Below are 104,027 nucleotides of genomic sequence, written 5' to 3' on the forward strand. Positions count from 1 at the left end.
CCGCTGTTCACGCCGGGGTGGGAGGTAGGAATCAGGGCGCAGGTGATGCCGAGCGAACCTTTCGGCCCCAGCAAACCGTCCGGGTCTTCGGCACGAAACGCCAGGCCAAGCACGGTGGCGATCGGCCCCAGGGTGATATAGCGCTTGTCCCAGGTCACGCGAAACCCCAGCACTTCCTGGCCTTCATGGGTGCCTTTGCAGACGATGCCCAGATCTGGAATCGCCCCGGCATCAGAGCCGGCATACGGGCTGGTCAGGGCAAAGCACGGGATGTCTTCACCCCGCGCCAAACGCGGCAGGTAGTAATTGCGCTGGGCGTCGGTGCCGTAGTGCAGCAGCAGTTCGGCCGGGCCCAGGGAGTTGGGCACCATCACCGAAATCGCCGCCGCCGAGCAACGCGTCGAGAGTTTCATCACCACCTGGGAATGGGCGTAGTGGGAGAAGCCTTTGCCGCCGTACTGCTTGGGAATGATCATGCCGAGAAAGCCGGCGTCCTTGGTGTACTGCCAGCCTTCGGGGGACATGTCCTGCCAGACCTGGGTGGTTTCCCAGTCGTTGGCGATGTCGCACAGGGTTTCCACTTCATTGTCGAGGAAGGCTTGCTCCTCGGCGCTCAGGCTCGCCGGGGCCGCTTGCAGCAGGCGCTGCCAGTCGGGTTGGCCGCTGAACAGCTCAGCGTCCCACCACACCGTGCCGGACTCGATAGCGGCGCGTTCGGTGTCGGACATCGCCGGCATGATCGTGCGAAACAGGTTGAGGGCCTTGCTGGTCAACAGCGTGCGGCGCAGCGGTTTAAGGGTCATCAACAGCGCCGGTAACACCACCAGCACTGCTGCGACGGTGGCGCCGAAAGCCACCACTACGTTGAACAGGTAACCAATCGCCAACCAGACCAAGCCAGCGCCCAACCACAAGGTGGCGGCGGCTTGTCGATACGCCAGGGCAATCGCAGCTGCGAAACCCACCAATAACCAGATAACCATGGGATACCTCTACTCGATTCAGGGCGTGGTTTACGTGCGGAAGGTCGGATTGACCTGCGGCGTAAAGCCACACTACAAACTTGGAAAGCTAAATTCAAATTTTGTTTTGAAATTTTTATTTAATTATTTGGCGAAAAAATTGGCGGCTGAATGGGTCAGCCTGATGGGTTGATGGGATGAGAAAATCGGAACGGGTCGCGCGGGCAACCCGTCGATGCATCATCCATATGCAGCACAACAGAAAGATGCGCTAACTGCTGGCTAATATGAATGTAGCCGGATCAAAACTCGTAAGTCGCAGATACGCTAACCACATCACCACGCGCCTCCGACTTGCCATCGAGGCTGGCCCCTCCAAGGCGATCCACGTTTTTAGTCCTCAGCTTGACGGTCTCTACGAATTGATGGGAATAAGCACCGTCGACGCTCAAGCCTGGTATTGCACTGACTTTGTAGCCGAAACCCAGGGACACGAACGTGCGGTCACCGTCCGGAATACGCGGGTCACGGGTGGCGTCCGGCGTAGGCGTCTGGTCAAAAGAAACACCGCCACGCACGGTAAAGTCGTCAGTCAATTTGTAGTCGGTGCCGTACGAGAATTGCCATGCATCTTTGTAGCGATAGGGAATCGAAACAATGGTGCTGCCTTCGGACTTGAGGGTCAGCGCTTTGAACGATGACCAATCCGTCCAAGTCGCGCTGAAGCCAACACCCCAACGATCATTGAATTGATGTACCCAATCGAAGGATGCGGTAGCCGGGATATCCAATTGGGTAGAGGCCTTGGCTCCATCGGGGTAGAGGTGCAGGCCTGGGTAGGCCATTTCTACCAGGGTTTTACCGTCCAGAACAGGCGTGGTCATGAGTAACCGAGATTGTTCGTCGGCGTAGATATTGTATTTACCCTCTAACTTATTCTTTATTTTCGCGTGGTAATTCAAGCCCAGCGTGTCCTGACTGGTCGGCTTCCAGGCGATACCCGCGAACCAGCCCAGCGATGTATTGTCGACTTTGACGCGCATCAACGAAAAGCCCTGACCCGCAGCAAAGGGAGTAAAACCGAAGTCCGCAGACTGTGCCGCTGCGGCAAACAAGTCGACGTTCTGGCTTACAAAACCAGAGGTGTGCTGAAGAATCGCACCGCCCCCAACGGAGAATTCGTCAGTGACTTTAAACGACAGCGAGCCAGTCAGTGCAACCGTCTCGATCTTCGTATCAACCGCGAAGTCCCTGCCTTTCCAATCATTGTCGTAGCTTGTCCTCGCCCCCATGGGGACCACCTGACTCAGGCCGAAGTTCAGGCGATCATTAATTGGCATGACCATGAAGCCGGTAGGCACCCATGCCTCAAAACCCGCTTGGCCCCCATCTCCCGTTCTAGTGTCGTAGATCGGATTGAAGTTGGGATCCAAAACCGTGGCCGACGTAGGCCGACCAGAGTAGTCGTACGCGCTACCCTTATATTTGATATCGATATTTGCGTAATTGAGCGTGAACTGGGAAATGTTCTTGTCGATAAATGCCATGGCAGCGGGGTTGTTATAGGCCGATGACGGGTCGTTCTTGAACAACGAACCACCACCAAATGCGCGACCCCAGCCGGCAGCGTTTGTCGTCGGCGTCATGAACGCTCCCGCCTGGGCCGAACCGGCAGCCACCATGAACCCGCTGAGCAATGCCAGGCTCAGGAATGTTTGTGCCTGTTGTTTCTTATTATTCATGCTCCACTCCTTATTGTTTTTATACCGCCCCAGCGGGTAAATACCGATGGTTTGTCGCAACAGATGCCTCTTGCGAGGCACCTGTCTTTGCCGTGGGTGATCAGCCCAGAGTGCTCTGCGGGACGATTAAGGAACGATCTGCAGCAGCGGCGATGTGGTCACCGTTACACTCAGGCTTTGAAGGGTGCAGGACGAACCAAGAGGCTGGCTTGTAGGGCTGGTGGTCAACACGCCAGTGCTGTTGTTGTAGGCCACCGTGACGGTCGATGGACCGCAGTTGGACGCTGGATACAACACGCTGGCAGGAATGGTGTAACCGACGTTGGTGACATTCCCGCTGCCTGAAGTACCACTCAGGGATGTAGCAGTCAGCGTCCATGGCACACCCGTGATTTGAGGTAGCTTGCACAGGTTGTTGCTACCCGACACGGTGACCTTGGTGATACTCGCAATTCCCACATTGTTTACAGAACCATCAAACTTCACGTCACACGTAATGGGCAACTGAAAAGAGGATGGTGACTTCACAGTAAGTGAACCGGACGCGGAAAAATTACTGCTGACCGGAGCGATACTCACTGCATTCGCCATCGAAGCAGCACCCATGCAAACAGCCAAAGCAGACAACGATACGAGGGTTTTCAAACTTTTCATTGTTTTTCCTCACATGTTATGGCGAATTCATTTCGCCAGGGGTAATGGCCATGAACGAGAGGTCACGGTGAAACTGCAGAACTTCCCTTTCCAGCCAAATTTCAATTCAATTACCGCAGCACGTTATTCAACAACTTTGAAGTTCGGTGGCATCTTGATTGACACCGTCTTGATCTTGCAGTCTTCGCCAATCGGTACATTGGCCGCTTCCAACTTGCCGGTGGCGTTATCCCAGGTGCCATCGGCGGTAGAAGGCCCGCACTTGCCGCCCAGGCCGAAGGCGTGAACATCGACGCTGATCTTCGACATGGAACCGCTCTTGGTATCTTTGGCGACCAGTATCCACGGCAAGTTGATGGCTTCGACCCGGCTGCATTTGAGGCCGCCATCGAAGTCGACTTTGTCGACATTGACCGAGGAACCATCCGCAGCGACCTTGCCGGCCACCTTGATGGTGCAATCGGCGCTGATCAGCGCGCCTTTGGAAAAGCTGATCGGGCCTTGGGCGGTAAAGGCGCTGCCGGCCGGTTCGATGCGTGCGGCCTGAGCCTGCTGATAGGCGATCAGGCCCAACGCGGCCAATACGATATGGGTGGTGAACTTGGCAGGTGTTTGCATGGTGTACGTCCTTCCCTTTAATTATTTTTGTTCGGGTCAAAGCACTTTCTCTGGGCGATAAAATCCTGCGCGGCAATCAGGCCCCGAGCACACAACAAAACTAAGTGTTACTTCAGATCAAAACGGCTTGGCATTGCCGCTGTACTTCTCCAGGTACTTCAAACGCTGTGAAGGTTGAAGATTGGTCAGGGTGATGTCCCCGGCATAGTGATTAAGAACTCGATGGTCCATGCGCCGCCGCCACAAGTACGGCACATACGCCCAGACAATCATGCTCGCGTAGCCATAAGGCAGTTGCGGTGACTCCTCGAAGTGGCGCAATGACTGATAACTACGCGTGGGATTGGCATGGTGATCGGAGTGCCGCTGCAACTGGAACAGAAAGATATTGGTGACAATCCGGTTACTGTTCCAGGAGTGCCGAGGCGAACAACGCTCATAACGACCGTTAGGCAACTTCTGACGTTTAAGGCCGTAGTGCTCCACATAGTTCACCACTTCCAGCAACGAGAAGCCGTAAATGCCCTGGATAATCAGGAACGGAATCACCGCCGCCCCCAGCCAGGCAATCATCGCGCCCCACAACACCACGCTGTACATCCAGGCACTGAGCACCCCGTTTTTCCAATGCCAGGCCGGCAGGCCGAGTTTGCGCAGGCGCTCGCGCTCCAGGTTCCATGCCGAGCGTGCACTGAACCACACCGAACGCGGCAGGAAGGCCCAGAAACTCTCACCCAGGCGTGAGCTGGCCGGGTCTTCCGGCGTGGCGACGCGCACGTGATGGCCACGGTTGTGTTCGGTGTAGAAGTGCCCGTAGAACGTCGGTGCCAGCGTGACCTTGGCCAGGAACACTTCCAGGGCATTGGGCTTGTGCCCCAGTTCATGGGCGGTGTTGATGGCAATGCCGGTGGCGGCCCCCGTCGACATGGCCATGCCCAGGTAGGTAAACCAGCTCGGTTCGCCATGCAGTTGCGTACGGTCGGTGATGTAACCGGCGGCGTGGGCCAGCCAATTGGAAGGCTCGACGTTGGCGGTGGCGTGCAGCAGGCCACCCTGAATGATCCAGTCGATGCCGCCGGCGGCCAGCCAACCGGTAATGACCACCGACGAGATGACGAACAGCACGCCGGTGTAGACGATCCAGCGGTAGTAGCTTTGGGATTCAAGGTGGTTGACGGCAGATTCGGGCGGGTTGCTGACGTCTTCGCCGAGCAGGCCGTCGATCAGGGGGATCAGGCCAAAGATCACCAGTACACCCACCCACCACAGTTGCTGGATGCCGGTGGTAATGGCGAGCGCGCCGGACAACAGCGGGGTGGCCAATGGCATGATGCCCAACCACCACAGATGGCGCTTGCCGTCGGTCCAAACGCTGGGTGCTGCCAGAGTCTGGTTCATGGCAGCCTCCGTGGCAGGCAGGCGGAAAACAGGTTCAAGGAGCGCTGGATGCTCCGGGAAATCAACCATGCGATAAAAGACGTTTTTTTCATTGTTATTCGCTCTTAGGCATTTCAAAAATCATTTCAAAATAAATATTGAAATATTTTTTTTAAATAAATAACGCGGAATCGTTAGGTCGTCAACTACTTTTTCAAGGCCTTTTGGGCGTGACCGAGCAGTCTCTTTTTCAGCCGTTTAGTCAGGTCTCTAGGGCAAGCATTTGCGACGTTCGCCCCCACAATGAGGGCCACGATTATTTGTTCGCCAAGGCAAAGGGCGGATGCAGGACCGTGGCCGTTTCCACTGGGCGCACGCGCTTGGCCACGTGCAATACGGCCTCGACCACCCGCGCCGTGGCGGTAATCGGCAGCATGTGGCCGCGCCCTTCCACCACTTGCAGCTTGAGGCCTGGCACTTTGTCGGCGAGGGCCTGGCCATGCTGGCGAAAGTCCAGCACCTTGTCCCGCGCGCCATAGATAAGGCCGATGGGCAGGGTCAGTTGCGGGTAGCGCTTGACCATCCCAGGCAGGCAGTCGTTGACCAACACAATCTCGCTGGAGGCGGCGTAAAAGTTGTCGGGACGCATACCCAGCAAGCCGCCGCCCTGGGTGGCGAAGTCCTCGGGAGCGGGGTCCGGCGCAAACACGCCCTTGACCACCGAACGTCGGGTCAGCAGGCCAATGGGCACGGTGAGCGTGTGGGCTACAAAGCGTCGCAGCCAGGCCGGTCGCACCGCCAGCGACCAGAACACCAGCGGCAATGTGGGTTGGGGATGGGTCAACGGTGCCACCAGCACCAGGCCCGATACAGCCTCGGGATGATCGAGGGCCAGGGCCAGGGAGATCGCGCCGCCGAGGGAATGCCCCAGCACCACAGGCTTGTCCAGGCCAAGCGTGTTGATAAAGGCCGCGACTTGCCGCGCCTGGGCCGGCAAGTCCGCAGCGGTACCTTTATGCCGCGTGGAATAACCCGACCCGGGACGGTCGAGGGTGATCACCCGAAAGTGCTCACGCAATTGGCCGGACAAGGCATAGGTCAGGTTGCGACTGCTGCCCATCAGCCCGTGAATCATCACCAGCGGCGGGCCCTTGCCCTCTTCGACATAATGAAAGCGCTCGCCCTCCACCTCCACGAAGCGCCCGTTGATGGGGACAGCGGCTTCGATGCGCCGCGTCATCCAGGTGCTGAAGCCCCACAACACGGCGCTCGCCCCCACCAGTACACCCGCCACAATCAACCATTGCACAGCCATAGCTCGGTCCTCAGCTTCCCTGTTGCCGGCGACCTGACCGGAATTGGTCAAGGCCTCGGCCAACGTCCACACCCTGGACCTGAACGGCGTGCGTACTACGCTCGTCCGTCGGACAAGTCGCACATAAGGAACAAGGTCCTAGCGTAGGCGATATTTTCAGGTAGATTATTTAAAATCTTTTTTAAAATAATTAATTCAATTTTCCTTTGCAATGGTGTTCTATCTAAAGACACAACAAAAACAGGAGCACATCCGATGCCCATGAAGGACCGCCTATGAATGCCCACACTGATTCCATCGACATCGCCATCATCGGCTCGGGCTTTGCCGGCCTGTGCATGGCCATCAAGCTCAAGGAAGCGGGGTTCAGCGACTTCTTTGTCGCCGAGCAGGCCGATACCCTCGGCGGCACCTGGCGGGACAATCACTACCCCGGTTGCGCCTGCGATGTGCAGTCTCATGTGTATTCGTTTTCCTTTGCGCCCAACCCGGACTGGACACGACAGTTCGCGCCGCAAGCGGAAATCCGCGCCTACCTGGAACACTGCGCGGCGCGCTTCGGGTTGGCGCCCTACCTGCGTTTCGGCATGGGCCTTGAGCGCGCGGTGTTCGATGACCGGCAACAACGCTGGCAGTTGAGCTTCAGTAATGGTCGCCAAGTGAGCGCGCGGGTGCTGGTATCGGGCATGGGCGGGCTGTCGCGCCCGGCGCTGCCGGATATACCGGGGCTGGAGCACTTCAAGGGCAAGCGTTTCCACTCCCAGCAGTGGGACCACGACTATTCCTTGAAGGGCAAACGCGTGGCGGTGATCGGCACCGGTGCCAGTGCCATTCAATTCGTGCCGCAGATCGCGCCGCAGGTGGCCCACCTGGACCTGTTCCAACGTACCCCGCCGTGGATCATGCCCAAGCCCGACCGAGCCATTTCGTCCTTCGAACGCTGGATGTTCAAGCACCTGCCTTTCACCCAGCGCCTGGTGCGCGCTGCCTTTTATTGGGCCCTGGAAGGTCGCGTGGTGGGGTTTGCCCTGCACCCGCGACTGATGAAAATGGTGCAGAAAATCGCTCGACGCCATCTGCACAAGCAGGTGGCCCGCCCTTCCCTGCGCAAAACCCTGACGCCGGACTACACCATCGGCTGCAAGCGCGTGCTGATTTCCAACGACTACTACCCGGCGCTATCGCGCAGCAATGTCGAGGTGGTCACCGAGCCGGTGCTACGCATCGAAGCCGACGGCGTGATCACCACTGACGGTATCAAGCACCCGGCTGATTGCCTGATCTTCGGCACCGGCTTCCAGGCCACCGACCCACTGCCCCGGGACTGCATTATCGGGCGCGACGGGGTGGGCCTGATGGACACCTGGCGCGAGGGTGCACACGCCTATAAAGGCACCACGGTGCCGGGCTATCCCAACCTGTTTCTGATCATCGGGCCCAACACCGGCCTGGGCCATAACTCGATGATTCTGATGATCGAGGCACAGGTGACCTACATCCTCGACGCGCTCGGGCAGATGCAGCGCCATCGCATCGCCACGGTGGACGTCAAACCGGCGGTGGAACAGGCCTACAACCGTCAGCTGCAAGACCAACTCAAGCGCACCATCTGGAGCACCGGCGGTTGCCAGAGCTGGTACCTCGACCCACGTACTGGCAAGAACACCACCCTGTGGCCCGGTTCGACATGGCGCTTCAAGCGGGTCACCCGGCAGTTTGCCCTCAAGGACTATGTGGTCGACCTGTTGCCCCTCAATGCTCCGCTCCGTCCGGCAACGGCGCCCCACTCCACCGCAGAAGGCAGCCTCTCATGAAGTCATTCAACGGTCGCGTGGCGGCCATTACCGGCGCGGCGTCCGGCATGGGCCGCGCACTGGCGCTGGCACTCGCACGCGAGGGTTGCCACCTGGCACTGGCGGACAAAAACGCCCAGGGCCTGGAGCAAACCCAGGCACTGATCAAAACCTCGACCCTGGCGCCGGTGACGATCACCACGCAAGTCCTGGATGTGTCCGACCGTCAGGCCATGGAAGCGTGGGCGGCCCGCTGCGTGGCCGAGCACGGCCAGGTCAACCTGGTGTTCAACAATGCCGGGGTGGCGTTGTCGAGCACCGTGGAAGGTGTGGACTATGCCGACCTGGAGTGGATCGTCGGCATCAACTTCTGGGGCGTGGTCCACGGCACCAAGGCGTTCCTGCCGCACCTCAAGGCCAGCGGTGACGGCCATGTGATCAACACGTCCAGTGTGTTCGGCCTGTTTGCCCAGCCCGGTATGAGCGGCTACAACGCGACCAAATTCGCCGTGCGCGGTTTTACCGAAGCCCTGCGCCAGGAGCTGGACCTGCAACGCTGCGGGGTCTCGGCCACCTGCGTGCACCCCGGCGGCATTCGGACCGACATCTGCCGCAGCAGCCGTATCGACGCGAACATGACCGGCTTCCTGATCCACAGCGAACAGCAGGCCCGCGCCGACTTCGAAAAACTCTTCATCACCGATGCCGACCAGGCCGCCAAGGTGATCCTGCAAGGCGTCCGCAAAAACAAGCGCCGTGTGCTGATTGGCCGCGACGCGTATTTCCTCGACCTGCTCGCCCGTTGCCTGCCGGCGGCCTATCAAGCGCTGGTGGTACTGGCCAGCAAGCGCATGGCCCCCAAGCAACGCCGGCCAGTGTTTGAAACCAACGACGAACCCCGTCTCTGAACAGGAGCACGAATCATGTTGCCGATCCGCCGCGACCTCCATTTTGCCCTGCCCGCCGAGCGCATCACCGACTGGCACGAACAGGGCCCGTTCATCACGCATTTCTTCAATGCCTTGTCGCTGCTGTTTCCCCAGGGCGAGCTGTTTTTCATGGACAGCGTGCGCCACTACCGTCAACGCATCGACAACCCGGAGCTAAAGAAACAGATCCAGGGGTTTATCGGCCAGGAGGCCATGCACAGCCGCGAACATGTGGCCTACAACGACCTGATGCAAGCCGCCGGACTTCCGGCGCACACCCTGGACCGTCGGCTTAAATTCATTCTCGACCTGCAGAAAAAACACTTCCCGCCCGCCTTCAACCTGGCGATCACCATCGCCCTTGAGCACTACACGGCGATGCTGGCCGAGATCCTGCTCAGTGACCCGTCACGCTTCGGCGATTCGCTCAAGGGTTACCAACAGATGTGGTATTGGCATGCCCTGGAAGAAACCGAACACAAAGCCGTGGCATTCGATGTGTGGAATGCAGTGATCGAGCCTGGGCCCAAACGCTACCTGCTGCGCACCGGCGCCATGCTCACCACCACGCTGCTCTTCTGGCTGGTGGTGCTGGATTTCCATGTACGTCTGTTGATTGCCGACCGCAAGGCGGGTGGGCACCTCAAGGGCTTCTGGCGCATGTTGAAATTTCTTTATGGCCCCAAGGGCGTCTTCCCACGCATGCTGCGGCCGTGGCTGCACTACTTCAAACCCGGCTTTCACCCCTGGGATCACGACAACCGTGCACGCCTGACGGGTATCGATAGCTTGGTCGAGGAGATCGAACAGGCCCAGCGCGGCTACTAGACCTGCGCCATGGCCGCACGCTGGCGCACAAAGCCTTCCAACTGATCGCCCGGCAGCGCCTTGCTGAAATACCAGCCCTGGATAATCAGCTCGGCGCCGGTGTTCAAGAAGGCCAACTGCTCGGCGGTCTCCACGCCCTCCACCACCACGCCCAGGTTCAGCGCTTCGCAGAAACGCAGCATGCCGGTCAGTACCTGGGCGCCCTTGGGATCGTGCTGCGCCACCACGAAACTGCGGTCGATCTTGATGAAGTCCACCGGGAACTGGTGCAGGTAACTCAAGGCCGAAAACCCGGTACCGAAATCATCGATATAGACCTTCGCGCCGATGGCCTGCAATTTCTGGATGGTCTGGCGCGTGGCCGGGATGTCGCTGACCAGCGCGTCTTCGGTGATCTCCACCGACACCTGGCCATGGGCCTGGGCGAGGATCTCCACCAGGCGTTCGCCGTAAGCGGCGTCGGTCAGAGTGGCGCTGGAAATATTGATGGTCATCGGCAGGGCAAAGCCGAGCTTCTGCCATTTCTGGTACTGGCGAATTGCCTGGGACGCCACCCACACATCCACGTCCGGCATCAACCGCGCCTGGGCCAACCACTGCAGGAACTCCCACGGCGAATGCACCGTACCCTGCGCATCGCGGGCGCGCATCAGCGCTTCGCAGCCAGTGCACAGCCCGGTGCGGGTCGAGACCTGCGGCTGGAATTCGAGATAGAACTCATAATCGCTGATCTGCTGGATACGGCTCAGTTCATTCGCCTGGCGCGCCAGGGTCTTGTGGGAGGCCAGTACCGGGTCCAGTTCGCGCAGTCGACCTTTTTCCTCCAGGCCGCGGAAGGTCATGTCCAGGGATTTGAGGTACACCGTGCCACCTTCGGCAGCCTGGCGATGAATCGCGCGCACATAGGGTGCGTACACCAGCGTGCCCAGGCCCAGGAGCGTCACTTGCAGCGCGACTGCCGCCAGGTCGCCGTGGGTACTCAGGTAGGCATTGAGCAGCACCGGCGCGGTAAACGGCACGCTGGCCACCGCCGGGGATACCCAACCCAGTTGCACCACGGTAAGCGCCACCATTGCGTTTATCGCAGGCACCAGCAGAAACGGAATGAACAGGCGTGGGTTCAGGATGATCGGCAGGCCGAACAGCAGGACCTCACTGACGTTGAACAGCGAGAGCGGCAAGCTCGCCATGGCCACCAGGCGCATGGACTGGCTCTTGGAAAACAGCAGGACTGCCATCAACAAACACAACGCGCCGCCCGAGCCTCCGATAAAGGCAAAACTGCCCAGCAGGCCGCCGTTCAACACATACCTGATCGGCTCGCCCGCGGCCAACGCGGCGCCATTGAGCACCACCGCCTGGTCCAGCACATCAAACAGCGGTTGCATGGCATAAACGCCGTGAACCCCGAAAAACCACAACAGCGAGTTCATCAGGGTGACAAACAAACCACTGCCGTAGGGCGACTCCAGCGCATCGATTACCTGGGGGCCCTGCATCTGCGCCACATAGGGTATCTGCAACAGCAAGGACAGCACCGCCACCAGCGCCAGGGCGGTGATGGCCCCAGGCACGACCATATTGATGGTGCCTCGCAGGTTGTGCCCCAGCAAGTCTTCGTTGACCAGGCGCGTCCAGCGAAAACGGTGCAACCAGGCCAACGCCGGTACATTCAGCAGCGGCGAGGCAATAGCAATAAACAGCAGAAAAGTGGCCGACGCCCGGGGGTATTCCCGCAGGACAAACGTCGCCAATACCACATGGGCCAGGCACAGGAACGCCACCGGTAATTGCGGCAGGCGGTGCTGGACCGCCAGCATGTACCCAATGGATGCGGCCACCAGCAATGGAATCACCGAACTGATCTGGTCGTGCAGCCCCGCCAGGAAGGTCACCACCTGCGGGTCAAAGCCCAACACCCGAGCGCATTCGGACAGGATCAGAAAGACCGCCGACACCAACAGGCAGGGCAAGATCCACAGCAGCCCTTCGCGGATCGCTCGCAATGAATCGGTACTGGCCAACGCAGCCAGACGCTGGGTAAAGAAAAGTTTGAACAGCGTTTGCGCCATGCCCCATCCCTCTGCCCATCGCCCGCTGCCCTTGGAAGGCAGGGTCGGAAACATCGGGGCTAACGCTACACGTCCTGGCACCGGGAGCGAAAGTCTTTTGCCATAGGTATCGGTGAATTTTCAGCAATGGGTGACAGGGTAAAGCCCGTTTTTTTCCAACAGCTGAATTTTCTGACCCAGGCCAATCCTGGAATCTGCTTCAATGTCTATTATCTGTGGGTCTTGCGCACACATGGCCCACCTCGGGCCAAAAACCGAGGTCTGACCCCCCATGATTTGGAGTACACCCTTGTCACCTCCCGGCGATAACCACCAGCTCGCGCTGGATCGATTCTTGAACGAACATCCTGATGTGGCTGCAGAACTGAACACCCTGAACCCGCTGGCCGCTCAGGCCAAGGGCGAAACCCTGCAGCAGTACCGCGCCGAGCGGCTGCATGAGGCCTTCGAGGCAGAAGCAGAGCGCCAGGGTTTGTTTGCCTGGGAGTTGACCCTCAAGCTGACCGCACAATCGGCCGCAGACTTCGAGACGCAGCGCCTGGAAGTCCATAAGGAAGTCGCCCAGATGGCCGGATTGAGTTGGACCGAATACTGCCAGTTGCATGATTTGGCCGGTTGACACGCCCACTAAACAAACCAGTGGCGCCGCCGTCCCTTCATCGCTTCGCACAACTCCTCGACGGAAATGGTTCGGCACTCAGGGTCCAGGGCCAGCGCAGAACGTAACGCCGGCCAGCACTGCCGAGGCAATTGCCAAGGCCTGGACAATCGCTTATCCAGCGGACACTCGCCGGGGCGGCGGCCCTGGGCCAGGTCATAGATCACGCAGGCGGCGCCATACAGGTCGGCCCTGGCGGATATATTCCCCCCGGCCACCAGTTCCGGCGCCGCATACGCAGGCGTCCAAGCGTTCAAACGGCTGCGACTCAAGGTCGGTAGCCCCGCAGCCTGCTGCGTCTCGGCATGACCCAAGCCGAAATCGAACAAGCGCACTCCCTGCTCGCCCACCATGATGTTGGCCGGTTTCACATCGCCATGCAGAACACCCTGCTTGTGCGCATGAGCCAGTGCATCCAACAGCTGCAAGGCAATGGGTTGCAGCTCCCGCCACGGCAATCCATCCGGGCACTCCAGGAGCAGGCGATCAAGGGTCATGCCCTGCAGCAACTCCATGGTGAAGAACGCAACCTGGTGCGGTGTATCGACCTCGAAAGCAAAGGCCCTGACCACGTGATCGTGGCGCAGGCTGCGGGTCAGGGCGAACTCGCTATACAGCAATACATGGCCGTCGGGGGATTCGGCGAGCGTATCGCCCAACAGCTTCAGCGCCACCCACGCGTTGGGCTCGCCGAACGCCTCGTGCAACAGATCACGGGCTCGGTAGACCACTCCCATGCCGCCGCTACCCAATATCCGCTCAAGGTGATAGCGCCCAGCAAGCAGTTTCGGCGGGCCGGTGACCGCGCTCATGGCTGGACCACCACGGCCGTCAGGTCGTCCCGAGCCGGCCCCCGTAACACGTCGGCAAACAACCGATCCACTACCTGGCGAGGCCGCCCCACGCTCAGGGCACTGCCCAACTCGCCATGGCTGAGCCCCTGATACAAACCATCGCTGCACAACAAAAACACATCCCCAGGCTGGGTACTGAATTCCAGCACCGCCAGGCTCAATGGCTTGCGACCACCGATGGCACGAGTCAAGGCCCGCGCATCCGGGTGGGCCAGGGCCTGCTGCAGGCTCAACTGCTGCTTGTCCATCAGTTGCTGCCATAGGGAATGGTCCCGCGACAATTGGTACAAACGCTGTCCCCGCCAAAGATAGCAACGGCTATCCCCCACCCAAATACAGGCTGCGCGATTGCCTTCGAGCAGCAACGTAACCACGGTGCTGCCCATGATACCGTCGCTGGTTTGCTCAATTGTTTGCCCCATTTCACGGTCGAGCCATCGCAAACAGCGCCGTACGGCCTCGACCCGTTCGTCAAAGCTGCCCTGGTCGGGCAACGACGCGAGGCTGCTGATGACCCGATGGCTGGCCACATCCCCAGCCAGATGCCCACCCATTCCGTCGGCTACCGCCCAACAACCGCGCCGGGGGCAGTCGAGGAACGCATCCTCATTGCGCGTGCGTGTCTTGCCTTGCGCCGTTCGCCCGGCGCTGCACCCATCGGCATGCATCTGCCTCACAGCTGCTCCGGCAAGCGGAAGGTGCGCCAGTTCGCCATCTGAAACGGATCAGGGCTGCGGGGGCTGGTGAGCAGGAAGTTGGCACGCATGCCAGCGAGCTCGGCCTTGAGCAGCCGCGAATCCCGACCACTCGCAGGCTCACTTTGCATCAGCTCGAAAAACCGGAACAACGACCAGGGGCCAGCGTTTTTTTCAATCCCCAGCGGCCGCTCCGCCCCCCGCTCCAGCACCAGGCTGCTTCGGCCATTGTCCGCCTCGCTTGGCCACTGGAACGCCATGGGCACAATTGGGCCATGACGGTATTCAAGGTGTTGGTCACCGATACTCAGGACCGCGCGGCTGACTGCCTGATCCAGGCTATAGGGCGCCAGCGTGAAGCGAACCGCCCACTCCCCCTGATCTTCAGTGAAAAACCCCTGGCGAATCACCTGGGCTTTCATCAGTTGGTCAAGCAGCGAACGCGACAGCGCCAGGCTACGGCCATCCAGGCCGCGTAGACGATAGCGACCGGACTCGGCGCTGACAAAGGGCCGCAGGTAGCTGTCATAAAAGCGCGCCATGCCACCCTGGGGCTTGAAGAACTCCTGGAAATCGCCAAGGGCGACATCACTGCCGGCATGAGCATTGAATGGATACCGACGTTGGATCGCCTTGGCGTAAAAGCCATACACCTCACTGTGGTAACGCTGATTTATATACACATACGCGTCATCGAGCAGCAGCCGCCAACTGTCATCGGCAATGCCTTCAAACCACCCCTTGAGCGGCAACGGCAGGCGCGCGGCAGCATCCCGCAGATTCCCCAGCGACGGCTGCTGCCCTTCCATGCGTTGCTTGACCATCATGAATACCGCCTGCCCTGGCGTACTCTCGCGGTTAAGGGCCGCCAGTTGCAGATGCCATTCATCGAGCAGCCGCAAAGCCTGTGTCAGTTCAGCAGCGGGGTTCTGATCCGCATCGAGCAATTGGTGCAGGTGTTCGAACCGACGCTGCAGTGCGCGCCGGGCGGAATCAGGCGAGGTCTGCTCATGCAGTTGGCTGAGCAACATGCTGGAAGCCGTGGCCCCGAACTCGCCGGCCTGCTGGCTCACGGCCTCAAGGGGATCGTTGGTCGACAGCAAGCGTGTGTTTTCCCGAACCTGTCGCAACAGTTGCACCAACGGTGACTGCGCTGACGCCAGGCTGGCAAGCCCGTTCGCATGCTGACTCAGGCTGTCACTTTCCTGCAGGCGCACCTGGCCAATGGCTTGACTCCAGGCATCGGCGTACTCACTGAAGTAGCGCTGCTCCAGCTCCAGCATCAATTGGCGCAAATCCAGGCTGCTGAGGTCTGAGCCCTCCCCAAGTACCCAGTTATCCTGAGCAATGGCATTGACCAGCCGAGGGCCCTGCTTTTCGAAGTACTGCACATACCGTCTGGTATAGAAGCCGGGGATGGGCTGCTCGACGGCTGCGAATCCGCGCCCCTCGGCCAGGCGCAAGGGCTCAAGGCTGCGTGCTTGATCACGCAGCACCCGATAAACCACGCCCGCCAATGATTCCCCGCGCAGTTCCTGGCGAGCCTCGGCAACCAGCTCACCATTCAATGGCATCACGAAGGGGCGTTCAAGCAACCGTGCGAAGTGCTCGTTCAAGCGATTCTGCACCGATGCATCACCGGCATAACGCACAGACCAATGACCGGCCACGCGTTGCGCCAGCCAAGCGTTGTCGCGACGCTCGCGCAGGCTGAGCATCAGGTAGGCCCGCAGGATGTCCAACAGTCCTTCGCGGTCGCCAAGGCCGGCCCGTACCTGTTCTTCAAGCATCGTGGACACCAGCGGCAGCAACTGCCGGTGCAGCAGATCCTCATAGGCACTGACCAGCAGCGGTCGACTCACCTCCCCTTGATACAAGCCACCCCGCTCGACCGCGCGAGCATCCGCCAACGCCGGAAACACTTGGGTAGCGGCCAAGCGAGCGTCCAGCAGACGCAGGAGCACCAGGGTATCGTCCAAACCGGGTGACGCGGGCGGCTGCGGTTTGAGCAGGTCCGCCAGTTGCGCCAGCCGCTGGTGATTGACCGAATAACTGTGTGCCCACAGCCCCCCCGCCCCGACAAAAACAAGGGAGGCGGTCAACGCCAGCAACCCTTGGTGTCGACGAATACGTTGTCGTTCTGGAGTCTGCAGCCCCGCAAGGTTGGCCTCGGCAAAAATCACCCGGTTGAACAAGCCCTGGACGAAGTGCGAACGCCTGTCTGCGGTCTGCGCACACGTCAGGTAAAAGCCGCGCAATCCATTAATACGCTGAAAGCGATGAGAGGAGAACGCAGACTCCACGAACAGGCACAAACGTTCACCGATTTGCGCAGCCTGCCGAGGAAAATCGAGCATCAGCCCGCGACGTTCGATATTGCGCTCCTGATGCAAACGCGGAATCAACTCTGCTCCAAGGCGTTGCAGCAAGGCCTCGAACGCTTCGCGGACCTGGGTGATGTCGGTACCGGCCGGGCCCGCGACCACACGCTCTCCGAGCAGGGCTTCGGCGCTGTCGCCCTGGGACTCATCGAAGAACTCGACAAAGCCCGGCAACCGGTCAGCGTGGGTCAATACCAGATAGATCGGCACATCCACATGCAGCGTCTGCTGTATATCCTGCAACCGGGTATGCACGTGGCGTGCATGCAGGTCCAGGTCGCGGTCATTGCTGCCAAGCAGCGTCTCTACCGCCAGCGTCACCACCACGCCATTGAGCGGGCGTGCCCTGCGCCGCAATTTGAGCAGCTCCAGAAACGTCGCCCAACCCGCCCCATCCACTGCACTGTCGGGTTGGGCCAGGTAGCGCCCCGCGCTCTCGACAACGACAGCTTCGTCGGCGAGATACCAATCAAAATACTGGGTTACGCCCGGCGTCATCGCCTCTTCCCGATCAAGCGCAAAGTGCGATCCGCAGCCAGCCAGCAGGCGAGACTTGCCGCTGCCCTGCTGGCCGATCAACAGGTACCACGGCAAGTCGTTGCGCCAACGCTCATTGCGCTCACCATAGCGACGGGAGGTTTTCAGTGTGTGCAACGCCTCCTTGAAACGCCCCCGCACCTGCTTGCGCTCGTCGTCAATCAACCCCTTTCGTTGATGGCGCTCCTGGTGCTCGGGCTGATTCAATCGTGCGGTACGGCGCGAGCCGACCATGACCATCGCTAACCCCCACAGCAGGAATAACCCGCTGATGGTCAACAGACGAGCCGGAGCGCCTTGCCAGAACCGGTGATCGTCCACCGCCAGCAATGGCCCGAAAAACCACACCAGCAACGCGCTGGACAACACGATAAACAGGCTCCAGACCCAACTCATGCGCAGCACCGTGCCCACGCCCTTGAAGAATGCGTTCATTCATTGCTCCCAGCGTTACAACGGCGACCGTGTCTGATCCGACGCCAAAGATTGAAAGGATTGCAGCACCGCCATGCGTTCATTGCCCAATACCCAGGCAAAGCCCAGGTACATGGCCAGCAAACAGGCGAGCGTGAAGACCACGACGCCGGTAGCGGAAAAGATGCGCAGCCGTGCACCGAGCGCCCGTGCTGCGGCAGCGGGCACAGACATCAGCGGGCGATCACCGCGCACATGTCGGATCTGTCGATACAGGCCATCTCGTACCGCTTCCAACTGCTGCCCTCCCCGCTCCATGACGCGGTATTTACCCTCAAACCCCAGTGACAGGCACAGGTACATAAGCTCCAGCATCGCCAGGTGCTTGACGGGGTCGCGGGACAAACGCTCCAGCAGTTGGAAGAACTTTTCGCCACCGAAGGTTTCGTTGTGAAAGCGGCTCAGCAGGCTGGACTTCGACCAGTCACTGCGACTGCCCCACGCGGTAGTGACCACGGCTTCGTCAATAACGCTGCACAGCACATAGCGCGCCGACATAACCTGTTTGTCCTCTGCGCCCCGGTGCAATGCATGCGTTTCAAACGCCGTGATCCCCGAGGACAACCGATCGTTGAGGGTTTGCAAGCTTTCCCGGCCGGAACTGCTCTTGAGCTGAACGACCTGAGACAAGAGTTCCCAGGCGGCGGCCACCAGGCTGTTGGGCCCGATATTGAAGTTCTGTGCCCCTTGCAGGCCGGCGGTGTAGATCATCCGGTCTTCGAGCTGTTCAAAGCGCGGCGGCGTTGGGAAGTCCGTCACCGGCGCCTGTGCGGGAGCGCGACCATCGAGGTCAAGCAGGATGGTTTTTTCGTCCTGCGGGTATTCGCTGTCCATGGTCATGGCATTCAGTTCCTGATGGCCCAGAAATTGAGTTTAAGGTCGGCAAACTCGCCGCTGGCGTGGAAGGCAAAACCGCCCGATTGCTCCAGTTGCGTGATGTCACGGGCACTGAGTTCGAGCATGAAATAGGTCTTGCCGGCATGGAACGGGATTTGTCGAGGCGCCACCGGCAGTGGCTTGACCTTGATGCCGGCCAGGTGCAGGTTGACCAGCTCGCGGATGCGTTCCACAGAGCCAATTTTCAGGTGTGCCGGAAGACGGTGGCGCAGCTCTTCCGAATCGCACTGGGCGGTTGCCGCCAGAATGAATGTTGCGCTACCCAGCAGTTTGAGGTCACTCACCGGACACACCAGCACCCCATACTGTCGCGGCTCCATTGGAAGCTCCATGGCATGCTGCTCCAGCACCAACGACAGCACCGTGCGAATGCCCTCCATCAACCCGCGAAAACTCGCACCCTGTTCACCATGCTGGTAATGAGTCTCCAGCTGCGCGCGCTTGTTGTCGGTGGCGAATGTCGACAACTCGCCCAGGATAGACAACAACTCCCGGTACAACGCCTCCGGGCGTACCTGGCTCTGACTCAAGAAGTGACGCAATACCAGCTCACTACGATTGATCAGTTGCAGCATCAGAAAATCGCCGACCTGAGCGCCCTCCGACCCGCCACCACCGCAGACCCTCGCGGCAATCGCATCGCCTCGGGTGGCAAGCAGGCTCATCACCTCCTTGATACATGACGAGACATAGCCTGAGCTCTGCAGGTAGATAAACGTCGGGACAAAATCCGCGTCCAGCCGCACACCCCCCTCGCGAGTCGAATCCAGCACCTGGGCAACCTGGAGTTTCACATACAGCGCGTCACTGGGCTGCTCCCCTAAGAGCAATCGCAGATCCGGGCGTGCGCAGTTGATCCGGCAACGGGAGTCAACGCCGGCATTCGAATCAATGATCTCTGCTTCGCAGCTTACGTAGCGCGCCAGTACATCACTGTGCTCCTGCTGGCGCACTTCAACCTGATTGCCGATGGCCAACGGCAACGCGAGGTATACGGATTGCCCACTGGTGTTGGCAGGGACCTGCAACACCAATGGTTCCATCACGCTGTTCAGCTCGAACAAGCTGCCATCGGGAAATACACCGCTGGCCTGGTTGACGACCACCTTACCCAAATTGAGGTGCTGCACATCGACGTCTAGGGTCAGGAACCCCCAACCATCAATGCCCAGCAAGCGCGTACGGTTGAGCTGCTGGCGGTAGTAACGGTCGTTGTGCTGCAAGTGTTGGGGACGCAGCAGCATGCCCTCCTGCCAGACGACTTTATGAACCTGCATCTCTATCCTCCGACCGTTGGGCTTGAGGAGCGACGACGCGAACCCCGGACTCGTCGAGCATCAGCTCGACACGCGTGAGTTGCTGCCGGGCCACGGGCAGCACAAGCCGCCATTGCACATGGGGCAAGTCCCGATAGGCAGCCAGCACGCCGACATAACGACTCTGTGGTTCGACACTGAGCTTCAACGCCAACTGCTCACCGGGGCGCAGCTCCAACTCCTCACTGTTCACCCAATCCTTGGGCAGCGCCTGCTCTGCGCGGCTATAGAGGGTGAAGAAGTCGGCGTTTTCGAACGCCACCGTGTGCCGCAGCTCAAGCAGGCGCACCACGACAGGAGATGGGCGGCCATGAAGATCGGGGTTGACGCCTTCGCTGGCGCTCAACGTCAGGTTCAGCTTGGTCAGGGTTGAATACGGTGACACGCTGGCACACCCAGCCAGCAGGCCGAGCGCAAGCAGCATTGATAGAACGGGGGCTCGATACATGACAGTCATCCCGGATAAGCCGCGTGCAGCGTGGCGACCAGGCGCACCTGCTCCGCGTAGGCGTTGGAAAATTCGTTACGCAACAGCTGCTCGCCCAGGGGATGCTCGTCGATAAGGCGTCGGTAATGGCGTTGGTAAGCCCGCCAATGGGATCCGTCGGTAGAGAACCTGGCCGGCAGGTTCTGGCGCTCGAAGCACAGCAGCAGATGGCTTGGTGCAAATGCCGCCACCGCGCCACGCATCGCGGCACGGCAGGCCACGACCAAGGCCAGTTGGTGGATCTGCATTTCCCGCAATGCCTGGGCGACCGCCACCTCGGCAGACAGCTGGCCCGGCTCAACGGGGCCCAACAGTGAGGTCAAGGCAGCCTGGGTATCGGTGCAATCTTTCAAGGGGTTGTGGTGCTTGAGCGCAGGTACGGTCCAACCGAGATTCAACTCGCCGTTCAGCTCATCGCGGGTACGCAGACTTTGCTGCAGCCCTTCGATGGTTTGCCTGAACAGGCCAGCCACCTTGATCGCCAGGGCCTCGCACGCCTGCGTATCGAGCGCATCCAGGGGCATGCCGATCGCCTGCGCGAACTGCGACCAGAATGGCGCACGGCTTGCTGCAGCAACCTGCACAGGTTGAGTAGAGGCCTCAGCCGTTACTGGCTCGGCCCATCTCGGCACGATCAAGTGATCCCGCTCCAAGAGGCCGTGAGAAAGTGCACAGGCCTCCCTTTCGGCTGAGGGGTTCAGCACTTCCAGATCCTCGGATGCCTCGCCATGCGCTTGCGCACTGTCGAATGCACGCAAGGGGTCAAGCACCAAAAACGCATCATCCGGAATCGTATCGTTGCCGAAAAACACTGGTCGGCCATTTTGTGTCGCGCGTGCTATCAGGCGTGCACGTATGTCCACTGGCCCCAGTTGGTAGACATCGCCCTCGCTGATCAGTCGTGCCTGCCCCTTGCACAAACGCTCCGCGCTGCCCGACACGCCAATGCCGTTGCTGCTGATATCGGTAAAAAAGTACTCACCATCCCGGTAACTGACCAGGCCATGATGACTGGAGAGCAAGCGACTCGCGTCGGGAATGACCCAGTCACAGCCGGTCCCGCGGCCGATCACGCCGCCGACGCCGTCAAATGTCTTACAGGATGCAGGCTCACTGCTTCCGGTATTACACACCTCAAACACTAATTGCATGACAAGGCTCCGCTGTTCAATCGCTGCGACGAGTCGCCTGGGGGTCACCCAGCGGACGGTAGTCGGCGTCATCAAAAACGTAATTGGCGTTGCAGCCGCTCAACAAACACAGGACGAGCCCCAAGGCTTTCCAAGTACGAAGTGGCATCAGGTATCTCCAATAAAAGTAAGGCCGGCGGCGAAGCGTGGAAGCCGTACGTGCACCATTCAGCGCCCCCCTCGGACATCGCCGCCGGGGATGTTCAAGCGTGTAAGGCGGTAAAGCAGCGTGCGGCGTGCGACCCCTAACTCACGTGCCGTACGGGTCCGGTTGCCACGGTTCTTGTGCAGGCAGTCGATCAGGAATACCCGTTCAACCCGCTCCAGGCGCTGGCGCAACGTCGCGCCGACGTCAGCGCAGGTCGGGCCGGGCAGCAGCGACAGGTGTTCAGGCAGCACCACTGCGTCGTCACAGAGCAGTACCGCGCGCTCCACCAGACATTTGAGTTCGCGGACATTGCCGGGGAAAGCGTGGCACGACAGTTGATCCAAGGCCGCAGCAGACCATTCCACCGGCGCCAGCCCCAGTGCAGCACAGGCCGATTGCGCGAACTGTCGCGCCAACAGCAGCACATCACCGTCGCGTTCACGCAAGGCCGGTAATTCAATCGGGAACTGCGCCAGCCGGTAGTACAGGTCCTCGCGAAAACTGCCATCCGCCACCATTGCAGCGAGGTCACGATGGGTCGCGGCAATAATCCGCACATCGACCTTATGGGCCGCAGAGGCTCCCAACGGGCGAACCTCGCCTTCCTGCAACACCCGTAGCAGCTTGGCCTGGAGCGATAGCGGCATATCGCCGATTTCGTCGAGGAGCAACGTGCCGCCATCGGCGGCGTCAAATAGCCCAACGTGGTGACGTTCTGCGCCTGTAAAAGCGCCCTTGCGATAACCGAACAACTCACTCTCCAGCAGCCCCTCGGGAAAGGCCGCACAGTTCTGCACCACAAAGGCGTTGCTACTGCGCGGTCCGGCAGCATGGATGGCCCGTGCCACCACCTCCTTGCCGGTTCCGGTCTCCCCGCGCAGAAGCACCGTGCAGGGGGCATTCAGCACCTTGCCGATCAGGCGGTAGGTTTCGTCCATGGCCGCGCTGTTGCCGATCAACCCATACGTCCTGCGCGCCGCGGGTAGGCGAGGCCTGGCCTGGGCGCCGTTGTGCGCAGGACGCACGCGTCGCAACAGCGCCAGGTGACTCAAGGCGAAGCTTGCCAGCTGGCTTAATGACGGACCGTAGTCCTGGAGCAATTTCGACTGCTGGCTGGCGCACAGCAATAGACCGGCAACAGCCTTGTGTCGACCGAACAGCGGCAGGCACACCAACGAGCGCCAGGGGGTAGCTGTCGCGGGTAAAAAACCGCTCTCATACACACTGTCGGCCAGGTTCTCCACGCTCAGGTTGCAGCGATGGCCGAGGACGTAATGCAACAGCTGCTGATGCTGAAAGTCCGCGCCGCAAGCAAGGTCGCCGAGGGGCAATGCACCCGGCAAATGCTGGGCAACCAAGTCAAGTCGACCAGTCGCCTCGTCACGCCAGTACAACTGGCCAAGTTCGCATTGACTCAGTTGCGCAGCCGCTGCAACACACAGGTCTGGCAACGTTGTCTCGTCACTCTCGATCCCTATTCGGGTGAACCAGCCCAACAACGTCTCCGCGTAGGCCAGGGGTTGGGGTAACTGGGCAAGCACGCCGTTCATCATTGGCTGAACTCGCAGATTGGCAGCCCGTCAGCATCCAGGCCGGCATGGGCTCGCGACAGTGGCTCACCCGTCGCCATCGCCGCCAGCAGTCGATCGACCATCTGCGGCAACAGGTGGATCTCGATCCATTGGTCGATGTACCGCGCTCCGCTGTCGCTATGGGCGCACCGCTCGGCCATATGCGTGACCAGTTCGGTCGTATAGCTCAATGCCAGCTTGCGCGACTGCAACCTTCGCCCAAGACGGTCCAGCTTGAGCCTTGCCAGGTCATGCAACACAGCGCCCACGACCGGGTAATAGGGCACGACCCGCATCCGGGCGAGCAGTGCGGGCTTGAAATAGTCACGCAGCAGGGGGCGAATTGCATCTTGCAGCACCTGAGTATCAGGCCGTCGGCCGCCTGCACATAAGTCGACGATGCAATCGCTGCCCAGGTTGGAAGTCATCAGGATCAGCGTATTGCGAAAATCGATTTCCCGACCTTCGCCATCATTGACCAACCCCTTGTCGAAGATCTGATAGAACAGGTTCAACACCTCCGGGTCGGCCTTTTCGACTTCGTCGAGCAGCACCACCGAATAGGGGCGTTGGCGCACGGCTTCCGTCAGCACCCCGCCCTCGCCATACCCGATATAACCGGGGGGTGCGCCAATCAGCCGAGACAGGGCGTGTTTTTCCTGAAACTCCGACATGTTGAGGGTGGTGACAAAACGCTCGCCGCCATACAGCAAATCCCCCAGGGCCAAGGCCGTCTCGGTCTTGCCCACGCCACTCGGGCCCACCAACAGAAACACCCCGACCGGCGCGTCGGCCTGGTTCAGCCCGGCAGCCACCGCGCGCAGATTGCGGTCAAGCGCCTGTATGGCAGGTTCCTGGCCGAGAATGCGTGACCGCAGCGCATCGGCAATCCCCAGCACCGACTCACTGTGCTCCAGGGACAGCTGTTCAACGGGAATCCCCGTCCAAGCGCTGATAACCTGCGCCACCAGGCGCGGGCACACACGCACCGGCTCCGCCAGTGCGCGCTGTTCAAGCCAGCGCTGCTCCCGATGTTGACGCTCGCTCTCGACAGCCGCCAATCGCAGGTTCAACGCTTGTGCAGCCGGCTCATCCACCGGCAGCCCAGCGTCCCTGTCTCGATTCAGCGCCTTGCGCTGCCGCGAGCCTTCAGCCTGCTCAGTGCACAGGCGCTCCAATGCTTCGGGCACCGTTACCTGGTTGATGCGCGCACGTGCGCAGGCGGTGTCCAGCACATCCACCGCCTTGTCTGGCAGTTGACGCCCTGCCAGGTACCGAGCGCTCATCTGCGCCGCCGCGACGACGGCATCGTCACGTATATGCACGCCATGGCTGGATTCGTAGGCCGGAACCAGCCCGCGCAGGATTGAAATCGCCTGTTCCACGCTGGGCTCGCCGACCAGTACAGGCTGGAAACGCCGCGCCAGGGCAGGGTCTTTTTCAAAGTACTTCTTGTATTCGGACCACGTGGTGGCAGCGAGGGTCCGCAACTCACCCCGGGCCAGGGCCGGTTTGAGCAGGTTCGCGGCATCCCCGGCACCGGCCTGGGCACCTGCGCCCACCAGGGTATGCGCCTCATCGATAAACAGAATCACCGGTGTCGGCGCGGCATTCACCTCGTCGATCACGCCCTTGAGACGTCGTTCGAATTCGCCCTTGATGCTGGCACCGGCTTGCAGCAAGCCCATGTCCAGGGTCAGCACGCGCACACCCTTGAGTGGTTCCGGCACCTGCGAGCTGGCGATGCGCAGGGCAAGGCCCTCGACAACCGCGGTCTTGCCCACCCCGGCCTCGCCGACAAGGATCGGATTGTTCTTGCGCCGCCGCATAAGGATGTCGATCAGCTGACGGATCTCACCCTCGCGACACAGCACCGGGTCGATGCGCCCTTCATGGGCCTGGCGTGTCAGATCATGGGTAAAACGCCCCAGCATCGACTCGCCGCTTGCTGCCGGGGTGATGCCAGGCCCCTGGCCCAGCAGAAACCCGTGTACACGCTGTGCATCCAAACGGCTCAACAACGCGTGATAGCCACTGCCTGCGTGCTGCAACGGGTGACGCAACAGCGCCAGTAACAGGGCTCCGTGGTCCACGACGCTCTGGCGCAACTCCAGATGAGCAACCATCAGCGCCTGTTGCAACCATTGCACGAGGGCCTGGGCGAACACCGGATTGCGCGTAGCACTTGCCTGCCCCTTGGGTTGCAGCGTTGCTTGCAGCGTCTGCACCTCGACCCCCGCGTCGGCCAAGGCTCGTATCAAAAGACCATCGGGACATTCCAGCTGGGCCAGTAGCAGGTCTTCCACCAAGACTTCAGTGCCACCCCGCGTCACGCAACGGTCGGCCGAGCGCTCCAAGTCTTGACGGACCGCAGGCGTCAATGTCCGGATCAGTTGTTGCAGGTCTACATTCATCATAATCATCAGTCCCTAGTGAGCATTGCTGGCCACGATGACCACACCGTCGGCGCACTCGTGTGCCAGCCAACTGGTCCAACCCAGCCTGCAGACATTGTGTTCACCCACGTGCAACGGCCTGATCGCGTCCTTGGCCAACACCAGGCGCAGGTCATACTCCAGCGGGTCTCGTGCAGTCAGCCGCACCAACGAACACAGCAGCGGATAGTCCGACCCTGTCGGCAAAAAACCATGAAAGCGCTGCCAATCCAGGTCCCGTACATGCACCCTGAACTTACCGCTGCGGTCGGCGACCTGGCTTCCCACTACGTGGTCGACGCCCAGCACGCTGTTGGCACAGCCAAGCTGGTTCAACTGCGGGGGAGCAATGACAACCGTGCGTTCCACCCATTGCTCGATAAACAAGCGCTCGTGCCTGAAGTAGTAACGCAGCACCGTCTCAATCACCGCCGCCGAATGCGCCCGCAGGCCAAGCAACCCCAGGTAGGGCAACAGTCGCTTGCAGTCCAACTGCGCCGCCGTGCGAATGCGCTGGCCCTTCAACCCAATCAACGCAAACATCTGCTCGGAAAAAGCATCACGCGCCTGCGCCTGGAAACACGCCTGGTAGCGGTATTTGCGCCAGATCGGCAGCATCAGCCGTTGCAGACGATGGTGAAACAGGTCCAGGAAGTCCCGGGTCGCCTGGCCGCCCGTCCCGTCGGTAAACGCCTGCTCGCTGTAAAAGGCCGGCAAGGGTGAACCTGCGCCACAGAGCCCCAGGACGTTGAGGCGAAGACGCGCGCGCAATTGATCGTGTTCAACAAAAAACTCCACCCGGTCAATATCGTGACCGGGAAAACCAAGACCTGGATTGGCCTGAAACTCCAACCTGTCATAGAGCGCGTTGTCATCCAGTGACGGATGGGCATCGCGCAGGCGCTTGATCACCTGCAAAATCGCCTGGAACAGCGAGTATTCGCGGATGGCCCGGCACAGTTCCTTCAAAGCAGGGGCTGCTGCCCCATCTGAAGTGGCCATAGGTACACATCTCCTTGTGTGCTGATGACACGTAGCTCGTGGTAGGCATTCAGGCTGGCGTAAAGCGCGAAAAACTCGTTGAGCACCGAGGCGAACACAAACGCTTCGCCCTGCCCCAGGAACCCTTGGGAATCAATGGTCAGGTCGACCCGCAACCCTCGAAGCGGCATTCCCCGGTGCAAGCGGTCGACGGCCGTATGGCTGATGGATCGCAAGGCCCCCAACCGCCTCTGGCTGATTTTTTTCGCTTGCAGATCGTGGTAACGCGGCACGTCATAGGTTTCGAGGACCACCTTCAAGGCGCTGATGTCGCTCAATGACAAATAGTTGAGCGACATGTTGCTGATCAGTCGCCAGAGAAAATCCTGGTCCAGGGGGGGTGCAAAACTCGCGGTCGGCGCGCAGATGTTGCGAAATGACAAGCCCTCCGGCGTCTGCTCACAGGGCTGATTGATCTCCCCTGCCTGCAATTGCCGAGGCAGGTTGTGATTGGTGCATGTCAGCTCGATTGACAGCGTTTCCTGGGTATGCCCTTGAGCGTTCCCGAACCCCAGCCAGGTATCGAGCCCGGCATGGTGCGCCGACGCGCGCTGACGAATGCTGTAGCTGGTGGGGGCTGCCGATGCATCGATAACGCCATCATGCTCGAAGGATTCAAACGGTACGTACGCCTGGTACCCCAACCCGCCAGGGCGCCAGCCCGTGACCTTGTCGACGGAAAATACACAGGCGTTTGCGCGCGTGTATTCCCCAGGAATCAGCAGGTATTCGTCCTGCTTGCCGTCCAGGCGAATCGGCACCGCATCATGTTTGAACAGGTTGACGATGGGCGTGCAGTACAACTTCACGTTGTCCAGCGTGGGGCACCCGGTTGCCTGGCACCGGGCGCGTAGCTTGAAGCACAGGTTGACGCTGCAGACCTGCTTGAGTACGTCCTGGGGGAGCCGCTGCAGCGCATCCAGGCCAACCACATCGACGAACAGGTACTTTTCAGGAAAGGCGAAGTACTCCTGCAGATGGCGGTACCCACGAAAGGTATTCTGCGGATAGGGCATCAGCGCATGCTCCTCGGCGAACCCCACCGGCCTTACCTGATCGCCACCCAGTCGCAACAGCAGGGGCTGGCCGTCAGCGCCGCTGACAGCCAGCCCATCGCAACCCAATGGCAGCAACTCGATACCCTCAACCTCACGCAACAGGCTCAGGTACAACGCTTGACTGATGTAGCGGTCGCCCGACAGATGCAGGCGCAATTGATCGAACGCGCATTCGCTGAAATTGCCGTCGCCCACCATGTCCAGGCGCAGGCTCAGCAACGCCTGTTCTCCCTGGACGCAGTACTCCAGCGCGCTCAGTTGCAGCGGCAAGATACGTGTGGCGTAACAGGTGCGAAAACGGCAGCGCTCGCCGTTGATCGCCGCACTTTCGACCGGCGTATCCCGTGCGACCATCACACCGGGTCCCGCATGCCTCAACGGATCAAACTGCAAGATGCTGAACGCCGGTACGGGCCGCATGTAGTTGGGCCACAGCAAATGCATCAAGGAATGAGTCAGCTCAGGCAACTCGTCATCCAGCTTCTGGCGCAGGCGACCAGTAAGAAAAGCAAAGCCTTCCAGCAATCGCTCCACATCCGGATCCTGGCCGGCCTCGCCTAAAAAGGGCGCGAGAGCAGGATTGCGCTCGGAAAAGCGCCGTCCGAGCTGACGCAACGCACTGAGTTCGCTCTGGTAATACTGGTTAAAGGACATCAGGCAAGACCTCAACCTTTCCAGCATCCTGCAGGCACGCGGAGAACACTACAGGCTGCGTCACACCGTCGACACAGAGCGTGGCCTCAATGACAAACGCCAGCACCAGAGGATCGTGACCACAGGGCAGCGCCCTCACACGCGCATCCTTCAAGCGTGGCTCATAGGCCCGGATAAAGCGTTCGATCAACAAGCGCGACTGGCTCAATGACTCATGCAGACTCTGGTTCATATCATTGAGATCTGGCATACCGTAATCCGCCAGCGTCTGCACGCTGCCAGCGCGGATGCTGAGCATCTTTCCCAAATGAGCTGCGACGGACGTCACGGCACATGATGACTTTGCGGCCGGACGTTCAAGTCGCTCAAAGAGGCTTTGGTTGCGGGTCATCCTTAGGTCCCTGCTCATTCTTTATCGAGCTTGCCAACCAGGGACAGGGTGAAATCCGCCCCCATGTATTTGAAGTGCGGTCGTACACTCAGGTTGACGCGGTACCAGCCAGGCTCGCCCTCGACATCGCTGACAACGATACGCGCCGCCCGCAATGGCCGCCGCCCACGCACTTCGGCACTGGGGTTTTCCTGGTCTGCCACGTACTGGCGAATCCACTTGTTGAGCTCCAGCTCCAGGTCGGTACGTTCCTTCCAGGAACCCAATTGCTCCCGCTGCAGAACCTTGAGGTAATGGGCCAGGCGGTTGACCACCATCATGTAGGGCAACTGAGTACCCAGGCGGTAATTCAGCTCAGCTTCCTTGCCCTCGGCACTGATACCGAAATGCTTGGGTTTTTGCACCGAACTGGCGGAGAAAAACGCGGCATTGTCACTGCCCTTGCGCATCGTCAAGGCAATGAAACCCTCTTGCGCCAGTTCGTACTCACGACGGTCGGATACCAATACTTCAGTGGGAATCTTGGTTTCGATTTCGCCCATGCTGTGGAAGTGATGCAAGGGCAAGTCTTCCACTGCACCGCCGCTTTGCGGACCGATGATGTTCGGGCACCAACGAAACCGCGCAAAACTGTCGGTCAATCGCGTGGCAAAGGCGTAGGCGGTATTACCCCATAGATAGTGCTCGTGGCTGTTCACCACGGTTTCACGGTAAGCGAAGGTCTTGACCGGACACTCAAGGGGATCGTAGGGCGTACGCAGCAGGAATCGCGGCACGGTCAGCCCGATATAACGGGCATCTTCGCTCTGGCGAAAGCTTTGCCATTTGGCGAACTGCGGACCTTCGAAATGATCCCTGAGATCCTTCAAGTCAGGGAGATCGGTGAAGCTTTCCAAGCCGAAAAAAGTCGGGCCGGCGGCCGCGATGAATGGGGCATGGGCCATGCAGGCAACATTGGATGCGTATTGCATCAGCTTCACATCGGGGGCGCTGGGAGATAGAAAGAAGTCAGCGATGATTGCGCCCACAGGTTGACCACCGAACTGGCCGTATTCCGCACTGTAGACATGCTTATAGAGCCCTGACTGGGTCACCTCGGGCGAGTCTTCGAAGTCATCCAGCAGATCTTGCCGCGAGACATTCAGCAGTTCGATCTTGATGTTTTCTCGAAAATTGGTGCGCGCGACCAACAACTGCAGGCCTTTCCATGAGGATTCCAGGGCCTGGAAGCTCGGGTGGTGCAGAATCTCATCCATTTGCCGACTGAGCTTCTCGTCAATCTCGGCAATCATCCGGTCAACCAGGCGCTTCTTGACCGGTTCCCCGTTGTTCTGCGGTTTGATCAGCTCTTCGATAAATGCCGAGACGCCACGCTTGGCAATGCCGTAGGCCTCATCGTCCGCACTCAGCAGAGTCTGGGCGATGATGTTGTCGAGGATGCTGTGCTCGTCAGCGGTGTGAACAGGCATCGGAGTGCGTTGAGTCGTCATGGCGTCAGTGTCCTTTTACTGAAAAATGTCAGGCGGTGTGGCCGCTCAGGCCCAGCTCCGCCAATACGCGGGCACGGGATTCATCATCGGCCAGGGCCTGTTCGATGGCTTTGCGAAAGCTCGGCGTGTTGCCCAGCGGTCCCTTGAGCGCCATCAGCGCTTCACGCAGGGCCATCAGCTTGTGCAACTCGGGGATCTGCTCCACCAGATTCGCCGGGTTGAAATCCCTCATCGAATTGATTCGTACCTGGATGGCCAGTTCTTCGACATCGGCACACGCCTGGAGGCGATTGGGTACATTCAGCGTCAGGCTCAGCGCCTGTTTGGCCAGCACCTCATCGAGGGTGTTCTGGTTGATGGCGATGGGCTTGCGATCTTCAAGCTTGCGCAGGTCCTCACGCTGGGTGAAGTCCCCGAGCACGAGGAGTTTCAACGGAAGCTCGACTTCTTCCTGTGCACCGCCGATGGCGGGTTTGAAGGTGATATTGATGCGTTCCTTGGGTGCTACCGAACCTTCTTTGGCCATGGTAAATCTCCTTTTCAAATGGCTCGTAAGCCTATTCAAGTACCGCTTCCAGATCGAAGAGGCACAGCCTGCGGTGGGTGTCTTCCTTGCGCTCGCGCACGGCATGGTTTTGTGGCATCAGGTCGCAGCAGCGGTGCAAGAGGTGTGTCACTTGAAACGCCAGTTCCGGCTCCCAGCGCTCCAGGCCCGAGCATTGCAGTTCGAGATCCAGCTGTTCGAGCTGGATCTTCGCCAGTTCATGCTTGCCTGCGTATGCACACAAGCGCGCCAGGGCCAAGCGCCAATAAAAGCGCACGCGATCGCTGCGAGCGGCGTGCAGGCCTTGATTGAGTTCATGTACTGCGGCTTTGAGCCCATCCTTGCGCAGCCTGGGCAGCACAGCCTGCAAGGCGATCTCCCAGGGCTCGGCATCGACCGCCACGCGGGGCGCCTCAGGGGTTTGCAGGTGACGGGAAACATGCAGTGCGATCCAGTCGCGAGTGCCGCTGTCGGCAAAAGGAGCGCCCCCTTGAAAGCGAAACCCCGGCAAGTCCGGCAAGCGTTGCAGCAACAGGGCGAAGTTCACTTCCAGCTCGGTCATGGCCAGCTTCGCCTGCTGGGCGTCCAGGCATTGCCAGAGCATGTGCAGCCCATCGAACCAGAACATCGCACCGCAGAGGCTGGCCTCAAGTTCAAGCAGCAGGTCGGCGTGATGGCCTTGGTCAAAACGCTCCTGATGGCGCTTGAGCTTGTCGGGCGCAGGCCCGCACAACGCGGTGACACGCTCACTGTTGGCGTCCGGATATCGGACGATGGCCAGCCAGGCCAGCGTTCGACTCAGCTGCAAGGCCCGAAGGTCGGTAGCGTCCTGGCGTAACCACCAGGTACACAACGGACGGGCCTGTTCCTGCAAGGCACGCAGCAATTTATGCGCGTCTTTTTCGTTGTTTACCGTCGGTTCGACTTTTAACGATGGAGGGGCAGCGGGTTGCACTTGCGCAACGACGGCGTTCACCGCGACGACCGGGGGATGGCCTTGCGCAGCAAGCTCCAACCGCTGGACCAATTGCCTGCGAATCGGCAGCAACAGCGGCGCATCGCCTCCCAAATGTGCAGTCCAGAGTTCATCAAGCCGCGCGAGGTGTTCAAGCATGGACTGGAATAAGGGTTGCTGGTCCTGAAGCGAAAGGTTTTGAACCAGCAGTGTCTCAAGGCGCAGAACCAACCAACCGAACGCCGCGCCACGGGTGCGCAGCTTTTCCGGGTACACCACCGACCAGTGGTGTTCACACAGATGACGCAGCAACCCGAGGCCAGCCAGCAGACCGGCAAAGGATTCGCGTTGGTACAGCGCCCAGGTCAGCCAGACGGCCACGCGCAAATCCTTGGACTGCTCACGCAACAGGCATTCGCTGATTTCCAGGAGCCTTTGCCAGTCCGGCTGGCCAGCACCATGAATGGACTGCACCTTTCCCAGCTCGAACTCCAGGCTTTCATATTCACTCGAGTAGCGCATGTCGCTGCCCGCAAAATTCGTTTGCAAACAGGGTAACCGGGCAAGTTCAAGATAATAAGCGCAGAGCTTTTCTGAATAGACCATTTAGGACCGCACGCGACTAATCAAGGTACGAGCGACAAACTAAGTGCATTTAAATTTCGCACCAGAATGCCATCTAAACTCCGCTTGAATTGCCGCGAAGTTCGCAAACCTTAGCCACGCCAATAACATTCAGCAAGCAATAGCCCTACACTTAAGACATTTCCTACGACTGCCGTAAACCAAGGCATGTGCAGACTTTTGCGCAGCTGCGGAGTTATATTCCACCGAATTTCAGCGAACAACCAACTACTGAGCGGTGTATTACGAGCGAGCAACTAGATGCGCACTTATGCGCAAACATTTCCCGCAAAACAACCATCAAAGCCACAACACCCGCTTAAATCCAACGCCTATATCCACATCACGCCAAGCCTGTATTGGTTCCCGCACTTTTCGGCACGCTTCTTGTAATAGCCATATTTCCAACCGGCACAATTACCGATTGGAACTACCTCATCAATCAGGCAAGGAAAACCGTCATGCCAACACCCGCATATCTTTCCATCACCGGCGTCAAACAGGGTTTGATTACGGCAGGCACATTTACCCAGGACTCGGTAGGCAACATTTATCAGGAAGGCCATGAAGACCAGATTCTGGTCCAGGCCTTTGCTCACCAGGTGATCATTCCCCGCGACCCGCAGTCCGGTCAGCCGACGGGCCAGAGGGTCCACAAGCCCTTGATGATCAGCAAGGTCTTCGATAAGTCGTCACCATTGCTGTTCAGTGCGTTGACCAGCGGTGAAGAGGTCACGTGCCGACTGGAGTGGTTCCGTACGTCATCGGCCGGCACCCAGGAGCACTATTTCACGATCGAACTGGAAGGGGCGACGCTCGTGGACATCCAGTCCCGCATGCCCAATTGCCAGGACCCGGACAATGCTCACTTCACCCACCTGGAGGACGTGTACTTCACCTATCGCAAGATCGTTTGGACCCACGAAGTATCCGGCACATCCGGATCGGATGACTGGCGCAGCCCGGTAGCCGGTTAAGTCGGATCTGCGCAGGGACGGTGCCAGGGATGGCACCTTCCCTGCCAGCCAACTACACCATCGCCAGGGGATGCTTGCGCTTGGGTGCGCCGAACACCCGATCGATGGCATCGAGGTCGTGCTCATCCAGCACCACCTTGGCGGCGGCCGCATTGAGCCGTACATGCTCCGGGGTGACCGCCTTGGGGATGGCGATCACACCGTCCTGGCGCAACACCCAGGCCAGGGCAACCTGGGCGGGCGTGACCTCGTGGCGGCGGGCAATCTGCTTGAGGGTCTGGCTGGACAGCAACTCGCCACCCTGGGCAATCGGGCAGTACGCCATCAGCGGCAAATGGTGCTGTTGCCACCAGGGCAACAGGTCGAATTCGATCCCGCGCTCTTCAATGTTGTACAGCACCTGATTGGTCGCGCAGGCCGCAGATGCGAGTTCCTGCAGGTCGGCCACGTCAAAATTGGACACGCCCCAGCGGCCGATCTTGCCGGCCTCACGCAGGCGCTCGAAGGCTTCGACGGTTTCTTCAAGCGGGTACTGGCCACGCCAATGCAGCAGATACAGATCGATGTAGTCCGTGCCCAGGCGCTGGAGGCTGGCTTCACAGGCACGGGGTACGCCCTTGTGGCTGGCGTTGTGCGGGTAGACCTTGCTCACCAGGAACACCTGTTCACGCCTGCCGCGAATGGCTTCGCCGACGACCGTTTCGGCGCCACCCTCGCCATACATCTCGGCGGTATCGATCAGGGTCATGCCCTCATCGATCCCCAATTGCAATGCCGCGACTTCGGCGCGGTGCTGGTCTGGGTCTTCGCCCATGCGCCAGGTGCCCTGGCCGATGACAGGGACGGGAACGCCAGCCAGATCAATGGTGCGCATGACAACCTCCTGATGAATTCGCGGATTAACAGTGTGGCATTGGCCGGACAAAAGGGTTCAATCGAAGTATGGTTGCCCTTTGCCAAGTCGCCAGGAAGGACCTGCAATGCTGTTTGTCGTGATGCTCGGGGGCAAGCACCCACGGGCAAAAATTGAAGTTCACGATGTGGTGTTCGCCGTGGCGGACACATTGGAAGCCACCTACCCGCAATTGCGCGAGGGCTGGTTTGGCAGCCCCAAGGGTGTGCATATTGATTCGTGGATGGCGGTGGATGGCGTCGACGGCTGGAAGGTCGAGCTCAGCCAACTGGCCCCCGCTGCCGACGCCCACCACCTGTACTTCATCAACCTTGGCGGCTATGAAACCAACAGCTTTGGCGAGGCCCACCACTACCTGCTGGTGGTCGCCCGCAACAAACAGGAGGCGACCAGCAAGGGCAAGCAACAGATGCTGCGCCACTGGTCCCAGGCCCACACCGACGGCGTACTGGACATCGACGACTGCCTGCCCATCGACCTGGTGGACGGCCGCTACCTGCACCTGGTGCAAGGTGACCATCGGCCGATCGTTCAGCAGAACGACTACATCGTCTTGAATTGATGGGGACTTATTCGACCTGCATAAGATGATTCCGGCAATGTCACGTAACACTGCTGTTGCTGTTGCTGTTGCTCTGGCTCTGGCTCTGGCTCTGGCTCTGGCTCTGGCTCTGGCTTTTGATCTTGATCCTAGGCGCCCCGTCAAACACGCTGGCCGAACGCAGGCTTGAATCCGTGGGTAACCCGGCAGGACGCCGGGTTAGCCGTCCTGGGCCAAGGATGGCCCATGACGGCGGCCCACGGATTCAAGCCTGCGTTCGGGCACACCGAGCCTAGGCGAGGTGCCGAGTGTTGGGGCAAGAGCCCTTTTGGTTACTTTTGGCGCTCTCCCTTTTCCAAAAGTGACCCGCCGTAAGGGCGGAACCCTAAGTGGCCGTTACCGCAGCAATGGATATGTACTCGGTCTGATCTAACATCCTGGTCGGCTATCAGGCCGCCATCGGGAGCAAGTCGAATCGTCGCACCGCCCCTCCCACATTTGATCTCTATGCATCAGGCAGATATCAGTCTGCCCTGAATCTCGCTCCATCACGCCAATATCCAAGCTCAACGCCCCCAACCTGAACCCCAGCGGAACTTTGCCAGGAAATAACCGCCTGAATCCGGTACGCTCACCGTTTTTACTCAAGGAGTTAATCCCCATGGCCAAAGCCACCGCCCGTCACATCCTCGTTGCCACTGAAGACAAGTGCAACGAACTCAAGGCCCAAATCGAAGGCGGCGCCGATTTCGCAGAAATCGCCAAAGCCAACTCCAGCTGCCCATCCAGCCGCCAGGGCGGTGACTTGGGTTCGTTCGGTCCCGGTCAGATGGTTAAAGAATTCGACACCGTCGTCTTCAGCGCCCCGGTCAACACCGTGCAAGGCCCGGTAAAAACCCAGTTCGGCTACCACCTGCTGGAAGTCACCAGCCGCCAGGACTGATCCAGTCCGCGCTGCTGCTTGAAACAACGGCCCGCCTCTTGGTGGGCCGTTGTGCATGTGACGACTGGCGACGCTGATGCCGTTAGCGTACAAATCCTTATTCCTCTTCACCCGGCGTTCAAGGCTGACAATGCGATTGGCTTTTTCCAGACTGCTCAGTACCTCCCTGGCCTTGCTGCTGGCCAGCAGCGCCGTGATCGCGGCGCCCCAACCGTCCATGACCGTCTACGGCGAGCCGGCCAAGTACCCCGCCGGCTTCAACCATTTCGACTACGCCAACCCCAACGCCCCCAAGGGTGGCAGCCTGCGGCGCTCGGCGCTGGAGATCGGGCGTTTCGACCATGTGCTGCCGTATATCGACAAAGGCATCGGCGTCTCCCAGGTCGACGGCTGGCTGTATGCGCCCCTGGCCCTGCGCTCCCTGGACGAGCCCTATACGGTGTATGGCCTGGTTGCCGAGAAGATGGAGCGCGCGGACGACGGCCTGTCCCTGCGTTTCTTCCTCAACCCCAAGGCGCGTTTTGCCGACGGCAAGCCGATCACCGCCGAGGATGTGCGCTACAGCTACAACCTGCTGATGACCCAAGGCAGCCTGCGCTTTCGTACGCTGTTCGCCGACGTCAAGCACGTCGAAGTCGAGGGCCCGCGCCAGGTACGTTTTGATTTTTCCAGCAACGAAAACCGCACCCTGCCCCTGGATGTCGCCACCCTGCCGGTGTTCCCCGAGCACTGGTGGAAAACCCGCGACTTCGCCAACGGCGGCGGCTACGAGGCCCCACTGGGCAGCGGCCCGTACAAGGTCAGCAAGATCGATTCGGGCAGCACCATCACCTTTACCCGCGACCCCGACTGGTGGGGCAAGGACTTGCCCGTCAGCCGCGGCCTGTACAACTTCGATCACCTGAGCCTGGAGTACTTCGGCGACACCGAGGTGGCCCGCCAGGTACTGCGTGGTGGCGCCTACGACTTCAACCGTGAGTTTTCCGCTACCGGCTATTCCATCGGCTACAACGGCCCGGCCCTGGACGATGGCCGCCTGCAACGCGCGCACTTGGCCAAGGACATGCCGCAACCGGCCCAGGGTTATGTGTTCAACGTGCAAAAACCAATGTTCAAGGACCGTCGCGTGCGCCAGGCCCTGGCGATGCTGTGGGACTTCGAATGGGCCAACCGGCAGATGATGCGCAACCTGTACATCCGCCAGCAAAGCTACTTTTCCAATAGCCCATTGGCCGCCACCCAACTGCCCACCCCGCAAGAACTGGCGATTCTCGAACCCTTGCGCGGGCAGATTCCCGACGAGGTGTTCACCCAGGTGTTCAAGGCGCCGGTCACCGACGGCAGCGGCATGATCCGCGACAAGCAACTGCAAGCCCTGGCCCTGCTGGAAGACGCCGGCTGGAAGCCGGACGGCGACAAACTGGTCAACGCCGAGGGCGAGCCGCTGGAGTTCACCTTCCTCAATGCCCAGAACGGGCTGGAGCGCCTGTTGTTGCCGTACAAACGCAACCTGGCGCAGATCGGCATCACCCTGAATATCCGCCGCATCGACTCTTCGCAATACGTCAACCGCTTGATGGCCCGCGACTACGACATGATCGTGACGGGCTTCCCGGTCACCACCTCGCCCGGCATGGAGCTGTACAACTACTTCGGCTCCGCCGCCGCGTTCGATCCGGGCGCCAACAACTACATGGTACTCAAGGACCCGGCCGTCGACAGCCTGATCAAGGGCCTGGTCAAGGCCGACACCCAGGCGCAGATGCTGACCTATGCCCATGCCCTGGACCGGGTGCTGCAATGGAATTACCTGTGGATCCCCAATTACTACCCGCCCGGCACATCCGCCGCCTGGTGGAACCGCTTCGGCCGTCCGGCCATCGAGGCCAGGAATGACGAAGCCCTGGAAACCTGGTGGGAAATCAGCCCTACCCCGCTGACGAATGAACAAATGAATGCCGAACTGAAAAAACGCGCAGGAGCTCGCTGATGTTTGCCTATATCGTGCGACGCCTGCTGCTGATCATCCCGACGCTGGTGATCATCCTGCTGGTGAATTTCGTGATCGTCCAGGCCGCACCCGGAGGGCCGGTGGAGCAAGCCATCGCCCACTTGCAGGGTATCGGTGGCGGCGCGGTCGGCGGCTCATCCGGCGACGGTGTCAGCAGCGGCTCCCGCGCCAGCCGTGGCCTGGACCCGAAACTGATCAAGGACATCGAAAAACAATACGGCTTCGACAAGCCCGCACCGGAACGCCTGTGGCTGATGCTCAAGAGCTACGCCCAGCTGGATTTCGGCAACAGCTTCTTTCGTGGCGCCACGGTGATCGACCTGATCCTGGAAAAGATGCCGGTCACCATTTCCCTCGGCCTCTGGGCCACGCTGATCACCTACCTGGTGTCGATCCCCCTGGGCATTCGCAAGGCGGTGCGCCATGGCAGCAGTTTTGATGTATGGAGCAGCACCGCCATCGTGATTGGCTACGCGATGCCGGCGTTCCTGTTCGCAATGTTCCTGATCGTGGTGTTCGCCGGTGGCACCTCATTGAACTGGTTCCCGGTGCGCGGGCTGGTCTCGGAAAACTTCGCCGAGCTGAGCACCGTGGGCAAGATCGCCGACTACTTCTGGCACCTGGTGCTGCCGGTCAGCGCACTGGTGATCGGCGGGTTCGCCACCCTGACCATCCTGACCAAAAACTCGTTCCTCAATGAAATCACGCGCCAGTACGTCGTGACCGCCCGCGCCAAGGGTTTGAGCGAACGACGGGTGCTGTACGGCCATGTGTTTCGCAACGCCATGCTGCTGGTGATCTCGGGGATTCCCCAGGCGTTCATCAGCGTGTTCTTTGCCGGTTCGCTGTTGATCGAGGTGATATTTTCCCTCGATGGCCTCGGCCGCATGAGCTACGAAGCCGCCGTGTCCCGGGATTACCCGGTGGTGTTTGGCTCGCTGTTTATCTTTACCTTGTTTGGCCTGTTGATAAAACTGATCGGCGACCTTTGCTACACCCTGGTGGACCCGCGTATCGACTTCGCCGCGAGGAACGCCTGATGCTTAACCTGTCTCCCGTGGCCCGTCGGCGTTTCGAACGCTTCAAGAAAAACCGTCGCGGCTGGTGGTCGCTGTGGCTGTTTATCGGCCTGTTTATCCTGACCCTGGGCGGCGAGTTGATCGCCAACGACAAACCCCTGGTGCTCAGCTACAAGAACGAGCTGTATTTCCCGGCGTTCAAGCGCTACACCGAGCAGCAGTTCGGCGGGCAACTGCCGTTCCAGGCCGATTACCGCAGTGACTACGTGCAAAAGCTGATCAAGCAGGACGGCGGCTGGATGCTGTTCCCGCCGATCCCGTTCAGCGACGACACGCCCAACTACGAATTGACCCGCCCGGCCCCCAGCCCGCCCTCGACGGTGAACTGGCTGGGCACCGATGACCAGTCGCGGGACGTGCTGGCGCGGGTGATCTTCGGCGCGCGGGTGTCGATCCTGTTTGCCCTGGCACTCACCGCGATCAGCGCCGCCATCGGCATCGCCGCCGGGGCCTTGCAAGGCTATTACGGTGGCTGGGTGGATCTGCTCGGCCAACGCATCCTCGAGGTGTGGTCCGGGCTGCCGGTGCTGTACCTGCTGATTATCCTGTCGGGGTTTGTCGAGCCGAACTTCTGGTGGCTGCTGGGCATCATGGCGCTGTTTTCCTGGCTGGCCCTGGTGGATGTGGTGCGCGCCGAGTTCCTGCGCGGGCGCAACCTGGAGTACGTCAAGGCCGCACGGGCGCTGGGCCTGGGTGACGGCAAGATCATTCGTCGGCATATCCTGCCCAATGCGATGACCGCCACCTTGAGCTACCTGCCGTTCATTCTGACCGGTGCGATTTCCACCCTGAGCGCCCTGGATTTCCTCGGTTTCGGCATGCCGGCCGGCAGTGCGTCACTGGGCGAGTTGATTGCCCAGGGCAAGCAGAACCTGCAAGCGCCGTGGCTGGGCTTGACGGCGTTTTTCACCTTGGCGCTGATCCTGTCACTGCTGGTCTTTATCGGCGAGGCATTACGTGATGCCTTCGACCCACGTTCATGAGTGACTGCATATGAACCTGATCGAAATCCGCGACCTCTGCGTCGCTTTCAGCGGCCAGACCGTGGTGCGCAACCTGAGCCTGGACGTACGCCCCGGCGAGTGCCTGGCGTTGGTGGGCGAGTCCGGCTCCGGCAAATCGGTGACGGCTCATTCGATTTTGCAACTGCTGCCCGAGGCCGGCACCGACACCCGCGGCTCCGTGAAGTATCACGGCCAGGAACTGATCGGCGCCTCGGCGTCGACCTTGCAGAAACTGCGCGGCAACCGCATTGCGATGATCTTCCAGGAGCCGATGACCTCGCTTAACCCGCTGCACAGCATCGAAAAACAGATCGGCGAAACCTTGCTGCTGCATAAGGGCCTGGGCGGCAAGGCGGCGCAGGCACGCATCCTCGAATTACTGCAGCTGGTGGGTATCCAGAAACCCCAGGAACGCCTCAAGGCCTATCCACACCAACTCTCGGGGGGCCAGCGCCAACGGGTGATGATCGCCATGGCCCTGGCCTGTGAGCCGCAATTGCTGATCGCCGACGAACCGACCACCGCCCTCGACGTGACCGTGCAGCGCAAGATCCTGCTGCTGCTCAAATCCCTGCAACAACGCCTGGGCATGTCGCTGCTGTTGATCAGCCATGACCTAAACCTGGTGCGCAGCATTGCCCAACGCGTGTGCGTGATGCATGCCGGCGAGATTGTCGAGCAGGCAGACTGCGAGACCTTGTTCACGGCGCCACAACATCCCTATAGCCGCCTGTTGCTGGACGCCGAACCGTCCGGCGATGTGCTGTGCAGCGAGCCACGGGAGACCGTGCTGGAAGTGAACGACCTGAGCGTGCAATTCCCCCTTGGCGGCGGCCTGTTCCAGCGCAAGACCTACCTGCGCGCAGTGGATGGCATCAGCCTCAGCGTGCAGCGCGGCAAGACCCTGGGGATCGTCGGCGAGTCCGGTTCGGGCAAGTCCACCCTCGGCCAGGCGATCCTGCGTCTGCTGGATTCCACCGGCAGCATCCGCTTCCAGGGCGAGGCCCTCGACCCGCTCAACCACAAACAGATGCGCCCGTGGCGCAAGCAGATGCAAGTGGTGTTCCAGGATCCCTACGGCAGCCTCAGCCCGCGCATGTCGGTGCAGCAGATCATCAGCGAAGGCCTGGAGGTGCATGCGCCGTGCAGCGTGGCCGACCGCGACGCGCAAGTAATCCAGGTGCTCAAGGACGTGGGCCTCGACCCCGCCAGCCGCCATCGCTTCCCCCATGAATTCTCCGGCGGCCAGCGCCAACGCATCGCCATCGCCCGTGCGCTGGTGCTCAAGCCGGCGCTGATGCTGCTGGACGAACCCACCTCCGCCCTTGACCGCACGGTACAGAAGCAGGTCGTGGCGTTGCTGCGCGAGTTGCAGGAAAAGTACGGCCTGACCTACCTGTTTATCAGCCATGACCTCGCCGTGGTGCGCGCCATGGCCCATGACATGATTGTGATCAAGGACGGCAAGGTAGTGGAACACGGGCCGAGCCATGACGTGTTCGAAGCGCCGCAGCACCCGTATACCAAAGAACTGCTGGCGGCGGCCGGCGGGCTGTCGTCATGAGTACCAGCCTCAAGGACTACCAACAGGTTCGTGGCCTGGCGATCCAGTCGCTGTTCGAGATCATCGAGCAGTCCAGCGAAGGCACGGTGATTGTCGACCGCGACGCCAATATCGTCTGGATGAACGAGCGCTATGCCAAGCGCTTCGGCCTCAACAGCGCCGATGAAGCCATCGGCCAGCCGTGCGAGCGGGTGATTTCCAACAGCCTGTTGCGCCAGGTGGTGCGCACCGACCGGCCGATTCTGCTGGACATCCAGGACACCCCCAAAGGCCCGCTGGTGGTGATGCGCCTGCCGATCCACAACGATGCCGGGGCGGTGATCGGGGCGATTGGTTTTGCCTTGTTCGATGAGCTGCGCAACCTGTCGCCGCTGATCGAACGCTACCTGAGCATGCAGCAGGAACTGGCCTCCACCCGCTCGTTGCTGCGCTCACGCCAGAGCAAGTACAACTTCGCGCACTTTATTGGCACCAGCGCCGCCAGCCTCGAAGTCAAACGCCGTGCGCGGCGCAGCGCGAGCGCCGAGTCGCCAGTGCTGCTGCTGGGCGAAACCGGCACCGGCAAGGAACTGTTGGCCCAAGCGATTCACGGTGCTTCGCCGCGTGCGCACAAAGCCTTTGTCAGCATCAACAGTGCCGCGATTCCCCATGACCTGCTGGAAGCCGAATTCTTCGGCACCGCGCCGGGGGCCTTTACCGGTGCCGATCGCAAGGGCCGTCCGGGTAAATTCCAGATTGCCCAGGGTGGCACGCTGTTCCTCGATGAAATCGGCGATATGCCGCTGCCGCTGCAAAGCAAGCTGCTGCGGGTGTTGCAGGAAAAGGAATTCGAACCGGTGGGTTCCAACGAGATGCTGCACAGCGACGTGCGGGTGATCGCGGCGACGTCCATGGACCTGGAAGCGGCGATCAAACGCGGCGAGTTCCGTGCGGACTTGTATTACCGCCTGAATGTGTTGCCGATCCAAGTGCCACCGCTGCGTGAGCGGCTGGAGGATATTCCGGCACTGAGCGAAGCGATCCTCGAGGAGCTGCGCAGCCAACATGAACTGGACCGCGAGGCACTGGCGTTGCTGGCGCAACATGCGTGGCCAGGGAATATCCGCGAGCTGCGCAACGTGCTGGAGCGGGCGGCGTTACTGAGCGATGACCTTGTGTTGAACGCCAGCGAAATTCGTGCGGCGATTGGCACGCTCAGCCCGGTGGAACGCGGTGCGGTGGACACGGTTGAGGGGGAGACGTTTGCAGCGGCGCGGGCGCGGTTTGATCGGCAGGTGATTGCGGCGGCCCTCGAGGCGTGTGGTGGGAATGTGGTGGAGGCGGCCAGGCGCCTGGGGCTGGGGCGGTCGACGCTGTACAAGAAGATGGTGGCGCTGGGGATCGCCTAATCTCCAAGCAGAGACAAAATTCTCCATACAAAGACACTCCCTGTGGGAGGGGGCTTGCTCCCGATAGCATCAGATCAGTCAACACATCTGCAGGCTGATGCACCGCTATCGGGGGCAAGCCCCCTCCCACATTTGATCCGTGCTTGTCTCCATATTGAGACAATACTCAAAATCCATCAAAAGAAATCATAAAATATTCATATATTTCAACAGCTTGAAAACATGGCACACATCTCGCTAGAGCCTTCCCAAAGCTTCACCCACAAAAATAACAATCCGATGGAGACACACCATGAGTGTGATCATTGCCCTGGCCGCGCTTGCGCTGCTGATGCTGGCTGCCTACCGTGGCTATAGCGTTATCCTGTTTGCCCCCATCGCCGCCCTCGGCGCCGTGCTGCTCACCGACCCATCCGCCGTCGCCCCTGCCTTTACCGGGGTGTTCATGGAGAAAATGGTCGGCTTCATCAAACTGTATTTCCCGGTGTTCCTGCTCGGTGCGGTGTTCGGCAAGCTGATCGAGCTGTCGGGCTTCTCGCGTTCTATCGTGGCCGCAGCGATCCGCCTGCTCGGCACCCGCCAGGCGATGCTGGTGATCGTGCTGGTCTGCGCCCTGCTCACCTACGGCGGCGTGTCGCTGTTTGTGGTGGTGTTCGCGGTGTACCCGTTCGCGGCGGAGATGTTCCGCCAGAGCAATATCCCCAAGCGCCTGATCCCGGCGACCATCGCCCTCGGTGCGTTTTCGTTCACCATGGACGCCCTGCCCGGCACGCCGCAGATCCAGAACATCATCCCCAGCACCTTCTTCAACACCACTGCCTGGGCGGCGCCGTGGTTGGGCCTGATCGGCACGATCTTCGTGTTCTGCGCCGGCATGCTCTACCTGGCGCGCCAGCGCAACAAGGCCCAGCGCGCGGGTGAAGGCTATGGCACCGAGTTGCGCAACGAGCCTGAGACCGCCGAGAACATTGCCCTGCCCAACCCCTGGATCGCGCTGTCGCCGCTGCTCCTGGTGGGCGTGATGAACCTGCTGTTCACCCACTGGATCCCGCAGTGGTACGGCAAGACCCACAGCCTCAGCCTGCCGGGCATGAGCGCGCCGGTCACCACTGAAATCGCCAAGCTCACCGCGATCTGGGCAGTGCAGGCGGCGTTGCTGGTGGGCATCATCATGGTGCTGGTGTTTGGCTGGGCGGCGATCAAAAGCAAGCTCGCCGAGGGCAGCAAAAGCGCAGTCAGCGGCGCGTTGCTGGCGGCGATGAACACCGCTTCCGAATATGGCTTTGGTGCAGTCATCGCCTCGCTGCCGGGTTTTCTGGTACTGGCGGACTGGCTCAAGGGCATCCCCAACCCGCTGGTCAACGAAGCGATCACCGTGACCCTGCTGGCCGGTATCACCGGCTCTGCGTCCGGTGGCATGAGCATCGCCCTGGCGGCCATGTCCGAGAGCTTTATTGCGGCGGCCCATGCGGCCAATATCCCCCTTGAAGTGCTGCACCGGGTCGCCGCCATGGCCAGCGGCGGCATGGACACCCTGCCCCACAACGGCGCGGTGATCACGCTGCTGGCGGTGACTGGCCTGACCCACCGCGAAGCCTACAAGGACATTTTCGGCATCACGATTATCAAGACCCTCGCGGTGTTCGTGGTGATCGGTACTTTCTACGCCACCGGCATTGTGTGAGGTTTTCATGACGACTTTGAACGGCAAGACCGCCCTGGTTACCGGCTCTACCAGCGGCATTGGCCTGGGCATCGCCCTGAGCCTGGCCAAGGCGGGCGCCAACCTGATCCTCAACGGCTTCGGCGACGCCAGCGCGGTGGCCGCCCAGGTGCAGGCGTTCGGCGGCAAGGTCGGCCACCACCCGGCGGACGTCAGCGACCCGGCGCAGATAGCGGACATGTTCGCCTACGCCGAGCGTGAGTTCGGCGGTGTCGACATTCTGGTCAACAACGCCGGCATCCAGCATGTGGCGGCGGTGGAGGACTTTCCGGTAGAACGTTGGGACGCGATCATCGCCATCAACCTATCGTCGGTGTTCCACAGTACGCGCTTGAGCCTGCCAGGCATGAAGGCCAAGGGTTGGGGGCGTATCGTCAACATCGCCTCGGTGCACGGCCAGGTCGGCTCGGTGGGCAAGGCCGCGTATGTGGCGGCCAAGCACGGCGTGATCGGCTTGACCAAGGTGGTGGGCCTGGAGACCGCCACCAGTAACGTCACCTGCAATGCGATCTGCCCCGGCTGGGTGTTGACGCCGCTGGTGCAGAAGCAGATTGATGATCGCGTGGCCAATGGCGTCGATCCGCAGCAGGCGCAGCAGGATCTGCTGGCAGAGAAACAGCCGTCGCTGGAGTTTGTGACGCCGTCGCAGTTGGGTGAGCTGGTGCTGTTCTTGTGCAGCGAGGCCGGTGCCCAGGTGCGGGGTGCGGCGTGGAACATTGATGGCGGCTGGCTGGCCCAATAAACCAAACACAGAAAATCAATGTGTTGATTGTTAGATTCATACAAAAGAATAAGAGACCTTGCTGATGTCCGAGATTCTCTGGCAACCCTCCCCGGAACGCATCCACAACACACGGATGGACCAGTTCCGGCGCTTTATCAATGATCGCCACGGCGTGCAGCTCAGCGACTACCCGGCCCTGCATCAGTGGAGCATCGACCAGCGTCCGGACTTCTGGCAGGCGATCGTCACGTTCTTTGATGTGCAGTTTCGCAGCCCGCCCAGCGCGGTGTTGATTGAAGACGCCGAGATGCCCAGCGCCCAGTGGTTTCCGGGCGCGACCCTGAATTTTGCCGAACACCTGCTGCGTCGACGCGACGATCACCCGGCCGTGGTCGCGATCAGCGAAGACGGCCAGCGCGAACAACTCACCTATGCCGAGCTGGCCGCCCATGTCGCCGGCCTGCAAGACAGCCTGCGGGCGGCCGGGGTCGGCAGCGGCGACCGGGTGGCCGCCTGCATGCCCAACACCTGGCAAACCCTGGTCGGCATGCTCGCCACCACCAGCCTGGGCGCGATCTGGTCGTGCTCTTCACCAGACTTCGGCACACAAGGCGTCATCGACCGTTTCGGCCAGATCGAGCCCAAGGTGCTGATCACCTGCGCCGGGTACCGCTACGCCGGCAAAACCATCGACCAAAGCGCCAAGCTCAATGAAATCCTAGAACGCCTGCCGTCCCTGGAGCAATTGATCATCGTCCCGTATGCATGGCCCCAGGCCTGCGTCGAGGACTATCAGACCCCGGCCCGCGTTGCGCTGTGGAATGACTTCTACCAACCCGGCGGCGAGCCTGCGTTCATTGCGGTGCCGTTCGATCACCCGCTGTACATCCTCTATTCCAGCGGCACCACCGGCGTGCCCAAATGCATCATCCATGGCACCGGCGGCGTGCTGCTCACCCACCTCAAGGAACACGGCCTGCACGCGGACATAGCCCGCGAGGACTGCCTGTTCTACTACACCACCTGCGGCTGGATGATGTGGAACTGGCTGGTCTCGGTGCTGGCGATCGGGGCCACGGCGGTGCTGTATGACGGCTCGCCGTTTCATCCCGGCCCGGAACGCTTGATCGACCTGATCGACGCGGAAAAGATCAGCGTGTTCGGCACCAGCCCCAAGTTCCTCGCCACCCTGGAAAAGGCCGGGCTGCAACCGCGCCTGAGCCACGACCTGAGCAGCCTCAAAGGCCTGATTTCGACCGGCTCGCCCCTGTCGCCCCAGAGTTACGACTACGTGTACCGCGAGATCAAGGCCGAGCTGTGCCTGTCATCGATGTCTGGCGGCACCGACATCGTCTCCTGCTTTGTGATCGGCAACCCGGTGCTGCCGGTGCGGCGCGGTGAAATGCAATGCAAGAGCCTGGCGATGGCTATCGAGGTGTGGGACGACCGGGGCCAACCGTTGCTCGGGGAAAAAGGTGAACTGGTGTGCACCCGCCACTTCCCGGCGATGCCCATCGGTTTGTGGCACGACCCCGGCCAGAAGAAGCTGCGCGCCTCGTATTTCAGCCAGTTTCCCGGCGTGTGGGCCCAGGGCGACTACGCCGAGCTACGCCCCAACGGCAGCCTGCTGATTCATGGCCGCTCCGACGCAGTGCTCAACCCGGGCGGCGTGCGCATCGGCACTGCAGAGATTTATCGCCAGGTGGAAAAAGTCCCGCAGGTGCTGGAGAGCCTGGCCATCGGCCAGCGCTGGCAGGACGATGTGCGCGTGGTGCTGTTTGTGCGTCTCGATGACGGGATCGAACTGGACGAAGCCCTGGAGCACCAGATCCGCCAGGTCATACGCGCCAACACCACGCCGCGCCATGTGCCGGCGAAGATCCTCGCCGTCAGCGATATTCCCCGCACCATCAGCGGCAAGATCGTCGAACTGGCGGTGCGCAACGTGGTGCACGGCGAGCCGGTGAAAAATACCGACGCGCTGGCCAATCCGGAGGCCCTGGCGCAGTTTCGCGACCGCCCTGAGCTGGCGTGAAGATGAAAGGTTTCAGCCTTAAAGCACTCATTTGAAGACAACCCCCCAATGCATGCTATTTTTCGAGGGTAGTCACCCATAGGTTTCCCACGGGATAATGGGTGTTGTCATTTTTCAAAGCGTTACGCTCAGGGCTTTTTATGAAGGGAACAACCACCGGTAGCGAAGCCGCTGCATTGATTGCGCGGCTGGACTGGGCACACAGCCCCCTCGGTGAGGCCAATGATTGGCCGCAAAGCCTGCGCACAGCCGTGGACATCGTCATCCACTCACCGATGCCGATGCTCCTGCTGTGGGGCAACCAACTCACCCAACTCTACAACGACGGCTTCGCCCTGCTGGCGGGCAACAAGCACCCCGAGGCCATGGGCCAGCCGGCGCACCAGACCTGGCCGGAACTCGAAAGCTTCACCGCGCCGATCTACGACGCCGTACTGACCGGCCAGGTGCGTACGTTCAGCGAGCAGCGTTTCGTCCTGCAACGCAACAATCGCGACACTGAAATCTGGCTGGACCTGACCTACAGCCCGATCCGCGATGAAAGTGGCAGCGTGGCCGGCATCCTGGTCACGGCCATCGAAACCAACGAGCGCCGCAAGGCCCAACACAACACCGAACAACGCCTGCAACTGGCCCTGGCCGCCACCGACGCGGTGGGCACCTGGGATTGGGATATTGGCGAAGACCGCTTTATCGCCGACGCGCACTTCGCCTACCTCCACGGCGTCGACCCGAGCGAGTCCGACCAGTTGCCAATCAGCGATTACCTGCTGGGCGTGCATCCCGAAGACCGGGGCACAGTGACGCGCAGCATCAAGCACTGCATCACCCACGGCACCGAATACGCCGAGGAATACCGCCTGCAACAAGCCGACGGCCAGGTGCGCTGGGTGTTCGCGCGCGGACGTTGCTACAAGGATCACCAGGGCCGCCCGGCGCGCTTCCTCGGCGCGGCACTCGACCTCACCGAGCGCAAGCACACCGAGCAGGCCCTGCGCCAGAGCCAGACAGAGCTGCAGTTGATCATCAACGCCATGCCGGTACTGATCGGCTACGTCGACCATGAGCAGCGCTTTCGCCTGAACAACAGCGCCTACCTTGACTGGTACGGCATGACGCCCCAGGAGCTGTACGGCAAGACCATCCGCGAGGTGCTCGGCGACGAGGTGTATGCCGGGCGCGAAGACAAGATCGCCGCCGCGCTCAAGGGCAAGTCCTGCAGCTTCATGACCATTACCCCCCATCGCGATGGCCGGCCGCGCCACGCGCTGATGAAATACCTGCCACGCTTCAGCAACGACGGTTCGGTCAACGGTTTCTACATCTTTGTGATCGATGAAACCGAACGCAAACTCACCGAAGAAGCCCTGCGCCACCTCAACGAGAACCTCGAAGAACGCGTGGCCCAGCGCACCCAGGCGCTGGCCGAAGCCAACGAACGCCTGCAAAACGAGATGTTCGAGCGTGAGCGCGCCGAAGACGCCCTACGCCATGCGCAGAAGATGGAAGCGGTGGGCCAGCTCACCGGCGGTATCGCCCACGACTTCAACAATATGCTCACCGGCATCATCGGCAGCCTGGACCTGATGCAGCGCTACATCGCCGCCGGGCGCAGCGAGGAGATCGGCCGGTTTACCGATGCCGCCGTGTCCTCGGCCCATCGCGCGGCCGCCCTCACCCACCGGCTGCTGGCGTTCTCGCGGCGCCAGTCGCTGGACCTTCGCCCGTTGGATCCCAACCAGTTGGTGGCGTCCCTGGAGGAGCTGTTCCAACGCACCAAGGGCGCGCATATCACCCTCAAGGTACAACTGGGCCACGATATCTGGCCGGTCAACACCGACGCCAGCCAACTGGAAAACGCCCTGCTCAACCTGGTGATCAACGCACGCGACGCCATGCCCGACGGCGGCGAACTGCTGATCGAAACCGCCAACAGTTACCTGGACGGTACCGACATCACCACCCTCGAACCGGTCAGGGCCGGCGACTACGTGATGCTCGGCGTGTGTGACAACGGCAGCGGCATGGCACCGAAGATTCTCGCCAAGGCGTTCGACCCCTTCTTCACCACCAAACCCATCGGCCAGGGCACGGGCCTGGGGCTGTCGATGATCTATGGGTTTGCCCAGCAGTCCGGTGGCCACGTGACCATCCAGAGCGAACCGGGCCAGGGCACCTGCGTGCGCCTGTACCTGCCGCGCCTGCACGGCACCTCCCTGGAGAGCAACCTGCCCACGCATCTGGGCGAAGCGCCGGTAGCCCTTGCCGGTGAGGCGGTGGTGGTGGTCGAGGACGACCCGGCGGTGCGCATGCTGGTGGTCAACGTACTCGACGAGTTGGGCTACACCGCGCACCAGGCCGCGGATGCGCGGGCGGCGCTGCCGTTGCTGGAGTCGGATTTGCGCGTGGACCTGCTGGTGACCGACGTCGGCCTGCCCGGCATGAACGGCCGCCAGTTGGCGGAGATCGCCCGCCAGCATCGGCCGGGCCTCAAAGTGCTGTTCATGACCGGCTACGCGGAAAAAGCCGCCGAGCGCCAGGGCTTCCTGGAGGACGGCATGGACATGGTCGCCAAGCCATTTTCCATCGACGTGCTGGCGACCAAAATCCGCAGCATGATCAGCGTCGACGGTTCAGTTCAGGCATAATCGCGCGCCGTCGCACACCTGGTAGAGATCAATGAAAGCCCAAGCCCGCCATATCCTGGTGAAAACCAGCGAAGAAGCCGAACAACTCAAGCAGCGCATTGCCAAGGGCGAAGCCTTTGATGTGCTGGCCAAGAAGTACTCCACTTGCCCGTCCGGCAAGCGCGGCGGCGATTTGGGTGAAGTGCGGCCTGGGCAGATGGTCGGGGCGATTGATGCAGTGATCTTCAAGAAGCCGGTGAAGGTGGTTCACGGGCCGATCAAGAGCAAGTTTGGCTATCACCTGGTGCAGGTGTTTTATCGCGATTGAGGCGTTGACTTAAGACTGCTATCGGGAGCAAGCCCCCTCCCACACTTGACCGCATTTCATCTGGACGAATGCGGTCAACTGTGGGAGGGGCGGTGCGACGATTCGACTTGCTCCCGATCCGCCGCAGGCGGCCATTCACCTACTCCCTGGGGATCAGCGCACCCGGCACCTGGATGACACGGCTCGCCAATCGATGCCCGGCCAACGCCGCCTCCTGCGGCGAACCACCCTTGAGCCGACTGGCCAGGTACGCCGCACTGAACGAATCCCCCGCCGCGGTAGTGTCCACCACCCTCTCCACCTTCAGTGCCGGCACGGCAAAGCGCTCACCATCACAACGGATCAAACACGCATCCGCACCGCGCTTGAGCACCACTTCCGCAATCGCCGGATAGGCCGCAAATACCTGTTCACTGTTGGCATAGCCAAAGAGCGCACGCTCGTCGTCCTCGGTCAGCAAGGCGATATCCACCTCGGCCAGTACTGTACGATAAGCCTCACGGGCAACGTCCACCGTGGCCCACAGCCGTGGCCGGTAGTTGTTGTCGAACACCACTTTGCCGCCACGCCGGCGTGTTTCGATCAGGGCCTTAAGCAAACGCGCGCGCCCACTTTCACCGAGTACCGCCAGGGTAATGCCGCTGAAATACACCACGTCGTACCCCGGCAATGCCGCCAGGATCGGTTCGGCTGCCGGCGTGGTAAAGCAGTCGCGCACGGCCGCTTCGTTGCGCCAGTAGAGAAATTTGCGCTCGCCGTTGGCATCGGTCTGTATGCAGTACAAACCGGGCAGACGCCCAGGCAGGCGCTGGACCCTCTCCAGCCCAAGACCCTCTTCTTGCCATTGCTGGCACATGGCATCGCTGAAGCTGTCATCGCCCAGGGCGGTGACGTAGTCGACGGTGCCGACATCGCCCAACTCACGGCGCAGGTACACCGCCGCGTTCAAGGTGTCGCCGCCGAAGCTTTGTTGCAGGCTGCCGTCGGCGCGGTGTTGCAGTTCGATCATGCATTCGCCGATCAGGGCGATGCGTGGAGAGGCGGTGGTCATTGTTTACACTCAGAAACGGGTTTCCAGGGACTCGATCACCTGCAACTGCTCATCCACCAGGCAGCCCACCTGCCATTTGTCGAAGGTCAGGCAAGGGTGCGAGGTGCCAAAGGAAATGATGTCGCCAATGCGCAGCTCGACACCTGCCGCGACGGTCATGAAGGCGTGTTGGTCCATCACCGCGGTGACGGTGCAGGCGCTCACATCATCGCCTTCCGCCGGCAGGATCCCGGCCCGGTAGCGTTTGAGCGGCACCGGCAAACCGGCGTCGTAGGCCACGTCGCGCTTGCCCAGGGCGATCACCGCAAAGCCAGGCTCAGGCAACGACTGCACATGGGCCCAGACTTCGAGGGCCGGGCGCAGGCCTTCATGAAGGTCGCTGCGGCGCTCGAGCACACAGCATTGCGCCGCTTTGTAGATGCCATGGTCGTGCGCCACGTAGCTGCCGGGGCGCAGCACGCTGAGGAAACGGCCGGCGGCGTTTTGCGTCTCGAAGGACTCGGCGATCAGGTCGTACCAGGCCGAACCTGACGCAGTGATAATGGGCTTGGGCAGGTCGAAGGAACCATTGTTTTGCAGGTCGACAGCCAGGCGCACCAAACTGGCGGCGAAGTCGCGGATGCCGCTGATGGCGTGCTCGCCGTGGATCACGCCTTCATAACCTTCGATACCGGTGAGGGCCAGGGCCGGTTGGGCCTTGATCGCCTTGGCCAGGTCGCGCACTTCCTGCTCGCTGCGGCAACCGCAACGGCCGCCGACCACGCCGTACTCGATCATCACGTTCAGGCGCAGGCCACGGGCGGCGAAGAACAGGCCCAGGTCGGCGACGTTGTCCGGGTGGTCAACCATGCAGTGGAAGTCAAAATCCTTGTCGGCCAGCAGGTCGGCGATCAACGCCATGTTCGGCGCGCCCACCAACTGGTTGGCCATCAGCACGCGGCGCACGCCACCGGCATAGGCGGCGCGGGTCTGCACCGCGCTGGCCAGGGTGATGCCCCAGGCGCCTTGGGCGATCTGGCGCTGGAACAGCGCGGGCATCATGCTGGTTTTGCCATGGGGCGCGAGTTCGGCGCCGCTGTTGCTGACAAAGTCCTGCATCCAGCGAATGTTGTGTTCCAGGGCGTCGCGGTGCAGCACCAGGGCGGGCAGGCTGACGTCGCGGACCAAGTGGGCACCGACGGCGGCGGCGCCCTTTTCAACGGCGTTGATGAAAGACATGGAAAACTCCTATTCGTTGATGCGACGGGCCAGGTTGTTGGCGCTGTCGATCAACACCCGGCGATAGTCGTTGTAGTTTTTGCTGGCATCCGCCCGTGGGGCGACGATGCACAGGGTCGCAATGCTGACGCCCTGCGCGTCCCGGACCGGGGCGGCGAAGCAGTGGGTAAAGGTGTCGGCCACGCTGTCGAAGGAAAAGAAGCCATCGAGGGTGGCCTGGCGGATTTGCGCGAGGAAGGTCTCCAGCGGCAGGCGCTGGCCATCCGGCAGGATAAAGTCGTCGTGGTCGATCAGGTCGATGATCTGCTGATCGCTCAAGTGCCCCAGTAACAGGCGCCCGGACGCCGTCCATGGGATCGGCGCGTCTTCACCGATGTCCGAGGAAATGCGGAAATGCCGCTCGCCTTCACGCATCAGCGCCACGGTGTATTTGCGCCCGTTGAGCAGGCACATCTGCGCGGTTTCGTGGGTCTGGCTAACGATCTCCTGCAAGGCGTGATCGGCCTCGCGGGTCAGGTCGAAATGGCGCAGGTGCGCCTGGCCGAGGAAGTACAACTGACGGCCGAGGTAGACGTGACCGTCCTTGCCCACGGTTTCGAGGATGCGCCGCTCCAACAAGGAGGCGACCAGCTCGTAGACGGTGGATTTGGGACTGCCGATGCCGCTGGCAATATCATTCGGGCGCAGGGGCTGGCCGACTTCCTTGAGAAAATCGAGGATATCGAATGCACGGTCCAGGCCTTTGGCGCGGCGTTTGATGGTGTCTTCGGTCATGGCAATTTCGGTCCGGTCGAAATGGTAGGGCTGGCGCAGGTCCACTGTGGGAGGGGGCTTGCCCCCGATGGCGGCGTGTCAATCAACACATCTGTTACTGATACACCGCTATCGGGGGCAAGCCTCCTCCCACATTTGATCTCTGGTGGGCTTAAGAGTGGGGGCAATTTAGCCCTTTTTCTTGTAGGCCACGCAATCAATCTCGACTTTGCAGTCCACCATCATGTTGGCCTGCACGCAGGCCCGCGCCGGGGCGTGTTCCGGGGTGAAGTACTCGCCGAAGACCTTGTTGAAACTCCAGAAGTCCCGCGGGTCTTCCAGCCACACGCCCACCCGCACCACGTCTTTCAACTCGTAGCCGGCTTCTTCGAGGATCGCCACCACGTTGCGCATGGTCTGACGGGTTTGCTCGATGATCCCGCCGCTGATGATTTCGCCGTCCACCGCAGGCACTTGGCCCGAGACGTACAACCAGCCGTCCGCTTCCACAGCGCGGGCGAAGGGACGAGGCTGGCCACCGCCGGCAGTACTGCCGGCTCCGTAACGAGTGATGCTCATAAAACTTTGCTCCTGATTAAAAACGAATGTTCTTGAGAAATTCCGCCAGGCGCGGCGATTGCGGCCGCTCGAAGATGGCCTTCGACGAGCCCTGCTCTTCAATCCGGCCCTGGTTCATGAAGACGATCTGATCCGAGACTTCATAGGCAAAACGCATTTCGTGGGTGACCAGCAACATGGTCATGCCCTCTTCCGCCAGGCCCTTGATCACGCTGAGCACCTCACCCACCAATTCCGGGTCGAGGGCCGAGGTGACTTCGTCGAACAGCATCAGGCTGGGGTTCATCGCAATCGCGCGGGCAATCGCCACACGCTGCTGCTGGCCGCCGGACAACTGGCCGGGGAAGTGGTTGCGGCGCTCCAAAAGTCCTACGCGATCCAACCATTTTTCCGCGAGCGCTACTGCCTCGTCCTTAGGCATTTTCTTAACTTTCAATAAGCCCAGGGTCACGTTCTGCAACGCGCTCAAATGTGGGAACAGGTTGAACTGCTGGAACGCCATGCCGGTCATCGCCCGGTGCTGGGCGATCACGCGCTCGGGGTGACGCACGCGCTTGCCGCCGATCTCGCTGTAGCCGATGGACTCGCCGTCCAGGGTGATCTGCCCACCCTGGAATTCTTCCAGCAGGTTGACACAACGCAGCAGTGTGGTCTTGCCCGAGCCGCTGGAGCCGATCAACGTCACCACGTTGCCGCGCTGCATGGACAGGTCGACGCCCTTGAGCACTTCAACCTCGCCGTATTGTTTACGCAGGCCGCGAATGTCCAGCAGCGGTTGGGTTGTTTGAGGTTGGTTCATGGCAAGGCCACCCGCTTTTCAATGTAGCGCCCGAATAACTCGATGGCGTAGTTGATGACAAAGAACAGAAACCCGGCGAACAGGTAGAACTCCAGGGTCATGAAGGTACGCGCGATCACTTGCTGGGTGCTCAACAGCAATTCGGCGACGCCGATCACCGAGAGCAAGGTCGAGGCCTTGACGATTTCCGTCGAGGAATTGACCCAGGTCGGCAGGATCTGCCGCAGTGCCTGGGGCAACAGCACGTAGGCGAGTGACTGCCGGAATGTCAGGCCAATCGCCTTGCCGGCTTCCAACTGCCCACGGGGAATGGCTTGCAGCGCACCGCGCACGATTTCCGAAACGTGGGAACCGCAGAACAACGTGAGCCCGACGGCGCCGGCCTGGAATGCGCTGATTTTCCAGCCGAGCGCCGGCAGCATGTAGAAACACGCCAGCACCAGCACAAACACCGGGGTGCCACGGATCAAATCGACATACAGCCGAAACGGCGCACGCATCCAGAACTTGCCATACGTCAGCACCAGCCCGGCGAAGATACCGATCAGGGTGCCAAAGATAATCGCCAGCACCGAGCAATAAATGCTGGTCTGAAACCCCGCCCAGAGGGTATCCCGGGCGATCCACAACTCATGCAGCCAGCTGGGAGACTCGTACATGGAAACCCTCCTTAACGACGGATCGCCAAACGCTGTTCCAAGTAACGGAGCAGCATGGCAATGAGGTAACAGGCCGCCACGTAGAGCGCGGTCGTGACCAGCCAGGTTTCAATCACCCGGTAGCTTTCGACGTTGATCTTGCGGGCGTAATAGGTCAGCTCCGGCACCGCGATGGCGGCGGCCAGGGAGGTGTCCTTGAACAGCGATATAAAGTTGTTCGACAGCGCGGGCAGCACGTTGCGCAGCATCACCGGCACGGTGATATAGGCGCGGATCCGCCATTCCCCCAGGCCGATGGCCAAGCCGGCTTCGCGCAAGCCCTTGGGAATATTCAACAGCCCGGCGCGGAACACCTCGGTCAGGTAGGCACCGGCGTACAGCGACAGGGTGATGATGAACGACGGGATCTTGTCCAGGCGGATGCCCAGGCTGGGTAAGGCGAAGTAGATCAACAGGATCAGCACCAGGATCGGCGTATTACGGATCACCGTCACATAGACCGAGGCGAAGATGCGCAACGCGCGGTGCCTGGACAGCATGGCAAACGCCATCAACAGGCCGATCACGCAGCCGATGGCGATCGACAGCAAGGCCAGTTGCAGGCCCAGGCCGAGCCCCGCCAGCAAGGTGTCGAAATCGCGCCACACGGCGGCAAAGTTCAACTGATAGTTCATGGTCAGCAGTACCTGATTGGGGCGCCGTGACGGCCGCCCCGATTATTCCGAATCACTTGAATTCAACAGGGAAACCAATCGCCGGCTCTGGCAGGTCTACACCGAACCACTGCTTGAACGAGGCCTTGTAGGTGGGGAACTCCACACCGGTCATGGCTTCATGCAGCGCGGTATTGACGAAGTTCAGCCAGTCCTGGTCGCCACGCTTGACCGCACACGCATAGGTTTGCGGGCTCCAGGCGTAGGCCGGGCTGCGGTAGCGGCCGGGGTTCTGCACCATCAGGTACTTGACCGAGGACTGGTCGGTGGCGGCGGCATCGGCGCGGCCGGAATTCACGGCCTGGTACATCAGGTCGACGCTGTCGTACTGGTCGACCTTGGCCTTGGGCAATGCCTGGTGCACCAGTTCTTCGGCGTACACGTTCTGCAGCACGGCCACGGTGACGCCATCGCCCGCCGCCTGCAGGTCTTCGATTTCCTTGTACTTGCTGTTGTTCGGCAGCAGCAGGCCCACGCCTTCGCGGTAGTACGGCAGCGTGAACGCCACTTGCTGCGCACGGCTGGCGGTGACGGTGATGAACTGGCAGCTCATGTCGACCTTGTCGGTCAGCAGGTTGGGAATGCGGGCGTCGGAGGACTGCACCACAAACTCGACCTTGCTCGGGTCGTTGAACAAGCCCTTGGCCACAATGCGACCGATATCGATATCAAAACCCTGCAACTTGCCATCCGCTCCCTGGAAGTGCCACGGCGCATTGGTACTGCCTGTACCCACGATCAGGTGCCCACGCTTGAGCACATCATCGAGCTTGCTGTCCGCCGCCTGCACGATGCCTGCGAGGGAAGCCGATGCGGCGAAGAGAAAAACACACGCTTTAAACACGGAAGGTCGGTGATGCATGACAAGCACTCCAGGAGTTGTGTATTCCGCTATACCGGAACTTAGTATGTAACAACGGAATAGACAGCAGAAAGTGTGCCACACGCACCGAGGGAAACCTATGGCTTGGATAAATTGCTTAGTAATCAGTTAGATAAATCGCAACCTGAAATGCGGCGTTGCGCCAGCACTTGCAAGCGGATTGCTACCCAAGGCCTCACACGGTGGTGACAGCACGATTCAAGTGCGTCACCGCCCCGTTACTACGCACACCGACAGTGCACCCGCCCGATGGAAAATCCACTGTGCTGGACTAGCCTTTGGCACACCCCTCATGACAAGGACCGCAGTCCGATGAAGCTCAGTCTCACCCTGGTCTTGCTGTGTTTTCTGGCGGCCGGCAGCGCCTCGGCCAACAACGACCGCCGCGAATGCAAAGAAGAACTGCGCAAACTCAAGGAAGCCTTCGACGCCAACTACAGCAGCCAGAATCACCATGGCTATCGCCGCGCCAAGGCGTCCCGTGACAATGAGGAATACCGCAAGTGCGCGAGCCAGGCGCGCAAGGCCCGGGAACGTGCGGAGCGTGATGTGGACCTGTGAAGGTTGACAGTAGACGGTGGCGGTCCCCGAGCTTAGCGTTGGCGAAAGCCTGTGCGACTCAAAGGGAGATGATCATGGGGATTGCCACTGCAACCATTGCCAATACCGAAGACTACCGGCGCGTGCTGAGCACTTCGCGCCCGGTGTTCATGCTGTTTGTCTCAGATCACTGCCCAGCCTGCGGAGTGTCCGGGCCACTGTTTGAGCTGATCGCCGCCCAGTATCGATCAGTGGTTAGCCTGGTGCTTGATTGCGCGAAAACGCCCAGGCACCCAGAGGTGACAGGCACCCCGACGCTGCTGATCTTCCAGAACGGCACCTTGATGGAAACATTCAAAGGTTTCGGACCCGAGGAGCAGCAAGCGCAGTTTATGGAGGACACCTTCAGGCGCTATGCACGCCGCAAGGGTGCAATAACACCTGCGTCACCCGCCGCTCCTCCACCGCTGCCACCGTCAGGCGCCAGCCCTCATGCTCCAGGCTATCGCCCACCACCGGCAGGCGGTCGAGCAGGCTCATTACCAGACCGGCCAGGGTCTGGTAATCCTCGGTCGCGACAGCCTTGAAGCCGGTACGTTGACGAATCTGGGTGAGGTTCAAGGCGCCATTGGCTCGGAAGCCAGCGCCCTCCTCGACAATATCCGGCCCTTCGATCTCGCTGGCATCGGGCAATTCACCGGCGATGGATTCAAGAATGTCGGTCATGCTCAACACGCCCATGAAGTCACCGAATTCGTTGATCACGAAGGCAATATGGGTCGATTCCTGGCGCATCTGTTCCAGGGCGTTGAGGATCGAAAAGCTCTCCAGCAGGTTGATCGCCCGACGCGCGAGGTGTTCCAGGTTCGGCTCGTTGCCGGCCAGGTATTCCTTGAGCAGTTCCTTCTTGTGCACGAAGCCCAGCGGCTCATCCACCGCGCCATTACGGATCAACGGCAGGCGCGAATAGGACGAATGCATCAGTTTCAGGCGAATCGTGTCGGGATCATCCGCCAGGTCGATAAAGTCGACCTTGGCGCGCGGCGTCATCAAGGTGCGAATCGGCCGCTCGGCCAGTTGCAGCACACCGCTGATCATCACCCGCTCACGCCGGTCGAACAGCGGCCCTTGCGCTGCATCCGTCTCGCCCAACAGGTCGGCCACGTCTTCATCCACTTCTTCCACCGCCAGGCTGCGGCCGCCGAGCAAGCGCATCACCGCATGGGCCGTCCGCTCACGCACCGGCAATACACCCTGTGCAGATTTCTTGCGACGCGCGCGGGCAATCTGGTTGAACACCTCGATCAGGATCGAGAAACCAATCGCCGCGTACAGATAGCCCTTGGGAATATGGAAACCCAGGCCTTCGGCGGTCAGGGCAAAACCGATCATCATCAGGAAGCCCAGGCACAGCATGATCACCGTCGGGTGGGCGTTGACGAAGCGCGTGAGCGGCTTACTCGCGACGATCATCAGGCCGATGGAAATGATCACCGCGATCATCATCACCGCCAACTCATCCACCATGCCGACGGCAGTAATCACCGCATCCAGGGAAAACACCGCATCGAGCACCACGATCTGCGCCACGATCGGCCAGAACATGGCGTACGCCACGTTGCCGGTGCGCTGGGCCACATGACCTTCCAGGCGTTCGTGCAATTCCATGGTGGCCTTGAACAACAGGAACACACCGCCGAACAGCATGATCAGGTCACGCCCGGAGAAGCTCTTGTCGAACACCTCGAACAGCGGCTGGGTGAGGGTCACCAACCAGGAAATACTCGCCAGCAGGCCCAGGCGCATCAGCAACGCCAGGGACAAACCGATCAACCGCGCACGGTCACGTTGCTCCGGCGGGAGCTTGTCCGCCAGGATCGCAATAAACACCAGGTTGTCGATGCCCAGCACCAGTTCCAGCACAATCAAGGTCAACAGGCCGAGCCAGGCCGTTGGATCCGCTAACCATTCCATTTATAAAGTCTCTGTATTCAGGTGTTCAGAATGCCGGACACGGCAATGCGCGGTCAGTGGACCGGGACAAGGTTAGCTGTCGGAATACGGGGTGCTTCAGGGGGAACAGCGGCAGCAAATGTCTTGGGGAAAGACGACTGGGAGGCTCCGAGAGGATGTTCATGCACGTCCTGAAATAACAAAAGGACTTGAATCCTACAGGCGAAATACAAATTTCCCACAATGCAAAACTATTACAAAACCTGTCTTCGAACCCCACACAAAATCATGTGGGAGGGGGCTTGCCCCCGATGAGGGTGTGTCAGTAAATGCAACTGTGACTGACCCACCACCATCGGGGGCAAGCCCCCCACATTTGAGCACGGGCGTGTCAGGTTTTACGGGTTGCATCGTCCAGCGCCAGGATGGTGTGGGCATTCGTCACCGTCGTCGCCAACGTATTGATCACCCCCGACCGCAGCGCCCCCAACGTCGCCGCTGCCTTGGTGTTCTCGCTGGCAATCGCCACCACGTCCGGGATGCGAAACAACTCCTGCACCGTCAACCCGATCACCCGCCCCTGAATCGCGTTGACCGCCGGCTGGCCGTGAATATCGATGAAGTCATAGCCCATCATGTCGCCCACGGTGCCGGACAGCCGCGCCTGGGCAATCTCCTGGGGCGAGAACCAGCCCATGCGCACCATGTTGCTGTTCTCGCTCATGTCACCGATGCCGATCAGCGCCATGTCTGCCCGCCGCGCGCGGTCGAGGGTGGAGCGCACCGTGTCGTTATTGATCAACACACCGCGCAGCTCCGGGTTGGCCACCAGGGCCGGGGCGTACAGGCTTTCACTCTCGCCGCCAAAGCGCAGGGCCAGGCGCCGGCAGATATGGTCGGGGTTCATGTATTCACCGGCCTTGAGCGAACCACCGATGGCGCAGACAAATGTGCAGTTGCGCGTCACCGGCAGGAACACGTTATCGGCCACGGCCCCGACATTGCGGCCCATGCCGACGGCGACGATCATGCCGTCGCTCAAGGTCTTGTTCAGGTAGTTGGCCACCAGGCTGGCGACGGCCGAGCGCTGGGTATCGGGATCGCTGTGATCGACCGCGATCAACGCACGATCCAGCTTGAAGCGCGCCACCAGCGCCTGTTCCAGCTCGTTGTTCATCGCCGGGTGCTGCAATACGCGCACCTCGACAATGCCTTCGTCCCGCGCACGTTTGAGCAGCCGGCTGACTTTTGCCCGCGACAGGTCGAAGCGCTTGGCGATGGCTTCCTGAGTGACGTTCTCGAGGTAATAGAGCATCGCCACTTCAGTCATCTGATCAATATCACTGGCCATGCGCTGGGTACTGTCACTCATGGGGACGGGCTTCCGTTTCGGCGTCAAAGGCGCATTCTCCCGACTCTTGCCCTGCTACGTCCACTATTGATGCCCATCGCGCTCGATCGCATTGATGCGCTCGACCTTGGCCCCGGAACGTGCCGCCTCGAACTCCGACTCCAGGAACGACTTGACGATGCTTTTCGCCAGTTCGGCGCCGATCACCCGCGCGCCGATAGACAGGATCTGCGCATCGTTGCTCTTGCGCGCCCGCTCTGCCGAGTAGGTGTCATGGGCCTGGGCCGCACGAATCCCGAGCACCTTGTTGGCCGAGATCGCCATGCCGATCCCCGTGCCGCACACCAGCACGCCCAGGCGCTGCTGCCCGGCATTGATGGCGGTGGCCACGGCCAGGGCGATGTCCGGGTACAACACCGGCGCGGTGGAATGGGTGCCGAAGTCGGTCACCGGATAGCCCAGCGCCTCGATATGGCGCTTTAACAGCTCCTTGAGCTCAAAACCCGCTTCATCGCATCCGATAGCCACCGGGAAAGGTGTGTTCATGGCGTCTGGCTCCGCTGCCGTGATCTTGCTTACGACTGATCAATTGATCACTCAATGAAATATCTCTCATCCATTTCGCGGGCTTTACCCCCTTTCTGTCAAGCATGATTTAACTGACTCGCCAGTCAAAGCGCTCTAAAAAAGGGTAATCCCCGCAAAAGAGCAGAATCACAGCATTTACATGAAAGAGATTGACTGATCAGAATTTCATTTGATACACATATGATCACAGCGAAACATGACTGTGCGACCTAATAAGAATTCACAGCACGAGGACACGCCGATGGCCACGCCATTACTGCTCCAGGCTGAACACGTCGCCAAGGCTTATGCCGGCATCCCTGCCCTGCGTGACGGGCGTCTCTCTCTGCGAGCCGGTAGCGTTCACGCCCTGTGCGGCGGCAATGGCGCAGGCAAGTCGACTTTCCTGAGCATCCTGATGGGCATTACCCAGCGTGATGCCGGCAGCATTCTGCTCAACGGCACCTCCGTACAGTTCAACCGCCCCAGCGAAGCCCTCGCGGCGGGGATCGCGATGATCACCCAGGAACTGGAACCGATCCCCTACATGACCGTTGCCGAAAACATCTGGCTGGGCCGTGAACCGCGTCGCGCCGGCTGTATCGTCGACAACAAGGCCTTGAACCGCCGCACCCGCGAACTGCTGGAAAGCCTGGAATTTGATGTAGACGCCACCAGCCCCATGCACCGCCTGAGCGTGGCGCAGATCCAGCTGGTGGAAATCGCCAAGGCGTTCAGCCATGAATGCCAGGTGATGATCATGGACGAGCCCACCTCGGCCATTGGCGAGCGCGAAGCCGAAACCCTGTTCAAGGCGATCCGCCGCCTCACCGCGCGCGGCGCCGGCATCGTGTATGTGTCGCACCGCTTGAGCGAGCTGGCGCAGATCGCCGATGACTACAGCATTTTCCGCGACGGCGCCTTTGTGGAAAGCGGGCGCATGGCCGACATCGACCGCGACCATCTGGTGCGCGGCATCGTTGGCCAGGAGCTGACTCGCATCGACCACAAGGTCGGCCGCGAGTGTGCTGCCGACACCTGCCTGCAAGTCGACAACCTCAGCCGCGCCGGCGAGTTCCACGACATCAGCCTGCAGCTGCGCCAGGGTGAAATCCTCGGTATATACGGCCTGATGGGCTCGGGACGCAGTGAATTCCTCAATTGCATCTATGGCCTGACCGTGGCGGACTCCGGCAGCGTCACCCTGCAAGGCAAGCCCATGCCCATCGGCCTGCCCAAGGCAACCATCAATGCCGGCATGTCGCTGGTCACCGAAGACCGCAAGGACAGCGGCCTGGTGCTGACCGGCAGCATTCTTTCCAACATCGCCCTGTCGGCCTACAAGCGCCTGTCGAGCTGGTCGTTGATCAATGCGCGCAAGGAAACCCAGCTGGCCCAGGACATGGTCAAGCGCCTGCAGATCAAAACCACCTCGTTGGAACTGCCGGTGGCGTCCATGAGCGGCGGCAACCAACAGAAAGTGGTGCTCGCCAAATGCCTGTCGACCGAACCGGTGTGCCTGCTCTGCGATGAGCCGACCCGGGGTATCGATGAGGGCGCCAAGCAGGAGATCTACCACCTGCTGGATCAATTCGTGCGCGCCGGTGGCGCCGCCATCGTGGTGTCGTCGGAAGCCCCGGAACTGTTGCACCTGAGTGATCGCATCGCCGTCTTCAAGGGCGGTCGCCTGGTGACCATCAGCACCGACACCGCCCTTTCCCAGGAAGCCTTGTTGAGTCTTGCCTCATGAATGCCAAAACCATTGCCGCCCCCATCACCACAGCGCCGCGCAACCGCCTGCGCCTGTCCCTCGACCGTTTCGGCCTGCCGCTGGTGTTTATCCTGCTGTGTGTGGTGATGGCGTTTTCCAGCGAGTACTTCATGACCTGGCGCAACTGGATGGACATCCTGCGCCAGACCTCCATCAACGGCATCCTCGCGGTGGGCATGACCTACGTAATCCTGACCAAGGGCATCGACCTTTCCGTAGGCTCGATCCTGGCCTTTGCCGGATTGTGCAGCGCCATGGTCGCGACCCAGGGCTACGGGCTGCTGGCGGCGGTGAGTGCAGGGATGTTTGCCGGCGCGATGCTCGGCGTGGTCAACGGCTTTATGGTCGCCAACCTGTCGATCCCACCGTTCGTGGCCACCCTCGGCATGCTCAGCATTGCGCGCGGCATGACCTTCATCCTCAACGACGGCAGCCCGATCACCGACCTGCCCGACGCCTACCTGGCGCTGGGCATCGGCAAGATCGGCCCGATTGGCGTGCCGATCATCATCTTCGCCGTGGTCGCGCTGATCTTCTGGATGGTGCTGCGCTACACCACCTACGGCCGCTACGTGTATGCGGTGGGTGGCAATGAAAAAAGCGCGCGCACCTCCGGGATCGGCGTGCGCAAGGTGATGTTTTCGGTGTACGTGGTGTCCGGCCTGCTCGCCGGGTTGGCGGGCGTGGTGTTGTCGGCACGCACCACCTCCGCCCTGCCCCAGGCCGGGGTGTCTTATGAGCTGGACGCGATTGCCGCCGTGGTCATCGGCGGCACCAGCCTGTCGGGCGGCACCGGCAGCATTGTCGGCACGCTGTTCGGTGCGTTGTTGATCGGCGTGATCAACAACGGCCTGAATCTGCTCGGCGTGTCCTCCTATTACCAGCAGGTCGCCAAGGGCCTGATCATCGTGTTTGCAGTACTGATCGACGTGTGGCGCAAGAAAAAACGCTAGAGAACGACCACTACAACAATAACCGGAGTTCCCCCCATGAAACTTGGTACCACCTTGGCCGCCGCGGCGGCTCTCTCCCTGCTCGCCAGCAGTATCGCAACAGCTGCCGATGGCAAGACCTACAAAGTCGGCGCGGCCGTTTATGGCCTCAAGGGCCAGTTCATGCAGAACTGGGTCCGCGAGCTCAAGGAACACCCGGCGGTCAAGGACGGCACCGTGCAGTTGACCGTGTTCGACGGCAACTACGACGCCCTGACCCAGAGCAACCAGATCGAAAACATGGTCACCCAGCGCTACGACGCGATCCTGTTCGTGCCGATCGACACCAAGGCCGGCGTCGGCACTGTCAAGCAAGCCATGAGCAACGACGTGGTGGTTATCGCCTCCAACACCAAAGTCGCCGACGCCTCGGTGCCCTACGTCGGTAACGATGATGTGGAAGGCGGCCGCCTGCAGGCCCAGGCCATGGTCGACAAGCTCAATGGCAAGGGCAACGTGGTGATCATCCAGGGCCCGATTGGCCAGTCGGCGCAGATCGACCGGGAAAAAGGCGAACTGGAAGTGCTGGGCAAGCACCCGGACATCAAGATCATCGAGAAGAAGACCGCCAACTGGGACCGCGCCCAGGCCCTGGCGCTGACCGAAGACTGGCTGAACGCCCACCCCAAAGGCATCAACGGCGTGATCGCACAGAACGACGACATGGCCCTCGGCGCCGTGCAGGCCCTCAAATCCCACGGCCTGACGTCCAAGGATGTGCCCGTCACCTCTATCGACGGCATGCCGGACGCAATCCAGGCGGCGAAAAAAGACGAAGTCACCACCTTCCTCCAGGACGCCCAGGCCCAGTCCCAAGGCGCGCTGGACGTGGCCCTGCGCGCGCTGGCCGGTAAGGACTATAAGCCGCAGTCGGTGATCTGGGAGCGCTATGCCAAGGACGTGAAGTGGGGTGATGGCACGGCCAAGACCTACATCCTGCCGTGGGTGCCTGTGACTAACGCCAACGCCGATGCGCTGTACAAACAAGTCAGCAGCGGTAAGTAGTTATTGACTTGAAATACAGTCAAGTGTGGGAGGGGGCTTGCTCCCGATGGCGGTGTACCAGTGATAGATCAGGTGACTGACCCACCGCCATCGGGGGCAAGCCCCCTCCCACATGAGATCTTCACTGTTTTCGAAAATGGAGTCATGTAAATGTCTGGATTCTGGAACCAAGCCTTCGACCTCAGCGGTCGTTGCGCGGTGATCACCGGCGGCGCCGCCGGTATCGGCCTGGCCTGCGCCAGCCTGCTGGTGGAGCGCGGCGCCCGCGTGGCCTTGCTCGACCGCGACCCGGCGGTGGTTGAAGTGGCCGCGAGCCTGGGCGCCGGGCATCTGGGCATTGCCGTCGACCTTAGCCAGATCAACCAGGTGCAACACACCATCGACCAGGTCTTCGAACACTTCCAACGCCTGGACTACCTGATCAACAGCGCCGGCGTGGCCCTGCTGGACAAGGCTGTCGATGTCAGCGAAAGCGCCTGGGACACCACCCTGGACATCAACCTCAAGGCCAGCTTTTTCGTGGCCCAGGCCTGCGCCCGGCACATGCTGGCCCAAGGCAGTGGGCGCATTATCAACCTCGCGTCCCAGGCCGCAGTGATCGGCCTCGACCGGCACGTCGCCTACTGCGCCAGCAAAGCGGCCATCGTCGGCATGACCAAAGTGCTGGCCATGGAATGGGCACCGCACATCAACGTCAACGCCATCTCCCCCACCATCGTCGAGACCGCGCTGGGCAAGAAGGCCTGGGCCGGAGAAATCGGCGAACGCGCCAAATTGCAGATCCCGGCGGGCCGCTTTGCACAACCGGAAGAAATCGCCGGGCTGGCGCTGTACCTGCTCAGCGATGCCGCGCAGATGATCACCGGCGCCAACATGGTGATCGACGGCGGCTACAGCATTCAGTAATTCATTTTATCTGTCGTGAGGCTCTGTCATGTCCACCGTCACCGAACGCACACCCGAACAACTCTCCCCGGTCATCCCGAAAACCATGCAGGCCGTGGTTTGCCATGGCCCGGAAGACTATCGCCTGGAAACCGTCGACGTACCCACGCCCGGCCCTGATGAAATCCTCACCAAGGTCGAGCTGTGCGGCATTTGCATGGGCGACATCAAGACTTATCGCGGCGCGCCGTCATTCTGGGGCGATGCCGAACAACCGCGCTACGTAAAGCCGCCGATGATCCCCGGCCATGAGTTCGTCTGTCGCGTGGTCGCCCTGGGGCCCGGCGCGGAAAAGCGCGGCGTGAAGGTCGGTGACCGAGTGATCTCGGAGCAGATCGTGCCCTGCTGGGGCTGCCGCTTCTGCAACCACGGCCAATACTGGATGTGCCAGAAACACGACCTCTATGGTTTCCAGAACAATGTGCAGGGCGCCATGGCCCAGTACATGATCTTCACCAAGGAAGGCATCATTCACAAAGTACCGGAATCCATCGCCCCCGACGAAGCGATCCTGATCGAACCCCTGGCCTGCTCACTGCATGCGGCGGAGCGCGCCAACGTCGACCATGACGACATTGTGGTGGTCGCCGGTGCCGGCACCCTGGGCCTGGGCATCATCGGCGCCGTGCGCTTGCGCAACCCGAAAAAACTCATCGTGCTCGACATGAAACCCGAACGCGCCGCCCTCGCCCTGCGCATGGGGGCCGACGAAGTGTGGAACCCGGCCGAAGTCGACGTCATGGCCAAGATTCGCGCGATCACCGACGGCTACGGCTGCGACATCTATATCGAGGCCACCGGGCACCACAAGGCAGTGAACCAGGGCCTGGCGATGCTGCGCAAGCTGGGCCGATTCGTTGAGTTCAGCGTGTTCAACGATGAGGCGACGGTGGACTGGTCGATCATCGGCGACCGCAAGGAGCTGGACATCCTCGGCTCGCACCTGGGCCCGTATATGTACCCGCGGGCCATCGACTTTATCGGCAACCGCAAGATTGATATGCGCGACGTGGTGACCCACAAATTCGCCCTGGCGGACTTCAAGGAAGCGTTTGCGGTGATGGAGCGTGGCGACAAGTCGCTCAAGGTTGTACTCGAGCCGTAAGACCACTAACTATCCAAATGTGGAAGGGGGCAAGCCCCCTCCCACACTGGCTAGCGGTGAACCAATAAAAAACAGGAACCCGCGTTATGAATCGAGTCATCAACGATCCGGACCAAGTGGTCGAGGACATGCTGCGCGGCATCCTGGTCGCGCACCCCGAACTGCGCCAATACGAGAGCAACCCACGGGTGATCGTCAAGGCCAGGCCTTCCGGGCCAGGCCGTGTCGGCATTGTCACGGGCGGAGGTTCCGGCCATGAGCCGGCGTTTCTCGGCTATGTCGGCCCCGGCCTGGTCGATGCCGTGGCCGTCGGCGAAGTGTTCTCCTCGCCCACCGCCAAGAGCTTTTTCGACGCCTTTCGCGCCGCCGACCATGGCGCTGGCGTGGCCTGCCTGTACGGCAACTATGCCGGCGACAATATGAACGTGAAGCTGGCGATGAAAATGGCCGCCAGCAAAGACATGCGCATCCGCACCGTAGTCGCCAACGACGACGTGGCTTCCGCGCCCAAGGCCGAGATCGCCAAGCGCCGTGGCGTGGCCGGGGAAATCTTCATGTGGAAGATCGGCGGCGCCGCAGCCGCCCAGCATTACGACCTGGACGGTGTGATTCGCGTCGCGCAGAAAACCGTCGACCACTGCCGCTCGATTGGCATCGGCCTCACGCCCTGCACCATTGCCGCCGTGGGCAAGCCGAACTTCCAGATCGCTGACGGCCAGATGGAACTGGGCATCGGTCATCACGGCGAACCGGGCATTGAGGTTGTCCCGATCGAATCCGCCGCCGCCATGGCCGAGCGCATGCTCGCGCCGATCCTCGCCGACCGCGACTTCAGCCAGGACGACAGCGTGGTGGTGCTGGTCTCCGGCCTCGGCGCCACGCCGGTGATGGAGTTGTATATTTTCTACGCCGAGGTCGAGAGACAGCTCAAGGCCAAGGGCTTGAAGATTCACCGTTGCTACGTCGGCAACTACTTCACCTCCCTGGAAATGATGGGCGTGACCCTGACCCTGCTCGGCCTCGACGCGGAGCTGAAAACCCTGATCGACCAACCCTGCCGCTCCATCGGCATGACCCAGGCGGACTGAACCATGAGCCAGCATTTTTCCAGCCACGACGGCAGCGCCATCGTCACCGACCTGGTCAGCGTGATTGTGGCCAACCGCGAATACCTCAGCGAAGTCGACGGCGCGATTGGCGACGGCGACCATGGCATCAACATGGCCAAGGGCTTTGCCCATTGCGGGCGCACCCTTGAAGGTCGCCAACTGAGCCTCGCCGAAGCCCTGGATGAACTGACCCTGAGCCTGATGGAAGGCATCGGCGGCTCCATGGGGCCGCTGTATGGCAGCCTGTTTATCGGTATGGCCGACGAAGTGCGCGGCCATGATGACATCGACGCCGCCACCTTCGCCCACCTGCTGCGCGGTGGCTTGACCTCGTTGCAGGACATCACCGAAGCGGGCGTCGGTGACAAGTGCCTGATGGATACGTTGATCCCGGCGGTGGAAGCGTTTGAGCGCGCGCATGCCTCGGGGGCGTCGTTCAACGATGCACTGGAGGCGATGAAAACCGCCGCCTCGCAAGGGCGCGACTCCACCAAGGACCTGGTGGCGAAGATCGGTCGCGCCAGTCGCCTGGGCGAGCGCTCACTGGGCGTGCTGGATGCGGGGGCGGTGTCGTGCTGTCTGATCCTTACGCGTCTGGCGGATTCAGTGCAGCCGCGCCTGAGTGTTTGACCTGCTGGATATACCGCGCCACCGCCGGCGCTTTCTCGAAGCGCCGGTGAATCAGCGACAGCCACGACGAGGCGTCGCTGCCCTGAATGCTGCGGTACACCACGCCCGGTAACTGCACATGCGCGACCATTGACGCGGGCACCACCGCCACGCCCTGGCCCATCGACACCAGCGCCACCACCGCGACCAGCCCGCCCGGTTGCGGCCCCAGGCGCGGCGCATATCCGCCTTGCGCGGCGATATGCAGGGTGCCGCTGATCTGCTCCGGCAGGATAAATGTCTCGTTTTGCAGGTGTTCGCAGCCAATGGCCGCGAGCCCCAGCAGCCAGGAATCCTGGGGCAACGCCAAGACAAAACCTTCGCTGTCCAGGCGCACCGCCTCCAGCCCTTCGGGCAACGTCATCGGCGAGCGGATGTAGCCGATGTCGTAGCGCCCGTCCGCCACCGCACCCGGCAGCGTGGCCATGGCGCATTCGCGCACATTCACGCTCACGTCGGGAAATGCCTGGCCGAACGCGCGCATCTGCCGCTGCAACAGCCCGGAGTACACCGCCGAGGCTACGTAACCCAATTCGATATGACCGATCTCGCCACGCCCGGCGCGCTGGGCATGACGTTGGGCAAATTCGAACTGGCGCACGGTGGCTTCGGCTTCGACCAGCAAGGCGGCGCCGGCTTCGGTGAGGCTGACTTCGCGTTGCCGGCGGATAAACAAGCGAGTGCCCAGGCTGGTTTCCATGTCCTGGATCTGCCGACTCAGGGTCGGTGGCGCGATCCCCAATTGCTCGGCGGCGCGGGTGAAGTTGCGCTGCCGGGCCACAGCGAGGAAGTAGCGAAAATGGCGGATGTCCATAGCAGAATTAGCTCAAAGGTAATGAAGTACTCCACACCGGCTAACAATGTCAGCAATGGCCGGGGATAAGCTTGAAGCACCTCAACACTAGAGAGCCCTTGCGATGTCCGTCAACTGCATTCCCCATATTGCCTGTAAGGTAATACAATCATGAGCCGGGTCAGCCCGCGCCTGACGTTGCTGACCGCGTCCGGCGTCTGCTCGCTGATCGTGCTCGACACCAATATCGTCGCCGTGACCCTGCCGAGCATCGCCCGCGACCTGGGGGCGAACTTCGCCGATATCGAGTGGGTGGTCAGCGCCTATATGCTGGCGTTTGCCGCTTTGCTGCTGCCGGCCGGGAGCATTGCTGATCGGTTCGGCCGCAAGAAATCCCTGGTCTGGGGCCTGAGTGTTTTTATCCTCGCCTCCCTTGGCTGCGGGGCGGCGCCGAGTGCGCTGTGGCTGGACATCGCCCGTGCGGTAAAGGGCGTGGGCGCAGCGTTATTGCTCACTTCGGCCCTGGCCTCCATTGGTCACACCTTCCACGATGAGGTCGAGCGGGCCAAGGCCTGGGCGTTCTGGGGGGCCTGCATGGGCGTGGCGATGACGGCCGCGCCGACCGTGGGCGGCTTGATCACCGAGTACCTGGGCTGGCGCTGGATTTTCTACCTCAACCTGCCCGTGGGCCTGGCGCTGATGGCCTTGGTATTGCGCGCGATTCCGGAATCCCGCGATACCCAATCCGCCCGCCTCGACCCGTGGGGTAGCCTGGCCTTCAGCGCGAGCCTGTTGTGTCTGATCTGGGGCCTGATCGAGGCCAACCGCATCGGCTGGGACAACCCGCTGACTTATGCGCGCCTGATCGGCGGCGCGGTGTTGCTCGGTGTGTTTGTGGGGGTCGAACGTGTGCAACAGCGCCCCATGGTGGACCTGCAACTGTTTCGCCACCCGCGTTTTATCGGTGCCTTGCTCGGGATGTTTGCCTACGCCGGGTGCGCCCAGGTGATGATGACGTTGCTGCCGTTTTATCTGCAGAACGGCCTGGGTTTGTCCGCAATTGCCTCGGGCCTGGGCATGCTGCCGTTCGCCTTGACCATGCTGGTCTGCCCACGGATTGGCGCGCGCCTGGCGGGTCGCTTCGCACCGGCAACGATGATGGCGGCCGGATTGACCCTGGTGGGCTGCGGCAACCTGTTAAGTGCCTGGGCGGTGAATATCGGCGGCTACGTGCCCTTCGCCCTGGCGATTGCAGTCACCGGGGCCGGTGCCGGTTTGCTCAACGGCGATACGCAGAAAAACATCATGGCCTGCGTGCCACGGGACCGTGCGGGCATGGCCTCGGGCATGAGCACCACCCTGCGGTTCAGCGCGATCATGTTGGCGATTGGCGTGTATGGCGCACTGCTGAGCAGCCACAGTGAGCAGTTGTTGCGCGCAAGTATCGACCCGCAATGGCAGGCGCAGGTGACGGGAATTGCTTCGCGGGTGGTGGCTGGGGATATGCCGGCGGCAATGGGTCTGTTGCCGGAATCCGCCCGGACGGTGGTGCAACCGCTGGCGCCGCAGGCGTTTGTGGACGGGTTCAGCGGGGTGTTGTGGGTGGCAGGGTTATTGGGATTGCTCGGAGCGCTGGTGGTGGGGAGGCTGATGCGCAAGCAGATACCCACACCGAACTAAATGTGGGAGAGGGCTGACCCTAATACCAGTCAGTTAAGGAGGAACACTGTAACTGTGGCGAGCGGGCTTGCCCCGCGTTGGGCTGCGCAGCAGCCCCAATAAGAGCGCTGCAGTGTGCCAGGCAGCTCCGGGACTCTGTTTTGGGGCTGCTTCGCAGCCCAACGCGGGGCAAGCCCGCTCGCCACAACAGCCCTATCTGCCGGGCGTTCAGCGTTGAGCTAAAGTTGTGTAGATACCTATGCCCCTATGAGGGTGTGTCAGTAAATGCAACTGTGACTGACCCATCGCCATCGGGGGCAAGCCCCCTCCCACAGGGGACTGCATGCATTCTGAACGTCGGGTTACCAGAACCGTTGCTGGGTCAGACGGCTCCACCAGGTCAGCAGCACCCGGTCTACCGAGCCGCTGGCCGCCAGGCCCACCCGCTCCTGCAGGCTTTTACGTTCGGCATAGTGCAGGTGGAACACCTCGGCGGTCTTGGCCTTGGTGGCCAGGTATTCGTCGCTGGTTTGCAGTTCGTCGACCAGTTGCTTATCCAGCGCTGCAACCCCCAGCCAAACTTCACCAGTGGCCACGTCATCAATCGCCAGCTGTGGGCGATAACGCGACACGAAGTTCTTGAACAGCTGATGGGTGATGTCCAGGTCTTCCTGGAACTTCTCGCGGCCCTTCTCGGTGTTTTCGCCAAAGACCGTGAGAGTGCGTTTGTACTCGCCGGCGGTCAGCACTTCAAAGTCGATGTCGTGCTTTTTCAGCAGGCGGTTGACGTTGGGCAGCTGCGCCACCACGCCAATGGAGCCGAGGATCGCAAACGGTGCGCTGATGATCTTCTCGCCGATGCACGCCATCATGTAGCCGCCGCTGGCTGCGACCTTGTCGATGCACACGGTCAACGGCACGCCCGCCTGGCGGATACGCGCCAGTTGCGACGACGCCAGGCCGTAGCTGTGCACCATACCGCCGCCGCTTTCCAGGCGCAGCACCACTTCGTCCTTGGGCGTGGCCAGGCTCAGCAGCGCGGTGATTTCATGGCGCAGGCTCTCGGTGGCCGAGGCCTTGATGTCGCCGTCGAAATCCAGCACGAACACCCGTGGCTTGGCCTCGGGTTTCTTCTTGCTGTTCTTCTTTTCGGCTTTGCTTTCGGACTTGCGCAGGGCCTTGAGCTGCTCCTTGTCGAGCAAGCTCGACTCGAGGCGCTCACGCAGGCCCTTATAGAAGTCATTGAGCTTGCTGACCTGCAGTTGGCCGGCGGCTTTGCGACGCCCTTTACTGCGCAGTGCCGCGAAGCTGATCAGTACCACCAGAATAGCGACCACCAGGGTGACGGTCTTCGCCAGAAAGCTCGCGTATTCAGCCAGAAAATCCATGTGTCTCCTTAAAAATGCACTGCGCCAGGCGCGGATTGCCCAAGCATACCGACGGGACCGCCGGGCGACCAGTGCTCAAACAACCAGCAGGTGCGCGCTCTAACGGGGTTTTAAAACAAGCGTATGTTTTTTCATTGACAGCTCCCTGGCATCCTCATAACCTCGCCAGACTTTCAACGTACCGGGAAAACGGACGTGGGCAGCATCTATTTGATTCGACATGGCCAGGCCTCCTTCGGTGCAGACGACTATGACGTCCTGTCGCCCGTCGGCGTGGAACAAGCGCAAGTGCTCGGTCGTCACCTGGCGGATATGGGCCTGGTGTTCGACCGTTGCGTGGCCGGCGACCTGCGCCGCCAGCAGCACACGGCCACCGCCGCCTTCGATCAATACAGCACCCTCGGCCTGCCTGTTCCTGCATTGGAAACCGACAGCGCCTTCAACGAATTCGACGCCGACGCAATCATCCGCGCCCTGCTCCCCGACCTGCTCAGCAGCGAACCCGACGCCCTGGACATCCTGCGCAACGCCGCGCAAAACCGCAGCGAGTTCCAACGCATCTTCGCCCTGATCATTGAGCGTTGGCTGGCCGGCACCTATGACACGCCGGGGCTGGAAAGCTGGCTGGGCTTCGTGGAGCGCGTCCAGGGTGGCCTGCAACGCATTCTTGAGGCAGCGGACAACACGCAGAAAATCGCCGTGTTCACCTCCGGTGGCACCATCACCGCCCTGCTCCATCTGATTACCCGGATGCCTGCCGCCCAGGCCTTCGAACTGAACTGGCAAATTGTTAACACCTCGCTCAACCAGCTGAAATTCCGCGGTCGCGAGGTGGCACTGGCTTCCTTCAACAGTCACACCCACTTGCAACTGTTGAAGGCGCCGCAACTCATCACCTTCCGATGAAATGCGGCCAACCGTGACCCCAAGGTCACTGGACTCACCATAAAAGGATCGAAACCATGACTGACGTAGCTAAAGCCGTAGAAGCAATGAAAGCCAAATTCAACCCAGCCGCTGCTGCCGGCCTGGACTTGGTGTTCGGTTTTCGTATCGACGACACCCAGAACTTCTCGCTGATCGTCAAAGACAGCACCTGCGAACTGCAAGAAGGCAAAAACCCTGACGCCCAAGTGACCCTGGTCATGGACGGCGAGACCATGAAAGGCATCGTCGACGGCTCCACCGACGGCATGCAGGCCTTCATGGGCGGCAAGCTGCGCGCTGAAGGCGACATGATGCTGGCCATGAAGCTGAGCGAACTGTTCCCGGCCTGATTCACGGGCAACCCTGAATCGCTGTGGGAGGGGGCTTGCCCCCGATGGCGGTGTGTCAGTCGCTTCATCAGTTGACTGATTCACCGCTATCGGGGGCAAGCCCCCTTCCACATTTGGGCTGTAGCAGCAACGCCACCAACGCACTCCACCCGGTCTGGTGTGATGCGCCCAGCCCTCGCCCGGTCTCGCCATGGAAATACTCATGGAACAACACCAGGTCGCGACTGGCCGGGTCCGCCTCCAACTGCGCATACCCGGCCATCGATGGCCGTGCACCGTTTTCATCCCGCAGAAACAAACGAGTCAGCCGCTGGCTGAGGCTGTCGGCCACTTCCTCCAGCGATGCCAGATACCCACTGCCCGTCGGGTATTCCACCGAGAAGTTGTCCGCGTAATAGCGGTGAAATTCGCGCAGCGATTCGATCAGCATGTAGTTCACCGGCATCCACAATGGCCCGCGCCAGTTGGAATTGCCGCCGTACAAGCGGGAGTCGGATTCACCCGGCTGGTAACGGGCGCACAGGGTGTCGCCATTCATCTTCAGCGCCAATGGCTGCTCGGCGAACGCCTTGGACAGGGAACGCACGCCAAAGGCCGAGAGAAACTCGTCATCATCGAGCATGCGCCGCAGCAGATCCTTGGTGCGCTCGCCACGCAACAGCGCGAGTAACAGACGATTGCCCTGGCCCGGTTCGTTCCAGCGCGACACCAGCTTGGCCAGGTCCGGCCGGTGATGCATGAAACCCAGCAGCCGCTCACGCAACCCCGCCAGCCCTTCGTGTTCGCGCTGTTCCAGCACCAGCACGGCAAACAACGGCATCAGGCCGACGATGGAGCGCAGGCGCACCGGCTCGTTCTGGCCGTCGGGACGGTGCAGTACGTCGTAGAAGAACAGGTCCTGTTCGTCCCACAGGCCTTCGGCGCTGTCGTCGACACGGTTGATGGCGCCGGCGATATACAGGAAGTGCTCGAAAAACTTCACGGCAATATCAACGTACACGACATTGCGCTTGGCCAACTCCAGGCCGATGCGCATCAAGTCCAGCGCATACGCTGCCACCCAGGCGGTGCCGTCGGCCTGATCGAGCTGATAACCCGGCGGCAACGCCGCCGAGCGGTCGAACAAGGCGATATTGTCCAGCCCCAGGAAGCCGCCCTGGAACAGGTTGCGGCCTTCGGCGTCCTTGCGGTTGACCCACCAGGAGAAATTCAGCAGCAGCTTGTGGAAGATCCGCTCGAGGAAATCCAGATCGCCCACACCGGTCAGCGCCTTGTCCTGCTGATACACGCGCCAACTGGCCCAGGCATGCACCGGTGGGTTGGCGTCGTCGAAACGCCATTCATAGGCTGGCAGTTGACCGTTGGGGTGCATGAAGCGGTCCTTCACCAGCAACAACAACTGTTGCTTGGCATACCCAGGATCAATCAGTGCAAACGCCACCGCCTGGAAACCCTGGTCCCAGGAGGCGTACCACGGGTATTCCCAGGTGTCGGGCATGGACAGGATGTCGAAGTTGGACAGGTGCCGCCAATGGGTATTGCGGATATGCAGGCGCTCGGGCGGTGGCGCGGGCTGGGCCGGGTCGCCGTCAAGCCACTGGTTCACATCGAAATAGTAGAGCTGCTTGGACCACAGCAAGCCGGCCAGGGCCTGGCGCTGCACATTGCGGGCGTCGTCATCGACGATGCCTTGCTGCAAGGCGGCGTAGAAGTCATCGGCCTCCTGGCGACGCTGTTCAAACAGTTTGCGCGCGTTGACCTCGGGCGCATCCACGGGCGCAAAGCGCAGGTAAAGGCTTTTGCTTTGCAGGCCCGCCAGTTCAAGGATAAAGCGCGCGGCAACCTTAGTACCGGTGTCGCGACGAATCGCAGCATCCAGCCCTTCGACCACGTAATCGTTGACCCCATCCTTGAACGGCCCCGGCGCCGCTTGCCCGTCGAGCAACGGGAAGTTGCTTTCGTTTTCACAGAACAGCCATTCCAGGCCTTCCTGGCCCCAGGCGCTGAGATGCCGATCGGGCAGTTCATGATGACGGGCCAACACGTGTTCGCCCTCCAGCCTCAACTGCGGCTTGCGCGCATCAACGGTCCAGCTCCAGTCATTGCGCGCCCACACCTGCGGCAACACCTGCAGGCGCGTCGGCTGCTGCGAACGGTTGTGCACGGTGACGCGCATGAAAATATCGTCGGGCTGGTGCTTGGCGTATTCGATGCTGACGTCGCAGTAGCGGTTGTCTTCGAACACGCCGGTATCAAGGATCTCGTACTCGGCATCGTCCAGCCCACGCCGGGCGTTTTCGGCGAGCAGGTCGGCGTAGGGAAAGGCGGCATGGGGGTATTTGTAGAGCATGCGCATGTAGGCATGGCTGGGCACGCCGTCGACGAAAAAGTACAGCTCCTTGACGTCTTCACCGTGGTTGCCCTCGGCGTTATTCAGGCCGAACAGGCGCTCCTTGAGGATCGCGTCGCGCTCGTTCCACAGGGCCAGGCCCAGGCACCAGCGTTGTGCCTTGTCGCTGAAACCGGCCAGGCCATCCTCGCCCCACCGATAGGCGCGGCTGCGCGCATGTTCATGGGGGAAGTAAGTCCAGGCATCGCCGTCGGCGCTGTAGTCTTCGCGCACCGTGCCCCATTGGCGTTCGCTCAGATAGGGGCCCCACTCGCGCCAACGCTCGGCATCCTGCGTCGCCAGGCGTTGGCCTTCAATCGTGTCCAGTATTCGGGTGTCGGGTGTGGCCGTCATCGGGTCCTCCATCGCCTACCAGGTGAGGAGCAGTGTAGAGCCCAATGACGCCCGGGCGCACATGAAGACTTAGAAGATGGCGTACGTGTAGTTGAAGATCAGGCGGGTCTGGTCCTGATCGGCGGTGCCGGTGTTTTTGCCGTGATAGGTACCGGTACGCAAGGTGGTACCGAAGCCTTTCAGAGGACCGGCCTGGACTACATAGTCGAGGCGCAAGTCGGTTTCGTTTTCTTTCTGGTCAGGGCCACCGGCCACCTTCGACTTGATATCCGTACCGTCCAGGTAGGCCACGGACGCTTTCAAGCCCGGCACGTAGGCCTTGAAGTCATACGCGTACTGCCCGAAGTTGACCTGCTCGCCCGCCCGAGAGAATTGGCCCACCACCGCGTCGGTGAACAGGTAGAAGTCGCTGCCGCCGGCACCTTGGGCGTGCGGGTCGGCAAGGCTGCCCTGGTTGACCCACACAAAGCCACCGTCGCCACCCACGCCGATATGGCCGAGCATCAGGCTGCTGCCGCCCAGTTGGTAGGTGAACGCGGCACTGTAGGTTTTGTTGTCCACTTCGTTCGCGTGCTTGGCGTAGCCGCCGTTGTTGTTGAACTGGTAGCCGCTCTCGCCATTCTTGCCGTCGCTGCTGCTGTCGAAGTAACGCAGATCGGTCTTGAACGACTGATCGTTACCCAGCGGCAGCACATGGACCAGGCCAACGTAGTTCTGTTTGTAGAAGTCCTGCAGGTTGGCGTAGTAGTACTGCAACGTCAGGTTTTTCGCGATGGCGTTGTCGGACGAACCAAACGGTTTGTAGTCCACCCCACCGAATTTGAAGCTGTCGCTGTCGCGCGTACCGCCGGCCACGCTCAAGCCCGTGGAGTTGCTGGAGGCACGGCCTTCGACGCGGTTCAGCTCGCCACCGGTGAAGGTGACGTTGGGAATATCGCTGGAGCTAAGGATCCCGCCGTCAAAGGTTTGCGGGGCCACGCGGCTGTCGTTGGAGACCAGGATCGGCAGCACCGGCGCCAAGCCACCACCGACATGCAACTCGGTCTGGGAAATGCGGAACTTCACGTTGCCGGCTGCGCGACCGAAGGCATCAGCCGGCTCGGTGCCGTTGTTCCTGGTCGGGAAAAAGCTGTTGCCGTTACCCGCCAGGCCCGGGCCCGCGGTGTGACCATCGCCACCGTCCAGGCGCAGGGCGCCGAAGGCCATCACGTCGAAACCCAGGCCAACGGTGCCTTGGGTGAAACCGGATTTGTAGTCGAAACGCAGCGCGGTTGCCGCTTCGCGCAAGTCGTTGTTAGTCCCCGAGCGGTTATCCGCGCTGTAGTACATGGTCCGCGAACTGACGGACGCATGGCTGTCTTCGAGAAAGCCGCTGTGGCCATTGCCCGTGCCCAGCGAACCGAGCCCGAAGTCATCCGCGTAAGCCTGTTGTGCAAGAACGGCGGCCGTGATCGACAACGCCAGTGTAGAAATTTTCATTAACTGCGGCCCCTGAATGTTTTTTTATCGTGCTTGGCGTGCAAACCCGTTGTGGGCTCTGCAAACGTGACGATTCTTTCATGCCGGCCTGGACGGACCTCGTGAAGCTTTCTTTAGAAAAGTGCCTGGAAAATGAAATTTCCTTGCCGCCGTTTTTTGTCATATTCACGTCATTTCATTCATTTGCAGAATGAAGTCCAGAGGATTCTTCGTTTGCACGCCCGCCCACAGCCCAACAAAATCCAGGCATAGGCCGCGCCCATCTCCATCGCCATCAGGAATTTTTCTATGCACGCCACCGCACATGTCAGCCCCGACGAGATCCGCAAGGGCTTTTCCAAGGCCATGTCCGACATGTACCGAGATGAAGTTCCCCTGTATGGCGCACTCATGGAGCTGGTCGCCGCCACCAACGCCCGCGTACTCGACACCGAACCGGGCCTGGCGCAACAGCTGCAACGCACCGGCGAGATCCAGCGCCTGGACATGGAACGCCATGGCGCCATCCGCCTGGGCACCGCGGCGGAACTGGCGACCATCAGCCGCCTGTTCGCGGTGATGGGCATGCAGCCGGTGGGCTACTACGACCTGACACCCGCCGGCGTACCGGTGCACTCCACCGCCTTCCGCGCCGTGCATGAAAGCGCGCTGCAAACCAGCCCGTTTCGCGTGTTCACCTCGCTGCTGCGCCTGGAGCTGATCGAAAACCCCGAGCTGCGTGCGTTTGCCGAAACCGCCCTGGCCAAGCGCTCGATCTTCACCCCCCGCGCCCTGGCGCTGATCGAGCAATCGGAGAAAGACGGCGGCCTCACTGCTTCGGATGCCGATGAGTTTGTGCGCCAGGCCCTGGAAACCTTCCGCTGGCACCACACTGCGACCGTCACCGGCGCGCAGTACCAACAGCTCAGCGACCAGCACCGCCTGATCGCCGACGTGGTGGCTTTCAAGGGCCCGCACATCAACCACCTGACCCCGCGCACCCTGGACATCGACCAGGTCCAGGCCGCCATGCCCGGCAAGGGCATCACCCCCAAGGCCGTGATCGAAGGCCCACCCCGCCGCCACTGCCCGATCCTGTTGCGCCAGACCAGCTTCAAGGCCCTCGACGAACCCATCGCCTTCACTGATGCCCAGGGCAGCCACAGCGCGCGCTTCGGCGAAATCGAACAGCGTGGCGTGGCGCTGACGCCCAAAGGCCGCGCGTTGTACGACCAACTGCTGAATGCCGCGCGCGACGAACTGGGCGCCTTCCCCAACGAGGGCAACGCCGCGCGTTACATGCAATTGATGGAGCAGCACTTCCAGGCCTTCCCGGATAACCACGCGCACATGCGTGAACAGGGCCTCGCTTACTTCCGCTACTTCGCCACGGAAAAAGGCCTGGCAGCACGCGGCCAGGCCGATCAACCGCGCACGCTGGAGGCACTGGTCGCCGCCGGCCATGTGGATGTCGAACCGTTGGTGTATGAGGATTTCCTGCCGGTGAGTGCGGCGGGGATTTTCCAGTCGAACCTGGGGGACGCGGCGCAGAGTCACTACGCCGCCAATTCGAACCAAGCCGAATTCGAGAAGGCCCTGGGGCGCAAGACGATTGATGAATTGAAGCTGTATGGCGAGACGCAGCAGCGCTCGATGGATGAATGCACCCGCACGCTGCTGGGGTAAAAACCGACAGTGCCCACCCGGCTCACCGGCGCAATCCTTGCGCCGCAACAGTCCCTTGAGCCGGGTGGGCGAGCGGCATCATAGGTAGGCGGGACAGAGATGTCTTTCAGTCAATTCTGAAAAAATCTGCACAGCCGATGGCAGGTGTGGTTCTCTGCTTAACCCAGTCGCCCCACAATCTCGTCTTTGACCAACAGTCGTTTCTTCTTCAGCTTCTCCACATCCTCATCGCTGGCTTTGGCCGATTCCGCCTTAAGCACCTCCCCGTCGGCAGCGTCGTATTGAGTGAGCAGCGAGTCCAGGCGTTTGTCGCTCGCCCTGCGTTCGTGAACGTCTTCCTTGCTCAACCCCAAATCCTGATACAGGTCGTGTTTCACTGGCATGGCGTACCTCCGCAAGTTGATCAATGGCTTACACCCTTGAAGCTAGCCCATTCCGACGGGTCTTGTCATGTTTAGGCTCAATCCATCCCCGTTCGTCGCGACGCAGGCAATGGGATCAAACCTTTGCCACGTCCAGCCCTCCACTGTAGATCGCCACCCGAGGGAGAACGGTTTCATGACTCACGCTGCCACTGCTGTCGACACCCAATGCATCAACACCCTCCGCACCCTGGCCATGGACGCCGTGCAGAAGGCCAACTCCGGCCACCCCGGCACGCCCATGGGCCTGGCCCCGGTGGGCTATACGCTGTGGAGTCGCTTCCTGCGTTACCACCCCGAGCATCCCGACTGGCCCAACCGTGATCGCTTTGTGTTGTCGGTGGGGCATGCGTCGATGCTGCTGTATTCGCTGCTGCACCTGGCGGGTGTGGTCGAGATCGATGCCCATGGCAAACGCTCGGGGCAGCCGGCGATCAGCCTGGACGACATCAAGCAGTTCCGGCAGATGAGTTCCAAGACCCCGGGCCATCCCGAATACCGCATGACCACCGGCGTGGAAACCACCACCGGGCCGCTGGGCCAAGGCTGCGCCAACAGCGTCGGCATGGCCATGGCCGAGCGTTGGCTGGGCGAGCGTTTCAACCGCGACGACCAGGTGCTGTTCGACTACAACGTCTACACCCTGTGCGGTGACGGCGACATGATGGAGGGCATCAGCAGCGAAGCCGCGTCGATGGCCGGGCACTTGAAGCTCGATAACCTGTGCTGGATCTACGACAACAACACCATCAGCATCGAGGGCCACACCGAGCTGGCCTTCAGCGAAGACGTGATCAAGCGCTTCCAGGCCTATGGCTGGCACACCTTGCACGTGACCGACGCGAATGACTTACAGGCCTTGAGCGAGGCGTTGGAAACCTTCCAGCGCACTACTGGCGCACCCACCCTGATCGTGGTCGACAGCGTGATCGGCTATGGCTCGCCGCACAAACACAACACCGCCGCCGCCCATGGCGAGCCATTGGGCGATGAAGAAATCCGCCTGACCAAGGCCGCGTATGGCTGGCCCGAAGACTCCAGTTTCCTGGTGCCGGACGAAGCCCGCAACGTGTTGCGTGATGCGCTGCTGGAGCGCAGCCGGCCGCTCTATGAAGCATGGAACCAGAGCTTGTCGCAGCTTGATCAAGCCGAGCCGGCATTGGCCGACGAGTTGCGCCGCATGCGCGCAGGCGAAATGCCGCAGCATTGGCAAGATGACCTGCCCAGCTTCGACAGCGACGCCAAGGGTGTGGCCAGCCGTGCCGCCGGTGGCGAAGTGCTGAATGCGTTTGCCCGGCACATCCCTTGGCTGCTCGGCGGCTCGGCGGACCTCTCGCCCTCGACCAAGACCAACCTCACCTTCGACGGTGCCGGGCGCTTCAGTGCCGACGACTACAGTGGGCGCAACCTGCACTTCGGCATCCGCGAACACGCCATGGGCGCGATTGCCAATGGCATGGCGCTGTCCTACCTGCGGCCGTACACCTCGACGTTCCTGGTGTTCAGCGACTACATGAAACCGCCGATCCGCCTGGCCGCGATCATGGAGCTGCCGGTGGTATTCGTGTTCACCCATGACTCGATTGGCGTAGGCGAAGATGGGCCGACCCACCAGCCCATCGAACACCTGACCCAACTGCGCGCCACGCCGGGGCTGCTGACCCTGCGCCCCGGCGACGCGAATGAAACCTTGGAACTGTGGAAGGTCGCGCTGGCGCAGACCCACAGGCCAAGTTGCGTGGTGCTGTCTCGCCAGCCACTGCCGACGTTGGATCGTACGAAGTATGCGGCGGCGTCGGGTGCGGCCAAGGGCGCGTATGTGCTGGCGGGGGCTGACGATCCTAAGGTGATTCTGTTGGCAACGGGCAGTGAAGTCAGCCTGGCGGTTGCAGCTTATGAGCAGTTGAAAAGCGAAGGGATTGCTGCGCAGGTGGTTTCAATGCCCAGCTGGGAACTGTTCGAAGACCAGGACCAAGCCTACCGCGACAGTGTGTTGCCGCCGGCAGTGAAGGCACGGGTGGTGGTGGAACAGGCCGGGCCACTGGGCTGGGACCGCTATGTCGGCCAGACCGGCGCCAAGGTGGTAATGAACAGCTTCGGCGCGTCAGCACCGCTGGCGAAGTTGCAGGAGAAGTTCGGGTTTACGGTTGAGAACGTGGTGAAGCAGGCCAAGGCACAGATCAACCTGACGTAACACTGAGCAAAATGTGGGAGGGGCGGTGCGACGATTCGACTTGCTCCCGATAGCGGTCGGTCAGCCACAAATGCATCAACTGACACGCCCTCATCGGGGCATAGGCATCTACACAGCTTGAGCCGAGCCCCCTGCGTAGCTGTCGAGCCCTGGCGAGGCTGCGTGAGGCCCTCACAAACACCCAGCATCACGATGAATCGCCGCGAGAACGTGGATGGTCAGTGATGTCAGCGATGTGCCCAACGCAGCCTCGCTTGCGCTCGGCAGCTGCTACGGGAGCGTGAGATGGCGGGCAGCCGTCGAGCCCTGGCGAGGCTGCGTGAGGCCCTCACAAACACCCAGCATCACGGTGAATCGCCGCGAGAACGTGGATGGTCAGTGATGTCGGCGGTGCGCCCAACGCAGCCTCGCTTGCGCTCGGCAGCTGCTACGGGTGAGATGGCGCGTAGCAGCTGTCGAGCCCTGGCGAGGCTGCGTGAGGCCCTCACAAACACCCAGCATCACGGTGAATCGCCGCGAGAACGTGGATGGTCAGTGATGTCGGCGGTGCGCCCAACGCAGCCTCGCTTGCGCTCGGCAGCTGCTACGGGTGAGATGGCGCGTAGCAGCTGTCGAGCCCTGGCGAGGCTGCGTGAGGCCCTCATAAACACCCAGCATCACGATGAATCGCCGCGAGAACGTGGATGGTCAGTGATATCGGCGGTATGCCCAACGCAGCCTCGCCAAGGCTCGACAGCTGCTACGCGTTATCCTATTGAAGTTGTGTAGATACTTATGCTCATCGGGGGCAAGTCGAATCGTCGCACCACCCCTCCCACATTTGGACCACGTCGCTTATTAGATGAGCTCTCGAGCAAGGAATGGCGCGGTGCGGCTGGTCTTGCTTTTGGCCACCTTCTGCGGCGTCCCACTGGCAACCACCTTGCCGCCCAGATCCCCGGCCCCCGGTCCGATGTCGATCACCCAGTCACTCTGGGCCACCACGCGCATTTCATGTTCCACCACGACCACCGTATGCCCCGCGTCCACCAGGTGATTGAGCTGGCTGAGCAAGCGGTCGACATCCCGTGGGTGCAACCCGGTGGTGGGTTCGTCCAACACATATAACGTCGCGCCTCGGGCGTTGCGTTGCAGCTCGGTGGCCAGTTTGATCCGCTGTGCTTCGCCGCCGGACAGTTCCGTCGCCGGCTGCCCAAGGCGCAGGTAACCCAGGCCGATATCCCGCAGTACTTGCAGCGAACGCAGTACCCCAGGTTGTTCGGCAAACACCTCCACCGCCTGCTCCACCGTCAGCCCCAGCACCTGGGCGATGCTCAAGCCTTGCCATTTGACGGCCAGGGTTTCGGGGTTGTAGCGCGCGCCGTGGCAGGTCGGGCACGGCGCGTAGACGCTGGGCATGAACAGCAATTCGACGCTGACAAAGCCCTCACCTTCGCAGTTCGGACAACGACCCTTGGCGACGTTGAAGGAGAACTGCCCGGCGTCGTAATCGCGCTTCTTCGCCGCCGGCGTGGCGGCGAACAACTTGCGTACGTTGTCGAACAAACCGGTGTAGGTCGCCAGGTTGGAACGTGGGGTGCGGCCGATGGGTTTCTGGTCCACCTGCACCAGGCGGCGGATGTGCTCCAAGCCGGCACCGATGCGTCCGCCGCTGGTTTGCGGGGCGTCATCTTCCAGGCTCGGTTCTTCGTCGCTGTGCACCCGGCTGCCGAGACCGCTGCCGACCAGTTCCAGCAGCGCCTGGCTGACCAGGCTGGACTTGCCCGAGCCGGAAATACCGGTGACCGCCGTAAAGCAGCCCAATGGGAAATCCACGCTCAGGTCCTTGAGGTTATTGCGCGTAACCCCTTCCAGGCTCAGCCAGCCGGTGGGTTCACGCCGCGTCTGGTGCACAGGGCGCTTGTCGGCAAACAGATAGGCCCGGGTCTGCGACGCCTCGACGTCCGCGAGACCGGCAGGCGGCCCGCTGTACAGCACTTGCCCACCGTGTTCGCCAGCGGCCGGGCCCACATCGATCAGCCAGTCGGCGCGGCGCATGGTTTCCAGGTCATGTTCGACCACAAACAACGAATTGCCCGCCGCTTTCAAGCGTTCGAGCGCGGTGAACAAGGCTTCGCCATCCGCCGGGTGCAGGCCTGCCGAGGGTTCATCCAGCACATAGATCACCCCGAACAACTGCGAGCCCAGTTGCGTGGCCAACCGCAGGCGCTGCAGCTCCCCGGACGACAGGGTCGGCGTACTGCGCTCCAGGGACAGATAGCCCAACCCCAATTCGATCAGGGTACTGACCCGCTCCAGCAGGTCCTCGGCGATGCGCTGGGCCGCGAGGCGTTTTTCCACCGACAGCTTCATCTTGTCCTGCCCCGCCGCCACCGGCCGCAACAACGCGGCCAGTTGCGTCAATGACAGTTGCGACAACTCACCAATGTCCACCCCGGCAAACTTCACCGACAGCGCCGCCTTGGTCAGCCGCTTGCCCTCGCACAACGGGCAGGCGCTGCCCTGCATGAACTGCGAGACACGCTTTTTCATCAGCGCGCTTTGCGTGTGGGTGAAGGTGTGCAGGATATAGCGCCGGGCGCCGCTGAAGGTGCCCTGATAGCTCGGCTCCAGTTTGCGTTTCAGCGCTTCGCGGGTCTGCTCGGGGGTGAAACCGGCATACACCGGCACGGTTGGAGTTTCTTCGGTGAACAGGATCCAGTCGCGCTGCTTTTTCGGCAAGTCGCGCCACGGAACATCCACGTCATAGCCCAGGGTCACGAGGATGTCGCGCAGGTTCTGGCCCTGCCAGGCCAAGGGCCAGGACGCCACCGCGCGCTGGCGGATGGTCAGGGACGGGTCGGGCACCATCAGCGCCTCGGTCACTTCATACACGCGGCCCAGGCCATGGCACTGCGGGCAAGCACCCTGGGGCAGGTTCGGCGAAAAGTCCTCGGCATACAGCATCGCCTGCCCCGCCGGGTAGCTGCCGGCGCGCGAATACAACATGCGGATCAGGCTCGACAGGGTGGTGACACTGCCCACCGAGGAACGCGCACTTGGCGTACCACGCTGCTGTTGCAAAGCAACGGCGGGCGGCAGTCCTTCGATACTGTCCACATCGGGCACGCCGACCTGATCGATCAGGCGCCGCGCGTAGGGCGCCACCGATTCGAAATAGCGGCGCTGGGCTTCGGCATACACCGTGGAAAACGCCAGGGACGACTTGCCCGAGCCCGAGACGCCGGTAAACACCACCAGGGCATCCCTTGGAATATCCACGTCGACGTTCTGCAAGTTGTGTTCGCGGGCTCCGCGCACCCGTACAAATCCAAGGTGCTGGGCGGTAATCGGGGAGATGGAGCGCTGTGAAGTCATGAACAACCTTGTCTGACGGTGAGCACGCTGCGCAGCCGTTGCGTCAGGGCCTCTGGGCTGTAGGGTTTGCTCAGCAGGTGAATGTCAGCGCTGAGCAGATGATTGCTGGAGAGAATGTCCCGCGTGTGCCCCGAGGTGAACAGCACCGCCACCGGCGGCGACTGGGCGCGGGCCCACTCGGCCAGGTCGGTGCTTTTGATGCGGCCGGGCATCACCACGTCGGTGAAGATCAGGTCGGGCCGCACCCCGCCCTGCAAGGCTTGCATCGCGCGGTCGCCGTCCTCGGCCGTCAGCACCGTGTAGCCCGCCTGCTCCAGCAGATCCACCACGGTCACCCGCACATCCTCGTTGTCCTCGACCACCAGGATGGTCTCCTGGCCCACGTCGTGCAGCACGGGTTCAGGGTGAGTCTCCTGGACTTCTTCGTCCAGGCTGCGCGGGAAGTACATTTGCACCACGGTGCCCTTGCCCTCCTCGCTCCACACGTCCACGTGCCCACCGCTTTGCCGAACGAAGCCAAACACCATGCTCAAGCCAAGACCGGTGCCGTGGCCGTTGCGCTTGGTGGTGAAAAACGGCTCGAACACCCGAGCCAGGATCGCCGCCGGCATGCCCACGCCAATGTCCGTGACGGCCAGGCGCACGTACTCGCCGGGCTTGATGCTTTTGCCGATGCAATCCTTGGGGTTGAGGATGATGTTTTCACCGGTGATGCGAATCACGCCCTCGCCTTTCATCGCATCGCGGGCATTGATCGCCAGGTTGAGCAGCGCGTTTTCCAATTGGTTGCGATCGACGTTGATGCACCAGGAATCCTGCGGCAACTGCACATCGATATGAATGGTTTCACCGAGTGCGCGTTGCAGCAGTTCGCCCAGCCCGGCATAGATGCGCTGCGGGTTATACACGGCGGGTGACAGCGGTTGGCGGCGGGCAAACGCCAACAACTGCGATGACAGTTTGGCGCCGCGCTCCACCGCCGCGATAGCCGCAGTGACACGCCGCTGTACCTGGGCATTCTCCGGTTCATGGCGGGCCAGCAAATGCAGGTTGCCAGCGATCACTTGCAGCAGGTTATTGAAGTCGTGGGCCACGCCACCGGTCAGGCCACCGATGGCCTCGAGCTTTTGCGACTGGCGCAGTTGGTCTTCGGCAGCGGAACGCGCCTGGACTTCGGCGGCCACGCGTTGCTCCAGGTTATGGGTCAGTTCCTGGCGCAAGCGTTCGGAATGCACATGGGCGGTGGTTTCCACCACAATCGCCAGCACCCCGGCCGGTTGCTGGTTATCCCCGGCGACGGGGCTGTAGTAAAGATCCAGCCACACCGTTTCCGGCTGGCCGTTGCGCAGCAGCACCAGGTCTTTGTTGTGATAGGACAAGGTGCCGCCGGCCAGGCAGGTGTCCACCACATGGCGGTTGAAGTCGGCGACTTCCGGCCAGCCGAGTTCCACCGGCGTGCCGAGCAAATAAGGATGACGGCCACCGGCAAATACCGAATAGCTGTCGTTGTAGATCATGTACCCCGCCGGCCCCCAGAGCATCACCATGGGCACGGGGGACGCCAGCATCATCTGTACGGTACAGGCGAGGCTGGTGGACCAGCGATCAAGCGGTCCCAGGTCGGTGGTTGACCAGTCAAATGCGCGAATTCGCTGGGCCATTTCGCCGGCCCAACCTTCACAGCCGTGGGGGTCGGATAAGAATTGCATCGTTCGGCTCTGCGCTGAGAAAGGGCGGTCGCAATTTTTTTGAGCGCATCAAGGGAAGATGGTTTCATTTTGCATAAATTAGGGGTTAATCACGCCAAACGCTATCGGCCTCAGTGAAAATCCCGGCTGCGCACCGTGATGCCTTCCAGCAGCGGCGTCAGGTCGGTCAGGCGCCCGGCGATCAGGTGTCGCACCTCGCCAACCGCCTCCCAGCGCCCGTCCACTTTGAGCAACCGCGACCCCACCAGCGCCTGGCGCTGACGTTCGGCCAGGTCGCGCCAGACCACCACGTTGAGGTTGCCGAATTCATCTTCGAGGGTGACAAAGGTCACGCCGCTGGCCGTGCCGGGGCGCTGGCGACCGGTCACCAGCCCGGCGACGCTGACAGTGCGCCCATGCTCCACCGCCTGCAGTTCGTTTGAACTGCGGCAGCGCCGTTTACGCAGCTCGGCGCGCAGCAGCGCCAACGGATGCGGGCCAAGGGTGGTGCCGAGCATGGCGTAATCGGCATGCAGGTCCTCGCCCACCGTCGGTGTTGGCAGCTCCACCACCGCTTCATCGGGGCTGGGCAGGCCCGCGAACAATCCAAGCTGCTTATGCACCCCAGCCACGGCCCAGCGCGCCGTATGCCGGTTGCCGGCCAGGGCACGCAAGGCCCCGGCATCCGCCAGCAACGCCTGGGCACGCGCATCCAGGTCGGCGCGCTGGTCCAGGTCGGCAATGTCGCTGAACGCCCGGCGCTGGCGTGCGGCTTCGATACGCCGCCCATCCTCTTCGCGAAAGCCCGAGATCATGCGCAAGCCCATGCGAATCGCCGGTTGCTGGCCGTCGATGGGTTCCAGGCTGCAATCCCAGTCGCTGGCCTGCACATCCACCGGGCGGATCTGCAAGCGATGGCGCCGCGCATCCTGCAGGATCTGGTCCGGGCTGTAGAAGCCCATGGGCCAGCTGTTGATCAGCGCACAGGCGAAGGCGGCCGGTTCATGGCATTTGAGCCAGCAACTGGCGTAGGTCAGCAAGGCAAAACTGGCGGCGTGGGACTCGGGGAAACCGTAGCTGCCAAAGCCCTTGATCTGCTCAAAGATCTGCGCGGCAAAGGCCTCGGTGTAGCCATTCTTGAGCATGCCGGTGCGCAGGCGCTGCTGATGCGGCTCCAGGCCGCCGTGACGTTTCCAGGCGGCCATGGAACGGCGCAACTGGTCGGCCTCGCCGGGGCTGTAGTCGGCGGCGACCATGGCGATCTGCATCACTTGCTCCTGGAACAACGGGATGCCCAGGGTGCGCTCCAACACGGTTTCCAATTCCGGCGACGGATAGGTGGTGGGTTCTTCCTTGTTACGTCGGCGCAGGTACGGATGCACCATGCCGCCCTGGATCGGTCCGGGGCGCACGATAGCCACCTCGATCACCAGGTCGTAGAATTTTTGCGGCCGCAACCTGGGCAACATCGACATCTGCGCCCGCGACTCGATCTGGAACACGCCAATGGTGTCGGCCTTGCTGATCATCGCGTAGGTGGCCGGGTCTTCCTTGGGGATCGTCGCCAGGGAAAAGTCCAGATGGCGATGGCGACGCAGCAGATCGAAACAGCGGCGGATCGCGCTGAGCATGCCCAGGGCGAGAATATCCACCTTGAGCAGGCCCACGGCATCGAGGTCGTCCTTGTCCCACTGGATGATGGTGCGCTCGGCCATGGCGGCGTTTTCCACCGGCACCAGGGTGTCCAACGGGTACTCGGAAATCACGAAGCCACCGGGGTGCTGGGACAGGTGCCGGGGAAAACCGATCAACTGCTGGGTGAGTGTCAGCACACGGCGCAGGATCGGGCTGTCGGGGTCGAAGCCGCCCTCACGCAGGCGCTCCAGGGGCGGCGCATCGTCACTCCAGCGCCCGCAGCAGTCGGCCAATGCGTTGATCTGGTCCGGCGGCAAGCCCAGGGCCTTGGCCACATCGCGCACCGCACCGGTCGCGTGGTAACTGCTGACCACCGCCGTCAGCGCCGCGCGCGTACGACCATAGCGCTGGAACACGTACTGCAGCACTTCTTCGCGGCGTTCGTGTTCGAAGTCGACGTCGATGTCCGGCGGCTCGTTGCGCTCGCGCGACAGGAAACGCTCGAACAGCATGTTCATCAGGCTCGGGTTGATCTCGGTGATCCCCAAGGCAAAACATACCGCCGAGTTGGCCGCCGAGCCGCGTCCCTGGCACAGGATCGAACGGCTGCGAGCGAAGCGCACGATGTCGTGCACGGTGAGAAAGTAGCTTTCGTAGCCCAGCTCGCTGATCAGTTCCAGCTCGTTGTTGATCTGCTGCAAGGTCTTGGCGTCGACCCCTTGCGGCCAGCGCCGGGCGATGCCTTCTTCGGTGACGGCGCGTAGCCAGGATTTGGCGTCATGGCCCTCGGGCACCAGCTCGCGCGGGTAGTGGTAGCGCAACTGGCCAAGGTCGAAGGTGCAACGGCGCGCGATGTTAACGGTCTCGTCGAGCAAGGCTTGCGGGTACAGCGCGCCCAGCGCCTCGAGGCTGCGCAGGTGACGCTCGCCATTGGGGTGCAGGCGCGTGCCGGCTTCGGCCACCGGCACGTGATGACGGATCGCGGTCATGGTGTCTTGCAGGGCACGGCGGCCGCGCGCATGCATATGCACATCGCCGCAGGCCACCGCCGGGATATGCAGGCTGGCGGCCAGTTGCAGCCGTTGCTCCAGATGTCGCGCATCGTCCTGTCCGCAGTGCAGGTGCACCGCCAGCCACAGGCGATCGGCGAAGGCACGGCGCAACCATTGGAGGGAGGCCTGGGTGTCGCGGTCTTCGGCGACCCATAGTGCCAAGAGGCCGTTGAGGGGTCGGTCGAAGTCTTCTTGCAGCAGGCGATAACGGCCCTTTTCAGCGCGGCGGCGGGCCAGGGTAATCAGGCGGCACAGGGACTGGTAGCCGCTGAGGTCCTGCACCAGCAGCACCAGTTTCGGGCCATTCTCGATGCGCACTTCGCTGCCGATAATCAGCGGCAAGCCCACCGCCTTCGCCGCCTGCCAGGCCCGCACGATGCCGGACAAGGTGCATTCATCGGTGATTGCCAGGGCGCTGTAGCCCTGGCCCTTGGCCCGTTCGAACAACTCCAGCGCGCTGGAGGCACCCCGTTGGAAGCTGAAATTGGACAGGCAATGCAGCTCGGCGTAACTCATGCGAACCAGCCTTGCAGCCACAGCCCATCGCGTTGCCCCACACTGCGATAGGCCCAGCCTTGCTGGCCGGCGCGGGTCCGGATCAGGTAGTAGTCACGGCGAATGTCGGCGCCGTCCCACCAACCGGATTCGATGCGCTCCGGCCCCATGAGGATCTGCACGCCCTGCTCGGCCAGCAAGGTCGGTTCGTCAAGCAACCAACCGGGACGCTGGACCTTATCCAAGGGGGCGCACGGGCTTTTATCCGCCGCCATTTGCCAGGCACATTCGGGGCGATGGTCGGCATGAAAACGCAGGCCTTGCACCGCCTCATCGCCCAGGCGGGCACGCAGGCGTTCGCGCAGTTGTTCCCACGGCAGGGTCTGTTGCGGGCGATCGTCGAACAGGTCCTGGCGTTGCGGCACGAACACCGGCAGGTCCTGGGCCACCAGGCGAAAGCCGCGCACCGGTGAAGTGACCTGTACGTGCTCCAGGCGCCCACGGGCCAGTTCGAACAGCATCGCCGCTTCACGCTCGGCACTCAGCAGGCCGACCGTGATCACGCTGTCCGGCGCCTGGGCGTGTTCCAGGTGCAGGTCAAAGCGTTGCACGCCACTGTCGCGGCCGCAGAGGAAGGCCGAGAGATCGCCGGTCAAACGGCGCAGGGGGAATAACAAGGCCTGGTGGGATTGCACATCGAAATTCAGCTCGATGCGCACATCGAACTGGTCCGGCGGCTGATAGAAGGCCAAGGCCAATGGCCGTTGCCCGGTCAATGCATCCAGGTGCTTGAGCAGACTGGCGTCAAAACGCCGCGCCAGGGTGTGCCGGGGCAACGCCTGCACCTGGGCCAGGGTACGCAGGCCCATGCGCGACAATGCGGTGGCCGCCTGCGGGTCGAGGCCGGCGCGGTCGATGGGCAATGGCGCCAGGGCCTGGAGCAACGCATCCTCATCGGCCACGGCCAGGCCATCATAGAGATTGGCCAGCACCCGCGCCGCCGCCGGGTTGGGCGCGGCGACGATACGGTGACGAAAGCCCAGCTCGGTCAGCTCCTGGCGCAAGCGTGCCTCGAACTGCGGCCAAGGCCCGAACAGGCCCAGGCTCGACTCGATTTCGAACAGCAAGGCGCGCGGGTAATACACGCTGACCTGGGAGCTGAAGCGGTAGGCCCAGGCCGCCAGGAACTGCTGCCAGCGTTCGATTTGCACGGGGTCGTATTCGGCGCTGGCAAAGGTCTTGACCAGGGCATGGGCTGCCGTCAGCGATTGACCGGGGCGCAGGCCCAATGCACGGGCGGCGTCATTGACGGTTTGCAGCACGCGCCGCTGCGTCGTGCCGGCCAGCAGCGCCAGCGGTTGATCCGGCTCGGGGTGCAGGCGCTGCACCCCGTCCAGCGCCAATTGCGGGAAAACAATACACACCCAGCGCATGGCAACCTCAGTGCCCCGCCAGTGCAATCGGCGCCGGGTGGGCCAACCCGCCCCGGCATTTGAGCACCCGCACCTGGGCAGGTTTTGCCTCGACGGCCAGGCGCAAGGCGGCGGGCGAAGCGTTGATCGCCTCACTCAAGGCGCGCCAGGCAAACGCCAGGGTCTGCCCGGTTTCCGCAGCCACCTGCAAGCGACGCAAGGCGCGGTCATCCGCCTTGCGCGGCCAGCACAGCACCGCGCCGCAACTGCCGGAGCGCAGGCACTGCTCCACCGCCCACAGCGCATCGCGCGCCTCGGCCTGGACCACCGACAGCTGGCGCAAATCCACCCCGGCGTTCTGCCACGCGTGGGGGTACGGGGTGTAGGGCGGCGCCACCAGCACAATGCGCTCCCCCGCCGCCGATAAGCGCGCCAGGGTCGGCAGCACCAATTGCAGTTCGCCCACGCCTTCCTTGGCCATGAGGATTTCGCTCAAGGCCGACTCCGGCCAGCCGCCCGTGGGCAGCACCGCATCCAGCGCCGCCAGCCCCGTGGGGTGCACGCTGGCCGGGGGCGCGGCAGGCCGGCCTTTCCAGACGCGGCCGCCATTGAACAGCGTATCCAGTGCAACCACGGCGCCCATCAACCTTGCCTCACCAGGCCGCAGAACACCCCTTCGATGGCCAGGTCCTGGTCGGGGCCTACCACGATAGGTTCGTACACTGGATTGCGCGGCAGCAGGCGCACACGGTCGCCACTGCGTTCGAAACGCTTGATGGTGACTTCGCCGTCCAGGCGCGCCACCACAATCTGCCCGTTCAAGGCTTCGGCACTGCGGCGTACGCCCACCAGATCGCCGTCGAGGATGCCGTCTTCGATCATCGAATCGCCTTGCACCCGCAACAGGTAATCCGGGGTTTTCGCAAAAGTGGCGGGGTCGAGTTGCAGGCGGCTGTGCACTTCGGCATCCGCGCCGATGGGCAGGCCTGCCGCCACTCGGCCAAGCACCGGGACATCCAGCCACTCCGGACGCACGGGCTGGTTGAGCAAACGAATACCGCGCGCCTGGTTGGGGTTGACCTCGATGAAGCCGGCTTCGGTCAGGGCCACTACGTGTTTACGCGCGACGCTGCGGGAGGCAAAGCCGAACGCCTCGGCGATCTCGGCGAGGCTGGGGGGTTGGCCTTGCTGCGCGATACGGTCGCGGATGAAGGTCAGGATGGCGGTGCGGCGGGGGGTCAGGGTTGTCATGGAGTACATTTGTACTCTTATGGGAAATTTCTTACAAGAGCCGGTAGTCGGGGTTGAGTTGACTGAGTACATATCCGTTATTCAGGTAACGGCATACCTGATGTATGCAGATCAAATGTGGGAGGGGCGGTGCGACGATTCGACTTGCCCCCGATTGCAGTGGGTCAGTACCAAATCCATCAACTGACACGCCCTCATCGGGGGCATGGGTATCTACACAATTTTCAGTGGTCTGTGGCGAGGGAGCTTGCTTCCGTGGCGGCCTTTGGGCCGACCATGTCGTTGGGGTTGACCGAGTACATATCCGTTGCTGCGGTAACGGCTACCTATGGTTCCGCCCTTACGGCGGGTCACTTTTGGAAAAGAGCCCCAAAAGTAACCAAAAGGGCTCTTGCCCCACCACTCGGTACCTCGCCTAGGCTCGGTATGCCCGAACGAAGGCTTGAATCCGTGGGCCGCCGTCATGGGCCATCCTTGGCCCAGGACGGCTAACCCGGCGTCCTGCCGGGTTACCCACGGATTCAAGCCTGCGTTCGGCCAGCGTGGTTAACGGGGCGCCTAGGATCAAGATCAAAAGCCAGAGCAAAAGCAGAGCAAAAGCAGGCTGAGGTCTACCTGCTGGATGGAGATCCAAATGTGGGAGGGGGCTTGCCCCCGATGAGGGAGTGTCAGTTGATGGATTTGGTACTGACCCACTGCAATCGGGGGCAAGCCCCCTCCCACATTTTTAACCCAGTACACCAGACCCAACTCCGGTCGGCTCTAAGGCCGCCTCGCTTTGGCTTTTGATCTCAAATCGCCCCGTCAAACACGCTGGCCGAACGCAGGCTTTGGAGCGTGGGTAACCCGGCAGGACGCCGGGTTAGCCGCGCTGGGCCAGGGATGGCCCATCGCGGCGGCCCACGCTCCAAAGCCGGAGTGAGGGCACACCGAGCCTAGGCGAGGTGCCGAGTGTTGGGGCGTGGACCTTTTGCTTACTTTTGGCTGGGCCGGCATTCCGGTCCCTCCAAAAGTGAGCCGCCGTAAGGGCGGAACCCTAAGCCGCCGTTACCGCAGCAACGGATATGTACTCGCTAAAACTCCAAAAAAACGGTCGGCCCGAAGGCCGCCACGGGAGCAAGCTCTTATAGAACAAAATTTATCTCATTAATTTTAAAAATAAATTATTTGCCGATTTATCGGCATGTTCTCTGCGCGAAAGCGCAGCCTGTTTACAGGCTGGGCGGCCTCCCTCGCCACAGACCGCTGAAAGAAGTTGTGTAGATACTTATGCTCATCAGGGGCAAGCCCCTTCCACATTTCTACCGAGTACACCCGGAACAACTCCGGTCGGTCCAGAGGCCGCCAAGCTCACCCGCCTCCCGCCATATGCTCCGCAATCCTGCCCCTCAACCACCGCTCTGCCGGATCATTGTCATGCACTCCACTCCACACCATCGACAACTCCGCCGCATCAATCGCAAACGGCGGATCCTCTGCCCGTAATGCCGTACCCTCGGTCAATGCACACGCCGCATAGTCGGGCACCGTCGCAATAATCTGCGTACCAGCCAGCAATGCCCGCAAGCCGCTGAACTGCGGCACTGCCAGCACCACCCGCCGGGCGCGGCCGATGCGGGCCAGGTCCAGGTCGATGTTGCCGCTCAAGTCTCCCGAGAACGACACCATCGCATGGGGCCGTGCGCAATAGTCGTCGAGGGTCAGCGGTTCAAGGCCGTCATCACCGCGCAGTACCTTGCAGGGAATGTCCCGCAGTTTCTTGCGCTTGGCATTCGCCGGCAGTTCGGTGGTGTAGCTCACGCCTACCGAGATCTCACCACTGGCCAGTAGCGCGGACATCAGCAGGTAATTGGCGCGGCGTACCACCACGATAATGCCTGGGGCTTCTTCGCGCAGTTGGCTGAGCAAGGGGGGGAACAGGCCGAACTCGGCGTCGTCGGACAGGCCGATGCGGAACACCGCACAACTGGTGGAAGGGTCGAAGTCCTTGGCGCGGCTGACCGCGCCTGAAATGGTGTCCATGGCCGGTTGCAACTCCTTGAGTATCGCCACGGCGCGTGGCGTGGGTTCCATGCCGCGGCCATTGCGCAGCAGCAACGGGTCGTCGAACAAATCCCGCAGCCGGCCCAATGCCGCACTCACCGCCGGTTGGCCCATAAAGAGCTTTTCGGCGACCCGGGTCAGGTTCTTCTCGAACATCAGCGCTTCGAAAATCACCAACAGGTTCATGTCGACGCGGCGCAGGTCGTTGCGGTTCATGGCGGTATCCAAACGGTTAGCAGGCCGCCAGCTAAGCAGGCAAAACACTGCCTGGATTGCATGCCTGTGCTGTCTTTTCCGTGACCGTACCTGGCGAAATTAACAACGATTAACTCGCCAGCCAGACGGTACGGCGCCAAAAATGACCCGGTCTACACTGCATCCATTCACCGGGAACGCTCCCATCGACTGCGGATATTCGTCATGGCCCGACCTGCGTACTGTGCTCCTCGCTTATCCGCTACCGGCGGCCTGTGCCCCCGGCGCGAGCGGATCGCCAAGCAATTGATCCTCGCCAACCTTGGCGAAAGCCTGGCGATTGCCGACCTGGCCCAAGCCTGCGCCCTGTCGCGCAGCCATTTTTCCCGCGCATTCAAGTGCACCACCGGGCTGTCGCCCCAGGAATGGATACGCCAGCAACGCATCCAACGGGCCAAGGAACTGATCACCGGTTCCTCCTTGAGCCTCACGCAAATCAGCCTGGAGTGCGGGTTTTGCGACCAGGCGCATTTCTGCCATATGTTCACGCGCAGCGAGGGCGTCAACCCGATGACCTGGCGAAATCACCAACTGCGTCACAAGCCTCAAGAGATCGCTGCCTAGTGGTCTGCGTGTACCTGGAATATGCTGGCCGCTTACTTTTCCCAGAGCATGGCGCCCCATGAGTGACCCACGCGACCAGGCCGTGCATTTCGGCCCTTACCGCATACACCCGCACCAGCGCCTGGTGCTGGAGGCCGGTCGCCCGTTGCGGTTGGGACGGCGGGCAGTGGACATCCTGCTGATCCTGCTGGAGCAGGCCGGCAATGTGGTGAGCAAGCAGGAACTGATCGCCCGGGTCTGGCCTAAAAGCGTGGTGGAAGACGGCAACCTGCGGGTGCATATGGCAGCGCTGCGCAAGGCTCTGGGCGATGGCCAGGCCGGACAGCGCTATATCGTCACGGTGGCCCAGCGCGGCTACAGTTTTGTGGCACCACTGAGCATCGAGCCGATGAGCCTACCCACCGAAGGCGCGCCCCAACGCCCGAGCCACAACCTGCCGCTGCGACGCACGCGCATGCTGGGTCGCCAGGCCCTGATCGACAGCCTGGTGCAGCACCTGCCCGAGCAACGCTTTATCACCCTGACCGGCGCCGGCGGCATCGGCAAGACCACCGTCGCGTTGCGCGTGGCGGAATTGTTGATCGGACATTACCGCGACGGGATTCGCCTGCTGGACCTGGCGCCCCTCAGCGCGCCGTCGATGATCCTGCCCAACCTCGCCGCACTGCTCGACCTCACCCACACTGAGCACGAACCGTTGGCCGTGTTTGCGCGCCGCCTGCAGGAGTACCAATTGCTGCTGGTGATCGACAACTGCGAGCACCTGCTGGACGACATCGCGCTGATCAGCGAAACCCTGCTGCGCCACGCGCCCAAATTGCACATCCTGGCCACCAGCCGCGAGGCCTTGCGCGCCGAGGGCGAGTCGGTGCAACGCCTGGAACCCCTGGCCTGCCCGCCCGCCACCGGCAACCGCGCCCAGGCCCTGGGCTATCCGGCCCTGCAACTGCTGATCGAGCGGGCCATGTCCCATCAGGACAGTTTCGAACTGAGTGAAACCGAACTGCCCCTGGCCATCGACATCTGCCAACGCCTGGACGGCATTCCCCTGGCAATCGAGCTGGTGGCCGCGCAGATCGAGCGCTTCGGCCTGCCCGGCCTGCTGGTGCAGATGGAAGACAACTTCCGCCTGCTCACCCGTGGCCGACGCAGCGCCCTGCCCCGCCATCAAACCCTGCGCGCCACCCTGGACTGGAGCTTCGAACTGCTCACCGGCTGCGAGCAAATCTGCCTGCGTCGCCTCGCGGTGTTCCGGGGTGGCTTCAGCCTGGCCAGTGCCGCAGCGGTGATCGCCGGGCAACAGGTTGCGCCGGCCGAAGTACTGGGTTCGATCACCCAACTGGTGGCGAAATCCTTGCTCAATGTGGAGGCCGGGGATGACGAGGTGGTCTATCGCCTGCTGGACATCACCCGCACTTATGCCCTGGAAAAACTCAGCGTTGCCAATGAGCTCGACGCCACCCGCGAACGCCACGCCAACCGCTGCCTGGTCCTGATGAACCAGGCGCAGGACGATTGGGAGCAGACGGCTACCCAAACCTGGATCGACCGCTATGCCCCGCTGCGCGAAGACATTCGTGCCGCCCTCGACTGGGGCCTGGGCGACCAGGGTGTCCACCTGCTGGGCATTCGTCTGACCGTCAGCGCCATGCCGTTGTGGCAGGAGCTGTCGCTGCTGCGCGAACACGGCCTGTACGTGGGCAAGGCGCTGGCGCGGCTGGGGCAATCGAGCACGCCAAGCCCGCACTTGAACATGGCCTTGCAATTGGCATTCGGCAGTTTTTCCTATCACACCCAGGGCGGTACGCCGCAGACCATCGAAGCCTTTGCCCGTGCGCGACGCCTGGCCGAAGTCGACAGCAACCTGGTCGGCCAACTGCGCGCGGTGTCGGGGCAAATGACGGTCAGCCTGTGTGGCGGCGACTACAGCGAGGCCTTGGAGCAAAGCCTGCATTTCGACCGGTTGGGGCCGCAGGCCGAGCCGTTGCTGGCCCTCAGCGCCCAACGCCTGAGGGTGCTGGCGCAGCACTTCGCCGGCAACCAGGCGCTGGCGCAGCAGAATGCCGAACAGGTGATCCAGCGCATGGCCCAGAGCGGCCATCTCAACCGGTTTACCCACGGCTTTGGCGTGCAGTACGACCAGAGCGTGGCCTCGTTGACCATCCTCGCGCGCATCCTGTGGCTGCGCGGCTTCCCCGAACGTGCGTGGCGCACCGCAAACCAGGCACTGGCGTTGGCGTTGCAGATCAACCACGGCACATCGATTTGCTACACCCTGGCCCTGGCTGGGGTGGTCATCGCTCACTACAACGGCGACACCGTCGCGGCCCGCGACCAGTTGGACCTGCTGTTACAGCAGGCGCAAAAGCATTCGGTGCAGTTGTTCCACTCCTGGGCGCAGTGCTACGAAGGTACGGCGCAGATCGCCGATGTGCAGGGATTGGGGCTGGTCGAAGACATCCTGGTGACCTTCAACGCCCACGCAGTGGATGAGGCCTTGTTCGCACGCGCCCGGAGCGGTGCGGCCGGCTGGTGCAGCCCGGAAATCCTGCGCGTGCGCGCCGAGGCCATGCCCGATGCCCACGGGGCTGAGGCGCTGCTGCTCGAAGCCCTGGGCCTGGCACACCAGCAAGGCGCGCTGGCCTGGGAGCTGCGCTGTGCGGATTGCTTGGCGCGGCTGTGGCAAAAGCAGGGTCGTGTGCAGGCCGCCCGCGAGCTGCTGGGTTCGGTCTACGCGCGATTTACCGAAGGCTTCGCCACCCAGGACCTAGTCCGCGTAGGCCGCCTGCTCGACGAGTTGCAGGACAAACGGCCGGCCTGAAAACGCCCCCAGGTAATGCCCATAGCCCCGTTGCAAACGCGCCACCTGCTGCGGGTCGCGCAGGAGTGCCAGGCCATAGCTGCGTACGCTGTTGAGCAGGCGATAGCGCGGATAGCCCGGACCGGGTTCGAGGCTCAGCAGCGAGGTGCCGACCAGGCGCCCGAGCAGGTACGACAAGTCGGCGTGCTCCAGCTCGGTACCGGCCACCAGCTTACTCAGGGTGGGCAAGGTCACCGCCATCTTGAACAAGCTCAGTTGCAGGAACAGCCAGCGCTCCGGCAGGCTCAGCCGCTCGTATGTCCAGTCCAGGGCGGCGGTCACGGATTGATGGCGCTCCACCGCCGTGCGGCGACCCCGGGTCAGTACCTGTAATCCACTGTGCAACTGCGCCTGTAAACCGCGTACGCCCAGCGCGTCCACTTGGGCGGCCGCCAGTTCAAGGGCCAGGGGAATACCGTCGAGGCGCCGGCAGATGTCCCGCAACGGCGCCAGGTCCTGTTGCCGCAACACAAAACCCTGTTGACCGGCACACGCCCGTGCGACGAACAGTTGCACGGCGGGGAACGCCATCGCCTGTTCAACACTGCCCATCGCCGACGGTGCCGGCACGCCCAGTGAGGGCACGCGCTGCACCCATTCGCCTGGGGCCTGCAACGCTTCACGACTGCTGACCAGCACGCTGACCGCGGGCGCGTTTTCGCGCAGCGCCCACAGAAGATGTCGACAGGCACCGAGCAGCAGGTCGGCGCCGTCGAGTACCAGCAGCAATTGCCGGGAGACCAACTGGCGGCACAACTCAGTGACACTGCCGCAGGGCTCCAGGTGCAGGGCCGTGGCCAGGTGGCGCAGCATCATCAGCGGCGTCTCCACTGTGGCCAGGTCGACCCACCACACACCATCGCGGTAGCGCGGCAACACGCGCTCGGCCAGCGCCAGGGCCAGGGTGCTCTTGCCCACGCCGGCGCAACCGGTAAGGGTCATCAGGCGCTGCCCGGACACACGCCGCGCCAGCACGCCCAGCAGCTCAGCGCGACCGATCACCGGGCTGAGCCGGGTGCCGAGGTTATGCCGGGGCAGCACCGTTGCGGTGGCAACCTCCACGGGTGCAGCGAAACAGTAACCGCGCTGGGGGTCATTGAGGATAAGACGTTGCCCGTCGAGGGCACGGCGCAGTGCCGCGATGTGCACCCGCAGGTTGTTCTCTTCCACCACGCTGCACGGCCAGACCCGCTCGATCAAGGTAGCCTTGCTGATGAATTGCCCTGGCGACTCCAGCAGCACCGCAAGGACATCCAACGCCCGCCCGCCCAATGGCACCGGCCAACCCGCCTTGCTCACCAGCCGCTGCTGCCGGTGAAAGGCATACTCACCGAAGCGCACCGTGCTATCCGCGTCAATCGCCTGAGGGATATTCATGTCTGCAATCGCGCTGGAACACCCGGTCTTGGGCGTCCGCGCATCCTTTTCCATGGGCTCGACGCTATCTTGCCAGCTACCCGCGACAGGGCAATGCTGGCACGGGGAGCGATACGGACAATCGGGTGCGCGAGACGGACATCCTGTCGTTAACTGAACTGCTGGCGGTATTGGGTAGGGTTGAGGCCGAGTTTTTCACTGAATAGAAAGCGCATGTGCCGCACGCTGCCGAAGCCTGCGTGGAACGCCACAGTCTTGAGCGGCAGGTCGGTGGTTTCCAGCAAATGCCGGGCGCGGTCGATGCGCGCGCCTTGCAGGAAGGCCATGGGTGTCATCTGCACGTCCTTGGCGAACAACCGGGCAAAGTGGCGTGCACTCATGCCGGCCAGCTCGGCCATGGACTCGATGGTGAAGGGTTGGTCCAGATGCGCGAGCACATGGTTCTGCACGCGGGTGATCGCGGTTTCCTGGGGCGCCACGGACGCGGTCATCGGGCTGAACTGGGCCTGGCCGCCCTGGCGTTTCATCACCACCAGCAGCACCTTGGCCACATCCACCGCCACTTGCTTGCCATGGTCCTGGGCGACGATCGACAACGCCAGGTCGATACCGGCGGTGACCCCACCCGAGGTAATCAACCGCCCGTCCTGCAGGTAGATGCGATCCGTCTCGACAATGGCCTTGGGGAAGGCCTTGATCAGGCGCTCGGTGTAGTGCCAATGGGTGGTCACGCGGCGCTCGTCGAGCAACCCGGCGTGGCCCAGCACAAAGGCTCCGGTGCAGATCGAGCCGAAGCGCCGCGCCCGTGGCGCCGCCGCCTTGAGCCAGGGCAGCAACGCCGGGTGGCATTCGTTATAGGCACCCGGGCCGCCGGGCACCAGCAGCAGGTCATAAGCCGCGTGGGCCTGGTCCAGCAGCAGATCAGTCTGGACCATCACCCCATTGGAGGCGCGCAGCGGGCCAGGCTCGGTGCCCAGGGTGAGGATCTGGTAATGCTCCGCCGCCGGCAGGTAGCGGTTGGCAATGGAAAACACTTCGAGCGGCCCGGCCATGTCAAGCAAGAGGAAGTCCGGGAACAGCGCCATGGCCACGGTTTTCATACGGGAAGAATCCATCGGGGGAAGAAAGCGAAATGCATTATGGCATGCCTTTCACTGTCAATCTGAAAGAGACAGTTATTCAGATCTCAGCTTCTTAATGAATATTTCGGTTACCAGTAATCTTCTTCTCAACGCAAGCGCCCTGCATCTCGCAGCCCGCGCTCACTTGAGGACAAGACCATGCTGACCCTTCGCAAAGCTTCCGAACGCGGCGCCGCCAATCACGGTTGGTTGAAGTCGTTCCACACCTTCTCGTTCGCCAACTATTGGAACCCCGAAGAACAGGGCTTTTCCGACCTGCTGGTGATCAACGACGACCGCGTCGCGGCCGGCAAAGGCTTCGGCCAGCACCCGCACCGCGACATGGAGATTTTCTCTTATGTGCTTGAAGGCGCCCTGGAACACAAGGACACCCTGGGCACCGGCTCGGTGATCCGCCCCGGCGATGTGCAACTGATGAGCGCCGGCAGCGGCGTGGCCCACAGCGAGTTCAACCACAGCCAACGCCAGGGCGTGCACTTCCTGCAAATCTGGATCGTGCCCGCCGTGGCCGGTGCCGAGCCGCGCTATCAACAGGAGCACTTCAGCGCGGCGCAGAAACGTGGGCGCCTGCAACTGATCATCTCGCCGGACGGCAGCGACGGCTCCCTTACCGTGCGCCAGGACGCCCGGGTGTACGCCGGGCTGTTCAACGGCGACGAAGCCGCGACCCTCGACCTGCCGCCGGATCGCCACGTGTACATCCATGTGGCTCGGGGCAGCGTGGACATCAACGGCCAGCGCTTGCAGGAAGGCGACGGTGCCCGAGTGCGCGATGAGCGGCAAATCCGCCTGAGCCAGGGCCAGGATGCCGAGGTGCTGGTGTTCGACCTGCGCCCCCAGGAACGGCCACAGATGCCGTGACCGGCGCGGCGATGGCCCTTTGAAACGGGCCATCGCTGGCATCGATAGTCACCATCAGCCCAATGAAGTTCTCTTAAAAAATGCAACGCGTAACATCAAACCCATACCAGGCAACACCCAACTAAAACACTCGGAGCACACCATCATGAAACGCCAAATCTTGCTTAGCCTCGCTTTCTCGGTACTCGCTGCAAACGCATTTGCCCACCCTGTTGTTGCTGAAGGCGGCGCGGATCGCCTGATCGAAAGTCGTGTTGCCGAAGGTGGCTCGGATCGCCTGCTGGAACGTCGTGTTGCCGAAGGTGGTGCTGATCGCCTGCAACAACACGGTATTGTTGAAGGTGGCGCTGATCGCCTGCAACAACGCGGTATTGTTGAAGGTGGCGCTGATCGCCTGCAACAACGCGGTATTGTTGAAGGTGGCGCTGATCGCCTGCAAGGCAACCGCGTCGCCGAAGATGGCGCTGACCGCCTGCAAGGCAACCGCGTTGCCGAAGGTGGCGCTGATCGCTTGCAGGAACGTGGCCTGGCCGAAGGCGGTGCCGATCGTTTGCAGCAACGCGGTATTGTTGAAGGCGGTGCTGATCGCCTGCTGGACAACCACGCTTAATCCCGCACTGTTCGCGGGGCACCCCAAACCGGCCTGATCAGCCGGTTTTTTTTCGCCTTCGATTAATGCAGGTCTCGGTCCACCCACACCACCGCCTTGCCAATCTGCTGCCGTGCTTCGATGCGCTCATGCACCTGCTGCAGCGTTTCCAACGTGTAATACCCTTCGATTGCCACCGTCAACGTGCCTTCGAGCATCGCCGCAAACACCGCGTTGGCGCGCCGTTGTACGGTCGCGCCGTCGGCCATATGATCGGCCAACCGGGGGCGCGTCAAAAACAGCGAGCCCGCTTCCCCCCGTTCGATCGGGCCGCGATGCAGTTGCGCCGCTGAGGCAACCGAGGCGACGTCCACCCACCATCGGCCCGCCCCGCCGGGCGTTTTCTCGCCCGGAGAAGGCAACGCTTAAACCGGCGCCCGTCAAAAAAATCGTTGGAACTAAAATACTTATCGAGCATTAAGAGTTTGCACTAGTGGCTTGAGCGGTTAATCCATTAATTTATTTTTTATCACACTCAGCTTCGCTTTATGTACCGAGCTAATGATGGCCTCAGCCGTTTTATTCCACTTGAACGGCTTGGCTGAATGCTCATTGTG

The 104,027-nt window shown here is 61.7% G+C and carries 83 protein-coding genes and 2 pseudogenes (1 of these 85 running past the window's edge); 35 read left to right on the forward strand and 50 right to left on the reverse strand.

Going from position 1 to position 104,027, the window contains the following annotated elements:
- From FIV39_RS22400 to FIV39_RS22425, 6 genes are all read right to left on the reverse strand, one after another.
- Positions 1 to 983, reverse strand: partial view of an acyl-CoA dehydrogenase gene (locus FIV39_RS22400; protein WP_090403433.1) — the 5' portion only. Its footprint begins 1,543 nt before the window's first position; 983 of the gene's 2,526 nt are visible here — the first part of the coding sequence; it begins with the start codon at positions 981 to 983; its stop codon lies off the left edge, out of view.
- 281 nt (positions 984 to 1,264) lie between these two features.
- Positions 1,265 to 2,704 (reverse strand): outer membrane protein transport protein, encoded by a 1,440-nt coding sequence (locus FIV39_RS22405; protein ID WP_090403431.1) that lies wholly within the window; start codon positions 2,702 to 2,704, stop codon positions 1,265 to 1,267.
- Between the two features lie 126 nt (positions 2,705 to 2,830).
- A complete protein-coding gene (gene praB / locus FIV39_RS22410) occupies positions 2,831 to 3,358 on the reverse strand; it encodes an alkane oxidation protein activator PraB (protein WP_090403430.1) in 528 nt (175 codons plus the stop codon).
- Between the two features lie 123 nt (positions 3,359 to 3,481).
- Positions 3,482 to 3,976, reverse strand: a complete 495-nt coding sequence (gene praA, locus FIV39_RS22415) for an alkane oxidation protein activator PraA (protein WP_090403428.1) — start codon at positions 3,974 to 3,976, stop codon at positions 3,482 to 3,484.
- Between the two features lie 117 nt (positions 3,977 to 4,093).
- Complete coding sequence (locus tag FIV39_RS22420) at positions 4,094 to 5,374, reverse strand: alkane 1-monooxygenase (protein WP_090403426.1); 1,281 nt, start codon at positions 5,372 to 5,374, stop codon at positions 4,094 to 4,096.
- A gap of 295 nt (positions 5,375 to 5,669) precedes the next feature.
- Entirely contained in the window at positions 5,670 to 6,668 is a 999-nt protein-coding gene (locus tag FIV39_RS22425) for an alpha/beta fold hydrolase (protein WP_090403424.1), read from the reverse strand.
- Between the two features lie 275 nt (positions 6,669 to 6,943).
- Between FIV39_RS22425 and FIV39_RS22430 the strand changes: the two genes are divergently transcribed.
- Genes FIV39_RS22430 through FIV39_RS22440 form a run of 3 tightly spaced genes read left to right on the forward strand, consistent with a single transcriptional unit; the run spans position 6,944 to position 10,218 of the window.
- On the forward strand, positions 6,944 to 8,482 hold the full coding sequence (locus FIV39_RS22430; RefSeq protein ID WP_090403422.1) for a flavin-containing monooxygenase: 1,539 nt from the start codon (positions 6,944 to 6,946) through the stop codon (positions 8,480 to 8,482).
- Positions 8,479 to 9,369, forward strand: a complete 891-nt coding sequence (locus FIV39_RS22435; RefSeq protein WP_090403419.1) for an SDR family NAD(P)-dependent oxidoreductase — start codon at positions 8,479 to 8,481, stop codon at positions 9,367 to 9,369. The genes FIV39_RS22430 and FIV39_RS22435 overlap by 4 nt, the downstream gene beginning before the upstream one ends.
- 15 nt (positions 9,370 to 9,384) lie before the next feature.
- Positions 9,385 to 10,218: a metal-dependent hydrolase gene (locus tag FIV39_RS22440; protein ID WP_090403417.1), complete on the forward strand. Its 834-nt coding sequence runs from the start codon at positions 9,385 to 9,387 to the stop codon at positions 10,216 to 10,218.
- Here FIV39_RS22440 and FIV39_RS22445 read toward each other — a convergent pair.
- Positions 10,215 to 12,290 carry a PTS sugar transporter subunit IIC/EAL domain-containing protein gene (locus FIV39_RS22445; RefSeq protein WP_090403415.1) on the reverse strand — a complete coding sequence of 692 codons (2,076 nt, stop codon included), beginning with the start codon at positions 12,288 to 12,290 and terminating at the stop codon, positions 10,215 to 10,217. The two genes, FIV39_RS22440 and FIV39_RS22445, sit on opposite strands and share 4 nt — an antisense overlap.
- Before the next feature lie 289 nt (positions 12,291 to 12,579).
- Here FIV39_RS22445 and FIV39_RS22450 point away from each other — a divergent pair, with 289 nt between their 5' ends.
- Complete coding sequence (locus FIV39_RS22450; protein ID WP_090403413.1) at positions 12,580 to 12,909, forward strand: DUF6388 family protein; 330 nt, start codon at positions 12,580 to 12,582, stop codon at positions 12,907 to 12,909.
- Positions 12,910 to 12,917: 8 nt separating this feature from the next.
- On the opposite strand, the gene FIV39_RS22455 is transcribed toward FIV39_RS22450, so the two are convergent.
- From FIV39_RS22455 to tssA, 16 genes are read right to left on the reverse strand one after another with little or no spacing between them, the layout of a single operon-like run.
- Positions 12,918 to 13,760 (reverse strand): serine/threonine-protein kinase, encoded by an 843-nt coding sequence (locus FIV39_RS22455; RefSeq protein ID WP_090403410.1) that lies wholly within the window; start codon positions 13,758 to 13,760, stop codon positions 12,918 to 12,920.
- A complete protein-coding gene (locus FIV39_RS22460; protein WP_090403408.1) occupies positions 13,757 to 14,470 on the reverse strand; it encodes a PP2C family protein-serine/threonine phosphatase in 714 nt (237 codons plus the stop codon). The genes FIV39_RS22455 and FIV39_RS22460 overlap by 4 nt, the downstream gene beginning before the upstream one ends.
- 5 nt (positions 14,471 to 14,475) lie before the next feature.
- Positions 14,476 to 17,850 carry a type VI secretion system membrane subunit TssM gene (gene tssM / locus FIV39_RS22465; protein ID WP_090403406.1) on the reverse strand — a complete coding sequence of 1,125 codons (3,375 nt, stop codon included), beginning with the start codon at positions 17,848 to 17,850 and terminating at the stop codon, positions 14,476 to 14,478.
- 15 nt (positions 17,851 to 17,865) lie between these two features.
- Positions 17,866 to 18,729 (reverse strand): type IVB secretion system protein IcmH/DotU, encoded by an 864-nt coding sequence (icmH, locus tag FIV39_RS22470; protein WP_090403403.1) that lies wholly within the window; start codon positions 18,727 to 18,729, stop codon positions 17,866 to 17,868.
- A gap of 5 nt (positions 18,730 to 18,734) precedes the next feature.
- Positions 18,735 to 20,063, reverse strand: coding sequence for a type VI secretion system baseplate subunit TssK (gene tssK, locus FIV39_RS22475; protein ID WP_090403401.1), 1,329 nt, complete (start codon positions 20,061 to 20,063; stop codon positions 18,735 to 18,737).
- Entirely contained in the window at positions 20,050 to 20,550 is a 501-nt protein-coding gene (gene tssJ / locus FIV39_RS22480) for a type VI secretion system lipoprotein TssJ (RefSeq protein WP_090403399.1), read from the reverse strand. The genes tssK and tssJ overlap by 14 nt, the downstream gene beginning before the upstream one ends.
- 5 nt (positions 20,551 to 20,555) lie before the next feature.
- Positions 20,556 to 21,740 carry a type VI secretion system-associated FHA domain protein TagH gene (tagH, locus tag FIV39_RS22485; protein WP_090403396.1) on the reverse strand — a complete coding sequence of 395 codons (1,185 nt, stop codon included), beginning with the start codon at positions 21,738 to 21,740 and terminating at the stop codon, positions 20,556 to 20,558.
- A 16-nt stretch (positions 21,741 to 21,756) separates the two neighbouring features.
- Complete coding sequence (locus FIV39_RS22490) at positions 21,757 to 21,888, reverse strand: type VI secretion protein (protein ID WP_081797692.1); 132 nt, start codon at positions 21,886 to 21,888, stop codon at positions 21,757 to 21,759.
- A 59-nt stretch (positions 21,889 to 21,947) separates the two neighbouring features.
- A complete protein-coding gene (locus tag FIV39_RS22495) occupies positions 21,948 to 23,480 on the reverse strand; it encodes a sigma-54 interaction domain-containing protein (RefSeq protein ID WP_090403394.1) in 1,533 nt (510 codons plus the stop codon).
- A complete protein-coding gene (locus tag FIV39_RS22500; RefSeq protein WP_090403392.1) occupies positions 23,477 to 25,915 on the reverse strand; it encodes an AAA family ATPase in 2,439 nt (812 codons plus the stop codon). The genes FIV39_RS22495 and FIV39_RS22500 overlap by 4 nt, the downstream gene beginning before the upstream one ends.
- Positions 25,916 to 25,927: 12 nt before the next feature.
- Positions 25,928 to 26,935, reverse strand: coding sequence for a type VI secretion system baseplate subunit TssG (gene tssG / locus FIV39_RS22505; RefSeq protein ID WP_090403390.1), 1,008 nt, complete (start codon positions 26,933 to 26,935; stop codon positions 25,928 to 25,930).
- A complete protein-coding gene (gene tssF / locus FIV39_RS22510) occupies positions 26,899 to 28,686 on the reverse strand; it encodes a type VI secretion system baseplate subunit TssF (protein ID WP_090403389.1) in 1,788 nt (595 codons plus the stop codon). Before tssF ends, tssG begins: the two co-directional genes overlap by 37 nt.
- Complete coding sequence (gene tssE / locus FIV39_RS22515) at positions 28,676 to 29,077, reverse strand: type VI secretion system baseplate subunit TssE (protein WP_090409931.1); 402 nt, start codon at positions 29,075 to 29,077, stop codon at positions 28,676 to 28,678. Before tssE ends, tssF begins: the two co-directional genes overlap by 11 nt.
- 14 nt (positions 29,078 to 29,091) lie before the next feature.
- On the reverse strand, positions 29,092 to 30,567 hold the full coding sequence (gene tssC, locus FIV39_RS22520) for a type VI secretion system contractile sheath large subunit (RefSeq protein ID WP_090403387.1): 1,476 nt from the start codon (positions 30,565 to 30,567) through the stop codon (positions 29,092 to 29,094).
- 28 nt (positions 30,568 to 30,595) lie between these two features.
- The gene (gene tssB, locus FIV39_RS22525; RefSeq protein ID WP_090403385.1) at positions 30,596 to 31,093 is read right to left on the reverse strand and encodes a type VI secretion system contractile sheath small subunit; all 498 of its coding nucleotides are present in this window, start codon (positions 31,091 to 31,093) and stop codon (positions 30,596 to 30,598) included.
- Between the two features lie 31 nt (positions 31,094 to 31,124).
- Positions 31,125 to 32,672 (reverse strand): type VI secretion system protein TssA, encoded by a 1,548-nt coding sequence (tssA, locus tag FIV39_RS22530; protein ID WP_090403383.1) that lies wholly within the window; start codon positions 32,670 to 32,672, stop codon positions 31,125 to 31,127.
- A gap of 479 nt (positions 32,673 to 33,151) precedes the next feature.
- Here tssA and FIV39_RS22535 point away from each other — a divergent pair, with 479 nt between their 5' ends.
- Positions 33,152 to 33,667 carry an Hcp family type VI secretion system effector gene (locus FIV39_RS22535; RefSeq protein ID WP_090403381.1) on the forward strand — a complete coding sequence of 172 codons (516 nt, stop codon included), beginning with the start codon at positions 33,152 to 33,154 and terminating at the stop codon, positions 33,665 to 33,667.
- Positions 33,668 to 33,719: 52 nt separating this feature from the next.
- Here the strand turns inward: FIV39_RS22535 and FIV39_RS22540 are convergent, their stop codons facing one another.
- Positions 33,720 to 34,541 (reverse strand): aldo/keto reductase, encoded by an 822-nt coding sequence (locus tag FIV39_RS22540; protein WP_090403379.1) that lies wholly within the window; start codon positions 34,539 to 34,541, stop codon positions 33,720 to 33,722.
- A 106-nt stretch (positions 34,542 to 34,647) separates the two neighbouring features.
- On the opposite strand from FIV39_RS22540, the gene FIV39_RS22545 reads away from it, so the two are divergent.
- The 12 genes from FIV39_RS22545 (at position 34,648) to FIV39_RS22605 (ending at position 50,547) form a co-directional block, all read left to right on the forward strand.
- Positions 34,648 to 35,142, forward strand: a complete 495-nt coding sequence (locus FIV39_RS22545; protein ID WP_090403377.1) for a DUF1543 domain-containing protein — start codon at positions 34,648 to 34,650, stop codon at positions 35,140 to 35,142.
- Positions 35,143 to 35,782: 640 nt separating this feature from the next.
- Positions 35,783 to 36,064, forward strand: a complete 282-nt coding sequence (locus tag FIV39_RS22555) for a peptidylprolyl isomerase (protein WP_044274278.1) — start codon at positions 35,783 to 35,785, stop codon at positions 36,062 to 36,064.
- Between the two features lie 130 nt (positions 36,065 to 36,194).
- A complete protein-coding gene (locus FIV39_RS22560) occupies positions 36,195 to 38,054 on the forward strand; it encodes an extracellular solute-binding protein (RefSeq protein ID WP_090403373.1) in 1,860 nt (619 codons plus the stop codon).
- Complete coding sequence (locus FIV39_RS22565; RefSeq protein WP_027608619.1) at positions 38,054 to 39,115, forward strand: microcin C ABC transporter permease YejB; 1,062 nt, start codon at positions 38,054 to 38,056, stop codon at positions 39,113 to 39,115. Before FIV39_RS22560 ends, FIV39_RS22565 begins: the two co-directional genes overlap by 1 nt.
- Complete coding sequence (locus tag FIV39_RS22570; RefSeq protein ID WP_167361109.1) at positions 39,115 to 40,137, forward strand: ABC transporter permease; 1,023 nt, start codon at positions 39,115 to 39,117, stop codon at positions 40,135 to 40,137. The genes FIV39_RS22565 and FIV39_RS22570 overlap by 1 nt, the downstream gene beginning before the upstream one ends.
- Positions 40,138 to 40,147: 10 nt before the next feature.
- Entirely contained in the window at positions 40,148 to 41,722 is a 1,575-nt protein-coding gene (locus tag FIV39_RS22575) for an ABC transporter ATP-binding protein (protein ID WP_090403371.1), read from the forward strand.
- A complete protein-coding gene (locus tag FIV39_RS22580; protein WP_090403369.1) occupies positions 41,719 to 43,110 on the forward strand; it encodes a sigma-54 interaction domain-containing protein in 1,392 nt (463 codons plus the stop codon). Before FIV39_RS22575 ends, FIV39_RS22580 begins: the two co-directional genes overlap by 4 nt.
- Before the next feature lie 292 nt (positions 43,111 to 43,402).
- The gene (locus FIV39_RS22585; protein WP_090403368.1) at positions 43,403 to 44,794 is read left to right on the forward strand and encodes a GntP family permease; all 1,392 of its coding nucleotides are present in this window, start codon (positions 43,403 to 43,405) and stop codon (positions 44,792 to 44,794) included.
- A gap of 7 nt (positions 44,795 to 44,801) precedes the next feature.
- Positions 44,802 to 45,575, forward strand: a complete 774-nt coding sequence (locus FIV39_RS22590) for a 3-hydroxybutyrate dehydrogenase (protein ID WP_090403366.1) — start codon at positions 44,802 to 44,804, stop codon at positions 45,573 to 45,575.
- 64 nt (positions 45,576 to 45,639) lie between these two features.
- Positions 45,640 to 47,592, forward strand: a complete 1,953-nt coding sequence (locus tag FIV39_RS22595) for an acetoacetate--CoA ligase (RefSeq protein WP_090403364.1) — start codon at positions 45,640 to 45,642, stop codon at positions 47,590 to 47,592.
- A 140-nt stretch (positions 47,593 to 47,732) separates the two neighbouring features.
- Positions 47,733 to 50,240 carry a hybrid sensor histidine kinase/response regulator gene (locus tag FIV39_RS22600; RefSeq protein ID WP_090403362.1) on the forward strand — a complete coding sequence of 836 codons (2,508 nt, stop codon included), beginning with the start codon at positions 47,733 to 47,735 and terminating at the stop codon, positions 50,238 to 50,240.
- A 31-nt stretch (positions 50,241 to 50,271) separates the two neighbouring features.
- Complete coding sequence (locus tag FIV39_RS22605) at positions 50,272 to 50,547, forward strand: peptidylprolyl isomerase (RefSeq protein ID WP_003174397.1); 276 nt, start codon at positions 50,272 to 50,274, stop codon at positions 50,545 to 50,547.
- 139 nt (positions 50,548 to 50,686) lie between these two features.
- Here FIV39_RS22605 and FIV39_RS22610 read toward each other — a convergent pair whose 3' ends face one another.
- From FIV39_RS22610 to FIV39_RS22645, 8 genes are all read right to left on the reverse strand, one after another.
- Positions 50,687 to 51,598 (reverse strand): sugar kinase, encoded by a 912-nt coding sequence (locus tag FIV39_RS22610; protein WP_090403360.1) that lies wholly within the window; start codon positions 51,596 to 51,598, stop codon positions 50,687 to 50,689.
- Between the two features lie 9 nt (positions 51,599 to 51,607).
- Positions 51,608 to 52,816, reverse strand: a complete 1,209-nt coding sequence (locus FIV39_RS22615) for an amino acid deaminase (RefSeq protein ID WP_090403358.1) — start codon at positions 52,814 to 52,816, stop codon at positions 51,608 to 51,610.
- A gap of 9 nt (positions 52,817 to 52,825) precedes the next feature.
- Entirely contained in the window at positions 52,826 to 53,590 is a 765-nt protein-coding gene (locus FIV39_RS22620; RefSeq protein ID WP_090409928.1) for an IclR family transcriptional regulator, read from the reverse strand.
- A 168-nt stretch (positions 53,591 to 53,758) separates the two neighbouring features.
- Complete coding sequence (locus FIV39_RS22625; RefSeq protein WP_090403356.1) at positions 53,759 to 54,148, reverse strand: RidA family protein; 390 nt, start codon at positions 54,146 to 54,148, stop codon at positions 53,759 to 53,761.
- Positions 54,149 to 54,164: 16 nt separating this feature from the next.
- Complete coding sequence (locus FIV39_RS22630; protein WP_090403354.1) at positions 54,165 to 54,947, reverse strand: amino acid ABC transporter ATP-binding protein; 783 nt, start codon at positions 54,945 to 54,947, stop codon at positions 54,165 to 54,167.
- On the reverse strand, positions 54,944 to 55,606 hold the full coding sequence (locus FIV39_RS22635; RefSeq protein WP_090403352.1) for an amino acid ABC transporter permease: 663 nt from the start codon (positions 55,604 to 55,606) through the stop codon (positions 54,944 to 54,946). Before FIV39_RS22635 ends, FIV39_RS22630 begins: the two co-directional genes overlap by 4 nt.
- An 11-nt stretch (positions 55,607 to 55,617) precedes the next feature.
- Positions 55,618 to 56,280 (reverse strand): amino acid ABC transporter permease, encoded by a 663-nt coding sequence (locus FIV39_RS22640; protein WP_090403350.1) that lies wholly within the window; start codon positions 56,278 to 56,280, stop codon positions 55,618 to 55,620.
- A gap of 52 nt (positions 56,281 to 56,332) precedes the next feature.
- Positions 56,333 to 57,181, reverse strand: a complete 849-nt coding sequence (locus tag FIV39_RS22645; protein ID WP_027608633.1) for a transporter substrate-binding domain-containing protein — start codon at positions 57,179 to 57,181, stop codon at positions 56,333 to 56,335.
- A gap of 333 nt (positions 57,182 to 57,514) precedes the next feature.
- Here FIV39_RS22645 and FIV39_RS22650 point away from each other — a divergent pair, with 333 nt between their 5' ends.
- Both FIV39_RS22650 and FIV39_RS22655 read left to right on the forward strand, forming a co-directional pair.
- On the forward strand, positions 57,515 to 57,763 hold the full coding sequence (locus FIV39_RS22650) for a hypothetical protein (RefSeq protein WP_090403348.1): 249 nt from the start codon (positions 57,515 to 57,517) through the stop codon (positions 57,761 to 57,763).
- Positions 57,764 to 57,837: 74 nt separating this feature from the next.
- A pseudogene (locus tag FIV39_RS22655) lies at positions 57,838 to 58,128 on the forward strand (thioredoxin family protein); the annotation flags it as partial.
- 19 nt (positions 58,129 to 58,147) lie between these two features.
- Here the strand turns inward: FIV39_RS22655 and FIV39_RS22660 are convergent.
- The 3 genes from FIV39_RS22660 to rpiB all read right to left on the reverse strand — a co-directional run bounded on the left by FIV39_RS22660 (position 58,148) and on the right by rpiB (position 61,592).
- A complete protein-coding gene (locus FIV39_RS22660; RefSeq protein ID WP_090403346.1) occupies positions 58,148 to 59,716 on the reverse strand; it encodes a TerC family protein in 1,569 nt (522 codons plus the stop codon).
- Between the two features lie 370 nt (positions 59,717 to 60,086).
- Entirely contained in the window at positions 60,087 to 61,067 is a 981-nt protein-coding gene (locus FIV39_RS22665; RefSeq protein WP_027608636.1) for a sugar-binding transcriptional regulator, read from the reverse strand.
- A 63-nt stretch (positions 61,068 to 61,130) separates the two neighbouring features.
- Positions 61,131 to 61,592, reverse strand: coding sequence for a ribose 5-phosphate isomerase B (gene rpiB / locus FIV39_RS22670; RefSeq protein WP_016969738.1), 462 nt, complete (start codon positions 61,590 to 61,592; stop codon positions 61,131 to 61,133).
- Positions 61,593 to 61,875: 283 nt separating this feature from the next.
- Between rpiB and FIV39_RS22675 the strand changes: the two genes are divergently transcribed.
- The 7 genes from FIV39_RS22675 to dhaL all read left to right on the forward strand — a co-directional run bounded on the left by FIV39_RS22675 (position 61,876) and on the right by dhaL (position 69,170).
- Positions 61,876 to 63,363: a sugar ABC transporter ATP-binding protein gene (locus tag FIV39_RS22675; RefSeq protein ID WP_090403344.1), complete on the forward strand. Its 1,488-nt coding sequence runs from the start codon at positions 61,876 to 61,878 to the stop codon at positions 63,361 to 63,363.
- Positions 63,360 to 64,337: an ABC transporter permease gene (locus tag FIV39_RS22680; RefSeq protein ID WP_027608638.1), complete on the forward strand. Its 978-nt coding sequence runs from the start codon at positions 63,360 to 63,362 to the stop codon at positions 64,335 to 64,337. The genes FIV39_RS22675 and FIV39_RS22680 overlap by 4 nt, the downstream gene beginning before the upstream one ends.
- A 36-nt stretch (positions 64,338 to 64,373) precedes the next feature.
- Positions 64,374 to 65,381 (forward strand): substrate-binding domain-containing protein, encoded by a 1,008-nt coding sequence (locus FIV39_RS22685; protein WP_146371612.1) that lies wholly within the window; start codon positions 64,374 to 64,376, stop codon positions 65,379 to 65,381.
- Between the two features lie 150 nt (positions 65,382 to 65,531).
- On the forward strand, positions 65,532 to 66,287 hold the full coding sequence (locus FIV39_RS22690; protein ID WP_090403340.1) for an SDR family oxidoreductase: 756 nt from the start codon (positions 65,532 to 65,534) through the stop codon (positions 66,285 to 66,287).
- Between the two features lie 28 nt (positions 66,288 to 66,315).
- On the forward strand, positions 66,316 to 67,431 hold the full coding sequence (locus tag FIV39_RS22695; RefSeq protein ID WP_090403338.1) for an MDR/zinc-dependent alcohol dehydrogenase-like family protein: 1,116 nt from the start codon (positions 66,316 to 66,318) through the stop codon (positions 67,429 to 67,431).
- Positions 67,432 to 67,517: 86 nt separating this feature from the next.
- On the forward strand, positions 67,518 to 68,519 hold the full coding sequence (locus FIV39_RS22700; protein WP_090403332.1) for a dihydroxyacetone kinase subunit DhaK: 1,002 nt from the start codon (positions 67,518 to 67,520) through the stop codon (positions 68,517 to 68,519).
- A gap of 3 nt (positions 68,520 to 68,522) precedes the next feature.
- The gene (gene dhaL / locus FIV39_RS22705) at positions 68,523 to 69,170 is read left to right on the forward strand and encodes a dihydroxyacetone kinase subunit DhaL (RefSeq protein ID WP_090403330.1); all 648 of its coding nucleotides are present in this window, start codon (positions 68,523 to 68,525) and stop codon (positions 69,168 to 69,170) included.
- Here dhaL and FIV39_RS22710 read toward each other — a convergent pair.
- On the reverse strand, positions 69,127 to 70,023 hold the full coding sequence (locus FIV39_RS22710; RefSeq protein ID WP_090403328.1) for a LysR family transcriptional regulator: 897 nt from the start codon (positions 70,021 to 70,023) through the stop codon (positions 69,127 to 69,129). The two genes, dhaL and FIV39_RS22710, sit on opposite strands and share 44 nt — an antisense overlap.
- Before the next feature lie 150 nt (positions 70,024 to 70,173).
- On the opposite strand from FIV39_RS22710, the gene FIV39_RS22715 reads away from it, so the two are divergent.
- Positions 70,174 to 71,682 carry an MFS transporter gene (locus tag FIV39_RS22715; protein WP_090403326.1) on the forward strand — a complete coding sequence of 503 codons (1,509 nt, stop codon included), beginning with the start codon at positions 70,174 to 70,176 and terminating at the stop codon, positions 71,680 to 71,682.
- A gap of 341 nt (positions 71,683 to 72,023) precedes the next feature.
- Here FIV39_RS22715 and sohB read toward each other — a convergent pair whose 3' ends face one another.
- A complete protein-coding gene (gene sohB / locus FIV39_RS22720) occupies positions 72,024 to 73,049 on the reverse strand; it encodes a protease SohB (protein ID WP_090403324.1) in 1,026 nt (341 codons plus the stop codon).
- Between the two features lie 195 nt (positions 73,050 to 73,244).
- Here sohB and FIV39_RS22725 point away from each other — a divergent pair, with 195 nt between their 5' ends.
- Positions 73,245 to 73,955: a histidine phosphatase family protein gene (locus tag FIV39_RS22725; protein ID WP_090403321.1), complete on the forward strand. Its 711-nt coding sequence runs from the start codon at positions 73,245 to 73,247 to the stop codon at positions 73,953 to 73,955.
- 56 nt (positions 73,956 to 74,011) lie between these two features.
- Positions 74,012 to 74,326 (forward strand): SCP2 sterol-binding domain-containing protein, encoded by a 315-nt coding sequence (locus FIV39_RS22730; protein ID WP_090403319.1) that lies wholly within the window; start codon positions 74,012 to 74,014, stop codon positions 74,324 to 74,326.
- Between the two features lie 67 nt (positions 74,327 to 74,393).
- Here FIV39_RS22730 and FIV39_RS22735 read toward each other — a convergent pair whose 3' ends face one another.
- Both FIV39_RS22735 and FIV39_RS22740 read right to left on the reverse strand, forming a co-directional pair.
- On the reverse strand, positions 74,394 to 77,069 hold the full coding sequence (locus tag FIV39_RS22735) for an MGH1-like glycoside hydrolase domain-containing protein (protein WP_090403317.1): 2,676 nt from the start codon (positions 77,067 to 77,069) through the stop codon (positions 74,394 to 74,396).
- A 69-nt stretch (positions 77,070 to 77,138) separates the two neighbouring features.
- Positions 77,139 to 78,548, reverse strand: coding sequence for an OprD family outer membrane porin (locus tag FIV39_RS22740; protein ID WP_090403315.1), 1,410 nt, complete (start codon positions 78,546 to 78,548; stop codon positions 77,139 to 77,141).
- Between the two features lie 288 nt (positions 78,549 to 78,836).
- Between FIV39_RS22740 and hglS the strand changes: the two genes are divergently transcribed.
- Entirely contained in the window at positions 78,837 to 80,213 is a 1,377-nt protein-coding gene (hglS, locus tag FIV39_RS22745) for a 2-oxoadipate dioxygenase/decarboxylase HglS (RefSeq protein ID WP_090403313.1), read from the forward strand.
- A 158-nt stretch (positions 80,214 to 80,371) separates the two neighbouring features.
- Here hglS and FIV39_RS22750 read toward each other — a convergent pair whose 3' ends face one another.
- Positions 80,372 to 80,596 carry a DUF465 domain-containing protein gene (locus FIV39_RS22750; RefSeq protein WP_090403311.1) on the reverse strand — a complete coding sequence of 75 codons (225 nt, stop codon included), beginning with the start codon at positions 80,594 to 80,596 and terminating at the stop codon, positions 80,372 to 80,374.
- 175 nt (positions 80,597 to 80,771) lie between these two features.
- Between FIV39_RS22750 and tkt the strand changes: the two genes are divergently transcribed.
- The gene (gene tkt / locus FIV39_RS22755; protein ID WP_090403309.1) at positions 80,772 to 82,829 is read left to right on the forward strand and encodes a transketolase; all 2,058 of its coding nucleotides are present in this window, start codon (positions 80,772 to 80,774) and stop codon (positions 82,827 to 82,829) included.
- 837 nt (positions 82,830 to 83,666) lie between these two features.
- Here tkt and uvrA read toward each other — a convergent pair.
- The 7 genes from uvrA to FIV39_RS22790 all read right to left on the reverse strand — a co-directional run bounded on the left by uvrA (position 83,667) and on the right by FIV39_RS22790 (position 95,978).
- Entirely contained in the window at positions 83,667 to 86,186 is a 2,520-nt protein-coding gene (uvrA, locus tag FIV39_RS22760; protein WP_090403307.1) for an excinuclease ABC subunit UvrA, read from the reverse strand.
- Positions 86,183 to 87,895, reverse strand: a complete 1,713-nt coding sequence (locus tag FIV39_RS22765; RefSeq protein WP_090403305.1) for an ATP-binding protein — start codon at positions 87,893 to 87,895, stop codon at positions 86,183 to 86,185. Before FIV39_RS22765 ends, uvrA begins: the two co-directional genes overlap by 4 nt.
- 110 nt (positions 87,896 to 88,005) lie before the next feature.
- Positions 88,006 to 91,098 (reverse strand): error-prone DNA polymerase, encoded by a 3,093-nt coding sequence (locus FIV39_RS22770; RefSeq protein WP_208603993.1) that lies wholly within the window; start codon positions 91,096 to 91,098, stop codon positions 88,006 to 88,008.
- Positions 91,074 to 92,489, reverse strand: a complete 1,416-nt coding sequence (locus tag FIV39_RS22775) for a Y-family DNA polymerase (RefSeq protein ID WP_090403303.1) — start codon at positions 92,487 to 92,489, stop codon at positions 91,074 to 91,076. Before FIV39_RS22775 ends, FIV39_RS22770 begins: the two co-directional genes overlap by 25 nt.
- A gap of 7 nt (positions 92,490 to 92,496) precedes the next feature.
- Positions 92,497 to 93,111, reverse strand: coding sequence for a translesion DNA synthesis-associated protein ImuA (gene imuA, locus FIV39_RS22780; RefSeq protein ID WP_090403301.1), 615 nt, complete (start codon positions 93,109 to 93,111; stop codon positions 92,497 to 92,499).
- Positions 93,111 to 93,728, reverse strand: a complete 618-nt coding sequence (lexA, locus tag FIV39_RS22785) for a transcriptional repressor LexA (RefSeq protein ID WP_090403299.1) — start codon at positions 93,726 to 93,728, stop codon at positions 93,111 to 93,113. Before lexA ends, imuA begins: the two co-directional genes overlap by 1 nt.
- Before the next feature lie 1,341 nt (positions 93,729 to 95,069).
- Positions 95,070 to 95,978 carry a LysR family transcriptional regulator gene (locus FIV39_RS22790; RefSeq protein ID WP_090403296.1) on the reverse strand — a complete coding sequence of 303 codons (909 nt, stop codon included), beginning with the start codon at positions 95,976 to 95,978 and terminating at the stop codon, positions 95,070 to 95,072.
- Between the two features lie 204 nt (positions 95,979 to 96,182).
- Here FIV39_RS22790 and FIV39_RS22795 point away from each other — a divergent pair, with 204 nt between their 5' ends.
- Together FIV39_RS22795 and FIV39_RS22800 are read left to right on the forward strand one after the other, a co-directional pair.
- Positions 96,183 to 96,581 carry a helix-turn-helix domain-containing protein gene (locus tag FIV39_RS22795; protein WP_090403294.1) on the forward strand — a complete coding sequence of 133 codons (399 nt, stop codon included), beginning with the start codon at positions 96,183 to 96,185 and terminating at the stop codon, positions 96,579 to 96,581.
- Positions 96,582 to 96,639: 58 nt separating this feature from the next.
- The gene (locus tag FIV39_RS22800; RefSeq protein WP_090403292.1) at positions 96,640 to 99,402 is read left to right on the forward strand and encodes an ATP-binding protein; all 2,763 of its coding nucleotides are present in this window, start codon (positions 96,640 to 96,642) and stop codon (positions 99,400 to 99,402) included.
- Here the strand turns inward: FIV39_RS22800 and FIV39_RS22805 are convergent.
- Together FIV39_RS22805 and FIV39_RS22810 are read right to left on the reverse strand one after the other, a co-directional pair.
- Positions 99,349 to 100,872 (reverse strand): winged helix-turn-helix domain-containing protein, encoded by a 1,524-nt coding sequence (locus FIV39_RS22805; RefSeq protein WP_090403290.1) that lies wholly within the window; start codon positions 100,870 to 100,872, stop codon positions 99,349 to 99,351. The genes FIV39_RS22800 and FIV39_RS22805 overlap by 54 nt on opposite strands.
- Before the next feature lie 95 nt (positions 100,873 to 100,967).
- Positions 100,968 to 101,918 carry a GlxA family transcriptional regulator gene (locus tag FIV39_RS22810; RefSeq protein ID WP_090403288.1) on the reverse strand — a complete coding sequence of 317 codons (951 nt, stop codon included), beginning with the start codon at positions 101,916 to 101,918 and terminating at the stop codon, positions 100,968 to 100,970.
- A 180-nt stretch (positions 101,919 to 102,098) separates the two neighbouring features.
- On the opposite strand from FIV39_RS22810, the gene FIV39_RS22815 reads away from it, so the two are divergent.
- Positions 102,099 to 102,821, forward strand: a complete 723-nt coding sequence (locus FIV39_RS22815) for a pirin family protein (protein WP_090403286.1) — start codon at positions 102,099 to 102,101, stop codon at positions 102,819 to 102,821.
- A 145-nt stretch (positions 102,822 to 102,966) separates the two neighbouring features.
- Positions 102,967 to 103,431 carry a phage infection protein gene (locus FIV39_RS33575; RefSeq protein WP_090403284.1) on the forward strand — a complete coding sequence of 155 codons (465 nt, stop codon included), beginning with the start codon at positions 102,967 to 102,969 and terminating at the stop codon, positions 103,429 to 103,431.
- A 62-nt stretch (positions 103,432 to 103,493) separates the two neighbouring features.
- Here the strand turns inward: FIV39_RS33575 and FIV39_RS22825 are convergent.
- Positions 103,494 to 103,739, reverse strand: a pseudogene (locus FIV39_RS22825) (zinc-binding dehydrogenase); the annotation flags it as partial.
- Positions 103,740 to 104,027: the final 288 nt, after the last annotated feature.

Origin of the sequence: Pseudomonas grimontii, assembly GCF_007858185.1 — a bacterium.
GTDB classification, from domain to species: Bacteria; Pseudomonadota; Gammaproteobacteria; order Pseudomonadales; family Pseudomonadaceae; genus Aquipseudomonas; species Aquipseudomonas grimontii.

What these genes read in the sequence shown, in the direction of transcription:
- FIV39_RS22405 (WP_090403431.1), bottom strand. Translation starts at nt 2,704, where the DNA reads ATGAATAATAAGAAACAACAGGCACAAACATTCCTGAGCCTGGCATTG.
- praB (WP_090403430.1), bottom strand. Translation starts at nt 3,358, where the DNA reads ATGAAAAGTTTGAAAACCCTCGTATCGTTGTCTGCTTTGGCTGTTTGC.
- praA (WP_090403428.1), bottom strand. Translation starts at nt 3,976, where the DNA reads ATGCAAACACCTGCCAAGTTCACCACCCATATCGTATTGGCCGCGTTG.
- FIV39_RS22420 (WP_090403426.1), bottom strand. Translation starts at nt 5,374, where the DNA reads ATGAACCAGACTCTGGCAGCACCCAGCGTTTGGACCGACGGCAAGCGC.
- FIV39_RS22425 (WP_090403424.1), bottom strand. Translation starts at nt 6,668, where the DNA reads ATGGCTGTGCAATGGTTGATTGTGGCGGGTGTACTGGTGGGGGCGAGC.
- FIV39_RS22430 (WP_090403422.1), top strand. Translation starts at nt 6,944, where the DNA reads ATGAATGCCCACACTGATTCCATCGACATCGCCATCATCGGCTCGGGC.
- FIV39_RS22435 (WP_090403419.1), top strand. Translation starts at nt 8,479, where the DNA reads ATGAAGTCATTCAACGGTCGCGTGGCGGCCATTACCGGCGCGGCGTCC.
- FIV39_RS22440 (WP_090403417.1), top strand. Translation starts at nt 9,385, where the DNA reads ATGTTGCCGATCCGCCGCGACCTCCATTTTGCCCTGCCCGCCGAGCGC.
- FIV39_RS22445 (WP_090403415.1), bottom strand. Translation starts at nt 12,290, where the DNA reads ATGGCGCAAACGCTGTTCAAACTTTTCTTTACCCAGCGTCTGGCTGCG.
- FIV39_RS22455 (WP_090403410.1), bottom strand. Translation starts at nt 13,760, where the DNA reads ATGAGCGCGGTCACCGGCCCGCCGAAACTGCTTGCTGGGCGCTATCAC.
- FIV39_RS22460 (WP_090403408.1), bottom strand. Translation starts at nt 14,470, where the DNA reads ATGCATGCCGATGGGTGCAGCGCCGGGCGAACGGCGCAAGGCAAGACA.
- tssM (WP_090403406.1), bottom strand. Translation starts at nt 17,850, where the DNA reads ATGAACGCATTCTTCAAGGGCGTGGGCACGGTGCTGCGCATGAGTTGG.
- icmH (WP_090403403.1), bottom strand. Translation starts at nt 18,729, where the DNA reads ATGACCATGGACAGCGAATACCCGCAGGACGAAAAAACCATCCTGCTT.
- tssK (WP_090403401.1), bottom strand. Translation starts at nt 20,063, where the DNA reads ATGCAGGTTCATAAAGTCGTCTGGCAGGAGGGCATGCTGCTGCGTCCC.
- tssJ (WP_090403399.1), bottom strand. Translation starts at nt 20,550, where the DNA reads ATGTATCGAGCCCCCGTTCTATCAATGCTGCTTGCGCTCGGCCTGCTG.
- tagH (WP_090403396.1), bottom strand. Translation starts at nt 21,740, where the DNA reads ATGCAATTAGTGTTTGAGGTGTGTAATACCGGAAGCAGTGAGCCTGCA.
- FIV39_RS22490 (WP_081797692.1), bottom strand. Translation starts at nt 21,888, where the DNA reads ATGCCACTTCGTACTTGGAAAGCCTTGGGGCTCGTCCTGTGTTTGTTG.
- FIV39_RS22495 (WP_090403394.1), bottom strand. Translation starts at nt 23,480, where the DNA reads ATGATGAACGGCGTGCTTGCCCAGTTACCCCAACCCCTGGCCTACGCG.
- FIV39_RS22500 (WP_090403392.1), bottom strand. Translation starts at nt 25,915, where the DNA reads ATGATGAATGTAGACCTGCAACAACTGATCCGGACATTGACGCCTGCG.
- tssG (WP_090403390.1), bottom strand. Translation starts at nt 26,935, where the DNA reads ATGGCCACTTCAGATGGGGCAGCAGCCCCTGCTTTGAAGGAACTGTGC.
- tssF (WP_090403389.1), bottom strand. Translation starts at nt 28,686, where the DNA reads ATGTCCTTTAACCAGTATTACCAGAGCGAACTCAGTGCGTTGCGTCAG.
- tssE (WP_090409931.1), bottom strand. Translation starts at nt 29,077, where the DNA reads ATGACCCGCAACCAAAGCCTCTTTGAGCGACTTGAACGTCCGGCCGCA.
- tssC (WP_090403387.1), bottom strand. Translation starts at nt 30,567, where the DNA reads ATGACGACTCAACGCACTCCGATGCCTGTTCACACCGCTGACGAGCAC.
- tssB (WP_090403385.1), bottom strand. Translation starts at nt 31,093, where the DNA reads ATGGCCAAAGAAGGTTCGGTAGCACCCAAGGAACGCATCAATATCACC.
- tssA (WP_090403383.1), bottom strand. Translation starts at nt 32,672, where the DNA reads ATGGTCTATTCAGAAAAGCTCTGCGCTTATTATCTTGAACTTGCCCGG.
- FIV39_RS22535 (WP_090403381.1), top strand. Translation starts at nt 33,152, where the DNA reads ATGCCAACACCCGCATATCTTTCCATCACCGGCGTCAAACAGGGTTTG.
- FIV39_RS22540 (WP_090403379.1), bottom strand. Translation starts at nt 34,541, where the DNA reads ATGCGCACCATTGATCTGGCTGGCGTTCCCGTCCCTGTCATCGGCCAG.
- FIV39_RS22545 (WP_090403377.1), top strand. Translation starts at nt 34,648, where the DNA reads ATGCTGTTTGTCGTGATGCTCGGGGGCAAGCACCCACGGGCAAAAATT.
- FIV39_RS22555 (WP_044274278.1), top strand. Translation starts at nt 35,783, where the DNA reads ATGGCCAAAGCCACCGCCCGTCACATCCTCGTTGCCACTGAAGACAAG.
- FIV39_RS22560 (WP_090403373.1), top strand. Translation starts at nt 36,195, where the DNA reads ATGCGATTGGCTTTTTCCAGACTGCTCAGTACCTCCCTGGCCTTGCTG.
- FIV39_RS22565 (WP_027608619.1), top strand. Translation starts at nt 38,054, where the DNA reads ATGTTTGCCTATATCGTGCGACGCCTGCTGCTGATCATCCCGACGCTG.
- FIV39_RS22570 (WP_167361109.1), top strand. Translation starts at nt 39,115, where the DNA reads ATGCTTAACCTGTCTCCCGTGGCCCGTCGGCGTTTCGAACGCTTCAAG.
- FIV39_RS22575 (WP_090403371.1), top strand. Translation starts at nt 40,148, where the DNA reads ATGAACCTGATCGAAATCCGCGACCTCTGCGTCGCTTTCAGCGGCCAG.
- FIV39_RS22580 (WP_090403369.1), top strand. Translation starts at nt 41,719, where the DNA reads ATGAGTACCAGCCTCAAGGACTACCAACAGGTTCGTGGCCTGGCGATC.
- FIV39_RS22585 (WP_090403368.1), top strand. Translation starts at nt 43,403, where the DNA reads ATGAGTGTGATCATTGCCCTGGCCGCGCTTGCGCTGCTGATGCTGGCT.
- FIV39_RS22590 (WP_090403366.1), top strand. Translation starts at nt 44,802, where the DNA reads ATGACGACTTTGAACGGCAAGACCGCCCTGGTTACCGGCTCTACCAGC.
- FIV39_RS22595 (WP_090403364.1), top strand. Translation starts at nt 45,640, where the DNA reads ATGTCCGAGATTCTCTGGCAACCCTCCCCGGAACGCATCCACAACACA.
- FIV39_RS22600 (WP_090403362.1), top strand. Translation starts at nt 47,733, where the DNA reads ATGAAGGGAACAACCACCGGTAGCGAAGCCGCTGCATTGATTGCGCGG.
- FIV39_RS22605 (WP_003174397.1), top strand. Translation starts at nt 50,272, where the DNA reads ATGAAAGCCCAAGCCCGCCATATCCTGGTGAAAACCAGCGAAGAAGCC.
- FIV39_RS22610 (WP_090403360.1), bottom strand. Translation starts at nt 51,598, where the DNA reads ATGACCACCGCCTCTCCACGCATCGCCCTGATCGGCGAATGCATGATC.
- FIV39_RS22615 (WP_090403358.1), bottom strand. Translation starts at nt 52,816, where the DNA reads ATGTCTTTCATCAACGCCGTTGAAAAGGGCGCCGCCGCCGTCGGTGCC.
- FIV39_RS22620 (WP_090409928.1), bottom strand. Translation starts at nt 53,590, where the DNA reads ATGACCGAAGACACCATCAAACGCCGCGCCAAAGGCCTGGACCGTGCA.
- FIV39_RS22625 (WP_090403356.1), bottom strand. Translation starts at nt 54,148, where the DNA reads ATGAGCATCACTCGTTACGGAGCCGGCAGTACTGCCGGCGGTGGCCAG.
- FIV39_RS22630 (WP_090403354.1), bottom strand. Translation starts at nt 54,947, where the DNA reads ATGAACCAACCTCAAACAACCCAACCGCTGCTGGACATTCGCGGCCTG.
- FIV39_RS22635 (WP_090403352.1), bottom strand. Translation starts at nt 55,606, where the DNA reads ATGTACGAGTCTCCCAGCTGGCTGCATGAGTTGTGGATCGCCCGGGAT.
- FIV39_RS22640 (WP_090403350.1), bottom strand. Translation starts at nt 56,280, where the DNA reads ATGAACTATCAGTTGAACTTTGCCGCCGTGTGGCGCGATTTCGACACC.
- FIV39_RS22645 (WP_027608633.1), bottom strand. Translation starts at nt 57,181, where the DNA reads ATGCATCACCGACCTTCCGTGTTTAAAGCGTGTGTTTTTCTCTTCGCC.
- FIV39_RS22650 (WP_090403348.1), top strand. Translation starts at nt 57,515, where the DNA reads ATGAAGCTCAGTCTCACCCTGGTCTTGCTGTGTTTTCTGGCGGCCGGC.
- FIV39_RS22660 (WP_090403346.1), bottom strand. Translation starts at nt 59,716, where the DNA reads ATGGAATGGTTAGCGGATCCAACGGCCTGGCTCGGCCTGTTGACCTTG.
- FIV39_RS22665 (WP_027608636.1), bottom strand. Translation starts at nt 61,067, where the DNA reads ATGAGTGACAGTACCCAGCGCATGGCCAGTGATATTGATCAGATGACT.
- rpiB (WP_016969738.1), bottom strand. Translation starts at nt 61,592, where the DNA reads ATGAACACACCTTTCCCGGTGGCTATCGGATGCGATGAAGCGGGTTTT.
- FIV39_RS22675 (WP_090403344.1), top strand. Translation starts at nt 61,876, where the DNA reads ATGGCCACGCCATTACTGCTCCAGGCTGAACACGTCGCCAAGGCTTAT.
- FIV39_RS22680 (WP_027608638.1), top strand. Translation starts at nt 63,360, where the DNA reads ATGAATGCCAAAACCATTGCCGCCCCCATCACCACAGCGCCGCGCAAC.
- FIV39_RS22685 (WP_146371612.1), top strand. Translation starts at nt 64,374, where the DNA reads ATGAAACTTGGTACCACCTTGGCCGCCGCGGCGGCTCTCTCCCTGCTC.
- FIV39_RS22690 (WP_090403340.1), top strand. Translation starts at nt 65,532, where the DNA reads ATGTCTGGATTCTGGAACCAAGCCTTCGACCTCAGCGGTCGTTGCGCG.
- FIV39_RS22695 (WP_090403338.1), top strand. Translation starts at nt 66,316, where the DNA reads ATGTCCACCGTCACCGAACGCACACCCGAACAACTCTCCCCGGTCATC.
- FIV39_RS22700 (WP_090403332.1), top strand. Translation starts at nt 67,518, where the DNA reads ATGAATCGAGTCATCAACGATCCGGACCAAGTGGTCGAGGACATGCTG.
- dhaL (WP_090403330.1), top strand. Translation starts at nt 68,523, where the DNA reads ATGAGCCAGCATTTTTCCAGCCACGACGGCAGCGCCATCGTCACCGAC.
- FIV39_RS22710 (WP_090403328.1), bottom strand. Translation starts at nt 70,023, where the DNA reads ATGGACATCCGCCATTTTCGCTACTTCCTCGCTGTGGCCCGGCAGCGC.
- FIV39_RS22715 (WP_090403326.1), top strand. Translation starts at nt 70,174, where the DNA reads ATGAGCCGGGTCAGCCCGCGCCTGACGTTGCTGACCGCGTCCGGCGTC.
- sohB (WP_090403324.1), bottom strand. Translation starts at nt 73,049, where the DNA reads ATGGATTTTCTGGCTGAATACGCGAGCTTTCTGGCGAAGACCGTCACC.
- FIV39_RS22730 (WP_090403319.1), top strand. Translation starts at nt 74,012, where the DNA reads ATGACTGACGTAGCTAAAGCCGTAGAAGCAATGAAAGCCAAATTCAAC.
- FIV39_RS22735 (WP_090403317.1), bottom strand. Translation starts at nt 77,069, where the DNA reads ATGACGGCCACACCCGACACCCGAATACTGGACACGATTGAAGGCCAA.
- FIV39_RS22740 (WP_090403315.1), bottom strand. Translation starts at nt 78,548, where the DNA reads ATGAAAATTTCTACACTGGCGTTGTCGATCACGGCCGCCGTTCTTGCA.
- hglS (WP_090403313.1), top strand. Translation starts at nt 78,837, where the DNA reads ATGCACGCCACCGCACATGTCAGCCCCGACGAGATCCGCAAGGGCTTT.
- FIV39_RS22750 (WP_090403311.1), bottom strand. Translation starts at nt 80,596, where the DNA reads ATGCCAGTGAAACACGACCTGTATCAGGATTTGGGGTTGAGCAAGGAA.
- tkt (WP_090403309.1), top strand. Translation starts at nt 80,772, where the DNA reads ATGACTCACGCTGCCACTGCTGTCGACACCCAATGCATCAACACCCTC.
- uvrA (WP_090403307.1), bottom strand. Translation starts at nt 86,186, where the DNA reads ATGACTTCACAGCGCTCCATCTCCCCGATTACCGCCCAGCACCTTGGA.
- FIV39_RS22765 (WP_090403305.1), bottom strand. Translation starts at nt 87,895, where the DNA reads ATGCAATTCTTATCCGACCCCCACGGCTGTGAAGGTTGGGCCGGCGAA.
- FIV39_RS22775 (WP_090403303.1), bottom strand. Translation starts at nt 92,489, where the DNA reads ATGCGCTGGGTGTGTATTGTTTTCCCGCAATTGGCGCTGGACGGGGTG.
- imuA (WP_090403301.1), bottom strand. Translation starts at nt 93,111, where the DNA reads ATGGGCGCCGTGGTTGCACTGGATACGCTGTTCAATGGCGGCCGCGTC.
- lexA (WP_090403299.1), bottom strand. Translation starts at nt 93,728, where the DNA reads ATGTACTCCATGACAACCCTGACCCCCCGCCGCACCGCCATCCTGACC.
- FIV39_RS22790 (WP_090403296.1), bottom strand. Translation starts at nt 95,978, where the DNA reads ATGAACCGCAACGACCTGCGCCGCGTCGACATGAACCTGTTGGTGATT.
- FIV39_RS22795 (WP_090403294.1), top strand. Translation starts at nt 96,183, where the DNA reads ATGGCCCGACCTGCGTACTGTGCTCCTCGCTTATCCGCTACCGGCGGC.
- FIV39_RS22800 (WP_090403292.1), top strand. Translation starts at nt 96,640, where the DNA reads ATGAGTGACCCACGCGACCAGGCCGTGCATTTCGGCCCTTACCGCATA.
- FIV39_RS22805 (WP_090403290.1), bottom strand. Translation starts at nt 100,872, where the DNA reads ATGGAAAAGGATGCGCGGACGCCCAAGACCGGGTGTTCCAGCGCGATT.
- FIV39_RS22810 (WP_090403288.1), bottom strand. Translation starts at nt 101,918, where the DNA reads ATGAAAACCGTGGCCATGGCGCTGTTCCCGGACTTCCTCTTGCTTGAC.
- FIV39_RS22815 (WP_090403286.1), top strand. Translation starts at nt 102,099, where the DNA reads ATGCTGACCCTTCGCAAAGCTTCCGAACGCGGCGCCGCCAATCACGGT.
- FIV39_RS33575 (WP_090403284.1), top strand. Translation starts at nt 102,967, where the DNA reads ATGAAACGCCAAATCTTGCTTAGCCTCGCTTTCTCGGTACTCGCTGCA.